119 protein-coding genes and 1 riboswitch are annotated in these 110618 nt (G+C 53.7%); of the genes, 31 read left to right on the forward strand and 88 right to left on the reverse strand.

Annotated elements, in window-relative coordinates; genetic code table 11:
- Window positions 1–78: 78 nt before the first annotated feature.
- Entirely contained in the window at window positions 79–486 is a 408-nt protein-coding gene (locus DZC51_RS06835; RefSeq protein WP_157294638.1) for a thiol-disulfide oxidoreductase DCC family protein, read from the reverse strand.
- 143 nt (window positions 487–629) lie between these two features.
- Between DZC51_RS06835 and DZC51_RS16270 the strand changes: the two genes are divergently transcribed.
- Window positions 630–947: a hypothetical protein gene (locus tag DZC51_RS16270; protein ID WP_232524080.1), complete on the forward strand. Its 318-nt coding sequence runs from the start codon at window positions 630–632 to the stop codon at window positions 945–947.
- Between the two features lie 47 nt (window positions 948–994).
- Window positions 995–1186 carry a histidine kinase gene (locus DZC51_RS06845; protein ID WP_232524081.1) on the forward strand — a complete coding sequence of 64 codons (192 nt, stop codon included), beginning with the start codon at window positions 995–997 and terminating at the stop codon, window positions 1184–1186.
- Between the two features lie 24 nt (window positions 1187–1210).
- Here DZC51_RS06845 and DZC51_RS06850 read toward each other — a convergent pair whose 3' ends face one another.
- The 7 genes from DZC51_RS06850 to DZC51_RS06880 form a co-directional block, all read right to left on the reverse strand.
- On the reverse strand, window positions 1211–1735 hold the full coding sequence (locus tag DZC51_RS06850; RefSeq protein WP_157294639.1) for a GrpB family protein: 525 nt from the start codon (window positions 1733–1735) through the stop codon (window positions 1211–1213).
- Between the two features lie 234 nt (window positions 1736–1969).
- Entirely contained in the window at window positions 1970–2473 is a 504-nt protein-coding gene (gene thiW / locus DZC51_RS06855) for an energy coupling factor transporter S component ThiW (RefSeq protein WP_157294640.1), read from the reverse strand.
- Window positions 2470–3102: a thiamine phosphate synthase gene (gene thiE, locus DZC51_RS06860; RefSeq protein ID WP_232524089.1), complete on the reverse strand. Its 633-nt coding sequence runs from the start codon at window positions 3100–3102 to the stop codon at window positions 2470–2472. The genes thiW and thiE overlap by 4 nt, the downstream gene beginning before the upstream one ends.
- 22 nt (window positions 3103–3124) lie before the next feature.
- Window positions 3125–3958 carry a bifunctional hydroxymethylpyrimidine kinase/phosphomethylpyrimidine kinase gene (thiD, locus tag DZC51_RS06865; RefSeq protein ID WP_157294642.1) on the reverse strand — a complete coding sequence of 278 codons (834 nt, stop codon included), beginning with the start codon at window positions 3956–3958 and terminating at the stop codon, window positions 3125–3127.
- Complete coding sequence (gene thiM, locus DZC51_RS06870) at window positions 3955–4749, reverse strand: hydroxyethylthiazole kinase (protein WP_157294643.1); 795 nt, start codon at window positions 4747–4749, stop codon at window positions 3955–3957. Before thiM ends, thiD begins: the two co-directional genes overlap by 4 nt.
- Complete coding sequence (tenA, locus tag DZC51_RS06875) at window positions 4746–5429, reverse strand: thiaminase II (RefSeq protein WP_157294644.1); 684 nt, start codon at window positions 5427–5429, stop codon at window positions 4746–4748. The genes thiM and tenA overlap by 4 nt, the downstream gene beginning before the upstream one ends.
- 92 nt (window positions 5430–5521) lie before the next feature.
- Window positions 5522–5630, reverse strand: a riboswitch (TPP riboswitch).
- A 57-nt stretch (window positions 5631–5687) separates the two neighbouring features.
- The gene (locus DZC51_RS06880; RefSeq protein ID WP_157294645.1) at window positions 5688–6272 is read right to left on the reverse strand and encodes a TetR/AcrR family transcriptional regulator; all 585 of its coding nucleotides are present in this window, start codon (window positions 6270–6272) and stop codon (window positions 5688–5690) included.
- A gap of 101 nt (window positions 6273–6373) precedes the next feature.
- Between DZC51_RS06880 and DZC51_RS06885 the strand changes: the two genes are divergently transcribed.
- Window positions 6374–6928 carry a hypothetical protein gene (locus DZC51_RS06885; RefSeq protein WP_157294646.1) on the forward strand — a complete coding sequence of 185 codons (555 nt, stop codon included), beginning with the start codon at window positions 6374–6376 and terminating at the stop codon, window positions 6926–6928.
- A gap of 105 nt (window positions 6929–7033) precedes the next feature.
- Window positions 7034–7717, forward strand: coding sequence for a phospholipid phosphatase (locus DZC51_RS06890; protein ID WP_157294647.1), 684 nt, complete (start codon window positions 7034–7036; stop codon window positions 7715–7717).
- Window positions 7718–7791: 74 nt separating this feature from the next.
- Here DZC51_RS06890 and DZC51_RS06895 read toward each other — a convergent pair whose 3' ends face one another.
- The 11 genes from DZC51_RS06895 to ku form a co-directional block, all read right to left on the reverse strand.
- Complete coding sequence (locus DZC51_RS06895; RefSeq protein ID WP_157294648.1) at window positions 7792–8235, reverse strand: redoxin domain-containing protein; 444 nt, start codon at window positions 8233–8235, stop codon at window positions 7792–7794.
- 36 nt (window positions 8236–8271) lie between these two features.
- Window positions 8272–8790 (reverse strand): peroxiredoxin, encoded by a 519-nt coding sequence (locus DZC51_RS06900; RefSeq protein WP_157294649.1) that lies wholly within the window; start codon window positions 8788–8790, stop codon window positions 8272–8274.
- A 91-nt stretch (window positions 8791–8881) separates the two neighbouring features.
- Window positions 8882–10555: a ribosomal protection-like ABC-F family protein gene (gene abc-f, locus DZC51_RS06905; RefSeq protein WP_157294650.1), complete on the reverse strand. Its 1674-nt coding sequence runs from the start codon at window positions 10553–10555 to the stop codon at window positions 8882–8884.
- 320 nt (window positions 10556–10875) lie between these two features.
- A complete protein-coding gene (locus tag DZC51_RS06910) occupies window positions 10876–11316 on the reverse strand; it encodes a TlpA family protein disulfide reductase (protein ID WP_157294651.1) in 441 nt (146 codons plus the stop codon).
- 265 nt (window positions 11317–11581) lie between these two features.
- Window positions 11582–12130, reverse strand: coding sequence for an NADPH-dependent FMN reductase (locus DZC51_RS06915; RefSeq protein ID WP_157294652.1), 549 nt, complete (start codon window positions 12128–12130; stop codon window positions 11582–11584).
- A 92-nt stretch (window positions 12131–12222) separates the two neighbouring features.
- Window positions 12223–13872, reverse strand: a complete 1650-nt coding sequence (locus DZC51_RS06920; protein WP_157294653.1) for an FAD-binding dehydrogenase — start codon at window positions 13870–13872, stop codon at window positions 12223–12225.
- 115 nt (window positions 13873–13987) lie between these two features.
- The gene (locus tag DZC51_RS06925; protein ID WP_157294654.1) at window positions 13988–16279 is read right to left on the reverse strand and encodes an ATP-binding cassette domain-containing protein; all 2292 of its coding nucleotides are present in this window, start codon (window positions 16277–16279) and stop codon (window positions 13988–13990) included.
- A 51-nt stretch (window positions 16280–16330) separates the two neighbouring features.
- Window positions 16331–17182, reverse strand: coding sequence for a malate synthase (locus DZC51_RS06930; protein ID WP_157294655.1), 852 nt, complete (start codon window positions 17180–17182; stop codon window positions 16331–16333).
- A gap of 308 nt (window positions 17183–17490) precedes the next feature.
- Window positions 17491–18873 carry an alkaline phosphatase gene (locus DZC51_RS06935; protein ID WP_157294656.1) on the reverse strand — a complete coding sequence of 461 codons (1383 nt, stop codon included), beginning with the start codon at window positions 18871–18873 and terminating at the stop codon, window positions 17491–17493.
- 198 nt (window positions 18874–19071) lie between these two features.
- Window positions 19072–20607: an AbgT family transporter gene (locus DZC51_RS06940; protein ID WP_157294657.1), complete on the reverse strand. Its 1536-nt coding sequence runs from the start codon at window positions 20605–20607 to the stop codon at window positions 19072–19074.
- A 182-nt stretch (window positions 20608–20789) separates the two neighbouring features.
- Window positions 20790–21620 (reverse strand): non-homologous end joining protein Ku, encoded by an 831-nt coding sequence (ku, locus tag DZC51_RS06945; RefSeq protein WP_157294658.1) that lies wholly within the window; start codon window positions 21618–21620, stop codon window positions 20790–20792.
- A gap of 160 nt (window positions 21621–21780) precedes the next feature.
- Between ku and DZC51_RS06950 the strand changes: the two genes are divergently transcribed.
- From DZC51_RS06950 to DZC51_RS06960, 3 genes are all read left to right on the forward strand, one after another.
- Window positions 21781–23631, forward strand: coding sequence for a DNA ligase D (locus DZC51_RS06950; protein ID WP_157294659.1), 1851 nt, complete (start codon window positions 21781–21783; stop codon window positions 23629–23631).
- Window positions 23632–24254: 623 nt separating this feature from the next.
- Entirely contained in the window at window positions 24255–25424 is a 1170-nt protein-coding gene (locus DZC51_RS06955) for a ParM/StbA family protein (RefSeq protein ID WP_157294660.1), read from the forward strand.
- A complete protein-coding gene (locus DZC51_RS06960; RefSeq protein WP_157294661.1) occupies window positions 25405–25773 on the forward strand; it encodes a hypothetical protein in 369 nt (122 codons plus the stop codon). Before DZC51_RS06955 ends, DZC51_RS06960 begins: the two co-directional genes overlap by 20 nt.
- Window positions 25774–25812: 39 nt before the next feature.
- On the opposite strand, the gene DZC51_RS06965 is transcribed toward DZC51_RS06960, so the two are convergent.
- Window positions 25813–26007 (reverse strand): PspC domain-containing protein, encoded by a 195-nt coding sequence (locus DZC51_RS06965; protein ID WP_157294662.1) that lies wholly within the window; start codon window positions 26005–26007, stop codon window positions 25813–25815.
- 130 nt (window positions 26008–26137) lie between these two features.
- Between DZC51_RS06965 and DZC51_RS06970 the strand changes: the two genes are divergently transcribed.
- A complete protein-coding gene (locus DZC51_RS06970) occupies window positions 26138–26689 on the forward strand; it encodes a GNAT family N-acetyltransferase (RefSeq protein WP_157294663.1) in 552 nt (183 codons plus the stop codon).
- Window positions 26690–26895: 206 nt separating this feature from the next.
- Here the strand turns inward: DZC51_RS06970 and DZC51_RS06975 are convergent, their stop codons facing one another.
- The 12 genes from DZC51_RS06975 to DZC51_RS07030 form a co-directional block, all read right to left on the reverse strand.
- Window positions 26896–28422: a tripartite tricarboxylate transporter permease gene (locus DZC51_RS06975; protein WP_157294664.1), complete on the reverse strand. Its 1527-nt coding sequence runs from the start codon at window positions 28420–28422 to the stop codon at window positions 26896–26898.
- Between the two features lie 15 nt (window positions 28423–28437).
- Complete coding sequence (locus tag DZC51_RS06980; RefSeq protein WP_157294665.1) at window positions 28438–28887, reverse strand: tripartite tricarboxylate transporter TctB family protein; 450 nt, start codon at window positions 28885–28887, stop codon at window positions 28438–28440.
- Between the two features lie 59 nt (window positions 28888–28946).
- A complete protein-coding gene (locus DZC51_RS06985; RefSeq protein WP_157294666.1) occupies window positions 28947–29960 on the reverse strand; it encodes a tripartite tricarboxylate transporter substrate binding protein in 1014 nt (337 codons plus the stop codon).
- Between the two features lie 140 nt (window positions 29961–30100).
- On the reverse strand, window positions 30101–30790 hold the full coding sequence (locus DZC51_RS06990) for a response regulator (RefSeq protein ID WP_157294667.1): 690 nt from the start codon (window positions 30788–30790) through the stop codon (window positions 30101–30103).
- A 4-nt stretch (window positions 30791–30794) separates the two neighbouring features.
- A complete protein-coding gene (locus DZC51_RS06995; protein ID WP_157294668.1) occupies window positions 30795–32405 on the reverse strand; it encodes an ATP-binding protein in 1611 nt (536 codons plus the stop codon).
- Between the two features lie 306 nt (window positions 32406–32711).
- Entirely contained in the window at window positions 32712–33902 is a 1191-nt protein-coding gene (locus tag DZC51_RS07000) for a DHH family phosphoesterase (protein WP_157294669.1), read from the reverse strand.
- A 98-nt stretch (window positions 33903–34000) separates the two neighbouring features.
- Window positions 34001–34540 (reverse strand): histidine phosphatase family protein, encoded by a 540-nt coding sequence (locus DZC51_RS07005; protein ID WP_157294670.1) that lies wholly within the window; start codon window positions 34538–34540, stop codon window positions 34001–34003.
- Window positions 34540–34989: an aminoglycoside 6'-N-acetyltransferase gene (aac(6'), locus tag DZC51_RS07010; protein WP_157294671.1), complete on the reverse strand. Its 450-nt coding sequence runs from the start codon at window positions 34987–34989 to the stop codon at window positions 34540–34542. The genes DZC51_RS07005 and aac(6') overlap by 1 nt, the downstream gene beginning before the upstream one ends.
- Before the next feature lie 23 nt (window positions 34990–35012).
- Window positions 35013–35795 (reverse strand): phosphotransferase, encoded by a 783-nt coding sequence (locus DZC51_RS07015; RefSeq protein ID WP_255448116.1) that lies wholly within the window; start codon window positions 35793–35795, stop codon window positions 35013–35015.
- A 1-nt stretch (window position 35796) separates the two neighbouring features.
- The gene (locus tag DZC51_RS07020; RefSeq protein WP_157294673.1) at window positions 35797–36249 is read right to left on the reverse strand and encodes a hypothetical protein; all 453 of its coding nucleotides are present in this window, start codon (window positions 36247–36249) and stop codon (window positions 35797–35799) included.
- Window positions 36250–36273: 24 nt separating this feature from the next.
- Window positions 36274–39405 carry a DEAD/DEAH box helicase gene (locus tag DZC51_RS07025; protein WP_157294674.1) on the reverse strand — a complete coding sequence of 1044 codons (3132 nt, stop codon included), beginning with the start codon at window positions 39403–39405 and terminating at the stop codon, window positions 36274–36276.
- Window positions 39406–39420: 15 nt separating this feature from the next.
- Window positions 39421–39822 carry a (deoxy)nucleoside triphosphate pyrophosphohydrolase gene (locus DZC51_RS07030; protein ID WP_157294675.1) on the reverse strand — a complete coding sequence of 134 codons (402 nt, stop codon included), beginning with the start codon at window positions 39820–39822 and terminating at the stop codon, window positions 39421–39423.
- A 173-nt stretch (window positions 39823–39995) separates the two neighbouring features.
- On the opposite strand from DZC51_RS07030, the gene DZC51_RS07035 reads away from it, so the two are divergent.
- Window positions 39996–40379 carry a VOC family protein gene (locus DZC51_RS07035; protein ID WP_157294676.1) on the forward strand — a complete coding sequence of 128 codons (384 nt, stop codon included), beginning with the start codon at window positions 39996–39998 and terminating at the stop codon, window positions 40377–40379.
- Window positions 40380–40441: 62 nt separating this feature from the next.
- On the opposite strand, the gene DZC51_RS07040 is transcribed toward DZC51_RS07035, so the two are convergent.
- Window positions 40442–40618, reverse strand: a complete 177-nt coding sequence (locus DZC51_RS07040; RefSeq protein ID WP_157294677.1) for a hypothetical protein — start codon at window positions 40616–40618, stop codon at window positions 40442–40444.
- A 489-nt stretch (window positions 40619–41107) separates the two neighbouring features.
- Between DZC51_RS07040 and DZC51_RS07045 the strand changes: the two genes are divergently transcribed.
- Both DZC51_RS07045 and DZC51_RS07050 read left to right on the forward strand, forming a co-directional pair.
- Entirely contained in the window at window positions 41108–41344 is a 237-nt protein-coding gene (locus DZC51_RS07045; RefSeq protein WP_157294678.1) for a hypothetical protein, read from the forward strand.
- The gene (locus tag DZC51_RS07050) at window positions 41334–43277 is read left to right on the forward strand and encodes an insertion element protein (RefSeq protein WP_157294679.1); all 1944 of its coding nucleotides are present in this window, start codon (window positions 41334–41336) and stop codon (window positions 43275–43277) included. Before DZC51_RS07045 ends, DZC51_RS07050 begins: the two co-directional genes overlap by 11 nt.
- A 76-nt stretch (window positions 43278–43353) precedes the next feature.
- Here DZC51_RS07050 and DZC51_RS07055 read toward each other — a convergent pair whose 3' ends face one another.
- The 3 genes from DZC51_RS07055 to DZC51_RS07065 all read right to left on the reverse strand — a co-directional run bounded on the left by DZC51_RS07055 (window position 43354) and on the right by DZC51_RS07065 (window position 44914).
- Complete coding sequence (locus tag DZC51_RS07055) at window positions 43354–43803, reverse strand: hypothetical protein (protein WP_157294680.1); 450 nt, start codon at window positions 43801–43803, stop codon at window positions 43354–43356.
- Window positions 43804–43976: 173 nt separating this feature from the next.
- Window positions 43977–44555 carry a histidine phosphatase family protein gene (locus DZC51_RS07060; protein ID WP_157294681.1) on the reverse strand — a complete coding sequence of 193 codons (579 nt, stop codon included), beginning with the start codon at window positions 44553–44555 and terminating at the stop codon, window positions 43977–43979.
- 65 nt (window positions 44556–44620) lie between these two features.
- Window positions 44621–44914, reverse strand: coding sequence for a hypothetical protein (locus DZC51_RS07065; protein ID WP_157294682.1), 294 nt, complete (start codon window positions 44912–44914; stop codon window positions 44621–44623).
- 312 nt (window positions 44915–45226) lie between these two features.
- Here DZC51_RS07065 and DZC51_RS07070 point away from each other — a divergent pair, with 312 nt between their 5' ends.
- Window positions 45227–45727 carry a hypothetical protein gene (locus DZC51_RS07070; protein WP_157294683.1) on the forward strand — a complete coding sequence of 167 codons (501 nt, stop codon included), beginning with the start codon at window positions 45227–45229 and terminating at the stop codon, window positions 45725–45727.
- A 372-nt stretch (window positions 45728–46099) separates the two neighbouring features.
- Here the strand turns inward: DZC51_RS07070 and DZC51_RS07075 are convergent, their stop codons facing one another.
- A complete protein-coding gene (locus DZC51_RS07075; protein WP_157294684.1) occupies window positions 46100–46384 on the reverse strand; it encodes a DUF6509 family protein in 285 nt (94 codons plus the stop codon).
- Window positions 46385–46532: 148 nt separating this feature from the next.
- Here DZC51_RS07075 and DZC51_RS07080 point away from each other — a divergent pair, with 148 nt between their 5' ends.
- From DZC51_RS07080 to DZC51_RS07090, 3 genes are all read left to right on the forward strand, one after another.
- Complete coding sequence (locus DZC51_RS07080; protein WP_232524083.1) at window positions 46533–47960, forward strand: S1C family serine protease; 1428 nt, start codon at window positions 46533–46535, stop codon at window positions 47958–47960.
- Window positions 47961–48122: 162 nt separating this feature from the next.
- Entirely contained in the window at window positions 48123–48833 is a 711-nt protein-coding gene (locus DZC51_RS07085; RefSeq protein WP_304504513.1) for a response regulator transcription factor, read from the forward strand.
- Window positions 48830–50239: a sensor histidine kinase gene (locus DZC51_RS07090; protein WP_157294685.1), complete on the forward strand. Its 1410-nt coding sequence runs from the start codon at window positions 48830–48832 to the stop codon at window positions 50237–50239. Before DZC51_RS07085 ends, DZC51_RS07090 begins: the two co-directional genes overlap by 4 nt.
- A gap of 31 nt (window positions 50240–50270) precedes the next feature.
- Here DZC51_RS07090 and DZC51_RS07095 read toward each other — a convergent pair whose 3' ends face one another.
- The 3 genes from DZC51_RS07095 to DZC51_RS07105 form a co-directional block, all read right to left on the reverse strand.
- Entirely contained in the window at window positions 50271–51260 is a 990-nt protein-coding gene (locus DZC51_RS07095) for a M23 family metallopeptidase (RefSeq protein ID WP_157294686.1), read from the reverse strand.
- Window positions 51261–51378: 118 nt separating this feature from the next.
- Complete coding sequence (locus DZC51_RS07100) at window positions 51379–51765, reverse strand: DUF302 domain-containing protein (RefSeq protein WP_157294687.1); 387 nt, start codon at window positions 51763–51765, stop codon at window positions 51379–51381.
- Window positions 51766–51837: 72 nt separating this feature from the next.
- Window positions 51838–52692 (reverse strand): dimethylarginine dimethylaminohydrolase family protein, encoded by an 855-nt coding sequence (locus DZC51_RS07105; RefSeq protein WP_157294688.1) that lies wholly within the window; start codon window positions 52690–52692, stop codon window positions 51838–51840.
- Between the two features lie 129 nt (window positions 52693–52821).
- Between DZC51_RS07105 and DZC51_RS07110 the strand changes: the two genes are divergently transcribed.
- Window positions 52822–52986 (forward strand): hypothetical protein, encoded by a 165-nt coding sequence (locus DZC51_RS07110; protein ID WP_157294689.1) that lies wholly within the window; start codon window positions 52822–52824, stop codon window positions 52984–52986.
- A 68-nt stretch (window positions 52987–53054) separates the two neighbouring features.
- Here the strand turns inward: DZC51_RS07110 and DZC51_RS07115 are convergent, their stop codons facing one another.
- The 6 genes from DZC51_RS07115 to DZC51_RS07140 all read right to left on the reverse strand — a co-directional run bounded on the left by DZC51_RS07115 (window position 53055) and on the right by DZC51_RS07140 (window position 58378).
- Entirely contained in the window at window positions 53055–54182 is a 1128-nt protein-coding gene (locus DZC51_RS07115; RefSeq protein ID WP_157294690.1) for an ABC transporter ATP-binding protein, read from the reverse strand.
- Window positions 54142–54381 carry a hypothetical protein gene (locus DZC51_RS07120; RefSeq protein WP_157294691.1) on the reverse strand — a complete coding sequence of 80 codons (240 nt, stop codon included), beginning with the start codon at window positions 54379–54381 and terminating at the stop codon, window positions 54142–54144. Before DZC51_RS07120 ends, DZC51_RS07115 begins: the two co-directional genes overlap by 41 nt.
- A gap of 71 nt (window positions 54382–54452) precedes the next feature.
- Entirely contained in the window at window positions 54453–55331 is an 879-nt protein-coding gene (locus DZC51_RS07125; RefSeq protein WP_157294692.1) for a carbohydrate ABC transporter permease, read from the reverse strand.
- Window positions 55331–56242, reverse strand: coding sequence for a carbohydrate ABC transporter permease (locus DZC51_RS07130; protein WP_157294693.1), 912 nt, complete (start codon window positions 56240–56242; stop codon window positions 55331–55333). The genes DZC51_RS07125 and DZC51_RS07130 overlap by 1 nt, the downstream gene beginning before the upstream one ends.
- A gap of 86 nt (window positions 56243–56328) precedes the next feature.
- The gene (locus DZC51_RS07135) at window positions 56329–57648 is read right to left on the reverse strand and encodes an ABC transporter substrate-binding protein (RefSeq protein WP_157294694.1); all 1320 of its coding nucleotides are present in this window, start codon (window positions 57646–57648) and stop codon (window positions 56329–56331) included.
- A 160-nt stretch (window positions 57649–57808) separates the two neighbouring features.
- Entirely contained in the window at window positions 57809–58378 is a 570-nt protein-coding gene (locus DZC51_RS07140; RefSeq protein WP_370513679.1) for a GNAT family N-acetyltransferase, read from the reverse strand.
- Window positions 58379–58485: 107 nt separating this feature from the next.
- Between DZC51_RS07140 and DZC51_RS07145 the strand changes: the two genes are divergently transcribed.
- Window positions 58486–59121 carry a spore coat protein gene (locus DZC51_RS07145; protein ID WP_157294695.1) on the forward strand — a complete coding sequence of 212 codons (636 nt, stop codon included), beginning with the start codon at window positions 58486–58488 and terminating at the stop codon, window positions 59119–59121.
- 219 nt (window positions 59122–59340) lie between these two features.
- Here the strand turns inward: DZC51_RS07145 and DZC51_RS07150 are convergent, their stop codons facing one another.
- Together DZC51_RS07150 and DZC51_RS07155 are read right to left on the reverse strand one after the other, a co-directional pair.
- A complete protein-coding gene (locus DZC51_RS07150; RefSeq protein ID WP_157294696.1) occupies window positions 59341–59610 on the reverse strand; it encodes a hypothetical protein in 270 nt (89 codons plus the stop codon).
- Window positions 59603–61276 (reverse strand): DUF2207 domain-containing protein, encoded by a 1674-nt coding sequence (locus DZC51_RS07155; protein ID WP_157294697.1) that lies wholly within the window; start codon window positions 61274–61276, stop codon window positions 59603–59605. The genes DZC51_RS07150 and DZC51_RS07155 overlap by 8 nt, the downstream gene beginning before the upstream one ends.
- A 125-nt stretch (window positions 61277–61401) precedes the next feature.
- Here DZC51_RS07155 and DZC51_RS07160 point away from each other — a divergent pair, with 125 nt between their 5' ends.
- The 5 genes from DZC51_RS07160 to DZC51_RS07180 all read left to right on the forward strand — a co-directional run bounded on the left by DZC51_RS07160 (window position 61402) and on the right by DZC51_RS07180 (window position 65464).
- A complete protein-coding gene (locus DZC51_RS07160) occupies window positions 61402–61899 on the forward strand; it encodes a PH domain-containing protein (RefSeq protein WP_157294698.1) in 498 nt (165 codons plus the stop codon).
- A complete protein-coding gene (locus tag DZC51_RS07165) occupies window positions 61899–63449 on the forward strand; it encodes a PH domain-containing protein (RefSeq protein ID WP_198304076.1) in 1551 nt (516 codons plus the stop codon). Before DZC51_RS07160 ends, DZC51_RS07165 begins: the two co-directional genes overlap by 1 nt.
- Window positions 63422–63748, forward strand: coding sequence for an MGMT family protein (locus DZC51_RS07170; RefSeq protein ID WP_157294700.1), 327 nt, complete (start codon window positions 63422–63424; stop codon window positions 63746–63748). The genes DZC51_RS07165 and DZC51_RS07170 overlap by 28 nt, the downstream gene beginning before the upstream one ends.
- Before the next feature lie 192 nt (window positions 63749–63940).
- Window positions 63941–64846 carry an acetamidase/formamidase family protein gene (locus tag DZC51_RS07175; RefSeq protein ID WP_157294701.1) on the forward strand — a complete coding sequence of 302 codons (906 nt, stop codon included), beginning with the start codon at window positions 63941–63943 and terminating at the stop codon, window positions 64844–64846.
- Between the two features lie 63 nt (window positions 64847–64909).
- Window positions 64910–65464, forward strand: coding sequence for an RDD family protein (locus tag DZC51_RS07180; RefSeq protein WP_157294702.1), 555 nt, complete (start codon window positions 64910–64912; stop codon window positions 65462–65464).
- Between the two features lie 21 nt (window positions 65465–65485).
- Here the strand turns inward: DZC51_RS07180 and DZC51_RS07185 are convergent, their stop codons facing one another.
- From DZC51_RS07185 to DZC51_RS07200, 4 genes are all read right to left on the reverse strand, one after another.
- On the reverse strand, window positions 65486–66244 hold the full coding sequence (locus DZC51_RS07185; protein ID WP_157294703.1) for a DUF1129 family protein: 759 nt from the start codon (window positions 66242–66244) through the stop codon (window positions 65486–65488).
- Window positions 66241–66570, reverse strand: a complete 330-nt coding sequence (locus tag DZC51_RS07190; protein ID WP_157294704.1) for a PadR family transcriptional regulator — start codon at window positions 66568–66570, stop codon at window positions 66241–66243. Before DZC51_RS07190 ends, DZC51_RS07185 begins: the two co-directional genes overlap by 4 nt.
- Before the next feature lie 151 nt (window positions 66571–66721).
- Window positions 66722–68068: a M28 family peptidase gene (locus tag DZC51_RS07195; RefSeq protein ID WP_157294705.1), complete on the reverse strand. Its 1347-nt coding sequence runs from the start codon at window positions 68066–68068 to the stop codon at window positions 66722–66724.
- 163 nt (window positions 68069–68231) lie between these two features.
- On the reverse strand, window positions 68232–68453 hold the full coding sequence (locus tag DZC51_RS07200; RefSeq protein WP_157294706.1) for a WYL domain-containing protein: 222 nt from the start codon (window positions 68451–68453) through the stop codon (window positions 68232–68234).
- 213 nt (window positions 68454–68666) lie between these two features.
- On the opposite strand from DZC51_RS07200, the gene mscL reads away from it, so the two are divergent.
- A complete protein-coding gene (gene mscL, locus DZC51_RS07205; RefSeq protein WP_157294707.1) occupies window positions 68667–69056 on the forward strand; it encodes a large conductance mechanosensitive channel protein MscL in 390 nt (129 codons plus the stop codon).
- Between the two features lie 248 nt (window positions 69057–69304).
- Here mscL and DZC51_RS07210 read toward each other — a convergent pair whose 3' ends face one another.
- Together DZC51_RS07210 and DZC51_RS07215 are read right to left on the reverse strand one after the other, a co-directional pair.
- A complete protein-coding gene (locus DZC51_RS07210) occupies window positions 69305–70180 on the reverse strand; it encodes a lantibiotic dehydratase C-terminal domain-containing protein (RefSeq protein WP_157294708.1) in 876 nt (291 codons plus the stop codon).
- Window positions 70181–70193: 13 nt separating this feature from the next.
- Window positions 70194–72485 (reverse strand): hypothetical protein, encoded by a 2292-nt coding sequence (locus DZC51_RS07215; RefSeq protein WP_157294709.1) that lies wholly within the window; start codon window positions 72483–72485, stop codon window positions 70194–70196.
- A gap of 150 nt (window positions 72486–72635) precedes the next feature.
- On the opposite strand from DZC51_RS07215, the gene DZC51_RS07220 reads away from it, so the two are divergent.
- Window positions 72636–73517, forward strand: coding sequence for a helix-turn-helix domain-containing protein (locus DZC51_RS07220; RefSeq protein ID WP_157294710.1), 882 nt, complete (start codon window positions 72636–72638; stop codon window positions 73515–73517).
- Between the two features lie 151 nt (window positions 73518–73668).
- Here the strand turns inward: DZC51_RS07220 and glsA are convergent, their stop codons facing one another.
- From glsA to murI, 3 genes are all read right to left on the reverse strand, one after another.
- Window positions 73669–74598 (reverse strand): glutaminase A, encoded by a 930-nt coding sequence (glsA, locus tag DZC51_RS07225; protein ID WP_157294711.1) that lies wholly within the window; start codon window positions 74596–74598, stop codon window positions 73669–73671.
- Window positions 74599–74895: 297 nt separating this feature from the next.
- Window positions 74896–75450, reverse strand: coding sequence for a M15 family metallopeptidase (locus DZC51_RS07230; protein ID WP_157294712.1), 555 nt, complete (start codon window positions 75448–75450; stop codon window positions 74896–74898).
- 85 nt (window positions 75451–75535) lie between these two features.
- Entirely contained in the window at window positions 75536–76330 is a 795-nt protein-coding gene (gene murI, locus DZC51_RS07235; RefSeq protein WP_157294713.1) for a glutamate racemase, read from the reverse strand.
- 214 nt (window positions 76331–76544) lie between these two features.
- Here murI and DZC51_RS07240 point away from each other — a divergent pair, with 214 nt between their 5' ends.
- The gene (locus tag DZC51_RS07240) at window positions 76545–77003 is read left to right on the forward strand and encodes a hypothetical protein (RefSeq protein WP_157294714.1); all 459 of its coding nucleotides are present in this window, start codon (window positions 76545–76547) and stop codon (window positions 77001–77003) included.
- 58 nt (window positions 77004–77061) lie between these two features.
- Here DZC51_RS07240 and DZC51_RS07245 read toward each other — a convergent pair whose 3' ends face one another.
- The 19 genes from DZC51_RS07245 to DZC51_RS07335 all read right to left on the reverse strand — a co-directional run bounded on the left by DZC51_RS07245 (window position 77062) and on the right by DZC51_RS07335 (window position 93909).
- Window positions 77062–78039: an ABC transporter permease gene (locus tag DZC51_RS07245; RefSeq protein WP_157294715.1), complete on the reverse strand. Its 978-nt coding sequence runs from the start codon at window positions 78037–78039 to the stop codon at window positions 77062–77064.
- Window positions 78017–78946 (reverse strand): ABC transporter ATP-binding protein, encoded by a 930-nt coding sequence (locus DZC51_RS07250; RefSeq protein WP_157294716.1) that lies wholly within the window; start codon window positions 78944–78946, stop codon window positions 78017–78019. Before DZC51_RS07250 ends, DZC51_RS07245 begins: the two co-directional genes overlap by 23 nt.
- The gene (locus DZC51_RS07255; protein WP_157294717.1) at window positions 78930–79652 is read right to left on the reverse strand and encodes an ABC transporter ATP-binding protein; all 723 of its coding nucleotides are present in this window, start codon (window positions 79650–79652) and stop codon (window positions 78930–78932) included. The genes DZC51_RS07250 and DZC51_RS07255 overlap by 17 nt, the downstream gene beginning before the upstream one ends.
- Window positions 79649–80011 (reverse strand): GntR family transcriptional regulator, encoded by a 363-nt coding sequence (locus tag DZC51_RS07260; protein ID WP_157294718.1) that lies wholly within the window; start codon window positions 80009–80011, stop codon window positions 79649–79651. The genes DZC51_RS07255 and DZC51_RS07260 overlap by 4 nt, the downstream gene beginning before the upstream one ends.
- The gene (locus tag DZC51_RS07265) at window positions 80012–80812 is read right to left on the reverse strand and encodes a hypothetical protein (protein WP_157294719.1); all 801 of its coding nucleotides are present in this window, start codon (window positions 80810–80812) and stop codon (window positions 80012–80014) included. It lies immediately after the preceding gene.
- Window positions 80813–80960: 148 nt separating this feature from the next.
- A complete protein-coding gene (locus tag DZC51_RS07270; protein WP_157294720.1) occupies window positions 80961–81827 on the reverse strand; it encodes a hypothetical protein in 867 nt (288 codons plus the stop codon).
- Window positions 81828–81837: 10 nt separating this feature from the next.
- Window positions 81838–82566, reverse strand: coding sequence for a SagB/ThcOx family dehydrogenase (locus tag DZC51_RS07275; RefSeq protein WP_157294721.1), 729 nt, complete (start codon window positions 82564–82566; stop codon window positions 81838–81840).
- Window positions 82563–83414, reverse strand: coding sequence for a thiopeptide-type bacteriocin biosynthesis protein (locus DZC51_RS07280; protein WP_157294722.1), 852 nt, complete (start codon window positions 83412–83414; stop codon window positions 82563–82565). The genes DZC51_RS07275 and DZC51_RS07280 overlap by 4 nt, the downstream gene beginning before the upstream one ends.
- A 21-nt stretch (window positions 83415–83435) precedes the next feature.
- Window positions 83436–84614: a hypothetical protein gene (locus DZC51_RS07285; protein WP_157294723.1), complete on the reverse strand. Its 1179-nt coding sequence runs from the start codon at window positions 84612–84614 to the stop codon at window positions 83436–83438.
- A gap of 10 nt (window positions 84615–84624) precedes the next feature.
- Window positions 84625–86340 (reverse strand): YcaO-like family protein, encoded by a 1716-nt coding sequence (locus DZC51_RS07290; protein ID WP_157294724.1) that lies wholly within the window; start codon window positions 86338–86340, stop codon window positions 84625–84627.
- Window positions 86340–87647: a hypothetical protein gene (locus tag DZC51_RS07295; protein WP_157294725.1), complete on the reverse strand. Its 1308-nt coding sequence runs from the start codon at window positions 87645–87647 to the stop codon at window positions 86340–86342. The genes DZC51_RS07290 and DZC51_RS07295 overlap by 1 nt, the downstream gene beginning before the upstream one ends.
- Before the next feature lie 13 nt (window positions 87648–87660).
- Complete coding sequence (locus DZC51_RS07300) at window positions 87661–88404, reverse strand: ABC transporter permease (RefSeq protein ID WP_232524084.1); 744 nt, start codon at window positions 88402–88404, stop codon at window positions 87661–87663.
- Window positions 88401–89138, reverse strand: a complete 738-nt coding sequence (locus DZC51_RS07305) for an ABC transporter ATP-binding protein (RefSeq protein ID WP_157294726.1) — start codon at window positions 89136–89138, stop codon at window positions 88401–88403. Before DZC51_RS07305 ends, DZC51_RS07300 begins: the two co-directional genes overlap by 4 nt.
- On the reverse strand, window positions 89111–91612 hold the full coding sequence (locus DZC51_RS07310; protein WP_157294727.1) for a lanthionine biosynthesis protein: 2502 nt from the start codon (window positions 91610–91612) through the stop codon (window positions 89111–89113). The genes DZC51_RS07305 and DZC51_RS07310 overlap by 28 nt, the downstream gene beginning before the upstream one ends.
- The gene (locus DZC51_RS07315; RefSeq protein WP_157294728.1) at window positions 91609–92625 is read right to left on the reverse strand and encodes a hypothetical protein; all 1017 of its coding nucleotides are present in this window, start codon (window positions 92623–92625) and stop codon (window positions 91609–91611) included. The genes DZC51_RS07310 and DZC51_RS07315 overlap by 4 nt, the downstream gene beginning before the upstream one ends.
- 81 nt (window positions 92626–92706) lie before the next feature.
- Complete coding sequence (locus DZC51_RS07320) at window positions 92707–92874, reverse strand: thiazolylpeptide-type bacteriocin (RefSeq protein ID WP_082818747.1); 168 nt, start codon at window positions 92872–92874, stop codon at window positions 92707–92709.
- Window positions 92875–92917: 43 nt separating this feature from the next.
- Window positions 92918–93097, reverse strand: coding sequence for a thiazolylpeptide-type bacteriocin (locus tag DZC51_RS07325; protein ID WP_157294729.1), 180 nt, complete (start codon window positions 93095–93097; stop codon window positions 92918–92920).
- 49 nt (window positions 93098–93146) lie between these two features.
- Window positions 93147–93308: a thiazolylpeptide-type bacteriocin gene (locus DZC51_RS07330; RefSeq protein ID WP_157294730.1), complete on the reverse strand. Its 162-nt coding sequence runs from the start codon at window positions 93306–93308 to the stop codon at window positions 93147–93149.
- A 37-nt stretch (window positions 93309–93345) separates the two neighbouring features.
- On the reverse strand, window positions 93346–93909 hold the full coding sequence (locus tag DZC51_RS07335; RefSeq protein WP_157294731.1) for a hypothetical protein: 564 nt from the start codon (window positions 93907–93909) through the stop codon (window positions 93346–93348).
- A 238-nt stretch (window positions 93910–94147) separates the two neighbouring features.
- Between DZC51_RS07335 and DZC51_RS07340 the strand changes: the two genes are divergently transcribed.
- Both DZC51_RS07340 and DZC51_RS07345 read left to right on the forward strand, forming a co-directional pair.
- The gene (locus DZC51_RS07340; RefSeq protein ID WP_157294732.1) at window positions 94148–94288 is read left to right on the forward strand and encodes a hypothetical protein; all 141 of its coding nucleotides are present in this window, start codon (window positions 94148–94150) and stop codon (window positions 94286–94288) included.
- A gap of 217 nt (window positions 94289–94505) precedes the next feature.
- Window positions 94506–95813, forward strand: a complete 1308-nt coding sequence (locus DZC51_RS07345) for a helix-turn-helix domain-containing protein (RefSeq protein WP_198304077.1) — start codon at window positions 94506–94508, stop codon at window positions 95811–95813.
- Window positions 95814–96114: 301 nt separating this feature from the next.
- Here the strand turns inward: DZC51_RS07345 and DZC51_RS07350 are convergent, their stop codons facing one another.
- Window positions 96115–96849, reverse strand: a complete 735-nt coding sequence (locus DZC51_RS07350; protein ID WP_157294734.1) for a sulfite exporter TauE/SafE family protein — start codon at window positions 96847–96849, stop codon at window positions 96115–96117.
- A 168-nt stretch (window positions 96850–97017) separates the two neighbouring features.
- Between DZC51_RS07350 and DZC51_RS07355 the strand changes: the two genes are divergently transcribed.
- Both DZC51_RS07355 and DZC51_RS07360 read left to right on the forward strand, forming a co-directional pair.
- On the forward strand, window positions 97018–97560 hold the full coding sequence (locus DZC51_RS07355; protein ID WP_232524090.1) for a sigma-70 family RNA polymerase sigma factor: 543 nt from the start codon (window positions 97018–97020) through the stop codon (window positions 97558–97560).
- Window positions 97547–98212 (forward strand): hypothetical protein, encoded by a 666-nt coding sequence (locus DZC51_RS07360; protein WP_157294736.1) that lies wholly within the window; start codon window positions 97547–97549, stop codon window positions 98210–98212. The genes DZC51_RS07355 and DZC51_RS07360 overlap by 14 nt, the downstream gene beginning before the upstream one ends.
- Window positions 98213–98265: 53 nt before the next feature.
- Here DZC51_RS07360 and DZC51_RS07365 read toward each other — a convergent pair whose 3' ends face one another.
- The gene (locus DZC51_RS07365; protein ID WP_157294737.1) at window positions 98266–99216 is read right to left on the reverse strand and encodes a hypothetical protein; all 951 of its coding nucleotides are present in this window, start codon (window positions 99214–99216) and stop codon (window positions 98266–98268) included.
- Window positions 99217–99340: 124 nt separating this feature from the next.
- On the opposite strand from DZC51_RS07365, the gene DZC51_RS07370 reads away from it, so the two are divergent.
- Window positions 99341–99811, forward strand: a complete 471-nt coding sequence (locus tag DZC51_RS07370; protein ID WP_157294738.1) for an immunoglobulin-like domain-containing protein — start codon at window positions 99341–99343, stop codon at window positions 99809–99811.
- 39 nt (window positions 99812–99850) lie between these two features.
- Here the strand turns inward: DZC51_RS07370 and DZC51_RS07375 are convergent, their stop codons facing one another.
- The 6 genes from DZC51_RS07375 to DZC51_RS07400 form a co-directional block, all read right to left on the reverse strand.
- Window positions 99851–100330 carry an acyl-CoA thioesterase gene (locus DZC51_RS07375; protein ID WP_157294739.1) on the reverse strand — a complete coding sequence of 160 codons (480 nt, stop codon included), beginning with the start codon at window positions 100328–100330 and terminating at the stop codon, window positions 99851–99853.
- 284 nt (window positions 100331–100614) lie between these two features.
- Window positions 100615–101658 carry an ABC transporter ATP-binding protein gene (locus DZC51_RS07380; RefSeq protein WP_157294740.1) on the reverse strand — a complete coding sequence of 348 codons (1044 nt, stop codon included), beginning with the start codon at window positions 101656–101658 and terminating at the stop codon, window positions 100615–100617.
- Window positions 101655–102734, reverse strand: a complete 1080-nt coding sequence (locus DZC51_RS07385; protein ID WP_157294741.1) for an ABC transporter ATP-binding protein — start codon at window positions 102732–102734, stop codon at window positions 101655–101657. Before DZC51_RS07385 ends, DZC51_RS07380 begins: the two co-directional genes overlap by 4 nt.
- Window positions 102735–102745: 11 nt before the next feature.
- Window positions 102746–103798: an oligopeptide ABC transporter permease gene (opp3C, locus tag DZC51_RS07390; RefSeq protein WP_157294742.1), complete on the reverse strand. Its 1053-nt coding sequence runs from the start codon at window positions 103796–103798 to the stop codon at window positions 102746–102748.
- On the reverse strand, window positions 103795–104727 hold the full coding sequence (opp3b, locus tag DZC51_RS07395; RefSeq protein WP_157294743.1) for an oligopeptide ABC transporter permease: 933 nt from the start codon (window positions 104725–104727) through the stop codon (window positions 103795–103797). Before opp3b ends, opp3C begins: the two co-directional genes overlap by 4 nt.
- A 94-nt stretch (window positions 104728–104821) precedes the next feature.
- Window positions 104822–106474, reverse strand: a complete 1653-nt coding sequence (locus tag DZC51_RS07400; RefSeq protein ID WP_157294744.1) for a peptide ABC transporter substrate-binding protein — start codon at window positions 106472–106474, stop codon at window positions 104822–104824.
- 131 nt (window positions 106475–106605) lie between these two features.
- Between DZC51_RS07400 and DZC51_RS07405 the strand changes: the two genes are divergently transcribed.
- Window positions 106606–106968: a DUF3899 domain-containing protein gene (locus DZC51_RS07405; protein WP_157294745.1), complete on the forward strand. Its 363-nt coding sequence runs from the start codon at window positions 106606–106608 to the stop codon at window positions 106966–106968.
- A gap of 96 nt (window positions 106969–107064) precedes the next feature.
- Here DZC51_RS07405 and DZC51_RS07410 read toward each other — a convergent pair whose 3' ends face one another.
- The 4 genes from DZC51_RS07410 to DZC51_RS07425 form a co-directional block, all read right to left on the reverse strand.
- On the reverse strand, window positions 107065–107988 hold the full coding sequence (locus DZC51_RS07410; protein ID WP_157294746.1) for a dipeptidase: 924 nt from the start codon (window positions 107986–107988) through the stop codon (window positions 107065–107067).
- The gene (locus DZC51_RS07415) at window positions 107975–108703 is read right to left on the reverse strand and encodes a gamma-glutamyl-gamma-aminobutyrate hydrolase family protein (RefSeq protein ID WP_157294747.1); all 729 of its coding nucleotides are present in this window, start codon (window positions 108701–108703) and stop codon (window positions 107975–107977) included. The genes DZC51_RS07410 and DZC51_RS07415 overlap by 14 nt, the downstream gene beginning before the upstream one ends.
- A gap of 62 nt (window positions 108704–108765) precedes the next feature.
- Entirely contained in the window at window positions 108766–109689 is a 924-nt protein-coding gene (locus DZC51_RS07420; RefSeq protein WP_157294748.1) for a S66 peptidase family protein, read from the reverse strand.
- Window positions 109686–110510 carry a M55 family metallopeptidase gene (locus DZC51_RS07425; RefSeq protein WP_157294749.1) on the reverse strand — a complete coding sequence of 275 codons (825 nt, stop codon included), beginning with the start codon at window positions 110508–110510 and terminating at the stop codon, window positions 109686–109688. Before DZC51_RS07425 ends, DZC51_RS07420 begins: the two co-directional genes overlap by 4 nt.
- Window positions 110511–110618: the final 108 nt, after the last annotated feature.

Raw genomic sequence — 110618 nt, forward strand, 5'->3', positions numbered from 1 at the left:
CAGGAATAGAAAAAACTGCAGACCAAGGAGTAGTTCACTCACTTTGTCTACAGTCTGAACCGCGGAAATCCGCGGTTGTTATGCAAGGAAGCGTTCCCGGATGTTCCGGGGCGGCAGTCTGCAGGCCTCTTCTTCGGTTTTCTGGCCGAACCACTTGTAGCGGTTTTCCGCTATATAGTCATAAGCGCGGTCACGGAGCGGTTTCGGCACGAGGATAAACAGGAAGGCCAGGTGCCATAGGCCGTCGAGTTTCTTCGCGATGTGCAGTGCTGCGGAGGACTTGGTGTATACCTTGTCCCCTTCAATCAGCACCATTGAGTCGACATCGTCCGGAATCCCGGTTTTCTTTCTCAGCTCCTGGCCGACATCACTTTGCAGCGATGCGTATTTAAAATGCCCGACAGGGTCCCGCTTGATGATAAACTGGACGCTTTTGTCACAGAAATTGCAGGTCCCGTCAAACAGCACGATGCGTTCTTTCTTCATTACGATTGCCTCCTCCCGGCTGTTTCTCTCCTTCTACATGTATTCCCACTCCTCCAATGTGCAAAACAGGACCGGGACGTGACGAGCGTCCACCCGGCTCCCGTTCTCATGCATGTAATAAGAAAAGAGAGGAGGTGCTTACCATGAGGCGACATATGCATCACCATCACCATGGACATGGTCACGGCTGCAGATGCCACAAGTGCGTCAGGCAACCGATCGTCTGCCCGCCGACATACCGGTTCCATGACACCTTCACAGAGTGCGAAGTTCCGTTCGTCCATCCGATTGTAAACGTCAACCGGCAGAACGTCGTGAACGTGCCGCGCCACTACTTCACCGAGAGCGAAACAACCGTTCCGGGCCGCAATATCTACGCTAATGGTCCAGGATTCGGAGGTCCTGGCTTTGGCGGACCAGGTTTTGGCGGACCAGGATCCTTCCGGGGACGTCGCTACTGATCTGTTGTGGTAAAATCGGGTCAACAACACACAAAGGATGACTCCGATTGAAACGAGCACTTAAATTTGCCATTCCCCTCATGCTCATCGTCGCCGGTCTGGCCTGGTGGTATCTGAACAAGGAATTCCAGGACCTACCCGGAACACACCGCATGTATATCACAATTGGCGCCGGCCTCCTGAGCGGTGTCATTTCCTGGTTCCTTTTTCCGGAAGAACCGGAGGACCCGGAAAATTGATCCCCCCGCTTCGAGCGGGGGTTTTTAATTTCCAGCGAGAACCCTTTCTACAAATTCCAGCTTTGCATCTGCATAGGCCCGTTCGTCGCCGGAATGCCGCTCCGCCAGTTTAAGCTTCAGGCGCTCATAATCCTCTGCTATTCCTCGATCCTTCCGAAGCCGGTCGCGGAACAGCAGATGCTTTTGCCACCAGTCACCTCCATGTTCGACGATGTGCACGACATGGGTCTTGACCGGCGGGTCGAGCTGCCGGAATTTCGCAATGACCCGTTTTCCGTCAATTGGATCGTTGCGAAGCCGGTAATAGCCACGGGCAGCAAGCGCCTTAAAATCAAAATGCCCGTAATCGGCCAGATCATTCAGCCCGATAAGCAGGTCGATCAGCGGCTTCGCTTTCAACTGCGGCACCGCCGTGCTGCCGATGTGTTCAACCGCAACCACATGAGGATCGAGCAATTGCCGCAGCAATACCGCTTCTTCCCGGAATGATTCCTTCCATCTGTCATCATGATCAACGAGAAATACCTTTCCTGCCGGCAGTCCTTCCATCCGTATCGCCCCCTGCACCAAGCGTAGCGGACCCCGGGCTGCAATGAAAGACTGAACATTCGCGCTGTTGAATGGTATAATGGAATTACCAAAAGCGGAGGCCGCGCGCCTCCGCTTTTACTTATGCCAATGTTTCCCGGGAAATGGAGCTTTCCGGGCTTCTATTAGCGCTCACAGAAGCTGTGTGAGGCCTCATGGTAAGTAATACTGGCTTAGCCGGGCACCCACATGATTCTATAAGCGGTTACCAATTACGGGCAGTCTGTCCGCCGACTCCAGCCGCAACGCAATGGCCAGGCCGATCAGCGCGCCGCTGGCGCTCGAGACGAGGAAAGCGGGCAGGAAAAAGAAAGCGCCAACCGATGCGCCCATCAGGAGATTGGCGTAGGGTGCAGCAAGGAGCGATGCAACGACTCCGGTTCCGATCATCTCGCCGGCGGATGCCGTCCACGCCCTGCCCGTCTTCCGGTACAACAGGCCCGCGAACAGCGCGCCGATCATGCCGCCCGGGAAAGCGAGCAGTGAACCGGTCCCGGTGAGGATGCGGATCAGTGCCGTTAGAAAAGCGATCCCGACGGCCGGACCCGGACCGAGTGAAATGGCCGAGATGACGTTCACCGCGTGCTGCACCGGATAGGCCCGTGCCACGCCGGCCGGGAAGGAAACGAATACCGAGCCCGCGACGGCAATGGCCGTGAACATCGTCATGAGGACCAGTGTCCTGGTATTCCATTTCATCTGACCGCACGTCCCTTCCGCTCAAATGCTTCTTCAACCGCCTGCCGGATCTCCCTTGCGGCCTTATCCGGATCGGCAGCAAGGGAGATTGCCGTGATGACGGAGACGCCGGAAGCGCCAGCCGCAATGACGGAACCCGCGTTGTCCTTGGTGATGCCGCCGATGCCGACCGACGGCAGGTCGGGGAATGCCTCTGCCGCCTCCCGGAGCGGTTGTGTGCCGCAGACGGGGCGGGCGTCCGGCTTGGAAGTTGTTGCACAGACCGGGCCGATGCCGATGTAGTCTGCCCCCGCGTCAGCGGCTTTCCGCACTTCTTCCAGGTTGTGCGCCGAGACGCCGAGAATCCGGCTGCCGATCTGTTGGCGCACTTCCCCGGCGTCGCCGTCCTCCTGACCGATATGGACACCGTCCGCCCCGAGCTCCAGCGCCAGGCTGACATCATCATTCACAATAAATGGCACGCCGTACGTCCGGCAAAGATCCCGGCAAGCCTTCCCAAACGTCCGCAACTCACTTCCCGCAAGCGCACCGGGACCCTTTTCCCTCAGCTGGAAGCAGGTGATGCCGCCCCTCAGCGCCGCCTCCAGCACCTCCAGGGGATCGATCGCGCCGGCATTCCGGCTGCCCATGATAAAGTAAACGCCAAGCTTTTCACGAATCAACGAGCACCTCTCCCTTCAGAGCACTGCCTGCCCGGTGGTACGCCCAATGATTGGTCGGACCATGTCCCGCCCCGAGCCCGAGTCCGTAGGAAATCGCTGCGTGGATGAACCGCTTGGCTCCCACAACTGCTTTTTCAAGCGGTTCCCCGGCCGCAAGAAATGCCGTGAGCGCTGCAGAGAAGGTGCAGCCCGTGCCGTGTGTGTCCGTTGTCCGGATCCGATCCGCCGACAGCCAGATCCGCTCCCCGCGTCCGTCCATGAACAGGTCGCAAGCCCGCTCTTCTTTCTCAAGATGGCCTCCCTTGACGACAACGGACCTGGTTCCCATCGCGATCAGCCTGCGGCCGGCCTCTTCCATGTCTTCCGGGGTCCGGACCGTCATCCCGGCAAGCACTTCCGCCTCCGGAAGATTCGGCGTGATGACCGTGGCGAGCGGCAGGATCTTCTGCCGCATGGCTTCCACTGCCTCTTCCCGAAGCAGATGCGCGCCGCCTTTCGCAATCATGACGGGGTCCACGACTAGCATCGGATTGCCTGCCGCAGCAAGGCCCGCCGCGACTTCACGGATGATCTCCCCTGAAAACAGCATGCCGGTTTTTGCGGCGGCCACGTCAAAGTCTGCAAATACCGCATCCATCTGTGCGCGCACCGCCTCCGGGCCAAGCGGCCAGACGCCGTGCACGCCAAGCGTGTTCTGGGCGGTGACGGCGGTAAGCGCGGACGTGCCGAACACGCCCAGCTCCTGAAAGGTCTTCAGATCCGCCTGGATGCCCGCGCCGCCGCCCGAGTCCGACCCGGCAATTGTCAACGCCACACCCGTCATGCCCGCACCTCCTTTGCAGATTCCGGAACTGTGAAATCTCTGTCTCCGATAAGTGCCAGCTGGTCCATAAATGCAGGAAGGAAGCTTCCCGGAAGCGACGACACTTCCGCCGCCCGCTTTCCCGCAGCCTTGTAGAAGGCGAGCGCCGCTGCAACCGAATGGAACGGGTCTCCCTTGCCCGCCGCGAGAAACGCTCCGCACACCGCGCTCAGCAAACAGCCGGAACCGGTGATCCTGCTCATGACCGGATGTCCTCCGCTGATGCGCATGGTCCGTTTCCCATCCGTCAGTACATCCGTTGCTCCGGTCACCGCGACAAGACAGTCATAATTCCGCGCCACCTGTGCGGCAACGGTCTCCACATCCATTTCACCATCTCCCGCGTCCACCCCCGACGCCTTCCAGTCCACGCCCGCAAGCGCGGCAAGTTCTCCTGTGTTGCCTCGGATCAGGGTGATATTCACCGACCCGAGCAGCCGGCTGACGGCATCCCGGCGGAACCGCGTCGCGCCGGCGCCGACCGGATCCAGCACGACGGGATTCCCTGCACCATTCGCCGCCTTGCCCGCCATTTCCATCGCCTCCAGCGACTCCCTGTGGAGCGTGCCGATATTCAGCACCGTGCAGGACGCGGCCGCCGCCATTTCTTCAACTTCTTCCCGTGCGTCCGCCATGACGGGGGAGGCCCCGAGGGCCAGCAGTCCGTTTGCCTGGAAGTTCGCGACGACAATATTCGTCATGCAGTGGACAAGCGGCCGCCTTTCACGGAGTTCCGACAACAGATTGCTCATCGGACGCCCTCCATTTCCGGCGTTTCCCACTGTTCCTTTGTCCAGGCCATTCCCCAGAAGTTCAGCTCATAGATGCTGCTTTTGCGGAACCGCTCCGCAAGCTCCAGAATCCGTTCTTCCGGCAGCCCTTCCGCCAGCCGGTTCATCCTCTCGATCTGCTCGTTCACCAGCCCGCCGAACCACTCGGAGCCATAGGTCGCAATCCACTTGTCATAGATCGGGTGACCCGGCTCGGCGCCCTTCAGCCGTTCACCGATCTCCCAATACAGCCAGTAGCACGGCAGCAGTGCCGCAAGCACATCGGCAAGGTCGCCCTCGACGGCCGCCCGGTACATATGCGACGTGTAGGCGTACGTGGTCGGCGCCGGCCGGAACTCCGCATGCTCTTCCGGGGTCACGCCGAGCATCGTGAAGAATTCCTCGTGAAGCGCCAGTTCCGCGGAGCAGGTCGCTTCCGCATGCCCGGCAAAGCTTTGTGTCGTCAGCAGGTCCTTTGCCTTCACCGCGCCAAGTGCCTGGACCTTGGCGAAATGCGACAGGTAGTACGCATCCTGCAGCACATAAAACCGGAAGATGTCCTCATCGAGCGTCCCGCCCGCAAGCGCCTCCACGAAAGGATGCCGGAAACTTGCCTCCCAGATCCCGTCGCACTCCCGCCGTACCCGTTCACAAAACCCCATCTTCTCCATCCCCTTTCCTGATTGGGAAACACGAAAAAGCCGCCTTCCGGATCAACGCGGAAGGCGGCCTGAATGTATATTCGGATACAGCAAAGCTGCAGGCCCCACTTCCCTACGCCGGTATGATCCGGATCAGGTTCCAAGGGTCCGCGCAGCCCATGCGCGTCTCAGCCTTTCTGAAAGGCTCCCCCAGTGGCAGTTCATGTTCAGTTTTCACACCCACTATATCATGATCGGAATATTTTGCAAGCAGGTTCCTCACCTGCAGATCCTGCCGACCGAATCGCGGATGAGCGCTTCAACTGTGTCCGCCCGGAGCCGATCCGGTTCAAGAAAGGCATGGAGCGCAAGCCCGTCGGCGATCGAATAAAGCCGTTCGGCCTCGAGTTCGATATCCAAATCCTCCTTCAGCGCCCCTTCATGGGCCAGAAAGTCGAACAGCTTGCTGATGGCAGCACCCAGTTCATGGCCGGGTGCACCCTCCAGATCTTTCCGGTGGCGGATATGTGCCTGGAAAGTGAACCATACGTCCATCTCCGCACGCCGCTCCTCGTCGACCGGCACGATCTCCAGGAGTACCCGGATCACTTTCTCTTTGGGAGGAAGCTCCTCCTGCAAAATGACCATCGCCCGTTTTTCAACCCGCTCATTGACAAGACGCATCGCGTACACCAGCAGTTCATCCTGGTCTCTAAAATAATGCCGCAGGGCACCTGTTGACAGCCCTGCTTCCCCGGCAATGTTACGAACCGTCGCCCCTTCCATGCCCTTTTCCAGGATGACCCGCCACATGGCTTCCGCAATCTGCTCGCGCCGCTCTTCATGATTCACGATTTTTGGCATACCCCTATTATATCATCGTTTTTTAAATAAAACATTTGTGCTAAATAAATATTCTATGCTAAAATCTAAATAATACAGATGTATTAAAAAGGAGCGAAAACATGAGCTTCATCGCCTACCTGATCATCACCGTGGAAATTGGATTCTGGGTGTTTATCGCTGCCGGCCTGGTCACACGCTATCTGCTCGGAAGAAAACGTCTCGGACTGCTGCTGCTCGCCATGACGCCGGTGCTGGACCTGACGCTGCTGATCGCGACAACCTATGATATCCTCGCCAATAATGCGACTGCCACGGCAGCCCATGGCATCGCCGCCATTTATCTTGGCGTCTCGCTCACGTTTGGAAAGCGGATGATCCGGTGGGCGGATGAGCGCTTCCGTTACCACATCATGAAAATTGGGCCGAAGCCAGTGAAGCGGTATGGTTACGACCATGCCCGGTATGAACTGTCAGGCAGCCTTCTTCACGTGCTCGCCTGGATACTGGGCGGTGGTTATCTGTTTTTCCTGATTTACCTTGCCGGCAACCCTGAGCAAACCGAAACCCTCCTTCAAATCCTGAAAGTATGGACACTTGTCGCCGCCATCGACGTCGCCCTCTCACTTTCATATTTTATTTGGCCGAGAAAAGCCAAGACGGACAGCGCCCACTGAGGTGCTGTCCGTTTCTGTTATATAACAATCGAGAAGTTTTCATGCGTCCTACTTTAGGGAAGAGTGGAAGAAACTGTCCAGGAAACCGGACACAGGAGTGATGAAATGGATCCGTATATTTTCGGGGCGTTTGCCCTGGCTTATCTGGGGCTGCTGGTCTGGGTGCTGAAGAAACAGCGTTTCTGGACCCTGATGAGTGTCCTGGCGGCAGTCGCGCTGGCGCTCGTCTATGACAATGGCATTCTGGCAATCGGAAGCCTGATCGGCGAAGGCACGCTTTTGGAAGGTCTCAGCCTTGCCCGCTTTTGGCTGCACGCCCTTGTGACACCCACGCTCATCCTGTTCTCACTCGGCGCGATGCGGCAGGCGGGGATCGGATGGGCACAGAAGGGATGGGCGGCCCTGTTGTTCTGGGCAGCCACCATCGCAGCAGTCGTAGTTGAATACGCCACTGTGCTCAGCGACCTTAAGCTTGAGAAAAGCGAAAGCTACGGTGTGCTTAGCTACTCGTCAGCGGAGGAAGCATCCGGGCCGCCGGCCATGATCCTGATTGTTCTTGCCGCGCTTCTGATCGCCGGCATTTTCCTCGCATGGAAAGCCGGTTCCTGGTGGATGCTGGCCGGTACGATTGCCATGACCATCGGCAGCATGTTTAATCCGGACATCCCGAGCGAAGCCGCGACCAACCTGTTTGAACTGATTCTGATCGGCTCGCTGGCGGTGACGAAGGTAAAGCTGGAGGAGAGGCCAGCCGGCGGAACGGACTCCGGTGTCACCGTTCTGGAATGACCTTTTCCGGCTCCCGGTTAAAGATTTCAACTTAAAAGCCGGCAGCACCCATCATCTGGGTGCTGCCGGCTCATTTATTCATCTTCAAGGAGTCGGCTAATGCGCTTTTCCAGTACATACATACCGCCTTCACCCGCATGATAATGCCGGAGGCGTCCATTTTTATCGAAGACGTAATAGGCAGGCACATACCGGTTGCCGAATTCGGCGGTCAGCTTGCTCCTGCTGTCGACAAAAACCGGCTCCGTAATGCCGTGTGCTGCGGCCGCTTTCCTGACTTTTACCGAGTCTGTGTCTTCCCTTGAGCGCGGCATATGGACCGCGATGACATTCAGCCGGTCCCGGTACTTGTCTTGGATCGCCCTTACATGAGGCATCATGTCCTTGCAGAGGCGGCAGCTGACGGACCAGAAATGAATCAGAGTCGGCCGTTCGCCGACAAGGTCCGCCCTTGTCCTCACACCGTTCAACCATTCGGTTGCGCCATCCAGTTCGGGCATCGGTGTGCGAATTTTCATCAGATCTCCTCCTGTTTATAAGGTCACCATTCCAAGTCAATTCGCAGCGCGGCGGCCGCCCATCTGCAGGCCCTGGAGCACGCGAAGCGTCTCATCGACATCGCGTCCGATGTCTTCACGGAAGGCTGTCTGATAGCGCAGTTCGCCTTCCGGGCTGATGATGAAAAGGCCTCGTAGCGTGATTCCCTCTTCCTCGATGAGCATGCCGTATTCGCGTGAGACGGCGAGCTTCCGGTCCGAGGCGAGCGGGAAGTTCAGTTCGCCGGGACCGTTGTTTTTGCGGGCGAGACCGATCCAGGCGAGGTGGGCGTGGACCGTATCTGTCGAGATCCCGATGACTTCGGCATTCAGCTCCGCAAACTCAACGTGACGATCGGAAAAAGCCGTGAGTTCAGCCGGGCTTGCCAGCGAGAAGTTCATCGGATAAAAAATCAGGACCGTCCATCTGCCTTTTCTCATATTTTCCTCAAGGCTGACCGTGCCGAATTCCCGGCTCGGCAGGACAGCCTTCATTTCAAAGCGGGGTGCCGGATTGCCGATCAATCTCCTAACCATTGCGCCTACCCCCTCAATTTATTGAAGATTCAAACTATATTAAAGAAAGGATAGCAGAATAGCAACCGGTTTTCAATCGGTGAATCGGCGTTTAGCGCCCTTCCAGCTGCCGGATTTCTCGGGTCAGTTCCAGGAATCTGCGGTCAAGCACGACATACTCAGGGTCACCCGGCACGAGAAAGCTGAGTTTGCCGAGGACGGCCTGGCGCTCCGTCTCGAGCCGCAGGCGCTCTTCTTCCCTAGCCTTTCCTTCCCTGACCCCTTCGGTTCCACCCTGCTTTTCTTCCCATTCGGCGGGTGTCATCAGCAGCTTTCGGACTGTCCCTCCTCCGAATACCAGGATGCCTTCCGCAAGCTTTTCCGCAAAATACCGGTCGTGCGAAGCGAAAAGCAGAGTGCCCTGAAATGTGCCGAGTGTCCGCTCGAGTTCCTCCCGTGATGGCAGATCCAGGTGGTTGGTCGGTTCATCCAGCAACAGGACGTCAGTCCCTTCCAGGATAAACCGCATAAGCTTCACCTTAAGCCGCTCGCCCATGCTCAGATCGGAAAGCGGAAGCGTCCAGTGTTCCGCCGTGAAGCCGAGGTTCGCAAGGTCTGTCCGGAGCTTTCCCTGCTGTTCGAAAGTGGCGGCGGAAAAGTACGCTTCCATCGTCTTTTCAAGCGGCAGGTCCAGCACGGACTGGCTGAGGACGCCAATCGTCATCCCTTCTGTCCGCCAGATCTCCCCTTCATATGGCTCTTCGCCGAGCAGCATGCGGAAAAGCGTCGTCTTGCCTGAGCCGTTCGGTCCGAGAAGGGCGAGGCGTTCCCCGGACAGGACGGTAAATCGCGCATTATTGAATAGTTCACGCTTTCCATACGTCTTTGAGACGTCCCTGAGTTCGAACACCCTCATGCCCTTGCGGCGTCCGCCTTTTACGTCGAAGGCCACGGACACATCCTCTTCCGGCTTGTCGACGCCATCCTTCTCCAGCTCGGCTTCAAGACGTTTGCGCTTGGAGCGTACCTGGATGTCCTTTTTCTTGGCTTTCATCCGGTAATATTCCTTCATGCCGCCTTTTTTCGTGGATTCCCGGTGTGCCTTGTCTGACCAGTCCGACAGCTGCGCGAGCTGCTCTTCGACCCGAGCGACTTTTTTCTGCTGCTGCTCGTAATGCTTTTGCTGTGCGGCGCGGGCGGCTTCCTTTTTGTTCCTGTAATCGGTGTAGTTGCCCTCGTATTCGGTGAGGGTGCCGTGATCCAGCTCCCAGATACGGTCCGCAACGCGGTCGACGAAATACCGGTCGTGAGACACCACGATGAAGGTCGACCGGCTGCCCCTGATCTGCCCGATCAGCCGCTCCAGCGCCTCACTGTCGAGGTGGTTGGTCGGCTCATCAAGCAGGACGAGCCCGCTTTGCTCCGCCAGGGCGGCAGAGAGCCGGAGCTTCATCCGCTCACCCCCGCTCGCGGTATTGTATGCAACCTCTTCGGATAAGCGCCATTTTTTCCGTTCGGCCAGCACGTCGCCGGCATCGTCCGGAAGGTCAGGTGATGCCTCTTCCTGCCGGAAATAAGTGATTGTCGGCCGCTTCCCGTTCCAGCGCACCCGTCCCGAAGACGGCTCCCGACTGCCCGCGATCCGCTCCATCAGCGTCGACTTGCCCGCACCGTTCGGCCCGACAAGCGCAATGACCGTACCTTCCGGGATATCGGCCGATATCCTCTCAAAAATTGTGACGTCCCCGTAAATAACGGAGAGTTCCTCCAGTCTTCCAAGCAACATACAGATTCCTCCCTGTTTCCCGGAGGGCACGAAAAAGCCCCCCGGCCATAGTGGCCGGAGGGATCCGAAAAAGCCTCATTCACGCGTCGCCAAACAAGCCGCGAGCATGCGGCTGCAGTTCTGGATGACGATGGAAAAATGGGCAGACGGATCCCGCCGACGTTCGAAAAAAGCATCCGATTCGTCTAAAGCGCTCCGTCACTTGTCCATCTTCCCATTCGTCATCCCTTTCCGGTATAAGTTGAGACCAGATTAACATATGCCCCGCCGCCCGGCAACCATGCAAGGGAAAGCCCGGCACACGGGGTACCGGGCTTTACTTATTGTTCGATGACCCGTTCGATCCGGTCCTCCACCATATCGAGGCCCGTCCTGCCTGCCTGATAATGACGGAGCTGGCCTTCCCTGTCGAAGACATAGTACGCCGGTGCCAGCTCATTTTCGAAAGCGTCGGTGAGTTTGTACTCACTGTCTACGAAAACCGGCTGGGTGAGACCATATTTATCGGCAGTCTCACGGATCTTTTCCATGTCGTTGTCCGCGCCGGTGAGCGGCATATGGACCGCCACGACATTCAGCTCATCCTTGTACTTGTCCCGCAGTTCGTTAACCTCGGGCATCGTTTCCTTGCAGATGTTGCAGCTGACGGCCCAGAAGTGGATCAGCGTCGGCTTCTCGCCGACCAGATCGGCTTTCGTCGTCTCGCCGTTCAGCCATTCGGTTGCGCCGGACAGTTCCGGCATCGGTTCGTGCAGTTTCATCAGGAATCCCCTCCTGCAGAATAAGTTTCCCGGGAAATGATTCGTTGAAACAGCAATTTATCAGTGACCACTTAATATTAGGCGGAGATAAGGTGCCGGTTTGCGCTTCCGAAAGAGCTAATGTTAACCCTCCGCCTCCGTCATTCTTCAAACTCACGTGCCTAATCTTCAAACTCGGAGGCTTATTCTTCAAACTCGCGCCCGCAATCTTCAAACTCGCCGGTCCTCTCACAAAAAACAGCCGGAGTCCGCCTCCGGCTGCACGTCAGCCCTCTTTCACAAACCCGATAAACGCATCCACTTTTTGATCCAGGAATCCCAGCGTGGACTCGTCGATCAGTCCGCCTGACTCGCCTTCGAATTTCTCCTGGGCGAAGCTGACGAGCACTTCGTTGCCGCCCGGAGGCAGTACTTTGGCGGAGACGCCGGGCGCGACCAGGATCTGACGCAAGTGAATCTGTGCGCGGAGCGTGCCCGCCATGCCCATCGAGGCGCCCAGCGGGAAGACCGGCTTGCCGACCATGACCCGCTCGCCTCTCGAAGTCCAGTCCAGCGCGTTTTTCAGGACGCCCGGGACCGACCAGTTGTACTCGGGTGTCACGATGATGATCGCGTCCGCATCCAGCACTTTCTGCTTAAACTCCTTAACGGCAGCCGGCGGATCCAGCTCCTCGTCCTGGTCGAAATGGGGCAGCGCGCCGATATCGGCAATCTCCATCTCGAGTTTATCTTTGTAGCGTTCCTGCATCGTCTCGGCCAGACGGAGGTTGAACGATTCCTTCCGCAGGCTGCCGACCAGTGTAAGTACCTTCACATGAATCTCCTCCCTTATGTAGACCTCTTCTATCTTCAGTCAAAAGGTCGGAAGATTTCAAGTATTTATTCCAACAATGTGACTCAACAGATCTACCCCTGACTGAGCGCCCTGCCCGCCTGCCGTCCGGAGAACAGGCAGCCGCCGAGGAAGGTGCCTTCCAGAGACCGGTAGCCGTGGACGCCGCCTCCGCCGAATCCGGACGCCTCGCCTGCGGCGTAAAGGCCCGGCACCGGTTCTCCGTCCGCGCCCAGCACTTGTCCAGACAGGTTGGTCTGAAGGCCGCCCAGCGTCTTCCGGCTGACAATGTTCAGCCGTACCGCGATCAGCGGACCGGCTGCGGGGTCGAGGATGCGGTGAGGCGGCGCGACGCGGACGAGTTTGTCGCCCATGGATGCCCGCGCGCTCCGGATCGCCATTACCTGGAGGTCCTTCGCGAATTTGTTGTCGATCTCGCGGTCGCGGGCCCGGATCTGCCGCTCCATCTCTTCAAGGAAGATGCGCTCCTCTCCGACCAGGTCATTCATGCCGTCGACCAGTTCCGGAAGCGTCCTGGCGACGACAAAATCCTCTCCCCGCTTCATGAACTTCTCGACGGGCTCAGGCGCGCCCGGAAGCACTCGCGACAGGATCATCCGGATGCTTTTTCCGGTCAGGTCCGGATTCTGTTCCGAACCGGACAGGGCGAACTCTTTCTCGATCATCTTTTTCGTCAGGACGAACCAGGAATAACCGTAGCCACTTTTCCCGATCGCTTCGAGTGTCGAGAGCGTGTCAAAGCCCGGGAAGTTCGGCGCGCCGAAGCGCTGCCCCTCCGCATTGAACCAGAGCGGCGAGGGTCCCGGCAGGATGCGGATGCCGTGATTGGGCCAGACCGGATCGTAGTTTTGGATGCCTTCGGTATAGTGCCACATGCGGTCGCGGTTGACGAGCCGCCCCCCGGCCTTTTCCGCCGCTCCGAGCAAGTGTCCGTCGACATAGGCCGGGACGCCTGTCAGCATGCGTGCAGGAGGACTGCCGAGGCGCTCCGGCCAGTTTGCCCGGACCAGCTCATGGTTGCCTCCGATGCCGCCGCTCGTCATGAGCACGGCCCCGGCGCGAACTTCAAAGAGCCGCTCCACTTCGCGGGACGTCTTCTCGCCGCGTGTCCGGTCGTCCTCCGCCAATTTCTCCCCGCGCACGCCTGTCACCATGCCGTTTTCCGTGACGAGTTCCGTCACCCGGTGGCGCGGCAGGTAATGGATCAGACCGTCACGGATCCCCTGCCGCACGCGGTCTGCGAAGGGTTTGACGATTCCGGGACCCGTTCCCCAGACGATATGGAAGCGGGGGACGGAGTTTCCGTGACCGTCCGCGAGGCTCCCGCCGCGCTCCGCCCAGCCGACGACCGGGAAAAACCGGACGCCGAGCGACCGGAGCCACTCGCGCTTCTCGCCCGCGGCAAAGTCGACATACGCCTTTGCCCACTGGTAGCCCCATTCGTCTTCGTCGTTCATCCGGTCAAAGCCCGCCGTGCCCAGCCAGTCCTGCCAGGCCAGTTCATGCGAGTCTTTGATGCCCATCCGGCGCTGCTCCGGTGAATCCACGAGAAACAGCCCGCCGAATGACCACCACGCCTGGCCCCCGAGATTCGAAGCCGGCTCCTGGTCGAGGAGAAGCACCTTTTTGCCTGCGCCTGCCAGCTCCGACGCCGCTACCAGCCCGGCAAGCCCGTGTCCCACCGTGATCACATCGTATTCCATCCCCATCCCGCCTTCCGAGTCCGATTTCCTTTCATTGTATAGGAATTTTCTGTTTATTCACAGGGGTGTCTATTCATGAAAAAGCCGCACTCCATATGGAATGCGGCTACAGAAATTATCTGGTTTTTGATTGCCCACGTGAGCCAACCCCGTCTTTCAGCCATTTCGCAGTCACCGTTTCGGCGTTCAGCATGTCTTCGGGCGTCCCCTCGAACAGGATTTGTCCGCCCTGCTTTCCGCCTCCCGGCCCCATTTCGATGACCCAGTCGCTTGCCGCGATAAAGTCCAGGTTGTGTTCGATGATGATGACCGAGTTGCCCCTGTCCACCAGCTTCTGAAAGACATCCATCAGCTTTTCATCGTCTGCCGCGTGCAGGCCGAGGGATGGTTCGTCGAGCAGGTAGATCTGGCCCTCTTTCTGCAATTGGCTTGCAAGTTTCAGGCGCTGGATTTCCCCTCCGCTCAACGAGCTTGTCGTCTGCCCCAAAGTCAGGTATCCCAATCCGACGTCCTTCAGCGTATTGACCCGGTTCAGGATCTTTTGCTGTGTAAAGTAATCCGCAGCCTCGTCGATGGTCAGCTCCAGAATTTCAATAATGTTTTTTCCCTCATACCGGTACGACAGGGCCTCGTCCGAGTATCTCGTTCCGCCGCACGCTTCGCATGGAATCGTCACCGGATCGGCAAAAGCCACTTCCGGTGTCAGGACACCCTTTCCTTTACAGACCGGACAGGCCCCAAGGGAGTTGAAGCTGAACAATCCGGCCGGCTGTCCCGTCGCTTTTGCAAAGGCGGCCCGGATGTCATCCATGATCCCCATGTAAGTCGCCATGGTCGAGCGGCTGGAGATCCCGATGCCGCCCTGCCCCACTGTGATGGACTCCGGATACCATTCCTTGAACGCCTCCAGGATCAGGGAACTTTTTCCTGATCCGGATACGCCGCATACAGAGACCAGCACCCCTTTTGGAACATCCGCATCCACGTTTTTCAGGTTGTTGTTCCTTGCTCCCCTTATCGGAAAATAGCCTTTGTGATCCCTTGGGTTTTCGTTGATGTCCAGTTTCTGCTCCAGGGCTTTCGCGGTCGGGGAATTTGTTAATTTCGCCAATTGCCCCTGGAAGATGACGTTGCCCCCGTTCACGCCTGCTCCCGGGCCCATCTCTATGATTTGGTCGGCTTCTCTTACTACCGACAGATCATGTTCGATGATAATCACCGTATTATGCTGCTCTTTGATCCTTTTCAGCATCCCAATGAGCAGGTGCACTTCTTCGGGATGGAGCCCCGCGCTCGGTTCGTCGAAAATATAGGTCAGGTTATTCAGGCTGTTCCCCAGATGACGGGCAATTTTCACCCTTTGGGCTTCGCCGCCCGAAAGGGTCCCCATTTTTCTGGACAGGCTCAAATAGCCCAGCCCCATGTCGACTAACTGCCTTACATTGGGAATGGCCTGTTTGGCAATTGATTCTCCCGTCGGGTCCTGAATGTTCTCCAGCTCTTCCAGCAACTCCGGAAGCTCCAGCTGGTCATATTCCGCGATATTCAGGCCGTTGATCCTGCATTCCAGCACCTTCGGGTTCAGGCCCGAACCCTGGCAGGTCGGGCACAAGGAATGTGTCGATACCGCCAGAACATCCTCTTGGGAGATTTGTTTGAGCTTTGAGATGTCGCGATTGATGTAGACGCGTGTAAATCTGGGCAGCAATCCGTCCCACTCCGCATTGTGGGGTCCGTTTTTCGTGTGGAACGGCGCATATGCACGCTCACCTTCCCGCGGACCATACAGCAGCAGGCGCCGGTCTTCTTCTGAGTAATCCCTGATGGGTTTGTCCGGATCAAACAACCCGCACGTCATCATCCAATTGCCCTGCCAGCCGGAAGGAGACAGCGGTTTGAACCTGACGGCATGCTCCCTGAGTGACTTGTCGAAATCGACCAGCTTATTGACGTCCGGCGCAATCACTTCTCCGAACCCTCCGCATTCCGGACATCTGCCGAATGAACTCTGGCTGGAAAAATCATTGGCGGAACCGATCGCCGGCTGTCCGATCCTTGAGAACAGAAGTCTGATCAGCGGGTCGATATCCATATAGGTGCCGACAGTGGAACGGGAATTGCCCCCCGCAGGCTTCTGCTCCACGACAACCACCGGACTCAGGTTCTGCATCAGATCGGCATGGGGCCTTTCGTATCTCGGCATCTGATACCTGACATAGGCAGGATAATTCAATGTCATCTGCCTTCTGCTCTCTGTTGCCAGCGTATCAAAGACAACCGAGCTCTTGCCCGAGCCTGAAAGACCGGTAAATACAATGATTTTTTCTTTCGGCAGATTCAGATCGATGTTTTTTAAGTTGTTTTCTTTGAGGCCTCTTAAGACAATCTCATCTTTTTCCTGCGGCATTTCATTATCCTCTCTGTCCTTGCCCGGCCGCCGAATGGCGAGATATTACGATTATTGCAGTAACGCACCATCGGGTTCCGGCAGCTCTTGCTCCATGATTTGATTCATTTTGCAAAAGTGCTCAAAAAATTGCTGTGCCAATTCTTTTTCTTCCGGGTCACTTTTCAGCGACACAATATCGCGCAAAATTTGGGCCATCGATGCATTATCGAAATAACGGTATTTACCCGTGTTCCACGTCATTTTATCCGGGTTTTTTTCGTTAGCATAGTATTTCCAGAAGTTCATCTTAGCCGATTCCTGCTCTGTAAGCTGGATCCGATAGAGGGAATGGGCCGGAACAATGCCGTCTTCACTCTGCTTGCCGATGAATTCTTCATCCACCATGAAGACCCCTAGGACCTTCCTGTCTTTTTCGGGAGTGTCGGAGTCTCTTTCCGTCAGGAGAACCGCGCTGTTTTGGTGCAGACGGCTTGGTTTATTCGGCTTCCCTTTATTTTTCCCACTTTTGATTTCACCCGAGAAAACTTTCCACTTTGAGAATGCCAGCTTTTTTTCTTCCGGATCACACCAGAAAACCAACTGCGATTGCGGATGGAGCTTATGATTTTTCATCAGTTTTTCATGCTCTGCGCGCAGTTCCTGCTGTTTCCGCAGATGTTCTTTTTCCTCTTCCTTCTGCAGCTCTTCTTCGATTCGTTCGCTTTCTTTTTCTTTGATCAGTTCTTCGAGTGAATGAGCGGCACTTTCATCGTGCAGCACCAGGTGCTTTTCGAAAGCGTCGGGGAAAAAAAATGTTTTATTTTCCTCGCCGAAATCTATTTCAATTCTGGACTCGTCGTGATGAACGATACTGCCCGTTCCAAAACGCTTGTGCGTCACTTTCTTATCGACTAAATTCATGATCCTTTTTCCTCCCTCGTCACACTTAACAACATAAAGCCCGAACAACTGTTTTTTTATTATGGGATAAAGAAAATATAAAAAAACGCATTCTCCATTCTCTCTGCGTCAAACACAGCAGAATTTCCGAATACGGGTCCAAAAACAATTGTACGAGTATTGTAACATTTTTATGACAAAAGCACAAATTTATTATTGACATTTTATTTTCATGTGTGTATCATGTAAAGCTTTATTCAAATAAATACACCAAACAAAAAAGGAGATTGGTTGCCCAATCCCCTTCTTTTACAACAAAAAGCCTCTGTTCAGTTGCCGAGTTTCATCGCTTCTGCAATCAGTTTCGGAAGATCCGTGTTGTCATGGAAGCCCACGAAGCTGTCCGCATCCGGTCCGAACACATAAAGCGAGATATCCGCGCCTGTGTGGTTTGTGCTTGTCCAGCCAATATTTGCACGGTCGCTGATCACCTGGTTGATCGCCAGGCTGGCGTTGCCTGCTGCCTCGATTGTTGCGATCTCTTCTTCGGAAAGGTCAAAGCCGGTGTAAGTCTTGACCACTTCCGCCACGTTCGAACGGTCTTCGTTCAGCTGGGCAGCCATGTGATCGCCTGTCGCCGTCACGTCTTTCAGGATGTCGGCGTTCAGTGCCATGGATCCCTTCGAACCAGTTGTCATGCCACCGGTGTCGTGGTCACCCGCAACAACGACAAGCGTGTTTCCATCTTCTTCTGCGAATTCAATGGCTTCTTCGACAGCTTCTTCAAATGCCGCGACGTCCGACATTGCCCATGCCGCGTCATTGTCATGGCCTGCCCAGTCAATCTGGCTGCCCTCAACGACCAGGAAGAATCCGTCCTCGTCCTCTTCAAGTGCATCGATGGCGGCTTCCGTCATCTCCGCGATGCTAGGCTGTTCCGTTTCACCTCGGTGGAGTTCCGGTGCAAGTGCATCATCTGCGAACAAGCCGATCAGGCGGTCGCCATTTTCCACATCCAAGTCTCCGGCATCCAACAACTCATCACGGGTCTCTACATATGCAGCGCCTTGCTCCTGTACTTCCCGGATCAGATCGTGCTCCTCCTGGTTACCGCCAACGGATGCCGGCAGGAAGTTGTTTTTTCCTCCGCCGAGGAGAACATCAACTTCGCTGTCCGCCATCTGGCGGGCGATTTCCGTTTCATTGTTCCGGCTCTCAACATTGGCGACGAATGAAGCCGGCGTTGCGTGTGTGATTGTCGAAGTGGCGACCAGGCCCGTGGACTTGCCGGCTTTTTCCGATGCCTCAAGAATCGACTCCAGCTCATTTCCTTCTGCATCCAGGCCGACTACGCCGTTGTCCGTCTTGACACCAGTTGCCATCGCCGTTCCCGCCGCTGCGGAGTCCGTGACATCCGAGTTGGCCGAATATGTAGTGAACATCCCTTTCAGATGGGCATCCCAAACCGCTTCTTCGCCTTTGTAGATGCGGTAGTTCGATGCGTAATCCGCGCTTAACCCGTCCGGAATCATGTAAATGACGTTTTCAATTTTGCTTTTGTCCTTTCCATTTCCCTTACCGGGTTTTCCGGCCCACTCCGGCTTTCCCTGGCCTGCCCATTCCGGCTTGGCCGCATCTGCCGCTGTAAGGCCTCCCATCCCCGACAGGATAAGACCAGCCCCCAGTGCGGCAATTCCGAATTTCTTCAGCATGCTATCCACTCCTCAACTATGTTTCTGGAACACTTGCAACTATATTGGAGTAATGTTCACGCAGAGTTAAAATGGAGTAAAGAAATTGTTATAAATAACCAGTCAGAAAGGCTCATTACAAAGGTCCCGACAATTCAAGAAACGAAAATAAACACCGTCCGTTTGCACCACATACACTGCAAACGGACGGTATTTGTATTATTGGCCGAGATGGATCCCCCCGCCCGGTCCGAGCGGAATATCCAGGAGGAACCAGGCGCTGAAGAGGAGGAGCCACATGATGGTAAACGCAATCGAATACGGCAGAAGTGCCGTCATGAACGTGCCCATCCCCATTTTCGGGTTGTACTTCCTGGCAAACGTCAGAACGATTGCAAAATACGGGAACATCGGAGTGATCGGGTTGGTGAGCGAGTCACCGATCCGGTAGGCAACTTGCGTGACAGCCGGGTCGTAGCCCATCATCAGGAACATCGGAACAAATACCGGCGCGAGGATGGCCCACTTCGCTGAAGCGCTGGCGATCAGGAAGTTGATAAGCGCGGCGATCAGGATGAAGCCCAGGAAAAGCGGCAATCCGGTAAAACCGATTTCTTCAAGTGCCGCTGCGCCCTTGATGGCGATGACCGGTCCCAGGTTGCTCCAGTTAAAGTAGGCGATCATCTGTCCCGCGACAAATGCGATGACGATATACGGCCCCATGCTGGCCATCGCTTTTCCGAGATGGTCACCAAAGTCTCTTGAGTTCTTAATGGCACCAGACGCTTTCCCGTAGGCGATAGCCGGGACGATGAAGAGGATCATCATGATCGGGATGATTGAATCCATGAACGGTGAAATGATCAGTCCGCCGTCTTCAGGATTCCGGAGTATCGCATTTTCCGGAAGCGTCAGGAAAGCGAGGATGGCTCCGGTGATCAGAATCGAGAGGCCCGCCCACTTCAGGCCCTTCTTTTCTTCAGCCGTGATTGCTTCAGCTGATTCTGCCTCCACGATGCCTTCGAACTTGCCGAGGCGCGGCTCGACAATCCGGTTCGTTACGAATGTGGCGACCGGTATCAGGATAAGCGCGGAGATGCAAAGGAAATAATAGTTGATCATCGGGTTTCCTTGATAATCCGGGTCGACCATATGTGCCGCCGGTTCCGTGAACCCGTAAACGAGCGGGTCGGTCAGTGACAGCAGCAGGTTGGCCCCGAAAGCACCGGCGCACGCCGCATAGGCCACGGCGATTCCGGCAAGCGGATGACGTCCGAGCGCGGCAAAGATCATCGCGACGATCGGCGGAAGAACGACGAATGCCGCGTCTGCCGCCGCGTTTCCGGAAATCGCCACAAGAACGATAATCGGCAGGATGATTTTCTTCGGCGCCTTCAGGACGGTCGCCTTCATCATTGCGGTGATCAGCCCGGTCGATTCGGCCAGTCCGACCCCGAGCATGACGACCAGAACCAGGCCGAGCGGCGGGAAGCTGGTGAAGTTCGTAACCATCTCCGTCAGGATCCGGATGAGCCCCTCCCCATTCAGGAGATTGACGACAGTGATTTTCTCTCCCGTTCCGGGGTTCACCGCGGACGTTCCCATCATCCCGAATATTGCGGATGCCACAAGGATCGCCCCGGCCAGATAGACGAACAGCATGACCGGATCCGGCAGCTTGTTTCCTATTCTCTCAACAGTATCGAGAAAGCGGTCAAACACCCCGCGTTGTTTCGGTTGGGCGGATTTCGCCATCTTTGTTTCCCCCTTTAGCACGGTAAAGCGTTACAGCAATGTTTACTATCTTAACAAAACCTGCAGAGAATTCAACAATATTCGCAAAATCTTTAATAGACAATTTAAACCTGTGTAATTTCCCGAAACATATGTGGTACGCAAAAAGAGATTCCGTCCAATTCCCGGAATCTCTTTTCTGATTATGCCTGTTTTTTCTTTGCCGCCGCACGCTTTTTCGGGGCCGGCTTTTTCTTTGTGGTTTTTTCCAGAGATGCCTGAAGCGCGGCCATCAGGTCGGTCGCATTCGTTGCGGCCGGTGCTTCCCGCTCGGCCGCTGTGACGGTCTCCTTGCCCGCCTTTTTCGCCTCGATCAGCTCCATGAGCGCTTCCCGGTACTCGTCCTTATACTTTTCCGGCTCGAACGGTGTCGTCAGCTGCTCGATCAGCATAAGGGCGACGTCCAGCTCTTTTTTCTGTACGTTCTCCGCGTCGGGCACGTTCGGCACATCCTCGACTTTTCTTACCTCGTCCGGATAATGGATCGTCTCCAGCATCAGGGCATTTTTGTAGACACGGACCGCCGCGAGCTGCTCTTTTTGCCGGATGATGATTTTCGCAATCCCGATCTTGTCCGAATCCCCCAGCGCGGCGCGGAGAAGCGCATACGCCTTAGCCCCGCCCTTGTCCGGCGCGAGAAAATACGTCCGTTCAAAGTAGATCGGATCGATTTCCTCCAGCTTCACGAAGTCGACGATCTCCACTGCCTTGTCCTCATTTTCCTTTTTGAGCGCCTTCAGGTCGTCCTCATCAAGCACGACGAACTTGCCCTTCGTGTACTCGTACGCCTTCACGATATCCTCCTGCTTCACTTCCGCGTTGCAAGCCGTGCACACCTTCTTATAGGAGATCGGCGCGTTGCACTCTTTATGCAGCTGCCGGAGCTTGACGTCCCGGTCCTCGGTCGCCGCGTGCAGCTTCACCGGAATATTGACGAGTCCGAAGCTGATGCTGCCTTTCCATACCGTATGCATCCCATCACCTGCTTTTTCCCCTAGCATGTCCTGTTCCCGCCCCGCTATGTATGAAGTTTTCCGGGGAGTGCACACTGGAATGGAGTAGAGCGGGCGTCTGGGAATGGACATGTAATCTTAACTCTCCCGGAAAATCCTGCCGCTATAAAGGAGGCAAACCATGAAACCGATGAAGCTCACACCTGCAGAAACGCTGCCGGAGGGCTCCGGCTGGCTGTATGAAGTTAAATACGACGGTTTCCGTTGCCTTCTGGACTGGCGGAAGGACGGGATCCGCCTGCTTAGCCGGAACGGGAATGACCTGGCGGACCGGTTTCCTGAAATCATCGCAGCAATCTCGGAAGCAAGCGATGCAGCGCGCCCTTACTTGCCCCTCCTTTTAGACGGAGAGCTCGTTTTTCTGTTAAACGACGTTAGAAGTGATTTTTCCGTCGTAGCACGCCGTTCCAGACTCCGCACACAGTCAGCGATCGAGGAACAGAGCCGCATGTTTCCATGCCGATTTGCCGCGTTCGACCTGCTGGAGAAGAGCGGTGCAGACCTTCGGGCAATGACTGTCGAAAAGCGGAAACAAGCGCTTGGCGAGCTGCTTCAGGCACTCGCCTTTCCCTTGGACACAGACTACCTCGACCCGTCTTCGGTGCAGGGAGTGGCTGCCCGAACCGGACCCGAACCGCTCAAAAGCCGTCTGATCGCCGGAAATGGCGAGGGATTGGTTGCAAAGCGGAGCGGTAGCCGCTGGCAGGAAGGCATCCGGTCCACCGACTGGGTAAAGGTGAAAAACTGGCGGGCCGTTCCGGTCGTTCTGACAGGATTCGAAACGGAAAACAGCAACTTTTCAGGACGCATTCTGGACCAAGGAGAATGGCGGGAGGTCGTCACTTTGCGCCATGGTTTTTCCGAAGAAGAATCTAAAACACTCACAGCGCTCTTCAAAGCAAACGGGACAGAAGGACCATCAGGCGTCTTTACGCTGGCACCGGCAGTCGTCGCAGAAGTATTGACGATCGGTGAGTCCGGCGGAAAACTGCGGGAACCCCGCTTTTCCCGTTTTCTTTTGGATGAAGACCCGGAGACCGTCACCGTGCAACGGTACCGGCGTTCGCTTGAGCCGATTCCACCAGGGGTCACTGTGACAAATCCGGATAAGCCGCTATTTCCCGAAGCCGGAATCGACAAGGATGGCTACCTTCTTTACCTGCAGCACGCTTCGCCCCATCTGCTGCCCTGGCTTGAGGACCGCCCGCTCACGGTCATCCGGTATCCGCACGGCACAGAGGACACGGAACGGTTTTATCAAAAGCATGCCCCGGATCCCGTTCCTTCATTTGTCCAAACAGTACCCGGAGAGGAAGGTGAGCTTCTGTTATGCAACAGTTTGGAAACCCTTCTCTGGCTGGGCAACCAGGCTGCACTGGAGCTGCACGTCCCTTTTGGACGGTTGCGGAAGGGAGAAGAATCGACCTATCCGGATGAGATTGTTTTTGATCTGGATCCGCCGGATGCCTCAAAGTTTCAGCTTGCAGTAGACGCTGCTCTCCGCCTTAAAAAAGTGTTTGACGGTTTTGGACTGAAAACATTCGTGAAGACATCCGGCGGTAAAGGGATGCAGCTGTATATCCCGATTCTTCCTGGTACGTATACCTACGAGGAGACAAGGCTCTTCACTTCGTTTGCCGCGGATTATCTGTGCGAGCAGGCACCCGAACGGTTCACGACCGAGAGGATGAAGAAAAATCGGGGTGGGCGGCTGTATGTGGATTATGTACAGCATGCCCGGGGAAAAACGATTATCGCTCCTTATTCTACCCGCGGAGCGGGACATGCACCGGTGGCAACTCCGCTTGAATGGCACGAGCTCACAGAAGATCTTCGGCCGGAAACCTTCACCATCCACACAGTGACAGAACGGCTGCGGACAATAGGCGACCCCTTTCGACTGATGGAAGAATCAAGATCCTCCCAGCCCTTTGGTGACGTGCTGACGAAACTTAAAGAAATGCTGGGATAGATCAATCATCCGCTGTGGACAATTAGAGATGCTTTTTGTTTATACACATATTATCCACACAACCGAAATAGTATTTATGTATATTGCGATTGTATGTATATTATCCACAGAATATCTACCTAACCTGTGGATTTGTTGATTACTATGATTTTTGAAATTCGGGTGAGAAGCAACGATTTAGGACCGTGAAGGAGAGAGATCCGAAGCAGGGTGTGAAGGTGAAGGAGAAGCAGAAAATGAAACCAAGATGAAAATAGCACCAAATGGCTTAATGATGAATGAGAAGTCCGACGGCATTTTCCTGCAGATATTTTCTTTCGCATTTTTTGTCGAAGAGAGGAGTGAAGGAGGCAAAACAATCAATTTTCCTCCTTCCATAATTCCATAATTTACTTTTATTAACTCTCACACATTGTGTTTCTATTATACACACAAAAGAAATACAATATACTCACATTTCCATACATACTATGTGCGCACAATAGAAATATATTATCCTCCTAAAACGCACTTTTCGGCGATTCCTGTAAGATTTTTGTGCGCATATCCTACATATTCTCTATTTCTATCATGAGGAGGGAGCGGTATAATCAATGATAGAAACCTAGAGGGAGTGAATGGGAATGGCAGTACTCAAAGCTGGCGCAGATGCCGGTAACAACGCACTAAAATTATGGGTGAAAGATAATGAACCAATTCTGATTCCTACCGTCTACTCGCTGTATATGGGAGAGACGACAGAACTGATGGATATGGAAGATATTCCGAAGGATGCCCTGCTTGAGAATATTGACGTTACGATCAACTCCAAAGCGCTATCCTTTAACGGCCAGCGCTACGTAATCGGAGAAAAGGTGCTGAATGATACGCTTCCGGGTATCGAGCTTGAAAAGCGGTCGGACAAGTCTTCGGATGAGATCCCGGTTCTTGTGACGCTCGCCGGCCTGGCAATCGATGCCATGCGCCGCGAATACAAGAAAAACAAGATCACGGTCACATACGACCTGTCCGTGGCACTGCCGGTCGGCATGATTACACAGGAAGCGGCAAAAAACAACGCAGCCCGCTATATGGGGACGCACGAAGTCATCTTCCACCATCCGTCCGGACGCAATGTGACTGTGACGATCAAGATCGAATACTGCAAGTGCCTGCCTGAAGGCGCTGCAGCCGCGTGGGGAGTCGTCTTCGATGAAGGCGGCAAGCTGTCCGAGCGCAAAGTGGAAGTCGGCGACAAGATCATGAAGGTCGACTTCAGCGACAAGACACTACTCCACTTCGACATCGGCTCCGGCACGACGGAGATTGTGGTGACGGAAGGCGTCAGATTCAATCCTAAGCTGTCGGAAGGCCTCAATTTCGGCGTTAAATCGGCCATCAGCGAGATCCTGAAGCGCTGGAACCGCAACCACCCGGTCAAGTCGATCGATTCGATGGCGGAGTTCAACGAGATTTACTTCGATCCTGAACACCCGCGCCACAATGAGCTGAAAGCGGAGTCCCAGACCGGTCTCATGCAGCTGGCACAGCGCATCAGCCGTCCGATCATCAACAAGATCGACGACCTGAAGGATGACCCGTACGTCTTCATCTATGGCGGCGGAGCAGCCATCCTGAAAGACTATCTCCAGCAGATCCTGAATGCAAAGGAACGCACGACCAACGTCACGTTCCTCCAAGACCCGATGTTCGTCAACGCGCGCGGCCTCCTCGTCTACACCTGCTCGCCTCGCTATGAGCAGCAGAAAGAAAAGGAATTAGGTGTGGTCGCAAGTGGCGCGGAATCGAAGTAAAACTTATCAGCATGGGGAACGGATCAATATTTACTTGAGCCGCGATCTCACGCCGGAGTTCATCGACTGGATCAATACCCAGTCCGACCTGTCGAACTTCTTCCTGTACGCCGCCCAGCAGCTGTACCGGAAGACGGGCTTCGTCGATGTCGCCGAAGTCATGCCGAGAAAAATCAACTTCGAACTTGCCGGCGCGGAAGACCGTGATCTTTTCATACCGGAGGCCGCCCCGCCGGCGCCCGTACGCGCAGAAATACCAAAAGTGGAACCAGAACCCGAACCGGATCCGCCGAAGGAACCCGCTCCCGCCTGGGGCGCCCTTGACGACTTCGACGACCCGTTCGCATGAGGGCAGAAGAAAACCCGCCGGAATGGCGGGTTTTTTCGTTTATCCAATTTTGTTTCTCAGCAAGAACGGCTCTTCCATTGTCCAATTCAAGAGCAGATAAACCCATATGGAAGCAGAGGCAGTCAGGAGAAAAATCAGTCTGACGACAAATGATGAGATACCCGTGAATTCCGCTATTCCCCCGCACACGCCACAAAGGGCACGGTCATTGGAGGATTTCATGAGCTTATTCATTCCATTCCTCCCCTACACCCCATGAGATGACAGGCCGGGCTCTTTTATGTCCTGTTTTTCATTCAAAGGAAATTTGTCCGGCATTGTCCAATAGTACTTAACAAACATCTCCAAGGAAGGAATTGATCCGATGAATCAGCCTGCCACGAGCCCGACGATCAAAACAGAACGCCTGCTGCTCCGCCGCTTCAACGCAGCCGATGCACCGGAAGTCAGCCGGCTTTGCGATAACTACAACCTGTATAAAAGCACACTGAACCTGCCGCATCCCTACCCGTTGGAGAGCGCGCTGGAGTGGATCGCAACGCACAATGAAAGCTTTACCTCTGGGCGGATGTATGAGTTCGCAATCACGAACAAGGAAAGCGGCAAGCTCTACGGAGCCATCGGACTTTCCCACCAGCAGGCACACCGCCACGGAGAAATCGGCTACTGGATCGGAGAGGAATATTGGGGGCAAGGATATGCCACCGAAGCTGCAAGAGCCGTATTGGACTTCGCTTTTCGTGATAAGGACTTGCATCGGGTCTATGCAAGGTTCTTTGCGTCCAACCCCGCTTCCGGCAAAGTCATGGAAAAGTGCGGGATGACGTACGAAGGCACGCAGAAAGACCATATCTTCAAAGAAGGCCGTTATGAGGATCTCCTGCTTTTCGGGATTCTTAATCCAAACCATCAATAGTTATGCACAAAACCCGCCACATCCGGCGGGTTTCTGTTTGATTCACCTTATCCACTTGTTGATAACTCTTCAATTTTGTTCCTATCCACAGAGTTATTCAGAATTCGACTCAACCTGTGGATGAGGGGTCCCGCCGTAACAGATGACGAAAAAGCAGGAAGGGAAAATTCCCCCTTCCTGCTTTCTATGTTTCATGAGTATCTGGATCACTCTTCTTCGTTTACAATGACCGACTTGCCTCTCATCTTGAGGATTAGTGGGATGAGAAGCCATGCCGCCGCCGCAACCAGGAAGACGAGGGATAACGGCTTCGTGACGAAGATCGAGAAATCGCCATTTGAAATAGTGAGGGCCCTCCTCATGTTGTTCTCGATCATCGGCCCAAGTACAAGGGCCAGAACAAGCGGTGCAACAGGGAAATCGTTTTTCGTCAGCAGATAGCCGAAGATACCGAAAGCAAGCAGCAGATATAAATCAAATGTAGTGTACTGGACCGCGTAGACACCGAAGAACGAGATGGCCACGATAATCGGGAGCAAGTACTTCTTGGGCGTCTGGATTACCTTGGCGAACACGCGGACGAGCGGCATGTTGAGCGCCAGAAGCATCAGGTTGCCGATGAACATACTTGCAATGAGGCCCCAGGCCACTTCCGGGTGCTCATCAAAGAGCAGCGGACCCGGCTGGATGTTGTACATAATCAGCGCACCCATCAGGATGGCAGTGGTCCCGGAACCCGGAATGCCGAGTGTCAGCAAGGGAATCATGGCACCGCCTGAAGCGGCGTTGTTTGCTGACTCCGGTCCTGCCACTCCTGCGATGGCGCCTTTTCCGAATTTCTCCGGAGTCTTGCTGAACTTTTTCTCCGTGATGTAGGAGAAGAACGAAGCGAGCGTAGCGCCCGCACCCGGCAGCACGCCGATGAAAAAGCCCAGAAGCGAGCTGCGCACAATCGGAACCGAACTGTCCTTCATATCCTGCTTGGTCGGCAGGATGCGATGGATTTTGGCGATGGCGCCGTCTGCCCCGTCGCGCTCCAGAATCGTCTTGAAGACCTCACCGAGCGCAAAAAGGCCAACCGCGATGGTCAAAAATTCAAATCCTGAATAAAGGATCGGCATGTCATATGTAAATCGCGCTATGCCGGATACAGCATCGATCCCGACTGTCCCGAGCATCAGGCCGAATACAGTCATCATCAAGGCCTTTGTCATCGACTTGCCTGCCAGCCCGCTGACCGCGGCAAGCCCCAGAAGCATTAGGGAGAAATACTCGGCGGGCCCGAATTTCAGGGCCACGTTGGACAGCGGCTCCGCCAGCAGGACCAGCCCGATCAGGGAAATGATGCCCGCCGCGAACGAACCGATCGCCGCAATCGACAGAGCCGCCCCGGCCCGGCCCTGTTTGGCCATCTGATACCCGTCCAACGTCGTCACAACCGAGGAGGATTCACCCGGCGTGTTCAGCAGGATGGAAGTGGTTGAACCGCCGTACATCGCTCCATAATACACCCCGGCCAGCAAAATGATGGAGCTTGCGGCGGCAGCATCCGTCGGGAGGCCTGAAGTCATGGTCGCCGTCACCGGTATGAGGAGGGCGACGCCGCTCATCGGACCGATTCCCGGCAGGACCCCTACTGCGGTCCCGATGAGGACACCGATAAACGCGAAGAGGAGATTATGCCATTGGAACGCGACGCTGAATCCGTCAGCCAGAAATTGCAATGTATCCATTCCGTTCCCTCCTCCTTAAAGTCCCGGGAATCCCGGCAGCGCGCCGCCGAGCAGTTCCGAGAAGAAATAGTAAACACCGAAAGAAAAAACAGCCGCGATGATCAGGGTCTTTAGCCAGCTTCCCCGTTCCATCGCCTGGAAGGCGACAATCAGGAACAGGAAAGTGGAGGCCACGTAGCCGATTTTTTCAAGTAGAAAGGCATAGGCCACTGCACTGAGGAAGATCACCAGGAACCGCTTGTATTGGACAGGCTCTTTTTTGCCTTCTTCCCCTTTGTATTTGAATGTTTCATAGATCAGCCGCGCACTGAGCAGGATCAGCAGGATGCCGAGCCCTGTCGGGAAAATATCCGGACCCACGCTGGATCCGTAGGCGCTATGAGAAATTTTCCTCGCTTCCATCACGAATACCAGACCAATTACCAAAAAGATAATGCCCGCATAGCGGTCGAATGTTTTGCTCATAATTTTGACACCTCTCTAACATAAAAGGACGGCCGGTTGAGCCGAGCCGCCCCCTACTTTTATTTTTCCATGCCGAGCGCCGTCAGCAATTCAACAATGACCTGCTCTTGCTCTTCCAGGTAGGTTGTGAACTCTTCGGCGTTATGGTATTCGCTTTCCCAGCCGTTCCGTTCGAGTTCAGCTTGCCACTCTTCCGTTTCAGCCATTTCTGCAAGCTTGATGGACCAGTAGTCGAATGCCTCATCGGACATTTCCTTCGGTGCGAAAATTCCGCGCCAGATCGTGAACTCAGCATCAATGCCCTCTTCCTTGAATGTAGGGACGTCCTTCAGCTCCCCGTCAAGTCTCTCTGTCGAGCTGACTGCAAGCACGCGCACATCTCCAGCCTTCACATATTCCGCGATGGTGGAAGCATCAGTCGCGATGACGTCTGCGTTATTGCCGAGCAGGGCGGCTACCGCTTCGCCTCCGCCGTCATAGGAAACGTATTTGACCGATTGCGGATCAATGCCATATTCGAATGCAGGAAGAACACCAACCAGATGGTCCATGGAGCCAGGTGCCGATCCGCCGGCCAGAGTCACTTTCTTAGGATCAGCCTTGATCGCTTCCAGAACGTCTTTCAGCGTCTTGAACTCCGAATCCTCACGGACAACGATCGCCCCGTAATCACGTGTCAGCTGTGCAAGCGGACGTGTGTCTTTATAGCCGTAAGGGCTGTTGCCTTCCGCTTTGTTGTTGTTGATGAGAATCGGTGGAGATTTGACCATCAGCGCGTAGTCGTTTTTCGCTTCTTTCGTTGCGAAATCTGCCATGTAGACTGCGCCGCCCCCTCCAGGCTTGTTCTCCACGGTAATCGCCTTTTCGACCAGGTCTGTGTCATTCATCGTTTTTGCGATTGCCCGGGCGGTCAGATCCCATCCGCCGCCGGCACCCGACGGCGCTACGATTGTAATGTTGCGCTCCGGATAATTGGAACTCTTGTCCGCCTCTGCGTTATCCCCCTCAGAACATGCTGCTAGGCTCAAAGCCAACGATCCTGCCAATAAGACAGCCGATAGTTTTTTCCACATATCGCTTTCATCCCCTTCGATCAATATAAAAAGACAGCGCATGAAAGCGCTGTCTAAAATTTATCAGAACCTTTGACCTATTCAATGTTTATGAGCTTAAAATGTACTTAAAAACCTTTTCGTCTTTTTGTTCGTTTTGTTCACGGCTTTTTCAGGAAGTATCTTCTTTCCGGACGCCCGATCATCCCGTAGATCAGTTCGGCACCCGCCTTTTTTTCCGTCACGAGATATTCCAGATAGCGTCTTGCCGTGGATCTGCTGACGCCGATTTCCCGGCCAATCTTCTCTGCCGTCATCCCCTCTTCGGCAGTGTCCAGAAATCCGGTGATCTTTTCCATCGTGATCGGATCGATGCCTTTTGGAGTTGCCGCTGGTTCTGCAGAGGCTGTATCGGTCTTATTCCACAACAAGCGGATAGATCCTTCCGGCAATTTGCCTTCCCCGGCGAACGCCTCCCGCTTCACTCTGTAGGAAAGCAGGCTTTCCCTGAAACGGTCCAGTGTCAGGGGTTTCAATATGTAATCCGCCACCCCTCCGCGGAACGCCTTTTTGACGATCTCTGCTTCCGCAGCCGCCGTGATGACGATAATATCCGAGTCGCCGCTGTGCTCATGAATATAAGAAATGAGTTCTGTGCCGAGCATATCCGGGAGATAAACATCCAGAAGGACGAGATCCGGCTGCAGAGCTTCAATCCAGTCCTTCGCCTCTGCCCCGGTATTTGCTGACCCCACGACCGTGAAGCCTCCAATCTTGTCGATGAACCGGCGATGGATGTCGGCAATCCGCTGATCATCTTCAATAATCAGAACTTCAATGGTCTCATGCATGAATTTAGCCTCCTTTCGGGATGGAAATGATGAACATGGCACCGCCAAGGTCGCCTGTCTCGTAATAGAGATTGCCTCCGAGTTCGCTGACGTAATTGGCAACTGTCACCAGTCCGTAACCCCGGTCCGCTCCTGATTTGGTGGATATCCGCTCCCTGAAAAGCGTAATTTCCACTTCTTCCGTAATTCCCGGTCCCGAGTCTTCCACTTCTATGAGTATTTCGCTGCCGTTGTCCAAAATGAAGATCCGGACCACCCTGGCGGACTCGGGATTCTTTTCCACGGCCTCGAAAGCATTCGTCACCAGATTTCCGAGGATCGATACGAAAAAGCTTTTCTCGAGATGTTCCGGCAGTTCCCCCATGGCACTGTCTTCGTCGAGAACCAACTGCACCTTCAGCTCCTTGGCCCTATTAAAGAGACCGATGACAATTCCCCCGAGGAAGGGGTCCTGCAGCCGCTCCATAACGAAACTGATCAGCGACTGATGCGCCTCGGTCTCTTCGTGGATAAGACTCAGCGCCTCGTCAAGCGAGTTCAGCTGGATCAGACCGGAGATCGTATAAAGAAAGTTGTGGTACTCATGCGTCTGGGCTCGCAATGCCTCCGTATACTGCTTGACCTGTGACAGTTCCTCCGTCAGACGGTCGATGTCTGACTGCAGGCGGAAGCTGGAGACTGCCCCGACAATCCGGCCGTCCACCCGGATCGGAATCCTGTTAACGACCGCCTTCTTGCCGTGGATTTCCATCGGACGGTCGAGCATCTTTTCTCCTGTTTCCATGACGCGGGGAAGGAGTGTATTGGGCAACACATCCTGTATGGGGCGCCCTGCCAGATCCTCATCCTCCGGCAGGGCCAGGACATCACGGGCGGCCGAGTTGGCCATCGTGATATCGCCCTCCGAATTGACCATGATGATCGCTTCCCGTACGGATTCAATCAGCACACTGCGCTCCGTGAAGTGGCGGGCAATCTCCGCGGGTTCAAGTCCGAACAGTTCTTTCTTGATGCTCCTCGACAATAAGCCCGAGCCGGCAACACCAAGAAGAATGGACGCCAGGACAATATAGGCAATGTTGTCGATGTAGTCGAAAAAGATGGATGACAGATCGGTTTTCAGGAAGCCGACCGAGACGACGCCAATAATGTTGCCCTCTCCGTCCGTGACCGGTGTCTTGCCCCGCAGGGCGGGACCGAGTGAACCGACAGCTTCGGATATGTAGGACTCCCCATTTAAGAGGGCCCGTTCATTGTCATCCCCCACCATCTTCTTGCCGATCCGGTCCGGAACCGGGTGGGCATAACGGATGCCTTCGGTGTTTCCGATGACGACATACTCTGCCCCCGTCTGTTTGCGGACGGTTTCGGCAATCGGCTGCAGCACTTCTGTCGGATCCTCTTCAAAGAACCCTTGCCGGACATCCGGCCTGTCAGCCGTCGTCACGGCGATATTCAGCGCCCGCCTCCCGACCTGCTGCTCAATCCCTTGCGTCATTGTGAAGTAAAAGAGGACGCCGATGAGAATGGCAAGCAATGAGACAAAAAGCGCGCCGTACAGGAACAGCCGCGTCTGGAGTGACTTCGGCCTGATGATTTCTTCTAAGCCCTTCATGTTCCGGGTTGCGGTTCGGCAGAACGGTCATCCCGCTCCGAACAGTCAAAACAGACCAGTCGCCCATTCTCAGAGACTCCATTCAAGAAGCCGTCCAGGCAAAAAATTTCCTTTCCGCACTCCCGGCATCTTCCGACTAATTCCTGCATCCCCATCCCTCCTTTCACCTATTATATCGAAAAACGAGAATGACTTTTTACTCTTCTGAAAACTCTTGTGAGCTACATAAAAAAACTCCCTCCACAGCCGGGATCCTGATGATCGCCAGTTTGCATGGAGGGAGCTTTTCTTCTTATCTTTTCCGCATCAGGAATCCGCTTCAGCTTTTTTGAGACGGTCAAGCAGGAACTTGACGAACTGGTCGTCATTCAGCAGCCAGACGTTTCGTTCGCGCTTCAGGAACTTCTCAGCGTCATGGAACGTTGCAAACGTCTCGTCCTGCGCGCGGCCGTTGCGCTCGATGCCCCAGCGATCGTTTTCAATCGGATGGACAAAGTACAGGTCGCCTTCCGGTGCGCGGTAGATTGTGCCGAACGGCGATTCCTTGAGATTGTAGCGTGTATGTCGCGCGTCTTCGCGCAGCGGCTCTTTCTGGAATGCTGCTTCAACATAGGATGCAAATGCCTCTTTTGACATCGAGGCACCGCTTGCCTTGGCATGTCCGCCGCCTCCGAATGTGCCCGCGACTTCGGATACATCGACATCGTTATGAATGGTACGGAACGATACCTTGCGGCCGCCCATGTTCAGGATCACGATGTAATCGAGATGTGGGTTTTCCTTGCCGAGTTCATTGCCGAGCTCGGAATGGTACGACTCTGCATGCACAACGCCGGCGTAAAGGCCTTCATGCTCGAGCTGCACCATTTCACGCCGCTTTTTCCGGATGTAGCGCGCCATCTTGTCGTCTTCCATATTGAGCAGCTGCTTCTCAAACGGATCAAACTGGAACGGTCCGTCAGATTGCAGCCGCTCCAGCATCTTCGACTCGAACTCGTCAAACGACCCCATGAAGAACAGCGCGTTCAGGCGCCGTGCCTTGTCGTTGCCGTTTTTCTCCCATTCCCACGTGTCGTACTGCCGCACAAGCTCCACAAACTCGTCAGCAGCGCGTGTGGGTTCCAGGAAGCCCTTGCCGATCAGCCAGGCATAGAGCAGTGACGTGGCTGACGTCAGCTTGCCGTCCTCCTGCTCGACCGTGACATTGCCCCACTCGTATTCGTTCAGGTGGAGCGCCGTCTTGTGATGATCGATCAGTGTCACTTTGCCGCCTTTTTTGATGAATTCCTCGATCCGGATCTCGTTTTCCTCATCCACCGACAGGTCGGTGATGATCAGCTCTGTGCCCGTGTTGCCTTGTTCCAGAAACCGCTCCACTTCGCGGTTCAGCATCTGGACAGAATTGTATCTCACGTTCACATCGTCCCCGAACGCCAGCTTCGCCACGATGCCGCAGCCGATGCCGTCCAGGTCGTTGTGGGACAATAATTTATACACCGAATCACCTCAGATAATTGCTTTGAACACTTAACCAAGTATACCCGTTTTTCGGACGGTTTTCTTGTGAAAGTAAAAAGGAGGAAGTCGAAAATTCGTCATTCCTCCTGCCAGGTCCGCTGAATCTTTACTCTGGTCCCGATTGAAACCCGATATACATCGGGATTTGTAAGCCGTCTCCATTGCCTATAGCCAAATTGTTGGTCATATTTGCCGATCAGCAAAGCCATCAGGTTACCGTGGGTGACCAGTGCAGTACAAGATTCCTCAGGAAGCTCATCGACCAGGGATAAGGCTCTCACGGTTGCTTCCTTCCCGGATTCTCCTCCGTCGTATGAAATGTCCGGATCCGTGAAAGAAACCTTCAGCTTCTCCATCCAATCATCCATTGGAGTGGCACTCAGCACCCTTTCCGCAAGCCGTTCATCCGTCGCCAGTGTAAGCCCGCTGCGTTCCAGAAAAGGCTCGATCGACTGCCGGGCGCGCAGGTAATGGCTTGAAATCACCTGATCGATTCCCCGATCCACCAGATGTTCTGCAAGCTGCTCCGCCTGTCCTCGGCCTGCCGGGGTCAGCGCAGCGTCTGGCTGCTGCCCTTCAGCGGCGCAATGCCGGATCACGTAAATCTGTTTTACCATCAGCGCGCTTTTCCAATACGCTTCGTAAAGCAGATAATCCGATTGGCTTCGCTAAACCCGAGGGCGAGATGGACCTGCAAGCTGATTTCATTATCCAGCTCACAATCACTCGCGAACTCGCTGCATCCCTGATCTTGCGCCCATTGTTCCGCACGCGCCACGAGCTCACGGGCAAGTCCATCCTGTCTGTAGACCTCTTTGACAAACAATCCTTCCAGGTAGCCGACCGGGCTGGTCGACGTGCCCTCAACATAGTCATGCCGGAGCTGGACCTGCGAAAAGCCGGCCGGTTCCTCTCCGTCAAACGCGAGAAAAACGGCCGCTTCAGGGTCTCCGATCAGCTCCGAAAACTCCCCTTCCAGCTCTTCCACCGTGTGGTCCGGCCAGAGAAGCAGTGCCAGATTACCAGCAATCCTTGCGTCCCTCTGTGTGGCCTGCCGAATGTTCATGTGCTTCCCCCTGTTCATCCCCATCAATAAAATTCGTATAACCCATCCGCATAATACCGGTACGTTTCCTGTGAAATGCTTTTTCCGTAAACTTCGAAAAAGAGGTCTCGGTCCCCGGGCCAGCTGAAGATTTCCGGCTTGGGCCGGACAGCCAGAGCGATATCATAGTCCGGGTCCCCCGATGTGCCTCCACTCCAGTCAATGATGCCCGTAAGCTTACCGTCTTTCACCATGACATTGTCGACAGTACAATCACCGTGGATCAGGCACTCCCCCTCGATCACAGGCCGTTCCCTCTTTAACTGCTCCAAAAGCTCCGGAGAGCCGTCTGTCTCGTAACGATGCAGGTTGTCCTCCGCCTCTTCAAGCATTCGGTCAATCCAGGGACGACCCCGTTTAAGTGCGTCTGGCACAGGCGTCTGATGAATCAACCTCAGTGCTTCTGCAAACGCATTGATGATCTTACCGCGTCTCCCGGGATCAGCCGTCCGCCTTAACGCACTGCGCACGGTCTCACCTTCGATGAACGACATCAGCGCCCAGTTGCAGGCCGGCTCTTCCAGAAAAGCAATCAGTTGGGGCACCGGCCAACCGGTTCCTGACAAATGCTTTAACACCTCGGCTTCGTTTTTGAGCCACTCATCAAATGGTGACCGCTTCGAACGCTTCAGCACGAACTTCCCTGTATCAGTTGTCAACAGGGCCACTTCAGACGTCCCGCCCTCCGGCAAACTGTCCACATTGTGGATCGTGCCGGATATAGAGTCACTTATCCACTTGGGGATATCTTCACGATGGATTGGCATGTTATGCACCTGTGGATGATGTGGCAACAGCCGGCATGTTCAGTTCCACCGTAACCGCTCCAGAACCGTCACTTGTCACTTGCCAGTTTGCGGACAGCATGTCGTTTAACTGTTCCCGTTCGTGCGAAGTGAGCTGAAGACCCTGAATCCCCGTTTCTGTTAACGTGTAGTCCCGCTCCTCCTCTTTCCCGAACCGCATCCGGAGCAGGTTCTTTAGCCCGTTAAACGTCACGAACCTCACTTCATAGCTGTCTAAGAGAGCCGATCGGAACGCCTCCAGGTCCATTTGCGCAGCCTCCACCAGCTCCCCGTAGTCAAAACGTGGTTCAATCTCTTTTAGCCCTTCAGCGTCTCCCTGTTCAACTAAGGCAAATAGTTCTTCGTTCGAAATCCCCTTGCTGCGGAGCGATTCAACCATATAGGCCTCCATCAGGGATAGTTTTGGTTTGGTCAAATGTGTGTTCCCCCTCAATCTCAATCACAAGATACTTTTGTTAGCCTTCGGAACAAGATAAGCCGGCATTGGCGTATCGAGTTCCCAAACAAAACTTACCGGCTGGCTTCCTTCATGACTCACATAATTTGCAGTTCCTAAGAATGTAAATGGTGCAGTAAATCCTTCTTCCATCTTGTATTCCCGCACAAATAACGCAATCTGCTGTCCTCTTTCCTGCTGATGGATATAGCGCTGTGCAGTAGTACTCATCTCAGAAGTACGGCTTTGTGTTTGCCAATGAAATAGCCGATCGCTAATTGCGTAGTCTTCATACATGGTAGATTCCGAGAATTCCTTGTCGGATTTGTTCAGCGTAATAAAGAAAATGTCTGTCTTTTTTTGTTCAAAGTGTTTGACTCCTTCACGGAAAGCGGGGGCTTGCTGGTCATTGTAATAGTCAAACGCCGCCATGATCTGGTCGGTCGTGTAGCGACCGTGCACACGCAACGGAGAAGGGAAAACAAACGGTGACTGCAGATCTACGTGATGAATGTTTTCATAACACACTTCTAAAACAGCCAGAATCTCATTTTTATTTTCTTCGTAATCTAGTAGATCGCGAAGCACTTCATCCATCGATTCAACACTTATTTCTTTGGGTGGCTTCCGGTAAAAAGAATAATAAAACATGCCAACCATCAATTGATCTTGCTCCGTCTGAGGCTCCGCACCATTTACATAACGAATGAAAAATTTAATGAGGTCTTGTGAATCAATGTGAAACAGCTTATGGATCTGCTTTCTTATCGTTGGCAAATACGGATTGCTAAATTCCTTCCGGAGATCTGCTTCCGCTTTTAATTCCTCGAATGTTCGATTGCGCTGCGTGCCATAAAACTCCTGAAGTGAAAGTTGTTCGTATTTCAAAAATCTAAGAAGTGTTAATGACTCGCCAGTGTCTTGCTCAAAGTAGCGAAGCTTTTCCACAAGTTGTTTCTTTGAGGCCTTGGTAGCTTTTACATTTCGCAAGACGTATTCCTTTGCTTGTTTCTCCATCTGAATTACGGAGCCCTTTGGCAAGTAAGAAAAGCCATTTTCCACGTAATGGCGAATGGGATGTTTGGTCGGCCCAACGAGTGCCCTGAACTTTTCTTCAAACGGGTAATCCTTATGCGCTTGTCCGATAAAGTCTAATACTGTCAAACATTCTTTATCCTCATGTAACCGTAATCCCCGGCCAAGCTGTTGAAGAAAGACTGTCAGACTTTCAGTTGGACGCAAAAACAGGATTGTATTTACTACAGGGATATCTACGCCTTCGTTATAGAGATCGACAACAAAGATCAATCGGATCTCACCTGATTCCAATTTTCGTTTCGCGGTTTCACGTTCTTCATCTGGAGATTTCCCATGAAGCGCAATGGACGATATTCCTTTTTTGTTAAAGTACTTTGCCATATAAACCGCATGCTCAACTGAAACGCAAAAACCGATTCCTTTTACGCTGTCAATCGAGGTCACATACCGCTGAATCGCTTGGATGATTAAATCGCTCCTCCGATCATTGGCCGTATACAAATTCGTCAGCTGCTCTGTATCGTACCCCCTTCTCGACCATTTCATTGCCGATAGGTCAACGATGTCAGTGACGCAAAAGTAATGGAATGGGGAAAGTAACTTTCGATTGATCGCCTCGGTCAGACGCATTTCTGATGCAATGTAGTCATCGAAGTAACTCAGAATACTTTGTTGGTCCATTCGCTCTGGGGTTGCAGTTAAGCCTAGCAATATTTCAGGATCATAATGCTCCAGCATTCTTCGGTAGGTGGGTGCAGCGGCATGGTGGAATTCATCGACAATAATCATGTCATAGAAATCCCGAGAGCTTCTTGTAGCCATATTCTTGCTATTCCAACTTTGGATGCTCATGAACAAATGATCCATCGAAGTTGGAACATGTTGACCCACCAACAACTCCCCAAAGTTGGCATCCTTTAAAATCGCTCGGAACGTCGCTAAACTTTGCGTTAAGATTTCCTCCCGGTGGGCAATAAATAGTAGCTTGGCATTTGGTTTGGATTTTAAAATTCGTTTAAAGTCGAAAGCAGAAATGACTGTTTTCCCTACGCCTGTCGCAGCCACGACCAGATTACGATACCGGCCATGTACTTCTCGTTCAGCCTGTAGTTCATCTAGTATTTCCTGCTGATAATAATACGGGCGGATATCCAAATGATATGCAGCCTGTTCTTCAGCCACACGATCTTTTGTGAGGCTGGAACGAAGAAGAAGCCACGACCGATCTTTACTTAACGATTGGAACTCTTCGTCGTTCCAATAGCTTTCAAATGTTGCCTTGAATTTACGGATGATATCGAAAGAATCCTGCTCTGTGACTTTCAGATTCCACTCTAGGCCCGACGTAAGAGCGGGGTTAGACAAATTGGAGGAGCCGATATATGCCGTACTGAAGCCCGTTTCTCGCTTAAAAAGATAGGCTTTAGCATGCAATCGGGTTCGTTCTTTATCGAGAGAAACACGCATTTCTGTGTTAGGAAGTTTACTGAGCTCCTCAAGAGCTTTGTAATCAGTGGCCTCCATATAGGAAGTGGTGATCACTCGGAGCTTTCCACCTCTTGAAGTAAACTGACGAAGTTCGTCGAGTACAATTCGAGTGCCTGACCACTTCACGAACGAGACAAGCCAGTCGATCTCATCAGCAGAGAGGATTTCCTTCCGAAGTTCTTCAAGCATGTTCGGTTCAGCTTGTGATCCGGTAAATAAGGAACTTTGGGAGATAGATGTAACCGGCCTGACGGGCTTTGCGTTTTTCAATGCATAGACAGAATTCAACTTTTCGTAGATGGAAGTCAGGATTTCTCCATGTTCATCGAGTTGTAATTGCAGAAATTCCTTTTCATGAAGCTGTTCACTTAATGTCTTGATGATTTGGTTACAAACTTTGATTTGTGTGAGCAACTTGGTATCAGTTTTATTCTCCCGAACCAGCGATAATGCTTTTTTTGTAACAGCACCGATATAGGCAGAGAGATACGTTTTCGCTTCTTCCTCATCAAGCTTTTCTGTATCAATGGCATAGAGCTCGAGCGAAAGCGCATCTAAATCTGTTCTAATTTTCTCGTTGATTAATAGCTCATATATGCCTTGCTTCATTTGGTTCACCCCTAGTCATTGGAGAGTATGTAAGGTCTGGAGCTTTTTAATAGCTGGTATATCTGCTGGCGCCCAGTCTAAGGTATGTAATTCTTTAGGATCAAGCCATTTTATATCGATATGTTCGGTTAACCTTAATTCGCCAGACACTAATTCACAATGAAATGTTGTGAGGTGAATGAATCCAAAATCATATTTATGAACAGTGTGTTCAACTTTTTCTCCAACGTTAATTACACAATTCATTTCTTCTTGAATTTCTCGGATCAAAGCTTTTTCCGGCGTTTCACCCTCTTCAATTTTCCCGCCAGGAAACTCCCATTTATAAGCAAGGGTTTTGGCTGCTCCGCGCTGAGCACAAAGAATTTTTCCTTCTCTGCAAATTACGGCTCCCACAACGTGGATCTCCTTCTTCACACTCCCACCTCATTTTTCCAAGTTATTTACAGTCTACCATATACAGTAGTTATGAATTGAAGACATTGAGGTTAATCCGCGCACTACCCAGTCCGTGTTTATTTGTAAAAATAAAGGAATTCCATCCGCCTTATTGAATGCTAAGATTAACCCTCATTGAAAGGTGGATGACGATGAATTCTACTGTTTCGCCGATTGCCGGCAAGGTCAACAATGTGTTTATTCATGTCAGTGACCTGAAAAAGTCTGCAGCCTGGTACAGCCGCTTGCTCGGGCTTCCGTTTGATGAACGGGATGTTGAGTCGCCTGTTTATAATGTCCCCGTCTCCTCTAAGGCCGGATTGACGCTGGACGACCACACGTTTGATCCTGGTTTCAGCCTTCAGTCATCTGATCATGTGTTGTTTAATTTTTATGCCGAGGATATCGACGAGGCTTACCGGTTCATCAAGGAGAATGACATTCCGATCGCAAGAGAGATTGAGCGGATCGGCGATTTTGCCTACTTTAACTTCCGGGACCCGGACGGCAATGTTCTAATGATCTGCAATAACTGAGTGTAATATTAAGCAATGAACAGCGCCCTCCCGCACGATGCAGGGGGGCGCTGTTCGCTCGTTTACTGATACGTGATGTTTCTGAGTTCCTCTTCGCCGAAGCCGTTTTCCAGCCGGAAGTCCCGTTCCTCGCGGATTGTATGGACCGGTCCGCCCTCATCAATCATGTTGAGGACTTCTTCGTAGTCACCGGGCTGTGAGCCGGTCAGGTTCGGCGTGCCGTTCGGATGCCTTACCATGTATATCTTATATCCCTCCTTACTTGTATTGAGCCAGAGAGACTTGGAGACAGACAACCTTTCTTGCTACCATTATACGAAAATTCCGTTCATTTAGAAAGAAGATTGCTCTAAAGTTTGCCGTTGTTTGCCTTTTCAGATGAAGGGAAGAATAAGTGCTGAATCCATAAAAAAACGGACCGGTGCATCCGGTCCGCGATGTAACCCGTTCAGTTGTGTGGTGCAAAACAAGAAATAACAGTGGAATTAGACCCCGAATCAGCAATGATTTCGGCGGTCTTTTTTTGTTGATATGCATGGGTTTATCCCGTTTTGGCAATGATTTTAACATGCTAATTAGCATGAGTTTTGACAAACGCACAATAATTATTGTACGATCAAAAAATCGTGCTAAAACGACTGCTAAAACGTTGCTGAAATCCTGCTGAAACTGCTGCTGATTTTGTTGCTAAAACCACTGCTAAAAAAACCGCTGAAAGGAATATAGAAATGAATTTCATTACACCGAAAAATGCCAACAAAGAAAAGGTCACCTGGACAATCAATCACAAAGTCGCACGTTTGGTCGAGCATTATGCAGAGTACACAGGTTACAGCACGGACGAGGTCGTATCCGAGTTCCTTGAAAACCTTCTCCATGACGAGGAGTTCAAATCCCACATCAAATCAAAGCGGAATAACAAGCGGATTCTAAAAGACTTGGAGCTGAAAGAAGATGATCTATAAAGAACTCGTTTCATCTGCTCATCGGTTTATTGAATTCGAATATCCAGTATCGGACGATGAACTGATATTAAGGGAATCCGAATATGAAGTTTTGAGCCCTAAGAAATTCAACACGAAACGGACAAAAGAGGCTTTCCGTCCATTCAGATTCTCTTTTCAGGGGAAAGTTTACGAGCTGAGCTTGAACAAATGTACCAATCCCTTGTGCAAAAACTATGGGATGCCCCAAGAGAAATTTGATATCAAGGGAATCCCTTCCAGATATCGATTGAACAGCAAGAGCAACGAGTCAGCAATTCGATGTAATGAAGAAAAAGTAGACCCTAAATCCCCTCCTACTGGTAACTGCACAACAAGGGCCTTGTCGAACTGGTCAATTGCAGAGGAAATTGACCGCCTTGTCCGCATCAACCAAGTGAAGCCTGTTGAGGTTGATTATGAATTCCATAAGGACGGTTGCTCTGTTTCTATGCATACACCTAAAACAGCCCCCAAGTCCTTTTATAAACGAGGAACCAATGTTGCAAAGTCGCAGAAATATCAGTGCAAGACATGCAAAAAAATCACGTCTGTCCGTCCTAATAAACGGCAGAACGTGACTTTTAATCAAAAGAAAAATGAAATTCTCCCCCGATTTGCTGAACTTATAGTGAATAAGGTTCCAATTAATCGCTCTTGTGAGATTTTGAAAATCGGGAAAGGGACGTATTATCACAAGCTGGAATGGCTTTATCGCTGTTGCTTGGAGTTTCTGGAGACTCATGAAACAAAAGCATTACAGAAGAAAGAGTTTCCTGAACTGTGGATTACGACCGATAAGCTCCATTATGCTTTGAACAATGTTCCAAAGAAAGGGCAAGGGAAGAGTTGGGGCGAGGTGTATGAGGATAGGCAGATGATGACTTTTTTGCTTGCATCCGCCGACAAGAATTCGAGGTATGTCTTCCGTTCGGACATTTGCTATGACTGGGATGTTTCTTTGGATGATGTCATCGACCACACGCACAGATTTAAAGATGACCACCTGGCGATTTACCATCAAAGGTTTGCCCGTTTCGGTGAATATGGCACGGCTCCTATGAAGCCAACTACTAATGACACTCAATCGATGGCTGAATACCGAGAGGAACTTCGCCACTTTGAATTAAGGCGTAACTATGTAGACGGCTTGCACGTAAGTCAAACCTACACTGCAATAGCTCACTTTTGGCTCATTCGGCAGATGCTCAACACAGACAGATGGCGATTCATATCTGACAGCGACGAATCATTGAAGAAGTCCATCTTCAGTGTCTTTAATGAGGAAATCAGAAGCAAAATGGCCCATTACTTCCTCTGCATGACCGTTAAGAATCTGACTCGTGGACAGGCAAAGAGTGCCTATCATTCCGCCATTGGTTCCTTGAAGGAATGGTCCGAAGCCAAAGGCTATGACTCAAAAAACTTAGAGATGATGGCCATTTGGTACTTGGAAGATCAATTAAAGCAACACAAATTCCAAGAGCAGCATGTCGCTCCTAATGGTGAAGTGTACTACACACAATTGAAAAACCGAATTGACCATCCCATTCCCTCGCTTGACCGAGGCTACCGCAAACTGGATGTTCTAACCGATTTGAATCATTTGAATGAGAACGCCCTCGCCAAAATCCTAATTAACGTGAACGACAACGCGGTGAATGCTTTCTTTCAAACGGTACGTAGGAGAATCTCTATGTTGGAAAGACCCCTTACCACGGCAAGGGGGGATGGGAAGAGCTATATTTATGCCAACTTCAATCCAAAGTACGCTCAGATGGCCATCACGATTTTGAGAACTTACTACAACTTCTGTCTAACCTATAAAACGGGCAAGAAAGAACAAACACCTGCCCAAGCATTGGGTATTACGGATAAAAAGTTCGAATGGTACGACATCATATACAAACGTTAGTTTTTGTTAGGAAAAAACACCCATTATTAGGTGCTTTTTCACTTTGTAGTTCAATTAAATTGATCATTTAAGGTTATTAAAAAGGTGTATACTTAATTAATTCCCATTCCAAGTCTTCGCTTTCCAATCTCATATCAATTGGATTTGTTAATCGTTCAGTCATTAAATACCTTTTTGACCCAATTACTACATTTTGTGAATCAAAACCTATTTCATAGGTCTCTTTATCAGTTTTAATTACTAAAGTTTTGGTAATGTGCGGTAGGTTTTTTAACGAGGCCCTCTTTAATCTAAGTTGATCAGACAAAATCGTATTGATCACTTTCTGATCCTTTATCTCTGCATAAACAGTTTCACCTAGGAATGGGACATCTCCATAGACTGATATTTGCTCAACCTCTTCGTCCTCGCTTATTAAATCTGTGATTAATTCTTCGAAGCTTGTTTTCTTAGAATAATCATAAAGAAAGTAACCAGTGATAATAATTGCTATTGTAATACCGACAACGGTTCTCTTTTTATTCATAAATCCTCCTCCTCGAAAAATGCACTCTGCTTATTATGTGTTCCTACTGCCAACCTGAGTGCTAAGCCTCCAGAATATTAGCATCCATTTCGGGTGCTTTTTTGCTTTTGTGGAGCCCGTTAATGAGTAGGTAACTCCACTATCGGATTACATAGAGAGTTTTCCTATTACTTTTAATATCTAAATTGGATCCATTCAGTTTCTTTCGGAAAATCTTCTCGTGAAAGGATCCCGCCAGTTATTAATTGATGATAGGAAGTGATAGTCCCATCATGGGAAACGATGAATACTCTACCATTATCCACCGTTTTACATTTTGAAAGAAAACCCCTTGCTAAAATTTCAAAGGTTCGTTCATCCATAGTATTTATTCCAATTTCCCATAATTCCATGGAGTTTCCTTTATCGTCATACTCAAGGTCTGGATATTCATTTTTGATTCTGTCTAATTCAAGAATCCTATCACATGGTAGTGTTTTTTTATGAGGATGAATAGGGAACATTCGCGGAGATACTAATGGGCTAACAACCATACGACAATTACTATTCCCGCAAAAAATAAGAGCTGTTTCCAAGGTTCTTCGAGTTGGGCTAATTATAATGATATCTTTCTCATTTAAGAGAAACTGATCTTTTAATAGTCTTGCTTGATCACGTCCTAATGAAGTCAACGCTGGATCGCAATGTTGTAAACTTTTGGGCATGTCCATTGTATGTTCCCCTTGGCCATGTCGAATAAATATTAATTCCATCACATCACCAACTCACTTGAAATTCATTTTTCTTGAACATGGGTAAGTGAAAACTGCACACAAGATTAATGATTAATTTCCTTCATTAAGATGCCCTTGACCAAGCTTATTATCCCCAATAAAAATAGTATAGGAAACAAGAACATTGGATAAATCACGACTGCCCACCCTGTATTCTCCACCGTTCCAAATGCATAAAGACCACTAATCAACCAAGAAAAAGCAGGAGCGATAATTAACATCAAAGTTAATCCCCAAACAATACTTTTCCTTTTCTCCGTTTTTTGTTTATTTAAAACGTAAGCAGATGTTATGCCTATAATCAAGATTAATAAAGGTATTACTATTTTAACAATCATCTTCCCCAGCCTCTCATCGGTCATTTATTACCACGCTAATAAGCCGACTCAAAATTTCCGACTCCACCTTATTTCATATCGGCATTTATTGTCTCGCAAGAGCAGTTTAAATAATTTTTTTATCAGCAGCATATAATGTATCCATTACTTGAAAAGTGCCCGACAAGTGTTCAGAGGATAGTCGTTTCTTTAAAGTATTCAATTTTAATTTTTAAAATTCCTTTCTTCTCCATCGATTTGAGTTTTAATAGCGAATTGGATTAACCTTATTTGCAGGTAAAAATCCACTTAAAGAAGTGAAGGGAGTATACATTGTCCAAAAAGAAAATTCTCACTTTATTTCTAATTCTCTGCTTCATTGGATGGCAAACCGTCAAAGCATTTCAACAAACGGGTATAGAAAATCACTATCACGAGTTAGGTTACAAGTCTGTTTCGCAGGCAATTCAGGAAGCTGAATTTTTTTATGGAACAAATATAAAGTTACCAGAATTACCGCCTTTAGAATTTACCCATTCATTCGGAAGATTCAGTGAAGAGCACGAAAACCTTGAAATTGAATTCTTGAATGAGAAAAAACGTTTTAATTACATTATAAACATTATGCCTAGTGAAATTAGAATGAACACGCTTGGGTATACTAAAATATCCTTAGAGGATGGGACACAAGCATATTATTCATCTTCAGGAACGGATCATAAAGTAATGGTCTTTATTTTTGAAAAGAACAACTGGATATATATGTTAAGTATTGAGGAAGCTCTGTTAGATAATCCATTGCAAACACTGGCGGATGTTGCAAATTCACTTTAACGTCTTTAAACGCAAGTGAAAATAAAGTGGTTAGGACAAGATGATTCGGCAGGCAACCGAATCTATTACAAATTCGAGTAATACACAACCAGCCACCAAACCCCATGACACGGTTTGATGGCTGTTTCATTTATTCAATCCTACAGTTCCAGTTGAAGCACCCATTATGGGTGCTTTTCGCTTTGCAAAAAAAAGTAATTGAGTGATCTCCTAAAGAACCGCTGGTTACTGTGCTAATGAGCGTTTCTAATCATCAAAAAAAGCACCCATCTGGGTGCTTAAAACGATGTTAATGTCTAGCTAAAACGTCTGCTAATTGCTATGCCGATTCGCCTGTTTGCACCACTCAACTGAACGGGTTAGTCCGCGATGTCATGCGTCTTTATTGTTGCGGCAGTATTCGAGGACCTCTTGTTCCTCGTCTTCTTCAAGCTCAAAGCCCATCGCCTTGCCGGTGGCGGCTTCGATGAAGTCGTAGGTCGCGATCCATTCGCGGCCGTCGTGCTCGGCGAAGATGGCGCGGAGTTTCACGCCGCCTTCCGTGTACAGCTCGTCCTCTTCTTCGATGTCGAGTTCCAGGAAGAACTCATAGCGGTCCCCTTCAATGATTCCCGTAGGGTCGTTCAGCAGTTCGACCGTGTGGCCCGTGATTTCCATGTGCAACATCCTTCCGTTCCTTGTTGGTGGTTATATTATACCCGAGAGGAGCGCCAGGGACGCGGGGAAATCGAATTTATGCGTTGTTAATAGTTTGTTCATATCTGTCCCTTAAAGTGGAGTCAACAGAAGCAAGGAGGAAATGCAGATGACCAATCATCAAAACGGCCCGGAACCCGGCGATCAGCATCATTCCATCAATGAAGCCAATCACAATCCGTCAGAACCGGATATCCGCGAACAGGAGTGGCAGCACGGCGAGGATGGGGTGCCCGAGCATCTTCCGGAAGAACTCAGTACCGGGGAAACACGTGAGGAAGCCTACCGTTCCGACATGCCCGGAGCCGCAGAAGAGCCTGTGGCCCCAGTGCAGGCGCGTGGTGGCCGCGAGAAGAAAAAGCGTGGCGGCGCCGGCTGGCTTCAGGCGCTCGGCGGCGGGGTCGCTGGCTCTGTCCTGACACTCGCCATTGCCGTGCCGCTTCTTGGCGGAGATCCCGGCGAAACGAACCCGCCGGCAGAGAGCGGACTGCAGTCTGAATCGCAGCAGCAGTCTTCGGGTGCGGTGACAAAAGTGTCGACGGACGGGTCGCTTGCCGACATGGTCGAGCAGGTGTCCGGCTCCATCGTCGGCGTAGTGAACTACCAGCAGCAACAGCAGCGTAACCCATTCGGCGGCTCCGGCGGCGGCCAGACGGCTCCTGCCGGCACCGGCTCCGGTGTCGTCATCAAGAAAGACGATCAGTCGGCTTACATCGTGACGAACAACCACGTAGTGGAGGGGGCATCCAAGCTTGAAGTCTCCCTGTCCGACGGTGAGCATGCCGAGGCGGAACTGGTCGGGGCGGATGCGCTGAGCGACCTCGCCGTCGTCAAGGTTGACGCCAAACTGGTGGATGCTGAACCGCTGGCATTCGGCGATTCGGATGCGCTCCGTGCGGGCGACTCGGTCGTCGCAATCGGCAACCCGCTCGGCCTTGAACTGTCCCGCTCCGTGACGGAAGGGATCGTAAGTGCGACCGACCGTTCAATCAGTGTCGACACCTCTGCCGGCGAATGGGAGATGAACGTCATCCAGACTGATGCCGCCATCAACCAGGGCAACTCCGGCGGCGCGCTCGTCAACATGAACGGTGAAGTGATCGGCATCAACAGCCTGAAGATCGGCGGCTCCGGCGTGGAAGGCCTCGGATTTGCCATCCCGTCCAATGATGTCGTGCCGCTCGTCGAGGAAATGATGGAATCCGGTCAAGTCGAGCGTCCTTACGCCGGCATCTCGATGTATGACATCGCCCAGATTCCGCGTGGTGAACTCGACGGGCTGCCGAACGACATTTCCAAGGGCGTCTATATTGCCGGCGTGGACCCTCAGGGTGCTGCGGCAAAAGGCGGCATCAAGGAAGGTGACGTCATTACTGCCATCGACGGTGAGGAGATTGAGGACGGCCAGGCACTGCGGCGCTACCTCTACTCCAAGCTGGAGGTTGGCGACCAGGCCGTGTTCACCGTCTACCATGACGGCAAGAAAACAGAAATCCCGGTCACGCTCGGATCGAATAAAGCCTCTTCCCCTTCCTGATGGGGATGTGCCCGCCGGCTGATGTCCGGCGGGTTTTATTATGGATGCCTTAAAGTATTGAGACATTCGCATGTAGTATCGGGATATTCGACAGTCTAAATTGAGAAACCCCATTTTGCAGGCCAACAGAAGCTTTGATTATACTGAAAGGAGAAATAACCGATGGGAAAGGAGGCGGATGCGGTGAAGATTCTCGTCATTGAAGACAGTGAGAGTGTGGCGTCGATGATCGGGATGTTTTTCTCGAAGGAAGGGATTGACGGGACGTTCATCATGGACGGTGACGCAGGCTACCGGGAGGCGATGACCGGCGAGTACGACTGCCTGATCATCGACTGGATGCTTCCGGGAATGGACGGCGTGACAATCTGCCGGAAAGTGCGGGAAGCCGGACAGGATTTGCCGATCATCATGCTGACGGCGAAGACGGCCGAGGAAGACCAGGTGACGGGGCTCGAGACTGGAGCCGATGATTATGTGACGAAGCCGTTCAGCCCGGCAGCGCTCCTGGCCCGGATCCGCGCCGTGACCCGCCGCTACGGGAAGCAGACGCAGCCGGAAGAGGACGGCCTGATCCGGACCCGGCATTTCCTGATCAATGAGAAAACGCGGGAAGTGCGCCTTGACGGAGAGCCGCTTGCCGGCCTCACCCCGAAGGAGTTCGATTTGCTCGCCCACTTCGCCCGTCACCCGAAGCAGGTCTTTTCCCGAGAGCAGCTCATTGAAAGTGTATGGGGATACGGGTTCTACGGCGATGACCGGACTGTTGATGTCCATGTGAAACGGCTCCGCTCCAAGACGGAATCGAGCCGAAGACAGTTTTTCCATACAGTATGGGGCGTCGGCTACCGGTTCGAGGAGACGGACGGATGAAGTTTCGTTATCTCTACCAACTGATCGCCAGCCACATCGGAGTGCTCATCATTGCATTCTTGATCCTTACTTTGCTGTTTGCCCACTTTGCCGAGCAGCTGATCTATGAGGAAAAGACAGATGAGCTCGTATCTTACGGGCGGAATCTGATGGTCGACCTGTCGGAAGATCCGGCACAGACAAGGCGGATCCTCGGCGAATATGGGCGCGTCCTGGAAGGCCAGGACATCCAGTTCAGTTTGTTCGACCAGGACTCGGCAGTGATTTATTCGTCAGGCCGGCCCGCGTCGCTGATCAAGCTGCGCCAGGAGGAGTGGGACAAAATCCGGAACGGACAGGCCATTATCGTCAACCAGGAGTTTGAGCGGTCGGACGTTGGAGTCACGTTTACCCTGCTGCCTTATGTCCAGGACGGCCGGTTCATTGGCGGCGTGCTGCTCACCTCCCCGATCTCAGGTTCCCGAGAGATCATTTCAGAGCTGAACCGTTACCTGCTCTGGGCGATGCTGGCTTCGCTTGCCGCCTCCCTGCTTCTCGGATGGGCACTATCCGCCTTCCATGTGAAGAGGCTCAAGCGGCTCCGCAACGCCGCGTCACACGTTGCATCCGGCGACTATTCGGTCCGCGTGCCGTCCTCGAAGGTGGATGAGATCGGTGAGCTGTCGGCGGACTTTAACGGCATGGCCGAACGCCTGGAGGAATCGATGAGTGAGATCGACCGGCTCGAGAACCGGCGGCGGCAGTTTATCGCGGACGTTTCCCATGAGATGCGCACCCCGCTCACGACAATCCGCGGGACGCTCGACGGCCTCCGGGACGGCATGATCCGGGAAGAAGAACGGGAGCGGGCGCTCGCTCTGGCGGGCAAGGAAACGCGCCGGCTTATCCGCCTCGTGAATGAAAACCTGGATTATGAGAAGATCCGCTCCGGCCAGATCACGCTTGAGAAATCGGAGATTCTGCTCGGCGACCTGCTGCCGCTGATCGCCGAACAGTTGGAGCCGCTCGCCGAGGAACGAGGCAACACCATCTTGGCGGAAACGGACAGAAGTGCCACCGTCTTCGCAGACTACGACCGGCTCACCCAGATCCTGATCAACATCACGAAAAACAGCATCCAATTTACACGGGATGGCACAATTACGCTCAGGGGATATACAGACGGAGGGGATGCGGTCATCGAGGTTGCCGACACCGGTGAAGGCATCGATCCTGAAGACGTCAAGCGCATCTGGGACCGCTTCTACCGGGCCGGTGTCTCCAGGACGTCCAATCCGTTCGGGGAATTTGGTCTCGGGCTGTCGATCGTCCGGCAGCTTGTCAGGCTGCACGGCGGGACCATACGAGTCGAAAGTGAAAAAGGTATCGGAACGCGTTTTGTCTTGCGCTTTCCACCTCAAGAGTAAAAGGGCCTCCCGAAGCGGGATGGCCCTTTCGCTATTTCCTCTCTTCCTGTTCCCATCGGCTCAGCGACGGGTATGGATCAAACGCCCACTCGGATCGGCCGTCGAATTTGTACATGCCGTAATGGAGATGGGGCGGGAACTTGCCGGATGTTCCTTCCTTGCCGTAGCCGGAACTGCCGACATAGCCGACGACGGTACCCGGCTCGACGACCTGCCCTTCTTCGATTCCTTTTTCAAAGCCCGAGAGATGAGCGTAATAATGATATACGTTGTGAGCATCGCGTATCCCGACCCGCCAGCCGCCGAACTCGTTCCAGCCCTTCATCTCGATCACGCCATAGGTGACGGAACGCACCGGTACACCATAGGAGGCGAACAGATCGGTCCCCTCATGCATCCGCCGGCCTCCCCAGCCGCGTCGGGCGCCCCATGTGCTCCTGTAAGTGTAATGATGGGTCTTGGGGAGCGGAAACACATGGGTGTCAAGCTCAATGGTGCCGTAGCTGCGGAACAGTTCGTCGATCGTCATGATTTGCCGCACGGCCTCTTCGCTTCCGAAGAATTCATAGAGCGCGAGACGCAGCGCCTGCTCGTCTGCCCCATTTTTCCCGAGCGTGTATGCGAGTGTGTACAGAATGTCCTGGGGGTCTTCCGGGTCGGCCTTTCCGTCACCGTTGCCGTCCAGGCCTCCGCCTTCGAAAAACTCGATAGCGGCCGGATCATTTTCCCCGCGTTCCGGGTTGGGTGCTCCCGCCCAGAACTCATCTTCAAACCGGAAGGCGACTGGGCCTTCATTCTCCTCCAAATCATTCCGCACGCGCTGGATATTGCGCTCATACCGGTCGACGGCGGCCAACGTGTGCCAAGGCACGGAAGGCGTCTCATACGTCAGATACAGATTCATTCGCTCTTCGGCAACGGACTGCTCCGTATCCTCTCCAGAATCCTCCGCCCGGACGATTGTGACAAAAAGTACGGAAAGCAACAGCAAATAGGCCGGCAGCCAGATGGCGTGGCGCACGGGTCATAACCTCCCTTCACCATCTTAGGCTTGCCGGCCATCCCATTCTCATGAGTGGCAAAATGCGGTTATATTAAGGTTGAATCAGCCTAACATTAGGTTCTTTTTTCAAGTGCGATCATTGCGCTGCCCGGTCAATGACCCCTTTCAGTGTCTCCTCGATCTCACCGGCAAACGGATCGATATCTTCCCTGCCGGTCAGGCCGAGCAGTTCGGTCGGCTTCGGCATGCCGATCCGGGTCACACCGCCATCCTCATAGACAGCCATCTTGCATGGAAGGAGATAGCCGATTTTCAAATCCTTTTTCAGCACTTCCGCAGCGGCGGCCGGGCTGCACACTTCCAAGATTGTTATTGGCTTGTCGAAATCCTGCCCTTTCTGCTGAAGCGTATCGGTCATGTCCAGCTCCCAGAGAACGCCGAATTTCACCTCGGCCAGCTCCTCTTTGATTGACCGGATCGCGTCTTTCATGGATTTTGCCGTTTCCTTCGTGTAATCGAACATCGGGGTCTCTCCTTTCGTTTGTCGATTTCCCGGGAAATAACGGTATTTCCCGGGAATTGAGTCGGGAAATGTTCAGCCCCGCTCCACCGGCATTGAACAGCAGCGGAACGAGCCGCCGGATTTGATGATCTCCGTGAAGTCGATTTCAATGACCTCGTAACCGTGTTCGCGCATCGCACCGTTCACTTCAGGATTGACGGGAAGGCTGAACAGCTTGCGCCCGCCAATTGACAGGACGTTCGTGCCCATCGTGAACTGTTCGTCCGCATTGACGTTGATCAGATCATATTTGCTGCCAAGCTTCTCCACGGTCGCAGGATTCAATGCTTCCGGGAAGATCAGCGCCGTCTCCGGTGACAGGATATTGAATACGCAGTCGAGGTGCAGGTACTTCCCGTCAAATTCAACAGGGATGATTTCGTGCTCCGGAAGTTCCTTCGACAGCATTTCGATGGCATCCCGTGAAGTGCGTTCACTGACTCCGACATAGACGGTGTCCCGGTCGACGATGACGTCGCCGCCCTCAATCCTCCCGCCGTTGAGCTTACGGTAACGGATTCCCTTTTCGCGGAGAAGCTTTTCCAGCGCTTCCTCCTCGCCCTGGCGAATCTCACTTGCCATCCGGGAAATAAACAGCTCGTCACCAACCGTGAACCCGATGTCGCGGGTAAACACCTGCTCCGGGAATTCCTCTGACGGCTCTAGCTCGATCACTTCGGCGCCGTGAGCCTGGAGAGTGTCACGGAACGTGCGGTACTGTTCCATTGCCCGCTCACGGTTGATATTTTCGTCTTCGTACTGCTTTTGTACTTCATTGATCGCTTCTTCGATGGCCATATAGCGCGGCGGGCAGAGAATCACCCGCCGTAGCGTGCCGTACTCTGTGCTGACTTCAATCTGTGATGTCTCGTCCTTCGGCAATGTCAACTTTTCTTCTCCTCCACTTTAAAGCCGTAATCAGTTTACTTTTCCCCATTCCGATCTGATAAAAACAGGCTGTTTCGTTCCCGGACACCCGGGAATAATAAGGACAAGAACAGAAAGGGAGCGATTCTGATGAAGAGCTACGCGGAAAACGATAAAAATCAGAAAAACGGAAAATGGTCAGAGAATGCCAATGATGCCGCGAAAAAGGCTGAGGAAAAGCTGGATGACATCAAGAAAGAGGCCCGCGACGCAGCGGAAACCAATAAGGATGACAAGAGCGAAAAATCTCTTTAGATTTAGCATGTTCCATTAACACACGAAAAAACGCCGTCCCGGCAACAATCGGAACGGCGTTTTCCTATTCAGACTGTGATCCCTGCTTCTTCCCCGAGCTTTAGGCGGTCACCGCTCCCGGCATCGAAAAAGTGGGCGAGTTCCATATCATACGCCAGCCGGACGTTATCTCCGGCACGGAGGTCCAGCCCTGAATCAATTCGGGCGATCAGCTCCTGGCTGCCGAGCTTTGAGTAAAGGAGAGTTTCCGCTCCGGTCAGCTCCGAGACGATGACTTCCGAGTCCATCGCCGCCAGGGATTGTCCTGCAGCGGCCGGCGGTTCCAGTGTGACATGTTCCGGACGGATGCCCATCGTGATCGGTCCATCCCCGTAGCCTGCTGCCTGCATCGCCCGTGCTTTTGTCTCGGGAAGCGGAAGACGGATGCCGTCAGCTGTCACGAATTCGCCGTTCTGCACTTCCCCGCTGAAAAAGTTCATAGCGGGTGACCCGATGAATCCTCCGACGAATGTGTTTTCCGGATAATCGTAGACATCCTTCGGCGCGCCGACCTGCTGGATGACGCCGTCTTTCATGATGACGATGCGGGTCGCCATCGTCATCGCCTCGGTCTGGTCGTGTGTGACGTAGACAGTCGTCGTCTTCAGCCGGTTGTGGAGCTTGGAGATCTCCGCCCGCATCTGGAAGCGGAGCTTTGCGTCCAGGTTCGAGAGCGGCTCGTCCATCAGGAACAGCTTGGCATCCCGCACAATCGCCCTGCCGAGTGCGACCCGCTGGCGCTGCCCGCCGGAAAGTGCACGCGGCTTCCGCTTCAGATAGTCCTCGAGGCCGAGAATCTTCGCGGCTTCGGTGACACGTTTTTTGATCTCTTCTTTCTTGAATTTCCGCATCTTCAATGCGAACGCCATATTGTCGTAGACGGTCATATGCGGGTAAAGCGCGTAGTTCTGGAACACCATCGCGATATCCCGGTTTTTCGGCGGCACGTCGTTCATGAGGCGGCCGTCCATCACAAACTCGCCGTCGGTGATTTCTTCGAGGCCGGCGATCATGCGGAGCATCGTCGACTTCCCGCAGCCGGACGGCCCGACGAGGACGATAAAGTCCCCGTCTTCGATCTCGAGGTTAAAGTCCTTTACCGCCGTGACGTCTTTGTCATACGTTTTCGAGATGTTCTTGAGTTCGATCTTGACCATTTGGATTCTCCTTTACACCGCTTGCTGAGCTGGAATTAACATTGATGTTCTGAATGAGCGGCTTCGGAATGAGAAGCAGGATGGCGATCGGCAGGAAGATAAGCAGCAGGACAAGCGTGCTTGCCTGGAAACTGAATTCCCCGACCGGCTCAGCCGTCTCCGTGTTCCCGGCCGTGCGTTTCACTTCGATTTTCAGCATGTTCATTACCCCTTTCGTCCGCATGCCTCCCACTTTATGCAGCGTCCGGCATATTCATCAGCCGCACGGCGTCACTTCCCGCCGGACTGGAGGTTGATGCCCTGGATAAAGTACTTCTGGAAAAAGAAGAACAGGATGATTACCGGCAGCAGGACGAGAAGCGAGCCGGCCATCAGATAGTTCCACTGCGTGCTCATCTGGCCCTTGAACACCTGGAGACCGAGCTGAAGCGTGTACAGACTTTCGTCGTTCACGTAGAGAAGCGGTCCGAGGAAATCGTTCCACGCCCCGTTGAAAGAGAAGATGGCAACGGTGGCAAGCGCTGGCTTCGTGAGCGGGAGGCCGATTTTCCACCAGATCCAGAAGTGGCTGGCTCCCTCCATCTTGGCCGCTTCGATCAGCTCATCCGGAATGGTCATGTAAAACTGCCGGAGCAGGAAGATGTTGAACGCGCTCCCGAAAAACGCCGGGATGACGAGCGGGTAATACGTGTTCAGCCATTGCAGCTTCGCGAACAGCACATACTGAGGAATCAGTGTGACGAACCCCGGGATCATCATCGTCGAAAGCACGATCGCAAACAGGACGTTCCGGCCCTTGAACGGGACTTTCGCGAACCCGTACGCGATGAACGAGTTCACAAACACATTGCCGATCACGACAAGAATGGTGATCGTCAGCGTGTTGACCGTGTACAGGTCGAACGGCGCCGCTTCCCACGTTTTCATGTAGTTGCTCCAGTTCCAGCTTTCCGGCCAGAACGTCGGCGGATAGGTCATCACTTCCTGCATCGTCTTGACGGAAGTGACGAGCATCCACCAGAGCGGTGACAGCATCAGGATGCTGCCCGCGGCAAGCAGAACCCAGTTGATGATGTTCAGCGCCTGCCTGCGGCCCTGGATCGTTTCAAAATGCGAGACTTTCTGTCGTCCCGCTGCCTGCTTCACCATCACTTCCCGCCCCCTTCATAGTGCACCCATTTCGGTGCAAGCTTCAGGTTGACGATTGTCAGGGCGAAAACAATGACGAACAGGATCCACGACATTGCCATGGCATATCCCATGTCGAATGCTTCAAACGCCTTCTGCCACATATACAGGTTGTAGAAAAGCATCGAATTGACCGGCCCGCCTTCTCCGTTCGACATGACATAGGCCTCCTGGAAAATCTGGAAGCCGCCAATCAGGCTCGTCACGATGTCGAAGAAGATGACCGGCGTGATCATCGGGATCGTGATGCGGGTAAATTGCTGCCAGGCGTTGGCGCCGTCAATTTCCGCCGCTTCATACAGGCTCTTCGAGATGCCCTGCATGCTTGCCAGGTAAAGCAGCATTCCGCCTCCGACACTCCACAGTTTCATGAAGATCAATGCCGGCTTCGTCCAATCGGGGTCGAACAGCCAGTTCGGCCCGGCGATGCCGAACCACGCGAGGACGGTGTTCACCATGCCGGTCCCCGGCTCAAGCAGCTGCATCCAGAGAAGGTACACGCCGACGCCCGAAAGGACCGCCGGCAAGTAATAAATCGTCCGGAACAGCCGCATTCCCGGGATGTCCCGGTTGAGGAGCGCGGAAAGCAAAATCGCCCCGACCGTCGTAAGCGGAACTGAAAACAGGACATAATAAAGGGTGTTGTAAAGCGATGTCCAAAACAGCTGGTCGCCGGAGAACAGCTTCTCATAGTTGCTCAGCCCGACAAAGTCCATCTGCGAGGTTACGTTATAGTTGGTGAAGCTTGCCGCAAAGGAAAACAGCAGCGGGCCTGCCGTGAACACGATGAATCCGATGATCCACGGGAGGATAAAGAGATACCCCTGAAGTCCTTCTTTCGTCTTGTAGTTGAATCTGCGCTTTCCGGCCATCCCGCCTAGCCTCCTTGTCCCTGTTTTATGTAATGAAAAGAAGGAGGGCGGCTCCGCCCCCCTTCTCCATGTTTGGTCTGAATCCGTTACTTTTTGGAAATTTCCTTCTCGACGGCAGCCTGCGCATCCTTCAGTGCCTGCTCCGGCGTTTTCTTGCCGAGGTAGACATTATCGAACTCCGGATTGACGAGCGTCATATAGTCAGGAGCCACAAGTGAAGTCGGTGTCAGCATCGTCAGCGGCATCGCCTCGACAGCCAGTTCGTAAACCATCTTGCCGTTGTCGTTGAACTCGTCGCTGGAAGCCGCGCTCTCTGACGCCTCGATGTTCGCTACGTTATCGAAGTTCTTGACTGCCCAGTATTCCTGCGCTTCCTTGCTGGTCAGATATTTGATGAACTCCCAAGAGGCATCCGGATTTTCCGCACCTGCAGGGATTTCAGCGACGAAGCCTCCGCCCCAGCTTGTATGGCCGTTGCCCGGCTCCTTCTCTGGAAGGAGTGCCACGCCGAAGTTGAGATCAGGTGCGTAGTCACGGATCTGTGTGTAAAAAGTCGGTGTCTGAACGAGCATTGCCAGGTCTCCCGAGAAGAACGGGTTCGCCTGCTGGCTCTCCATCTGCGCTTTCCATGAGTTGATATTGTCGGCACCATATTTTTGGTGCCACTTGTTCAGCCACTCGAGCGTGTCAAGCTTCGCCGGTGTATTGATCTTCACTTCACTGTTTTCATCGACGAAGTTGACGTTGTCCGCGTTCATCATCCAGACGTCGGTCTGGACGCCGAACATCGGATAGAACCCGAGGCGGTCATACTTCTCGCCGTCCTTTACGTCCAGCTTTTCAGCATACTCCCACAGCTCGTCCCATGTTTTCGGGGGCTGCTCGGGATCAAGGCCCGCTTCTTCGAAGGCGTCCTTGTTGTAGAAGAGGACACGGGTATCCGTGTTGAACGGAATGCCGTACGAGTCCCCCTCATAGAGGGTGGCGTTCCACAGTTCCTCATAGAAATCCCCGGAGATGTCGTCTTCCTCCAAGTATTTCGAAAGGTTCTCCGCCTGCTGGTTCTTTCCGCGGAGCGCTGTTGCGTTGATGTCATTGATGACCACATCAGGCGGGTCGCCCGCTGCAATCGCCGCGAGTTCCTTTGTCCAGATGTCTCCCCACGGGATGAACGTGTGCTTCACTTCAATTTCATCCTGGGAATTGTTGAAGTCTTCGATGATCTTTTCAATGATCGGACGGCGGATTTCTGATCCCCAGAACGTCCAGAAATCAAGCGTGATCTTGCCTTCTTCAGCTTCCGCATCCGCTTTCTCCGCTCCGGATCCGCCTTTCGTGAATCCGTTGCACCCGGACAAAACAAGCATCAGAATCAGCAGAGCCGGCACCCACTTAAATCGTCTCATGTCGCTTCCCCCTACTCTTCTTAAGTTATGTATTAGGCAAACCTTTCTTTTCATTCCACTTCGACACGCGAAGTAAACCTTCTTCACTATCTTACAAGATTAGACACGCAATTCAAATAGTTCTAAAGTCTTTCTGTCGAAAAAAGGCAGGACTTGTCGATTAATGACAGCCTGCCTTTTCCTTCTTAATCATAGTGAAAATGTCATAGTCCCGCCAAAGCCCGCCTTCCTTCGCGAATTGCTCCCTCGTGCCTTCATACCGGAACCCGGCGCTTTCCGCCAGGCGCCTTGACGGAATATTATCCGGACGGATATGAAGCTCCAGCCGGTGAAATCCAAGCTCTCGCATGAAAAACACGGCTGCGGCCTCTACGGCTTCCTTTCCGTACCCTTGGCGGAAGTACTGGTTATTGATGTGATAGCCCATCATGCCCCAGTCATAGTCGAACCGGAGAATCGTGATCAGTTCAACCTTGCCGATATTGGCCCCGTCGGACTTCCGGAAGATACCGAGGATGACCATGTCATCCGCCTCCGCCGCCTCCCGGAAACCGCGGATCCATTCCCGGAACCATTCTTCCGTGGCTCCGGAAAGGTCGCGGGGCCTGCCCTCATCAAATGGACCGCTGGACATTCCCCTGCCCTGAAGTCCCGCAAGCCATGGGGCATAATCCGTATCCCGATAAGGGCGGAGAACAAGCCGCTCCGTTTCAAATTCCATTTTTTTCATCAAAATGTCCCTCCAATTACCGTCCATTATAGCGGATGCATAACGCAGGAAGGAAAGTGGATACTATCCGTGTTCGGCCATCATGAAAAAATGGAGGGAATATGCAGATGACGCAAAACTTCGGCCAGGACCAGCAGAACATGACGCACCCGAACATGCATACCGGACAGGTGAGCCAGCAGATGAACCACGGCGGACACGAGCTGTTCGATGTACACGAGGTGCTGTCGACGATGATCGGCGCGATGGACATGTCGACACTGATGCGGCCGCACGCACAGGATCCTGAGCTCATCGATATCATGGACCGCCAGTACCGGTTCATGCAGCAGTCGTACAACACGCTGGTCGACTGCTTCAAGTCGGGAACCGACCCGCAGATGGCGACGCAAAGCTATAAAATGGCCGGCGACAACGACTGGGTGTACGGCATGAAGCAGTCTCAGCCGAAAAAGCCGATGCAGTCCCCGCAGGAGCTGAACGACGCAGCAATCTCCGGATTCCTTCTGTCGGGCCACAAGGCCGGCGCGACGGCCTGCACGGCAGCAGCGCTCGAGACGACCAACCCGGTCGTCCGCCGTGTGCTTGCCGACTCGGTGCCGAACTGCATCGAGATGGCCTATGAGCTGTCAATCTACCAGAACAAACACCATTACTACCAGGTGCCGCAGCTGGCGGAACAGGACATGCAGGGCATCCTGAACGCTTATGCCCCGGCCGGCAGTCAGGGAAGCATGCAGTAATCGCTGCATGCACGGAGAAAAAGCATGCGGACCCATTGTCGGTCCGCATGCTTTTTTATTGTGATGGGAGGCTATCGTGCGTTTTCGCAGTATGACAGGCCATATCGCAGTATCCGGCAAGATTTCGTACTATCCGGAAATGAATCGTACTTGATTTCCAGGTTTCGTACTACGGCACGGAATATCGGAGTATTGGCTCCGATCTCGTACTACGGCCTGCTATAGGCCCATCTCTTTTACATACTTGTCAAGCTCCCGCATAAACAAGTCCGTCCTTGCGGGGTCCGCCAGGATAACCTCCACATCCTGATTCCGGATCCATTCCCGGAATTCCGTGCTGCCGAGCACGACGGGTCCGTAACGGACGTTCAGATCGTTCCAGACTCCGCTTTTCTTCAACAGCCTCAACCGCCGGCTGATGAGCCGGTTTTTCTTTGTCGGCCAGCGGGTTTCTAAAAAACCGATCAGCAGCATGATCAGATCACCCATCCGTCTTCCCCCCAATCCCCGTCCAGTCCCTGTACATCCGCGCGAGCCCCCTGAATTTCGGTGCCAGCACGTGGATACGGTGTTCGCGAAGCCGGCGTTCTTCCGGTGTCGCTTCCGGCACACTGAAACGGTCTTCTGTATAGATCAGCCGGTTGATGGCATATTTGAGCCGGTAGGCGAACCTGGAGACGAAAAGCGCACGCGGGAAAAAGAGCCACACGAGAAGATAGGCGATGACGAACAGCAGGATGACCGCTCCGGTGCCCGGCACGTCAAATGCCGCCACGCCAAAGGTCAGGTAAAGACCGTAGACAAAACCGAGCCAGCGCCAGTGCATGTTCTTCACGTGCAGATACAGGAATACGAGAATGCCGGCCAAATATGCGGCCAGCCAGCCCGCGGGCATCGCGGAGACAACCGCCCCGGTGATGGCGGCTGCTGTCGGGACAAGCGCCGAGACGAGCAGCACACGCTTCGGGATGACCAGGTTCAATGTGCCCGCTTCCTCCAGCATCTTGAGGACCGACCCATGCCATTCCCTAAGTGCTTTTTTTGCCCTGTCCGATTCGATTTCCCGCGGCCCGAGGATGCGCCCGCCAGCCGTTTCCCGGAACATGTTTCGGACGAACAGTTGCTCATGCGGCTCAAGCCGTGCCGTGCCGCCTTTTAATTCCCAAACCTGGTTGCCCGGCCCTCCGGTGACGGACACCGCCCTCTTCTCGAGCAATCCGTACAGCATCGCATCCGCCGCACGCGGCGTGAAGCGTCCCGCCCAACGCACGAAATGCAGGTAGACCAGATCCAGGGAAAGGATCAGCGACTCATCCCTTCTCATGATCGGCAGCCGCTGTGGCACGGCGAGACTCGCCAGCCCGGCCAGAATAAACGCCAGGGCGAGGGGAAATCCGGCTTTCTCAAACGTTTCCCGGTACGGGCGAACCGCGGCCGCATAGGTAAAACGCTCCTCTTCCGCCTTGGCAGCTTCCTCCAAAGTCATCGGAGCAGAGCCTTTCACGGCCTCCGTCAAGACACCGGAAGGGAAAAATACCCGGTAGGATGCGTCCAGCGGCTCCTCGATGACCGGATCCCGGAAAATGACACCGTTGTCCTTCAGATCCACTTCGGAACCGTTCATATTCCTCGTGTACGGCCGGATCGAAGCGGCGCCTGCACCGCCCGGCAGGACCACGGAGACTTCGAGATTCCGCAGTCCTTCGAACTCATAGCTCGTGCTGGAGAACAATGTGACTTCCAGATCGCTGTATCCTTCGTACACCTGGAGCGCATCTTCCAGCAAATAAGACAGCAGGAACGTCCGTTTTCCGCTTTTGCCGTCCAAAAGCAGTTCCCAGCCGGTGCCGTTTTCCCGGACCGCGACGGGCCGGACCTCATCATCAGCGACTTCACCGACCTGCGCCGCTCCGTCCACTTCTCCTGCACTGAAGCCGATGATGTTTTCGTGGATGCCATAGGTAAAGTCCCTCAACACCGCCCCGGTCCCGTCCGGAATTTCATATGTATGGATTTCATTGACCCTCACCGCGCCCTCCGGACCGATCCAGAGACGCACCTGGGATTTGCTCACCGTCACATCCTCGGCAGCAGCCGGAACGGCGCCTGCCAGCACCACCAGCATCGCAAGCACAGCCGTCACCCATCGCTTCATCCGGTCACCCCCAGTCTTTTTATTACCATGATACCGTATACGGAAGAATCCCGGCCCCGGTTCCGTGAAACCTTCACACACGCCTTTCCGTAAAAGAATGAAGATGACTCGGAGGTGCAGGGCAAATGGAAGTTGACATCAGGGAGCCGGAAGGCAGAATTTCAAAAAAGGCGGTGACCGTGTGGCGCCTGTCGAACTCGATCAGGCACGGAATCATGCTGCTCGTGTTTGCAGGTCTGATCATTGCAGGCAACCGGTTCGGCTGGTGGGACTGGGCGATGACGGTTCTGTGGATATTAGGCGGGCTGACGATCCTGTCGGCAGTGTATTCGATCTTCATCGAACCGGTGATCCTTCAGCGGACATGGCGCTACGGAGCGGATGAGGAATTCGTGAAGCTGCGCCACGGCGTGATCACCGTCCAGCATCAGACGGTCCCGATGACGAAGGTCCAGTACGTCGGACTCGAACAGGGCCCGCTGCTGCGGAAATTCGGCCTTTACACGCTTACAGTCGGCACTATGGGCTCGAACCATTCCATCCCGGCGCTGCCCGAGCAGGAGGCGAAGGAATTCCGCAATCGCATCTCCCGCCTCGCGAGGATCCGTGAGGAGGACGAATGATGGAAAACCGGCGCATGCATCCGGGGCGGATCGTCCTGTCCCTGTATGAACTCATCAAAAACAGTGCCATTGTTTTCATCTTCCTGTTCGTCCTCAGGGGAGGTTCCGATGCGGTATGGGTGGTGGCGGGCCGCTGGATCTTCATCGCGGCGATATCGATTTCCATCCTGAATATCGTCCTGTCGTGGTGGCGTACGACTTACCGGCTGGAGTCGGATTCGGTTCAGATCGACAGCGGCGTCTTTTCCAGGAAGCATCGCAATGTGCCGTTCCGCCGAGTGCAGAACGTCAATCGGCAGGTGCCCGCTGTCCTGCGGCTGTTCGGCCTCACCTCACTCACGCTTGAGACCGGGGCGGACGGTGAGGATGCAAGCGTGAAGTTCCCCGCGGTCACAAAAGCGGAAGCCGCCCGGATCGAAGAGGCGCTCGACGGCTACCGCAGGGAGCGGATGATGGCCGCCCAGACAGTGACCGGGGCGGAAAGCATGGAGGGTGAGGCTTCGGAGATTCAGGAACCGCTCCCGGAAAAGGTCCGTACCATTCACTTCACGCCTGAGCTGAAGGACGTGCTGAAGGCCTCCTTCCTGTCGTTCAGTTTCATTGCGCTCATTCCCGTGCTCGCGACGGTTTACTCGAACATCGATGACTTTATTGACATTGAAAGCCGCGCTGAAGGGTTCCTGTCGTTCCTGACGGGCTCCGGGGTCGTGCTCGGCATCACAATCGCCCTGTTTGCCGTGGCGGCGATAGCATTCGGCATCATCCGGACCTACCTGAAGTATGGCCGATATGAGATCTCGTCGGATGACGAGCGGATTTACATACGGCGGGGTGTGCTGACTGAGCAGTCGCTCTCCGTCAGGAAAAAGAACGTCCAGGCAGTCCAGATTACGGAAACGCCGTTGAAACGGCTGCTCGGGCTCGCGGAAGCAAAGCTGGTTACGGTCGGCAGCTTTGAGGACAATCTGGAAGACATCAGCTCCCTTTATCCGTTTCTGCAGAAACAGCGTGCGGTGGAGCTGGTCGGCGAGCTGCTGCCGGATATCGAGGTGCTGGACGGAATGGAACGTCTTCCGAAAGCCGGGCTGACTGTCCGGATGCTCCGTTTCCCGTTCATCGCCGTGATTGCCACGGTTGCGCTATTCTTCTGGCGTCCGGATTTTCCGTTTGTCCCGGACTGGCCGCTTTTGGCAGCGGCCCTTTTCGCCTTCACTTATCTCCTGAGGTACTTTGACTACCGCAACACCCGCTACGCCATCCGCGGGCCGTTTGTTCAGTTCAGGAAAGGCGGCTTGTGGCGGGAGACGTTCCTCAGCAGGCGGGAAAAGGTGATCGAGGCAGCGGTTTCCCAATCTTGGCTGCAGAAGCGGTTTGGTGTGGCCACAATCGGCACGACCAATCGCGCGAAGCCGGTCCATGTCGAAGAGCTGAAGGACTTGCCGGGAGCGGCCGCGGAACAATTTGACCGATGGTACACAGAACGGAAACCGGAACTGATCCGGGCTGACGGGGAGGCGGAACCATGGAAGACTTTACAGAGCGAGTCGTGAAATTATTAAAGGAAGTGCCTGCCGGAACGGTCGCCTCCTATGGCCAGATCGCACGTCTTGCCGGCAACGCGAGGGCCGCACGCCAGGTTACCCGGATTTTGCACTCGATGAGCCGGAAGCATGGCATTCCCTGGCACCGCATCGTGAATGCAAAGGGAGAGATTGTCATCAGTGACGGGGAGACCGCCTTTGAACAGGAGGAGCGCCTTCGCGACGAAGGCGTGCCTGTGATCGGCGGAAAGCGTGTGGACATGGAACGATACAGATGGGATCCCGGGTTTGACGGGGAGGAATGGTGAATCACAACCAACAGGTACACGAGTCACCACCTGACACCATCCGAGTTTTCACCTCGCACCCGTTGAGTCACCACCCCTTCCCCCCTGAATGACCACCCCTGCTGCCGGCAGAGGCGCATGCGCTTCTGCTGGTTTTTAAACGCCTTAATTGATAGACTATTGCCAACACGAGTATATAAGGGGGCATCGGTAATGGCAGAAACATTGGCATGCAATGATGTGATCTATGCGTTCGACAAAGCACACGAACCGGTCAAACGCGTGGCATCGGGAACGACGATTGAAATCGAAACCTATGACTGCTTTGAAAACCAGGTCCAGTCGGCCGAGACGAAGATCGGCGGCATCGACTGGGACCGGATCAATCCGGCGACGGGCCCGATCTACGTGGAAGGGGCACAGCCGGGTGACGTGCTGAAGGTGCGGATCGAGAAGCTCGAGATCGGCAACCAGGGCGTGATGGCGACAGGTCCTGACCTCGGCGTGCTCGGTCACCGCCAGGAAGAGATGGCGTCCAAGATTATCCCGGTCGAAGGCGATTATGCCATCTTTGACGACAAGCTGAAAATCCCCCTCAACAAGATGATCGGCGTCATCGGAGTCGCTCCAGAAGGCGAGCCCGTGCCGTGCGGGACGCCCGGTGCACACGGCGGCAACATGGACACGACACTGATCACCGAAGGCGCGACGCTCTACTTCCCAGTGTTCGCGGAAGGCGCGTTGTTTGCGCTCGGGGATTTCCACGCCGCAATGGGCGACGGGGAAATCGGCGTCTCCGGCATCGAAGTGCCCGGCAAAGCGACGGTCACGCTTGAAGTCGTGAAAGAAGGCGCCTTGCGCCACCCGCTCCTCGAGAACGAAGACGGCATCGCGTTTCTCGTCTCGAAGCCGACACTCGATGAGGCGGCAAAAGCGGCCGTTGAAGAGATGGCTGACTTCCTCCTGCCAAGAACTCACCTTAATGTCGCAGATCTTGCCATGATGATGAGCGCCGCAGGACACTCGCAGATCAGCCAGATTGTCGATCCACTCATGACAGCGCGCTTTTTCGTGCCGAAATATGTGCTGGAGGCATATGGCGTCACCCTGTTTGAATAAGATGAGGACAAGCCGGTTTCCGATGGGGAGCCGGCTTTATCTCATTAAAAAGGAGCGGACCGGATGAATGCAGGCTTTTTCCTGCGGCTAAAAGCGTTCCTGTTTGATTACCTGCTGATTCTCGCTTATATGCTGGTCCTGGCTGTCTTCAGCATGTTTCTCATTCCATCCATCCAGCAGTTGTTCACGGGATCACCGGCATCGGCTCAGCTTGCTGGATTCCTCATGATCACGCTGCCCGTTTCACTTTACTTCACCCTGGCCGATTCCCGAATCGGCGGCGGCTCGTTCGGTAAGCGAATCATCGGCATCCGGGTCATGGATCTGGACGGTCGTCCCCTTTCAGTTCTGCATTCCGCCGTGAGGACCGCGCTGAAGTTTGTGCCGTGGGAACTGTCCCATTTCCTCGTCTACCGGCTCATGTGGCTCGGGGATGACCCTGTACCGGTAGGATATATGATTTTAGGAGGACTGATCTACGCCCTGATCGGTGCCTATATCGCCGCTCCGTTTTTCACAAAAAGAAAGCAGTCCGTGTATGACCTGGCCATACGTACGGAGGTTGTCAGGCTGGAAAATGCGGCAGATGAACAAAAACCCGGCAGCCTGACCGCATAAGCGGACGGACTGCCGGGTTTTTTATACATGATCAATCTTGCGCCTTTCATAAAACACGTGTGCTGCGATGACCAGGGCGACGGCGATAAACGAGATGAAGGCCGATGCGACCATCTTGGCCTCCTCCTGGAGCGGCATGGAAAGAATCAGCCACTCAGGCAGAAAGAGCGCAACCGGAATCGTGATGAGGAGCCACGAGCCCATCATCGCCGCAGCCGCTGCAAACGCCGCGGCCGACAGCACGATGACCACAAGGTTTCCGGCCTGGCCGGCCGAGTAGAACGGGTCCATGATAAAGGAACTTGCCAGAAGAACTCCGACAAACAGGAGAACGGACAGCATCGATAAGCCGCCGCCCGCGAAGAACAGCTTCTTATTGCTCCACTGGCCGGCCGCCATGTTCCGGAACATGATACGGTAAAGCACAATGACGATCACCGCGACAACCGGATAACCGATCAGCTGCAGCAGATTAAGGGAAAACATTCCGCGGATGGCGGGACCCATGGCGGCAAAAGCTGCAAACGACAGCAGAAACGCAGGCACGTACTTGAGCCAGCCGGCATAATCGTTGTCCATCTCCTGTTCAAGCGACGCTAGATATTCCTTCGGCGAACCGCCGGTGATCCGGTCCACGTTTTCCCCCCGGCGCTCAAGCTCCGCCAGATGGTCCTCCAGCTCTCCCGCGACTTCGTCAATCTCCCGTTCATTCTTGCCTGATGCCATCAGATACATCCGGACGTTCGCAATGAACTCCTCACTTCTCTTTGACAGCTTCATTTTTTCCCGCTCCCCTTCAGCAGATTTCCGACAGCCCCCGCCATCACGTTCCAGCGTTGTTTGAATGCCTCAAGTTCTTCTTCCCCGGCCTGTGTCAGCCGGTAATACTTGCGCTTCGGCCCGTTCGGCGACGGCCGCATGACCGTCATGACGAGCCCTTCCTTCTGCATTCGGAGAAGCACCGGATAAATGCTTCCCTCGCTCACCATCGTCAGCCCGTATTCCCCCAATTTCTCCACCATTTCATATCCATACGTTTCTCCCCTGCCGATGATGGCAAGAAGGCACCCTTCCAGCACCCCCTTCAGCATCTGGCTTGTCGTCATGCCCATCTCCTCCAGTAACTTGTTAAACCAACTACCTCTATCTTGTTTACCATGATAGTGGTCGGGGGCCTCCACGTCAACTATCTTGTAAAACAAAATACCGGCACAAGAAAAACCGCCCGGCAGGTGGCCGGACGGCTGGTTCGACTGTTCAGTTTTTACGAATGACCGAGTAAAGCGCTGAGCCAACGAGGTCGCCCGCTTCCTTCAGACGCTCTTTGCTGACATACTCGATTGTGTCCTGCGGGGTGTGGTAATACGGCTCAAGTGCCGCAGTACCCGGCTCGCGCCGGATAAAGTTCACCGCCGGAATGCCTGCCTCGTGGAAGTTGACATGGTCCGAAGCGCCGCGCTGGTAAAGGATCAATTCAGATGGTGTGCCGATTCTGTCCTGTGTGGCAAGTGCAGCCTCGGTGACGATGTTCGGCTGGCCGTCCAGCGTGTTCATGAAGATGGCGGTTGCGTTCTCCCAGGAAGTGCCGACCATGTCCATGTTGAAGTTCGCGATGCTGCGGGACAGTTCATCTTCGGTCAAAGTCGAAACATAGTGGGCGGAACCGACGAGGCCGATCTCTTCAGCGCCGACAAATGCAAATCGCACTTCCTTGTCAATCGGGTAACTCTTCAGCACGCGGGCAATTTCAAGCGCGGTCGACGTCCCGGTCGCATTGTCACTGGCACCCGGCGCCAGCGGCACGCTGTCGAAGTGCGCGGATACATGGACAATGTCCGGGTTGCTCACGTGCTTCGGCGCACGTGTTGCAATGATGTTCCGGGACGTCTGCCCGGTAATTGCGTCAACCTTCAGGGTGACCGTGCCCCCTGTCGCTACGACATCTTCAAGAAGCGCTTCGCCGGACACTTTCTTGATCCCCGCGACCGGAAGCGGCGCGTCCTCCCCGATGCTCATGTTCGGCGGCCCGGACGCTTCGCTGTTGTCGTAGATGATGACACCGGCTGCACCAGCCGCAGTGGCATTGTCAATCTTATCTCGGAACGCGAATCCGCCTCGGCTGATCAGCGCGATCTTCCCTTCCGCTTCTTCCGTGAAGTCGGCAGGAGAGCCGAGACCCGCGTCATAGAGCTGTGCGGTCAAGCCTTCCGCAGGCGTTTCCGCGGCTCCCGAAGGGAAGGATGCTTCCACTTCGTCCCCGTTTGATGTAGATAAGTGTCCTGTCATCGTATCGGGGATGCTGAATTCCTGTACCTCTATTTCGTATCCGTACGATTCCAGCCGATCTTGGATCAGAGAAGCCGCTTCCCGCTCCTCTGCGGTGCCTGCAACACGGGGCCCGATCGTCTCGCTCAGGTACCGGACGTCAGCGTAGATGCGCTCCGCATCAATCCTCGAAATCACCTTTTGATCAAACGCTGCAGGATTGCCAGGCTTCGCAGCCTCAGCGGTGACCTGTCCGCCGAAGTCGGCCGGCATCATCACCACACCCGAGAGCAACAGTGACGCCGACAGCGTCAGTGCTGCAAATCTGCTTTTCTTCATTCCATCCATTCCCCCTTTTCGGTTCTTGTTCCATCAGGGGGATTCGTCCCGGCCTTCAAGCTTTCCTTCACCCTAAATGAAAACGGTTACAACCTCACAAGTTTCACTTGCCGTCGAAGGTCTGAAGTCCCGGCATTTGTCGGCACCAAAGGGACTATTGTTATTATCCCAGCTGTTTCTCATGGCCATACACCGGGCGAACAGACAAAATCCGGTCAATCTTGAACGTGCGACGCTCCTGCCTCAAAAAGCAATATGCCGTGACACTGTCCTCACGGAGCCGCAGCAGGCGTACACGCCGTTTTGTTATGCTCCCATCCGACCCTATATAAATCATGTCGGCCAGCTGGTGGCGCTTCATACATTTCATCAACAGTCCGTGCATCCTGTTCCCTCCAATAAGAACGTTTGTTCTCATTATATGCGAACAGTCCCCGCTGCACAACCATATTGTTTGTAGGAATCACAGGTATTTTCCCCCATGTCGAAAATTGACGGTTTCCATGCTTCTAGCCACTTCCATTCCTTATTCTTTTAGGCTAAACTGAGGCGCGAGCCGCCCACACGGCGGTATTCTAACCCGTAAGGAATGAAAAGCATGTGGAATGACTTTAAAGAATTCGCGTTCAAGGGGAATGTTCTCGACCTGGCTGTCGCAGTCGTCATCGGCGCCGCCTTCGGCAAGATCGTTTCCTCACTTGTTGAGAATATCATCACCCCGCTCATCGGCATCCTGGTCGGAGGCATCGACTTCACAGGACTGAAACTGACCGTGGGAAAAGCGGAGGTAACCTACGGGATTTTCCTGCAGCACATCTTCGACTTCCTGCTCATCGCCTTCGCCATCTTCATGGCCCTCCGCCTCCTCACGAAGCTGAAACGTGAGAAGGAAGAAGAAGTGGTGGAAGAACCGGAAGAAGAAATGACCGTGCAAGAAGAACTGCTCCGCGAAATCCGCGACCTGCTGAAGGAACAGAAGACGAACTGAAGAAAAAAAAGAAACCCGCTCCCTTCATGGATTATTTCATGGGGGCGGGTTTTCATATAAATTTAAGTTTATTATCGTGTAACAAGCTCATAAGGCAGTTCAGTAAGTGGGTTTACGCCGCTTACGAATAGGCCAAACGCACATGTACCCATCACAAATGTCATGAAGAGTTTTTTCTTCATTTTTCCATCCATCCTTCCGTGTGATTTAATCCAGTATAGCATGAAAGATTCATTGTAAATATGCAATTATGCATATTTTGAACTTTTCTCAAGTGACTTATGTAGCAGTTTAGCGATATATGCCTCTTCCTCATGGCTTATGCCCAGCCGGTTGTTCGTATCATGGAGATAATGGAACAGAAACTCTGCAAAAGGCGGTGACGGGATGAGCTGGTCCTCCACCTGATGACGGACGGATGCCAGTTCTTCGATGAACGGACGGATTGTCCGGAGTAGGTGAACGTTATTAAGCGACCGCGTCCACTGGCTGCGGAATTCCCGCTCATTCATTGTAGCCGCACGATCCAAACTTTCCGCAAGATCTGGATCCGCACAAGTCTGGATGCAATGTGCCGCATACTTCTCTAGGAACTGGCTTGCTGCATTAGTGCTGCAAAGACCAGAACGTATCGCCTGGTGCATCATTAGGGTAACCGCCGCTGCGCGGTCCGTGCCTCCCAAAAGTTCATTTTCAATGACGAGAAACGCAAGATCCGTAGACCGTTTTAGAAGCAGATCGGGCCAGACAATGCCGGCCGCCGGGTTTTCTCCAAAGACCGGCTCGCGCTTATACGGTCGAACGGCAGGCTGCTGCTCGGCCATATTGTCGGACGGTAGCTGCCTTCTCCGGAGTCTCGGTTTTTCATCTTCCATCGAATGGAGCAGCAGGTTGCAGTCATGTCGGATTCGGAATCGCAGCCGCTCGGCCTCCTCATCGGATAGACGAAAACCTGCCATAATGTGATGCCCATGATGATCTTTACGGCGAAGGTAATAGTAGTAGTGGACCTCGCCTGACAGGTCCGCTGCTAAAGGCATAACAATCTGATGGACGACTTCGTCCAACTGATATTCATATTTAGGATAGAACCTGTATGTGTGCCATTCTTTTTCTCGCTGCATGTTCATCCTCCATTCAAACCCACTTCACAGCTACCCTGAATTCTGTGACGCAAGGCTGTCCCGAGCGCCCGATGGCATGAGCACCGCGTTCCGGAAAGACCTCGGTCAAAACCAGCAGATCCCCCTCTGCAAAGGAGCCGGCGAACCGCCCGATCAGACGAGGGCTGCCAAAGTGAATATACCGTTCTCCATTGCCGTTGCAGGCGGCCGTCGGGAATTTAGAATCGACAACCGCAAACATGGCCTCTTGCGGGATCCCTTTTCGCACCCGCCAGTCATGCAGGCGGAGGTAATAGTCTGATTCAGACTCCCCGATTTGCTTCAGCGGAACATCATTGGCAGGAATGCGCCATTCCGCGGGTGATATGACAACCCGGCCCTCTGTCTGCCGCGGAGAGTATCCCGGACTCATTCTGCCGCTCCTGCCATTTTTGAGGTACATCCAAGGATCGACCAGCTTCAAGAAAAGCCGTACACCAACCGGCAACTGGTGAACCGGAATTTTACCGGTATAAACAGGAGCAACTGCGATTCCCTCAGGACCTAGGATAACCAAAGTATCCGATTCCGGATCATGGGCAATTTTGAGGTCAGACAGCGTCATAAAATTGCAGCCTCTACCCGCGTACTGACGGTCAGTCGGCCAGAGCAATCTCCGTCCGTTATAGCGCTTCTCCCCGCCCGTCCAGCCTGATCCGTAAGAAAACCAGAGTGGCTCGGCAGCCGGCAGCAACTCCCGTATCCACTGTTCTTCCGCAGACTTCAATCCTTCCTGCAGGCACTCTGCGAGGATCTGGTATTCCCCCCGCTTCAATGCCTGTTCGGAACGGGCAGCCACCCGGAAGGAAAGCAGGCCGTGCGGGAGCATTTCAGTAGGGCCTAGCGGTTTCTGCACACCCTCTCCGGTAACAGCCTGGGCGGCATCTTTTTCGGCAATTACCGCTTCCTCGGTTGCCCCCAATCGGGACGTGCAATGGGTGAGGAACCCAAGGACGTCGCCACAATTGCCACCACGACCATACAGTTCTGTAAACCATTCAGTCATTTTTTTCACAGCACTTGAACGGACCACGGTAATATCCGACTCTTCAGCATAATCCTTCAGGTCTTCCCGGACAGTTTCGGGAAGACCTATCGGTTTTTCATTGCAGGACTGATGCTCCGAGAACCAATCACCTTCCGAGAGCCGTCCTGTCAGGCGGACCGGCAGAACCCGGTGAATTCGCTTAACAGAGCGGACAGCCCTTCCGCGAAGTGCAGGCAGAGCAGCCGGGTTGCAACTTTCCATCTGATCAAGAAGAACTTCGAGAAAAAGAAAACTTCTGCGGAGCCTCCTTGCCTTAGGTGAATCGATTCTTGCAACCATTGACGCAAGCCCTTTGAGCGGGCACATTTCGGCCTGTTTTTCCGGCAAGACCGGCACCAGAATCTCTTTTAAGAGTAATTCTTCAAACTGCGCCTTCCCGCCCGCCCCCTTCAACGATCTAATCCAGTCTCTCTTTTTTCTGATGGCTCCTTTTTTCAAATGGCCTGTGGCCTGACCGTCAATGGGATAAATGTACTCATGAACAGTTGGGATACCGTTGACTTCGATACCATCAGCGACCAACAATCCGGCCTTCCCGTTCTGAAAGATCAGACCGTCGTTCACTTTGAATGAAAAACCTTCGTTTAGCCTGTCGTCGCATGCCATTGCATTTGTCCAGAGAGCAATAAGCTGTTGCCGGATGTGCACTTGGGGAAGAACCTCTGCTATTTCATCCGCAGCTGACTGTTCACCCAAACGGAAGCGGACCTCTGTTGTGCCCGACTCTCCGTTTTCCACGGTTGAATTGAGAAGATACCCAAGAAGAGTTTCAGAAGTTTCTTCTCGCATTCCCATATCAGTGTTAAGTAATTGTGGATGCTTTAGTGCAACTTTTCGTTGGAAAGCGGGAATTTTTGTCGCACCAAACAACTTCGCATCCGACTGTACCTTGCCCACCCGGTAGATCAACTTAAACCGTTCCAGAGCATCATCCATTTCCGTCTTTCTCTTCACCCATAGTTGTATAATCTCCCAGTCACTGTCATTAAGCTCCGGGATTTTCCGCTCCAGTTCTTCAACATTCTGCATTCCAGCCCGGTGCAGGACCCCCTCAACCGAATTCCAGGCTTCCGAAACAGCGGTTTGATGACGGGAAAGTCGCTGAACCAAGTTCATCGAAGCGGAAAGGACGAGGGAATCGATGACTGAAGCCGGCAGATCATGTACCTGCGCAATGGCAACTTCTGATAAGTGGACGGAAGTTTTGGTTCGGTTCATTTTCAGGTTCATCTTCCTCAATCCTTTCTTCTTGTCTTGGACAGCAAACGTATTTTCGTATAATGTTGACAAACTGCGGAAATTTTCCGTTACTATAGAGACAGGACAGCCGGTATCCGACTGGACCATTTGCCAAAAGGGTGATGGACAATGAATCAGGTTCGCCTCGGAATGGAAATCCGGAAATGGCGTAAAATCCGCAAGATGACCCAAAAACAACTGGCAGACGGCATCTGCAACCAATCCGAGATCAGCCGCCTGGAAAAAGGTGACTCGTACCCGAGTATTGATACACTGCAAGCCATTTCTATGAAATTAAAGCTTCCGCTTTCATATTTCTTTGAAGTCCTAATTCATGATGATTTCGAAGAAAAAGAAAAAATGCTGGATGATGTAAAAAATTATTCAGCGAAAAAAGATTATGAAGGACTATACCAATACACTCAGTCATTGTTAAATAGCGGTAAGTTCCTCCACCCGGAGCTAAAGACATATCTTGAGTCTTATTATTTCGTCAGCCTCTACTATTTAAAAAAACAAGATTATCGTTATTGTGTAACAGAACTGTATAGACTGACAGGTGTAAAAATAACCGGCATGGATATTCTTTTAAAAACTCGTATTAAGAATGCTATTGCAATCATTCTTGCAGAAAACAACAAGTTTGATGAGAGCATGAAAATCTTTGACGAAATCCTTCAAGAGCAGGTAGCTGCCGATGAATATGAAGTAATGAAAATAACAATTCTGTACAATGTCGGTAAATTGCTGTATTCACAAGAGAAATACGAGAAAGCCTTTGAGATTACAGAACAGGGAATTCGTCTGTCAATAGCTCAGCGTGAGATGTCCGTGTTAGGCCAGCTCTACTACCAAAAAGGTTCAATCCTTGAGAAACTCGGCCATTCCGCTTCCGAAATCTCGGAGAACTACCAAAAGGCGCTGTTCTTCTTTGACCTCCTGGGTCTCGATTACTACAAGAAGATCTTGCAGGAATATAAGATGCAGTACCTGGCGGCAGGGAGTGTCTGAATCTTTCCTACCTACTACTCTACACAGTTTTTAGCAACAGAAATATGCACTTACGCATATCGACGGTTTTTTTGGTTTTTCTTTCGGAAACGAGGAAAAACGGCTGCTTTCCGCCTATGGTATTGGGCGGAAGCAGCCGTTTTTCGGTTTGTCAGAACATGCTGAGGTCGTATTTTTTGGACATTTTCTCCATCAGGTCCCAGCCGGCGACACTGTTGCCCCTGTCGTCGAGCGCCGGACCGAAGATGCCGATGCCGCAGCGTTGCGGGACGGAGGCCATGATGCCGCCGGATACGCCGGATTTGGCCGGGACGCCGACGCGGATGGCGAATTCTCCGGAGGCGTTGTACATACCGCAGGTGACCATAAAGGTTTTGCAGATGCTGGCGACCCTCGGGGGCAAAATCATCTCACCGGTGGCCGGGTGCTTGCCGTCCATCGCAAGAAGCAGGCCGACTTTGGCGAGGTCGACGCAATTCATCTCGATTGCGCATTGTTTCGTGTAGAGTTCGATGACTTCATCGACTTCATCCTCGATGACGCTGTGCTGTTTCAGGTAGTAGGCCATCGAGCGGTTCAGGTCGGCCGTTTCGAGCTCGGACTGGGCCACTTCCTCGTTGTAGCCGATGCCTTCCTCACCGATGATGAGTTCAGTAAGGTGGATCAGCCGCCCGAGCCGTTCTTCGACACTTTCTCCCTTGATCATCGACGAGACGGCAAGGGCACCGGCGTTGATCATCGGGTTGAGCGGTTTGTGCGGGGCGATCGTCTCGAGCTTGATGATCGAGTTGAACGGGTCTCCTGTCGGTTCCATGCCGACGCGCTGAAACACGTATTCTTCCCCGTTGTCCAGGAGGGCAAGCGCGAGGGCGATCACTTTCGAGATACTTTGGAGCGTTGATTTGGTCTCAACGTCCCCGGCTGAGTAGCAGCTACCGTCCGGGAACGCCATCGCAACGGAGAGCGAGCTGAGATCCGCCTTTGCCAATGCGGGGATATAGTCGGCGACCATCCCCTCAATCGTATGTACTCTCGACTCCTGCACGAGCTGGTACAGTTCCTCGTCCGAACGGCAATCCATATGATTCACTCCTTTAAAATTGACATCCTGCCGACAGTTTACCCTTTCCGGTCCCCATCAAGCCAGCCGTTCATTGCCGGCTGCGCAACCCGATGATATAATGAAGCTGAATTGCCTGCAAAGGAGTGGAGACTGACATGTGGTTCGTTATCATTCTGGCTATTTTATTCGGATTCATCGCGATCGGTACGATTGCAGGCCTCGTCCTGACTTTCACGGGCAGCAACGACTAATACCGGCTTAAAAAGGGACTGTTCCGCGCATCGGCTTACGCCGGTTTGCGGAACAGTCCCTTTTCTATTCGATTTCTTCAGCCAGGACCTCATAACTGTCGGTGTCCTCCGGCCGCCAGCCGGCATCCAGTTCGGAAGTCGACAGGCCAAACGTCATCTGCAGATGGGGATAGTCCTTGAAGCCGTTCCAGTCGCCGCCCCATTCAAAACCGAGTTCCTTGGCGATATCCGCGACTTCGAACCAGTCGCTGCTGCCGTTGCCGTTGCCGTCGTACCCGGTGTCCCAGACCAGACGGCCTTCCTTCGTCCGGATTGCGTAGTCGATCGCGAGCCCGAAGTTATGGTATGACTGGCCGCCCCTTGCATGGGTGACGACGGGGCCGTAAGCGGTTCGCCCCTGTTCATAGAGCTGTTCCTGCTCCTCATGGGAACGGAAGCCATCGGTGATTTCGATGCGGATTCCCCGCTCCGCAGCCAGGCCGGCAAGCTGCTCCGCCTTCTGCCCGACAATCGGATGGAGGCCTTCCGGAAGCGGGCGCGTCTCCAGTTCTTCGCGAAAATCAAGTTCGCGCTGGACAAAGGTCCACACCCCGGCCGCCACAAGCCCGGCAATCACCATGCCGGCGACTTTGCCGGCCAGTACGGCAGGATGTGTTTTCTTCCTTTTTCTCTGTCCGATTCCGAAAGCCTCCCTTCGTTATGACTTATGCCCCGGTGTCCGCGTGCCGGACAACCGGCCGGCTGACAGGGGTCCATTTCTTCACTTTCTCTTCAAAATCATGGACGTCACCCGTTGTGCAAAAAACGTGCTCACCTTCCGGCACATCCGCCAGTTGACCGCTGTCCCTCAGGACTTCCGCAGCCTGGGCTACCGTGGCCCTGGCCGGGTCGACCAAGTTCACATCGCCCTTCCATACTTCGCGGATCTGCTGTTCGGCAAGCGGGTAGTGTGTACAGCCCATTACAAGCGTGTCCACCCGTTTTTTCCGAAGCGGCCCCAGGTACTCTTCCAAGGCATCTTTGATCGCTTCCTCCGAAGTATGCTCGTTCTCGAGATAAGAGACCAGTTTCGGGCAGGCCTGTTCATGAACTTCCAGGCCTTCCCTGTTTGCTTGGATGTTTTTCCGGTACATATGGGATTCGACCGTCCTTTGGGTGGCAATGACGCCAACACGGCGGTTCAGCGTGGTATGGGCCGCCACCTCTGCACCCGGCTCGATGACACCGATGACGGGAACGTCCATCCTCGCTTTGAGCTCATCCAGCATCAGCGCCGAAGCTGTATTGCATGCGACAATGAGCATCTTGAGCTCGAACTGCTCCAGAAAACGGATGACGCCGAAAACGAGTTTTTTGATCTCTTCCGGGCTTTTGTTTCCGTACGGGCAGTTCCCGTGGTCGCCAACATAGACGATCCGCTCATCGGGCAGCCTGCCGAACAGCACATTGGCGACGGTCAGCCCGCCGCTGCCGGAGTCGATAATCGCTATTCTTTTCATATTATTAACCCTCTAACCTGTCGCTTCACTGATCACAGGAAGCAAAATAGAATGATCCTTCCATTGTAACTTATCTGGCGCCATTTTGGTTCCCTGAAAAAATTGGACATAACATAATTGAACATTTTTAATCGATAGTGATAAAAAAAGTATATATACATATAAATGGGATAACACCTTTATTTTAACTTAAAATCAAAAAAGGAGTTAAACCATGGCTTTTTTAGATAAACTCTCAAAATTCTTTGCAAGAGAAATTGCGAAAGAGGTTTTAAAATCACCAGAGCAAAAAGAGCATGAAAGAAGGCAAAAAGAAGCTAATATTTCAGGAAAAGAATTAGGTGTTAACTTAGAATTTATCGGTAAAATGACGCAAGAAGAATACGAAAGAACAGTGATTAATGAAGAGAAGGATTATGAAAATATATTTAATAGAGTTGATATGGAATGTAAACGTATTTGTGATCGTATATATGACCTATATACAGACTATCTAAATGGAGAATTACCAAAGATTGAACTACTTGAGAATATCCATGTAGCTAAAACCGAAGTGATAGAGTTGAAAGATTTAGCAATGGATAAGAACGGACACAATATCAGTATTATTGCATCGACAATTATACCTGCGAAAAAATGGCTAGAAGAAGTGGAAGAGAAAATCAGAAGATAAAACTTCGCTTTATGGTAATTGTGCAAAGCCCTCTCCAACTATCGGAGAGGGCGATTTGTTATGCAGTGACATCCCGCTTGGAGAACACAAGATAGCTGACAACCAGGAACACGACGGCATATGCGCCCAGCACCGCAGCCGCAAACGGCAAGGTCACATCCTCGATGAGCGTCATGCCCTGTGCCAGTGCTACGAGATCGTGGGAGAAGAACAGGTACTTCGCGATTTCATAGCGGCTCAAGAGCGCCGAAACCGTGCTGCCGGTAAAGAAGATGAACAGCGACAGTCCGATGGCGAGCGCTCCTGAACGGAACACGCTGCCGATCATGAAGGCGAACGTCGTGTAGACGATGATGTTCACGAACGCAAGAAGCAGGTGGGAGATCGCCGGGGTCCAGACCGAGATTTCGGCGACTTCACCGCCTCTCACCACAAGCTCCGTCCCTCCGTCAGGTGAAAACAGAATGTAAGACATAACGATCGAAACCACGAAGCCTGCCAGCGTGAGCAGCGCGCCGAACAATGCAGTTGCCGCGAATTTCGAGGTCAGCACTTTCCACCGCCTGACCGGTCGTGCGAGGAGCATCTTGATTGTCCCGTCCGAGAATTCCGTGGCGACAATACCGGCCGCGACGATGATGGCGAACAGCATGGCGAGCGTGGCGATGCCCGATGAATCTTTGATCATCTGCTGCCGGCTGTAGTTGCCGTGCGGCTCTACATCTTCCGCAAGGCGGTACTCCACGATCTGGAGATCTTCTTTCAGCTCAGCCTCACGGGAGGAAGAGAGGTCCGGGTCGGCCAACTGCGCGGAGATGCCATTCCGCTCAGCCTCCGCCTGCATGCGCCAGTCCGGCGCGTCCGCCTGGCCCTCGACCTGGACGTTTCCGCTTTCAGCCCGGTTTCCTTCCACCGTGGAGATCCATTTCGTCAGTCCGAGCATGCCGGCCACGCCAACGACGAGAAGGATGGCCATGACCCATGTCGCTTTTTTGTTCCACAGCTTCATCCATTCATTTTGCAACAGCTTCAGCAATCTGTCCGCCTCCCGTCAATTCGATGAATTCGTCTTCAAGCGTCTTCCGGTGCGGGCGGACTGCATACAGGTCGAGGCCTCCGGCAATCACGCTTTTCACGAGTTCCGGTATCCGCTCCACTCCCTCTTCGATAATGAACCCGGCTCCGGACTCAGCGGGCTCGTAGCCTTTTGATTCCAGGATCGCCCTGAGCTGTTTTGCCGGAAGGGCCTCGATGTAGTGGTGCGGACGGCCTTCGTCCTTCATCTCCCGGATATCAATCAGCTTGCCGTTCTGGATGACGGCAATCCGGTCGCACATGAGTTCGATCTCGGACAGCAGGTGGCTCGAGACAAAGATCGAGACTCCCGCTTTTTCCGCAAGGCTCCGGAGATAGGTCCGGAACTCCCGGATGCCGGCCGGGTCGAGGCCGTTCGTCGGTTCATCGAGAATCAGGAATTTCGGATTGTGCAGAAGCGCCTGTGCGAGTCCGAGGCGCTGGCGCATGCCGAGCGAATATGTGCCGACTTTCTCATGAATCCGGTTCTCGAGGCCCACCTGGCGGACCACTTCCATAATCCGGTCCTTTGTGATGCCTTTGTGCATGCGGGCAAAGTGGACGAGGTTTTTGTATCCGGTCATGAACTTGTACATTTCGGGGTTCTCGACAATCACGCCCACGTTGGACATGGCCGCCTCGAACTCGTTCTGCACGGACTTGCCCGCGACGAACACCTCGCCGGAAGTCGGCTTCATCAGCCCGGCCATCATGCGGATGGTCGTCGTCTTTCCCGCACCGTTCGGTCCGAGGAAACCGGTCACCTGACCCGGAAAGAGCTGCAGGTTCAAATCGTCAATAATTTTCTTTCCACGAATCGTCTTCGAAAGGTGCCTGAGTTCCACTATCGGTTCAGTTTGGTTTGCCAACCGGTTCACTTCCCTTTTCGTAGAGTGTGCGCATGTATGCGGGCAGGCCGCCCGGCTGCGCCATCCGGATGTCTTCCACAGCATCATGGGCGGCGATCCGCCCATTTTTCAATACGGCGATTTCATCGAGGAGCGGAGCGACGTCGTGCAGCTCATGCGTCGACATGATGACGGTCTGCCGATCCGGATCGGTAAACCGGATCAGCCCCTTCACGATGGACTCCCGGACCATCGGGTCAAGTCCGGAGAATGGTTCGTCGAGAAGGTAGACATTTGCTTCCCTTCCTAATGTTGCTACGATCTTGGCCCGTCCGCGGTTTCCTTTTGAGAGGTTTTTCAGCCGGGTTTTTCTGTCCACGTTCAGAAAATCCGCTACTTCAAGCGCCTTTTCCATTGAAAAGTCCGGGTACTGCGACTCCTGGAAGCGGAGCAGCTCATCGGTCGTGAAGTACGGATAATACAGGTCGGCATCTGCCATGTAGGCGATCTGCCGGCCGGCAGATGTCCGGGTGACCGGTTGCCCGTTCAGGAGGACTTCCCCCGAGTCCGCTCCCAAGACGCCCGCCATGATCTTCAGGAGTGTCGATTTCCCGCTTCCGTTTTCTCCCGCCAGGCCGATGATTTTCCCCTGGCCGAAAGTCGCGGTTACGCCGGCCAGTGCCTGTCGACGCCCGAATGACCGGGTCACCCGTCTGATTTCGATCATTGCCGTCTCCTCCTCGTCATGGACTCTGCAATCTCTTCTTCCGTGAAGCCGAGCGCCTCGATGTTCCGGATAAAGTCATCGATCAGCTGCGCCTTCTTCTCCTCTCTCAGCTGCCCGAGTCGTTCCACGTTCTCCGTGACAAACGTCCCCTGGCCCCGCTTCGTTTCGGTAATCCCCATCCCCTCCAGCTCCTTGTACACACGTTGCATCGTATTGGCATTGACACCGGCCTCGACCGCGTATTCTCTTACCGAGGGCAGCTTTTCGCCCGGCTGCAGGGCTCCCCGGATCAGGTCGCCCGTGATCCGGTCGATCAGTTGCTGATAGATCGGCTTATCCGGCAGGAAATCAAAACTCATTCATCGCGCCACCTTCCGGTTGAAGATATAGATGGCGAGCATTGCGAGGAGAATCGTCTCGATCACGGCAAGCCCTGCTCCGCCCGCCGCGACGGTTCCCGTAATGTCCAGGGCCCAGTCATTGATCTGGTTCAGCTGTTCCGAATACCTGAAAGGAACCTCTCCGTAACCAGCCAATTTCTGGTACGGTCCCCATGACGTGATTTTGTCCCAAATATAAAAGGTTCCGATGAACAGCGCACCCGTAACGATGACGGCAATGACCCTATTGGTTTTTTTCAGCCACTGATAGATCGTCCAGAACAGGAATCCGATTGCCATCTGAATCACACCAAGGAAAAGAGCAACGGATCCGATCTCTGCCAGGAACCCCAAAAACCAACCGGCCGGCATACCTTCGGGCAACCCCGCACTGCCGCTGAGGAAGTAGTTGAAGAGGCTTGCCAATGCCAGCACACAGAAGACAACCAGCATGGATACGACCGTCATCCCTACAGCAAAAATCGCCTTTGCCCCGATCAGCACACCGGATGGCGACGGAGAATGGAGCCAGATATCTGAGCGTTTCATATCAGTCGTCAAACTGATCAGCAGGCTGACCGCCGGCATATAGCTGAGTACCACCATCCATAAGCCCATGATGATTGCCGCAATATTCATCACCGGGACATCCGGCACAACATAGTGCTGAAGCAAAAACGGTGCCACTCCGATGCTGAGCACGGCCGACAGCACCAGAAACACCATCCCGGGACGCGCCAGAACCCACTCTTTCCACAAGAGCCCTTTCCATCGGCTCATATACTCCACTCCTTTAAATCACATTGCGTAACAGTGTATTAGCCACATAGTACACTGGTATTCGTTTGGAGTGCAAGTCATTCGCGGATTTTTCCATATAAAAAAACGCCCTCCAATGAAGGCGTCAGATCTGACTGATGAGCAGGATTCAGAATCCTGCTGTGAGGTGCAACACCTTTGTATGGGTTTCAAGTGGGTGGGCCACCACTGCTTCTGCCCGGCCCTCCAGAGAAACCCGGTCTATGACCAACCTGCTCCGGAGCGGGAGTCCGACATCTTCCGCAAGGTCTTCCTCCAGCCCAAACAGCACAGCGAACAAAATCCGGCGGATAAAGAAGTAGAGAAGGGCCGCTTCTCCGGGACTTTCCTGTGGTTGATCAGGAGCAGCCTCCTGTGACTCAGGCAACCGGAAGCGATCCGTCACGATCAGCGGTCCGATCTCCACACGGCTCCGGGTCAGATCCATGAACAGCACCCGTTCCGCCGCGGCCCGCGCCTCTTCCCTCTCTATGGGATTGGTGCTTTCCATAATCGCCGCATCATATCTTCCGTTCCTTCTCTTCGTATCGACCTGTAAGTAAGGGATTTTTCCGAGCATTGTTCTCAGTTGCGGAAACCGCTCCGGATCCGCCGCAAACCAGATTCTGAACCCGCTGCCTTGACCCGCGAAGCCCTTCACCGTCTGTTCAATTCTTCCGAACGGCTGCCCGGTCAGGAACAGATTCCGGAATATCTCCAGATCGGATCTGACGGCTGCAAGCATCGCCCGTTCCTTTTCTGACCGGCACTCGGCGAACAGACCGGGGAATTTGCTGAGAAAAGCTTTTGCATAGGCGTATTCCCTTGATTGTTCGGCGGCCTGCTCGGAAAAGCCCTGATTCAGCAGCATGCTGAACCTGTAAAAGTTCAGTTCCCCTTTTCTGACAGCCGCTTCCACTGTTTTCTGCTCGCTGTTTTCTATGGTCACCAGCCCGCCCCTGTCATAGAGGGCAACGGCAGGTCTCAAGATGAACATTCCGGATCACCTACCCTAATAAGAATGAATACAGCACGTCGTCCCCTGTTCCGATGATCTGTGCGAGAGGCACATCATAAAATCCTCCGAGCGGCAGTGAACGGATTCCGAGATATTTCGCCACGAGCTGGATGTTCTGGCCGATATGACCGGCTTCCTGCTGCACCAGCTTGTAGGAGATATCCGGATACTTGGCGGAAATGGACTCCAGATCGGCCGTCAGGACAATGGCAAACTGTGCGGTCCCGGCGCTTTCCTTTTGGATATAAGCCTGTTCGATCGTGCTCCACGGGACCCTTTTCCGTCCTGCCAGAAGTCCCCGGTCAGCGTCCACCTGACAGACATTCCACCTTCCGAGTGATTCTGCCACCCTCGTTTCGTTGAACAGCAGATGGATTTTGACGTAATACCGGGCACCGCCGGACGGATAGGCCCTTCCCTGACGGTCATAGCCTACAAATGCAAGCTGGGCAAATCGGGAGATCAGCGGCAAGTCGATGGTCTGTTCGTTGGGGAACGGATACGGCCATGTATGCCGTTGCATCAGGGCAGCCTCGAAGTCTTGGGCGAGGTCCGGGACATAGTCGATCGCGTGGAGGACAGCCCCTTCCACCGGCTCCGGAATCCGGTCAGTGTGCTTGTATACCTGCATGCTCGTATAAACCGGATCATTGATGGACAGGCGATGATAGTCCTGGAAAAGCCGGTCGTAGCCGACTTTGAAGTCCCACAGTTTCATACCGCCGCTGCGCCTTTTCCAAGAAAGACACCCGACAGAAAATGTTCGTTTTCCGGAGAGATGCCGAGCCGGTTGTTCAGCATATGGATATGGGAAACCATGAGATAATGAATATTTTCTGCCCGGTAGGTGGTTTGGGTTTCCAGGATCCGGGACATGGCAGTTTCAAGTGCCGCCAGATAGTCCTGGTATACTTCCGGCACCTCCTGGCGACCCCGGTTCTTGTCCATCCGCTTTTCCAGTGCTTTCCGGACAGCCTCCTGTTGCGGCCCGGCACCGAACGACTCCCAGACTTTGTGATATGACGAGAAAAACTCTTCTTCCGAGCGGATCATCCCCATCTTCTCAGCCACCCCGAAACTGTACTGCATCAGGTCGAACGCCACCACGTACCGCTTCGGCCATTCAAGCGAGTCGATGATCGTTTTGGCCATCTCGGATGATCTGTGGAAAAGTTGTTCCGAAAAGGCCATGGCTCCCTCTCCTCCGTAGCGCTCCCATTCCGGCTGGTACGGGATGTCCCGGATGCTGAAGTTCGGATAAACGTCCAGGTCGCTCACGCCTTCCAGTTCGACGATCCGCCCGTCATAGCTGACTTCCCTGAAGGGATGACCCTCATGTTCCTTTTCGAACACTGCCAGCCGCTCCGAAAGCAGGGCATCAAAACTCTTTTTTCTGGCAGGACCATCAAAACGGTAGCGCAGCCGAATATGCGGCCCGCCCTGCCAATAGCGGATAAAGAACCACTGATCCGGCGTTATCGCGTCAATCACACTGAACAGATGACTGCTGAGAAAACGGTCTATCAGCCCGAAATCATGAATAAACAGGTGCTTGGAATGCCACATTGCTCTCCCTCCTTTATTTACTTAACAGCCTTCCGGTATCCGGACCGACATCGCCTGGTTCCGGTCCGGGAACACGATGGCCGAGTATCCGATCGCCATATCGTCCGGCAGGCCGGTTTTGCTTCTGACATATGCATCATCATAGTTTTTCAGGCAGCGGACGGCACAGTTTTCTCCTGCCATGAAAACGGAAATGAACTGCATCAGCCGCCCCATCTCCATGAACAGCGGCTCTGAATCCTCCCCGGCCCTTTTCTTGCTGAACGCCATGAAGACCCAAAAGTTAAACCCGTGGAAATTCGAGAACTCATGATACTCCGTGAGCAGCCGCTGGTCTTCCCGCTCCCCCTGGAACGGTCCGGCCCAGACGAGGCGGCTGCCTTCCAGCCGGTAATAGCCTTGCTCAAGGCCTGCTACATCATTTACCGCGACCAGCAACCGGATTCCGGCCTTCTCCAGTACCGGTCCCGCAAGCTCCACCCATCTGCTTAAAGGATCCTGTGCCAGCGTCCGGTGGAAGAACACGTCCCCTTCCCCTCTCTGGTCCGCTGTCCGTTTTGCAAAATGCCACCCACTTACGGAGGACAGCCATGCATCAGGAACCGCGGTGAGTCGCCCCCTGTCCATATCCTCTACAGGATCAATGCGGAGAACCGCACGCGGGCGGATATGGACACCGGACAAATGATGCGTTTCCGCGGAGCTCCAAGCCGGTGCATACCGGTATCCGCATCCCGCCTGCCTCAATGCAAATTCAAGGTTGAATAACGCATGTCCGGCATTCAGGGCAGACAGCATCCGGGAAAACTTGCCGTAATACAGCTGCAGCCTGCGGTCATCTGTCATGAGAACGATCCGGCCTTCCTCATTCACCGCCGGACCGATGTCCATCACCCGGTCCCTGAACGGGTCATAGGCATGGGTCCGCCCTCCCGTCATCACCAGGATTTTGGCTGTCTTCATATTCCGTGCGCCCGGCACGAGCGGATGAAGCGGATACCGGCTCGCCAGGTCGACCCGGCGGATTTTCTCCGTGTATTCGTAGACCGACCGCATCAGCCGTTCCGCGTGTGGTTCGGCACGCGACGGAATCCCGGAACGGACAGCATTACCGATCAGGTCCGGATCAGGCGAAGGGCCGCCCCGGGAAAAGTGTTCAAACCGCCGGTCCGTGAAAGCTTCCAAATAAGCAGCATCCATGGCACTCACCTCACGGGAAGGGATGCGGGACCCGCTTCAGCCACTCTTCGTCGAGGTGCCCGCGCCCTTTCAGCAGGATCGCCTTCTCCACCCGGCTGCGGATGATCCTCCGGTTCTGGTGGCCGAATGTCATCGTCAGCATCTCCGGCACGATGTACTTCACATTGACAAAGCCGATCCTGTCGAGATTCGGATTTTGGGTGACCGCCCTGAACACCTTCCCGGAAATGCCCTTAAGGATTTCATGGAACTGACCAATGACTTCTTCATACATTCCGCTGAACCGGGTATAAGACTGATCCAGCTCTTCCATCGTCTTTTCATGCGGCGTGTCGAGCGCAAAGCGGAGATACGTTTCCGCTTCCCGATTGGAGTAAAGGAGGAGGTGATCCTCGAGCCGGCTCACCGCTTCCGGATTCTCCAGAAGCATGGCCTTCCGCTCCAGGAATTCCTGCTTTCTGAACACATTCTGGAAAACTGAAATGGCCGTCGTGGCTTCGATCAGCGCTTTCTCGATCGCGTCTTCCAGATCAAACGAGGAAGCCGCCGCGGTATAAAACGCCATGTCTTCTTCCCCTGCATCCTCTTTCTCCAGAAGTACCCAGATGGTCGGGATTTTCAGCTCCATCGAAATATCGAACAGATGGGCGCGGATTCCTTTTTTCCGGAGTGCGACCAGATAGCTCTTCAGTGTTTTTGAGGCGATCGAGGACTCCCTGATGCGGACGGGCGGAATCTGTCCGTACCAGGTGCTGAGGAAAGCATTGCGTTCAAACAGTTCCAGCATGGCAAACAAACTGGCTTCATTTACGGTTGATCCGAGCGCGCTGCCGTTGGAACTGTCGAACAGATAGCGGGGTTCTCCGGATACATGATGGGAATCAAAGTAAATCACCTGTTCCGGAATCAGCTGTATTTCTCTGCTGTTCAGCTCTTCGGCTTCCCGGTAGCGGATTTTCTTTTCCGGCGTATAGGCCCCGGTATCCATTTCGGCCGATTCCATCACCTCGGACAGCGTCAGTCCGATTCTTTGATCTTCTCCTTCCCTCAGCTCGGCAGCCGCCGGGCCATATGGAAAGGCCGTCCCATACCGCTCAAGAGATTCGAGGACAGATGTATGGCGTGACTTTCCATATGTAGCGGTGCGTCCGTATGAAAGGAGGGAAATGCCGTTATGATGAACTTCCGTTTCCACCATCGGAATGCCGTACGAGTCGCCGGACCGGCTTTCGCGGTTGATGATCGACAGCCTGCTGCCCCGGATCAGTTTGTCATGCTCTCGCAGGCGGGCCAAGACGTCCTCCCACCGGTGTTCTCGCGGATCATCCGGGTTGAAGGCCACCGATTGTTTCCGCTCCTGCACCTTGGCAGCGGGATCCCCTGAGCAGACCGCGCAATCTCCACGTTTGTATGTCGAGAGCAGGGCCACTTCTTTCGTATTCCGGTTCAAAGCGAACAGCCCGTCCGTTACCTCCCTGTTTTGCAGCTTCCATGCATAGGAACTGATCAGCCGCTGCTCGATCATGTCCGGTTCTTTGGTTCCTTCTCCGTTCAGATAATGATCTTCCAGTTCCATCTCCCTGATCCGGCTCTTCAGGCAGGACAGGCAGAAGCTGCCGGATTGCCGGATGGGACCGATAAAGATGAACGGATGGGTCGCCATAACAGGAAGTTCCCCCATCTGCAGATCTGCCGCGTCTTCCCATTGATCCAATATCTTGACCATTAACCATTCACCTCCGTAAACTGCTGTGCATGTTCCAGGACTTCAAATCCTGCGGACTCTGCACCGATGCCGTTTTCCCTCGCACTTACATAGGTGTAGAGAGCTACAGGAATCTGGCCGAACTCCAATGACATCATGAAGGCTGCCGTCATGTCCGCGTCATGGTCGTGTATCCGCACTTTGTATTTGCCGGACAGGAGCCTGGTGACCGTCCACCCCAAATCCATCTCTTTCTCTTTGATCAGTTGCCGGATCGTGTCCGCTTCCGGAATGTCCGCGGCAACGTTTTCTCCTTCTTCTCTCAGGGAGTGCGGCTTATTGCCGTACGCCTGCTCCAGAATCTCCGGAAATGCCGTCCGGGACACAAAGGAAGCCAGGCGCCCATAGTCCATATCCGCGAAATAAAGGCTTCGGACGGCATCATCACTGTCCACGAACTGAATGGTCATGATCTGAAGCGGAAGCTGACGGTAGTCGTCGTACTCCGGATTCCGGTTGACCGACAGGATCCGTGAACTGTATCTGCCGATAAATCGCTCCAGTTGATTTAAAGCAGCAATCGGATCTTCACTGACCTTCCGGAATTCTTGTGGAAGTCCGGCGGCCGGCTCATACAACGTTTTCCGGCTGACTTCAAAGTCTTCATTGAGGGTGAATACTTCGGGGGCCTTTCCGATGATCGCCAGAATGACACTGTAGAACAGGAACGGAGCGATCAATTCCGCCGAAACCTTCCCGTTTCCGGCTTTTGCTATGCCAAGATGCCTGATCACCGCTCTCGGGGAACCTGCAACCGCCACACCACCTTCCGGACTCACTGCCACATTGATTGCACGCGACTGGCCGCCGGACAGGACGGTGACATCATTCTCCGGAATTTTCCCGGTCATGCCGATCGCAAGACCGTTTTCAAACAGCTGATCGGACAGTGCCGCACCTGCAAAAAAGTCGGAGGAGACAGTGATTTTGGCCCCTGAAATCTCCTGGAGTGCCTTCTCCACATTGCCCGCCTCGGTCTCCACCATCCGGAAATAGGCCTTGTCCCTGTGCTGCTTAAGAAGTTGTCCATCGATTTCGTAGATCAGCTTCTGTTCTTCCAATAGGCTGATCAGTTTCGTGAAGTGCGGATAGCGTCCGTTGATCTCCCGCTGATCCGCTCCGTCGGCGAGCTCCCCCAGCATCCGGTGAATTTCCAGATACATGTCTTCCGACGCCCTGATGCTGAACCTTCTGGATTCGCTTGTGAAAATAACGGTTCCATTGGTGTAATGGAACCGGCAATTGGACCGATACTTTAAAATCGCCATTCAGTTTCCCTCCCTAGGCTTTTGCCCGGCGGCTGACGAGCAGCACCGAGACGAAGACCAGCAATGTCAGGTATGCGAGCGAGATTGTGGTGTCCGTATTCAGAACGAACAGGCCGTTCCACACGTCGATGAAGATGTGATTGATGTGGTAGATCGGGTTGAGATTCGCGATCCACTGGACAAACTGCGGCATTTGTGCGACCGGAACCGTGAAGTCCGCCGTGAACAGGACCACCTGGAAAATGACGATGGAGAAGACAAGCGCGCTCTTCATCTCTTTAAAGAACGAGTAGATCGCAGACGAGATCGTGAGCAGCGCCGCGGTGATCAGGATGAACACGGCGTAGGCGGAGAAGAAATCAATCAGGCTGATCTTCAGGCTGTATACCGCGATGCCGATGGACGTGATGAGCATGAACCCGAGCGACGTGATGATGACCGACTTGATAATGTTCGACAACAGGATGGTGCGCATGTTGACCGGCGAGACGCTGATCCGCTTTTCAATCCCGAGCGAACGGTTCATCACCTGGTCAAAGCCGAAAGCGAAGAACACCACGGAGAACGTGATCAGGATGATGAAGGACGGCGTATAGAACTGGACGTAGCTCAAGTCTCCGCCATACGTTTCCCCTCCGAACAGCTGCCCCATGAAGAGGTAGGTGGCCGGCGGGACAATCACCGTGAACACCAGGTAGAAAATCTCCCTGAAAAACATGATGAGGTCGTATTTCAGCTGTGTCGCAAGCATCGTCATCGTACTGCCTCCTTTTCACCAATCCGGTCGAGATAGAAGTCATTGATGGACGTGTGCCCCGTTTTCTTCAGCAGATTGGCCGGCGTGTCAAACACATTGGACTGCCCTTCGTGGATCAGCATCACCTTGTCGCAATACCGCTCGACCTCGTCCATATAGTGTGTTGAAAGCAGCACTGTCCCGTTGTGTTCCCGGTTGTGGCGGATGATGTTCTTCCAGAGCACATCCCTCATGTATGGGTCCAGCCCGGTTGTCGGCTCATCCAGGATGACGAGTTTAGGCGAGCTCATGAACGCGATGGCGAGTGCCACGCGCTGTTTCCATCCGCCCGAAAGCTTGTCAAACGGCGTCTTCAGATGCTCCTGGAGCTCGAAGTCCCGGATTGTCGCCTGGACATCGGCGGATTTTCCATAGTAAGACCGGAACAGTTCCAGCAATTCCTTCACTTTCAGGTTCTTATAGAAGTTCGTCGGCTGGAGGACGATGGACAGGTCCTTTTTGAGTTCACGGACGCCTTTTGCACCCAGAGAGCCGACGTCCTTTCCGAACAGGTTGACCGTCCCTTCATCAAAGTCCCGGATCATCATGAGGGTCTCGAGGAAGGTTGATTTTCCCGCTCCGTTCTTGCCGATGACCGCGATCACTTCACCCTGCTCGGCTGTGAAATCCAGTCCCTTCAGCACCTGCTTGTTCCCATATGCCTTCTTCAGGCCTTTGACGATGATGTTCGGCATGTGTTTCGCTCCTTTTCAAGTGAGTATTCGACGAGGAATTCGTTCAGCGGAATGTCCGGATCCGGCAGCAATTCCTCGATGTACGCGTTGTCTTTGAGTTCGTTGGCGAAGAACTTCAGCAAAAGCGGGACAGAGACATCAAAGAACATCGGCTTCTCTACGACAAAGTCCCCTTCATTGCGGAAGTACTTGAGGAAGAACCGCTTCGGCAGTCCGTTCTTTTCGAAATACCGGTTCATCCGGGCATACAATTCTTCCGGATCGGCCGCTCCGCTCATCAGCTCCTGCAGCTCATCCGTTTCCAGCTGCCATTTTTTGCGGGACAGGACGACATTGCCCATCGTCACACGCGGGGCCTCCCTATACGGCTTCAGGACGCTCGTTATATCAAAGTTCATCCTGCCCGACTGGAACAGATGCAGCATGACGGACAGGATCCCCGGCAGGAAGATCGGAACAAGCGAGGACTTGTAGACAATCCGGCAAATTTTTCCGTCACTGTCCAAAAACTCGATTTTTCTCGAGTCAGGGTTATACCGGACCGTGATGTCGCTGACCGGATGGCCGCCGTCTTCTGCGAACTGCCGGTATCCGACTTCGAGCTTGGCCGTCTTCAAATCTTTTCGGACATGGATGCCCCCGTTGAATCCGAAGAGCTCGTCGATCTCATAGTAGTTCCGGTCGCGGAAAACGCGATTAACATAATCCGCATACTCCCGGTTCTCTGCGGCCTCCCCGAAAAAGTCCTTGAAGCGTGAGATGAATTTCTCATGGCCGTCATACACATCGTTCAGCACAACGGTGTCCGGGCTTGCGTACTGAAGAAATAGCGAACAGGAGATATCGATGTCGCGTCTGATGGATGGCGGAACCCGTTCGCTGTATGTCCGGATCAGTGTCCCGGCATCCACTTCACCGCTTTCGTTTCCTTCGATGAGCCGGCTGAACTCGTCCAGGAACTCATCCCGCAGGTCATCGAGAATCCGGATTTCCTCCGCAGCAGCCTCCCTGTAGCGATACCGCTGGTTCTGGTAATACGGATAGAAATGATGGATGTTCTTGAAGAACACCTGGTTCAGCAGCCGGCTGTCGGTCAGCTTCTGTGGCGCGTCTCCGTACTCTTTGTGGAACAGGTGCCCGATTTCATATTGCACACGGACATTGACATCGAACAGCAGGAGAAAGTCTCCGATCACTTTCATGAAGTCTTCCCCGACGATGGAGGAGACAAGATCCTGGCGGGTCTTTCCGAAAATGACATCTTCGTAGATCAGTTCCTTGCCGGACTGCGGGTGCGCCTGCCGGATCAGTTCGCCGATCCGCTTCCAGTGGGCGATCCGGTCAAATGCGCCTTTTTGTTCGAATGCCTTCAATTCGGCGTCCAGTTCATCCAGCTTTCCGATCACGCCTTCCCCGATGCCATAGGTATCGAACAGGCGGCGGACGGACTGGAGGATGCCACGGTTATTCGGGATGTCGACCTGTTGCCTGAGCAGCTTCAGCTGGATCAGCTTTGCAAACAATGCTTCCTCTTCCCCGCGGTATTCGGAAATCTTACCGGCCTGTTCCGCGAAATCCCCGAAGGTGAGGGTCTGCTTTTTCTGTTCCAACAGGTAACCGACCAGGCCGGGATGGAGCGGATACTCCACGAATTTATCACTCGTTTCAAATACCTTCTGTGACTGGTTGACGCTGTGCTGGCTGACATAGTAAACCTTGCCGTCCCGGACCCCGAAGTTCTCCACCTTCACCGGAATCTTCCTCAGCGCTTCCTCGTCCGTGCGGAGAAACTCATGAACAATCTTGAGGATGATGGAATGGTTCATCTCGCAGAAGCTGGTGGTTTCGAATGTCTCCTCCCCTTCCCCTGCCAGTCCGGTCTTGGTCAGGTAGGAAAACGGACTCGTCTTCATGGAGCCCCTGACAAGCAGCTTCAGCAGGAAGAAATCAAGCTTTCTCAGCTTCTTGTTATGGGCGTCATGATCTGTTTGCAGGTACTTCGCGAGCTTTTCGTAGATTGTGTCATTAAAGAAGGCGATGGATTTCGCCAAATCTTCGTGAGCGGCATGTTCCTGAAGCGCTCCACGGTTCGCTTCGGCGGCGGAGTGATATGCATTTTTAAACGCATCAATCGCTGTCTGATGGTGATCTTCACTCTCCAGATAGTCATGGATAGCCTTCAGGGTCGCTTCCGGATGGTTTTTCCCGAGGGCATTGGACAGTCGCTCGAGCCTTCGGTTGAACAAATCCCGCTTGAGGTTGAGCAGATCCGGATTTTTGGTTTCCGCGAACAGCTCTTCCAGCCTGGTGACCGCCCGGTCCGAGGCCTGTTCTGCGTCCTCCCGGGTCTCTTCCACTGCATCCATCAGGGCGGGCAGCGGGGCGGATTGCTCCTGCATCTGTTCATACCAGGTTTTCGGGATGTCACTGCCCCTGAATAGCACAATCGGATTTTTCAATACCTCGACGTTCAAATCCCAATCTCCTCTCTCCACGTGCGGGCGTTTTTCGTTTCGGTGTACCGGTAAGACATGTAGATGAACTGCTGTTTCTTCAGCGCGCTCACCTTCAGGAAGGGCAGGGAAAGATACAGAACGTTGATGATGAACCGGTAGGCGGTGGCATCCCTGTCTGCCAGGAACCCGGTCCGTCTGAAGTAATGGACAAACTGCTGATGAAAGTCGTTCCGGAAGCCGGCATCCAGATCATCTACCGATTTTCTGATGGTATCCAGATAACCTTCATCGACATTCCGATGAATTTCGGTTTTGTACGAGTCTGATATCTTTCCCCACACTTCCTTCCAATGTTCAATGTGGGGATCGCCTTGCGCGTCAAGTGCGTCGATATCATGTTCGTGTGTCCGGAACCGCTTTTCGAAATCAGCCTCGGTATAGGGCAGGTTTTGCTTTTCCGACAGTTCCAGGAACCCCTGGACGTGAGAGATAAATGAAAAGTATCCCTTGTTTCTCCCCTCATCCCGATAAGTTTCAGAAACGTGATGGAACAGCAGCGGCATGAGCACCGGCATCGGTTCTCCGTCTTCATGCAGCCGGAAGTACACCTCCTCCAGAACGGGCTGAAGTTCAAATCGCATCTGATGGATAATTCGGGTCAAAGCCGGATTATGATAATGGAAGCCGTTCGTCTCCACCTCCACCGTCCCGTGATCGGCCATCATTTCCGGAACATCCTTTCCTTCCAGCACAGCAATCCGGTTCACCATCTTCCGGTACTGCTCCCGGACCTGCAATTCGTCATCCGGATCCAGCGGAAGCGCCTCTGCTTCCTGCCTGATCCGAGCAGCAAATTGTTCAATGGTGAAATCGTCTGCCGATCCGTCGAACGTCACCGCAAGATGGGGTCCGGATTCCCAGGAACGCGAGATGTAATAGGGAACTCTGACTTCCCGCGCCCTGAAAATGACAGTCCGGACAAATGCGGTATCCGTCGCCTTGCTGAAGTTGAAGATTTTCACGTCTTTCATGATATCCGCATCCTTCTTCATGATTTTGCCGGGGCCTGTTGCAGGCAGGGCCTCAGCTGTAAATTGTTTTGAGTGCCGGGCTCAGCAAGAGCCGCAGCAGGAAGTGGAACCGCATGTCGAGGTGGCGCTGCAGGACGTCGAGCCTGAACTTGCGGTTGTTTCCGGGATGGCGCTCACTTCGTCGAGGTCGAGGAAGTCGACATCCACTTCAAATTCCTTTTTTGTTTGCTCTTCCGGTTTGTTGTTCATCTTAATCTCTCCTTTTTGGTTGGGTTTAATGGTTGGTTCGGTTTCAGCAGGAGCCGCAGCAGGATGTCGAGCCGCAAGTCGAGGTGGCGGAGCAGGATGTCGAACCTGAGCTTGCCGTCGTTTCCGGGATGGCGCTGACTTCGTCCAGATCGAGGAAGTCCACGTCCACTTCGAATTCTTTTTTCGCCTGCTCGTTTGTTTGGTTGTTCACTGGTTTGTTCATTGGTATCTCCCCTTTTGTTTGATAGTTGGTTTTCGGCTGGTCCTTGCAGTCAGCACGAGCTGCAGCAAGAGGTTGAACCGCATGTGGAAGTTGCCGAACAGCCCGATACCCCGGAACTTGCCGTTGTTTCAGGGATGGCGCTCACTTCATCAAGATCAAGAAATTCCACTTCGATCTCGAAACCCTCCGACTTCTGTTGTTTATCAGGCATCCTGTTTCCCCCTTTCAACGAATGCAGGAAGGGCCGATCAATCTTCCGCTTCTGCAATCCATTGAATGCTGAGCAGCGGCAGATCCGGATGGTCCGGCCCGGCGATCTCCGGATAGTCGGTCAGATTCCCGTGAAGGGAAAGAACGGAGCTAAGACCATGAGCAAGATCCATGCTCATCTTTCGGAGTCTGCCGGTCTCTTCCTCCGGATACGTCCCTTTAAGGAAATAACCGACGGCCAGTGGCGTTTTCAGCCCGGATGGTCCCAGATGATGCCTGATGCGACGCACATCGATCCGATCCGTCAGACGGAAAGCATCTTGCCGAAAATCGGGAACATACACACCCGGTCCGGGCAGGCCCTCCACCACGCCTTCACGGAATAGGATGACACCGGTCAGCAGCCCGCGGCTCTCCTCTTCTTTTCGGCTGAATGCTTCGTATAGCATCTGTGCCAGCGTGTTCATATGAAGCATCGGTTGAAATGATTCATGCGGATCCGGCGTGTGGTCACTTCGGAATATCCGGAAAGGGATCAGTCCCGACTCCCGTTCTTCCATGTATTTTCCGGCTGTTGCCATCTGTCCGGCTGCCTTGTTCATGTTTTCACCTCCTTTCGGTGTAGCCCAATCGTACGGCCGTTTAAAAGTAAAGCTCAATAAGTAAAACAGGCACAAAAAAACAGCCGGTTAACCGGCTGAAAACAGGTCGACTTTACTAAAATTCAGAGGTTGAATTGCGTCATGAATGTGTCGATAATTAACTGAATTTTACTTCTTCTCTTTAACATTTCCTCTCCGTTACGATGAGGTTACAAAACGAACAGGGAGGAATACAGCAATGAAAAAAGCAAAAGCATTTGTACTAAATGTCCTGGTGATCACGGTCATGATTCTTCCGGGCATGGCATCCATCGGACTTGCAGACCACGATGTCATCAGCCCGCTTGATAAAGGGGAACGCGGCGAACAATTCCTCTAAGTACGTCTTTGGGACGGATGTCGATCATTTTCATCACTCTTTTCTACTAAAGATGAAAAACGATGGGGAATTTGTCACTCCTCCCGATAAGCCTTTACGCTCAATTCCTTCCGATGCGGAGGAGTTTTTTTTTGTTCATCGAAACTGATAAGGTAGATTCTGGTTCCATTTAAGGATATTTGAAGGGGATTATTTAGTAATGGAAGGGGTCCAAAAAATGGAAGTGGGGGAACGACTGAGACAAATCCGTATACATAAAGGATTCACCCAGTCAGAATTGGTCGAAGGAATCTGTTCGGTCACCTACATCAGCCGGATTGAAGGCGGCAAAGCAAAACCGTCAGGACGGTTTATCAAAGAAGTCGCTAATAAGCTGGGGGTGCTTCCGTCTCTGATTCTCGAGCCCGATAATGACCGTGATGAACAGGAAGTCGGCAAACTATATGAATCGTATAAATCCGGACAACCGCTCGATCATTCCGAGGTATCATTTCTTGGAATGACCGCGCTTGAAAATCATTCACCCAAGACGTTTTTCCAGATTTACACCATGCTGATCGAGTACGCATCTGCACAGGAAAATCCCGTCACCGATGTGGAAGAATACGTCCGGCGTTCCGAAAACCTTCTGCCTGACGAACCCGAGCCTCAACATGCCGAAATTGCCCTTGATTATTATCGGGCCCTGTCCCGTTTCTACTATTCCAGACAGCAGTTTGAAAAAGCGTACCGTTATGAGAAAATCATCGAAAAACACTTGGATGACAACTCTCCAGGCATCGATCACGCGAGGAATTTTTTCAACCTGGCTCTCTCACGCACACAGCTTGATGACGATACCGACCTGGAACTTGCCCTTCACTACGGCAAGCAGGCATTGGAGCTTTTCCTTCAGTCGGACCATCAGAGAGGCGTTGCGGATTGCCTGACTACACTATCCATCATCACCCACAGAATGGGTGATTACGAAGATGCACTTCATTACCTGGATCAGTTGGATGATCAGACGCTCGGCTATCTGACAGAACTCGACCAATCCACGGATGGACATGCGACCCTGTCCAAGCGGGCTGTGATTGATTATAACTATGGCCGGATCTATCAGAAGATGGGCGATTCCGCGCAGGCCCGCACCTATTTTAAGAAGAGCCTTGAACTGGATACACTGGCTGAAAACGAAAAGTTCACCACCCCCGTTCTGACGAGGCTGGCGGAGCTTTATGCCGAACAGAAAAACTGGGAACGGACGGAGTACTACCTGAATCGTGCTTTCGACGTAGCCGAGCGGTACGACCTTCCGGGCTCAAAAGTCCTGCTTCTGCACAAGCAGGCCCATCTGCACAAAGTGAAGGGCGATGAGCCCGCTTATGAGAAAGAAATGCAGAAAGCCATCCAATTGGCATCGGACTGGAACTTTATCGTCGATGTCAAAGAGATCAGCACGGAGCTGGCCGATCATTATTATGAAGTCCGGGCATATAAAATGGCCGCAAAGTATTACCGGTTTGCACTTGAAAGAGACTGATCCGTTCCGATTCCGGTCACGGATCTTTTTATATGCAGGCGAAAATGGGCCAGAAAGTCAGTTTAAAAGTAAAAACAGCAAACGGCACGGACTCTGGTCGCTTACCGCAGGCCGGCGCCGAGCCCCGCGTAAAGCGGGTCTCGACAGCCCGGCTTTTCCTGCAGGACAGAAAAGCCTCCTCGAATAAGCCTCGCACGAAGGAAATGAGAAGCATTTTCGAGGAGTCTCCCGGCATCCGTGCCGTTTGCTATATGAAGTGTAGAATTCGGGTTTTGGGACCCTTGTTTTTGGGCGCGCATGATTACAGAAAGTTCTCCGCTGCAATCTCGACGATGAGCAGGAGCGTGACCAGCCGCAAAATCGGCTTGATGAACCGAGGATTGATCTTTTCGGCGATATGGACGCCGACCCGTGCGCCGGTCAGCGAGCCGAGCATAAGCGCTATGGCAACCGGCCAAATGATGTTGCCCGATGTGACGTAGCCGACTGCCGCTCCGAACGCGCTCGAAAACGTGGCAACACGGACAAATCCGATCGCCCGGATATAGGAAATATTCAGGTGGCCGAACAGTTGCAAAAGGATCGTCGCCTGGCCCGGACCGAACAAGCCATCATAAATGCCGACACCGAACAGGCTTGGGACAGCGGTCTTGCTTGGCTTCAGTTTCGCATCCCCGCTGAAGTCCCCTTTCGAGAGGAAAGAGAAAATAAACGCCACAACCAGCAGCACCGATGCGACCGTCAGCATCGTCGCTTCGCTCAGCCCGTTTGCGATAAAACCGCCGGCTAGCCCGCCCGAAAGCGATACCGGCATGATCCAATACAGTTCCCTAAAAGATATTTTCTTCTTCAGGAGGACCGTCAAAAACGTCGAAAGCGAACTGACCGTGTTGGAGATCTTACTCGCCCCGACCGCGGCGTGGACCGGTATGCCGAGAAGGAGCATCGCCGGCAGCGTGATCAGCCCGCCGCCCCCGGCAAGCGTCCCGATCGTCACCGCCACGAGCCCGATAAAAAACAGCCCGATGTATTCCATCACCGCACCTCCCTCTTTAGTTGGTAATATTAGTATACAACCATTTCATCGATAAGGAAATTAGAAGGTTTTTATTATTATACATAAGTTTTTCTTATCATTTAAATTGAGTCCGGTACGGAGCGGCATCCGTCTAATTATTGAAAAGGAGGTGAGCGCTTGGACATCATGGCACACAGTCCTACTGAAACAAGCGCGGGACAACGTGAACTGTTCGACAGCCTCGTCCGCCTCCATGCGGACGAACTGAAACGGATTGCTTACATTTATGTCCACGACCACGCAGAGTGCGAGGACATTGTCCAGGAAGTGTTTATCAGCTGCTACAAGAACCTGGGAAACTTTCGGCAAGAGTCCGAATATAAAACATGGCTGATCCGGATCACCATCAACAAATGCAAAGACCATCATCGTAAATGGAATTTCCGTAACCTTGTCTACAAGCCGGTCATCGGCCTGTTCAAAACCGGCCCTTCCGCTGAAGACAAGCTGATGGGCCGGCACCACTCACAGGAAATGATCGTCCAGATTTCCGCGCTCCCCGCGAAATACAAGGAAGTGCTGATTCTCTACTATTATCAGGACATGGGCGTCGCAGAGATCTCCAAGGTTCTCGACCAGAACGTCAACACTATCAAAACGCGATTGCAGCGGGGCCGGGAGTCCCTGAAACTTTCACTGGAAAGGAGCAAGGCGAATGGATCCGTTTGATCGAAAAGTCTCAGCGGAGTTGAAACAGTCGTTGGAAAGCGACATCCACTTCACGGCACGTGAGGAAGAAAGGCTGTACTCCGCCATTCATGCAGGGAAGAAGCAAAAGGCCCGCCCTCTCTATTGGGTGGTCGCAACAGCAGCAACCGCCCTGTTCCTCCTTCTCGGGGCCTCATTCCTGATGTCAGATCTGACCGAAGAGCCATCAGCATCCCCCGAGACGGCCGCTCCGTCCACGGATGTCAGTCCGGGAAAATCCACTGCAGTTCTTGCAGATGACGGGCTTTGGGAAGAACTTAAAAATGTTGAGCTGACTTCCCGTGAGATCAGCCGTAGTGAACGGGCGACCAGCTATGAATTCACCGTCGCGAATGGCTCTTCAATCCGCCTGGTGGATCTTCGTCTGTATGCAAGCTACGACCGGAACGATAACAATCAGATTCAGGGCAATCCATTCCGTGCTTCCGTGTTCTCCGGCCGGGAACTGGCACCGGGCGAAACGTACTCCTTCACAACAAGCCTGCCATCTGCCGTTTTCCACGAGGACAAGGTGAATCTGGACAGCCTCACCCTCGATCTGGAAGGATACGCCGGGGAAATGAAACCGGAGCGCTATTTCTCCGTCGGCCGATCGGAAAGTATTGCGGAATAAGTCCGCTCATGCAAAAAGCACCCGTGACCTGAGTGTCCCGGGTGCTTTGCTGATTATGAAAGAATAATCTCCCGTTCCCGCGCGGCCAGCCGTGCAATCTCTTCATCCGTACGCGTGAGCCGGTCACGGAGTTCACGGAGCACCCGCTCGACATCTGCGAGGACACGGTCCAGCTCGCTTTTTGCTTCCGTGATGCGCGAGTGCACCATCCAGTCCGTGAACATATTGTCGAAGAAGAAGTCCGCGAAATTCAGGAAGTCGTTCTTGTTGACCGTCAGGCGCTGTCGGTCGAATTCCTCAACATCTGCGAGCTCCGACTGGAACCGGCGCAGTGCGCGCTGGGCGCGGTGAATCTTGTCATCGGAGCTGTTGATGCTGGAATATTTCATCGCAGTGACGATCATGCCGCCGCCGAGGAACGTGTCCCACATCGACATTCCTTCCGCGTTGCCGAGCTGGCTCATCGCCGCCTGCAGCACCCGTCCGGCATCCTGTCCGGCATGGATCGCTTCCTCGATCTCCCTGCGGAGCGACTGGAGCATCGCACGCTCATCGGCCACCTGCTGGAGCTTCTTGACTGCCGTTTCGTCGTTGTTGCGCATCCAAAGTTCTTTTTCCTGCAGGAATGCTTCCCAGTCATCATCGAGGAACTCGTACTCCGGGCGGTCAAGCTCGATCTTCAGCGCAGACGTCTCTTCTTCCAGGTCCATGAGCACCTTCTCGGCCTCATTGAACTTCAGCTCGGCTTCAGCCGCCTCGTTCAGTTCCTTTTCCATGATCTCGTCCATCTTGCCGGTCAGCTGGCGAAACTTGTTCGCAAACGAAAACTGCCCGAGCTTCAGGACGTCCTGCTGCTCTTTTGTGAGATGGGCCTTTAGACGATCATAGTCGCGCCTGGCCCCGGCCCGCTCCGCCTCTTTTGCTTCATACCGCTTTTTCATCCGGTCCCGCTCCGTCATGCGCATCCGGAGCTCGGTCTGCCGGTCGTAGATCGCTTCCCTCATCAATCCAAGCACCCCCTGATTTATCTACGATTTTATCACTCTGAGGTTTCGTTTCCCATTTCTTGATGGGCGTCAACGTGTTTTCCGCAGAAACAGGCTATGCTTTTGCCAAGAGGTGACGGAGATGGCACGGAAAACACTGGAGCTGATGCTCGTGCTGCTGATTGCGGGATGTAGCCGGGAAGCCGGACCGCGCCTCCTTCCCCATCCCGTTCCGGATCAGCAGGTGGCTTCTGCTCTTTCAGGAGTCTGCTTGGAGATTCTGGAGGTTCATCAGACTGAAGGCCGGTATGAAATCGTTTATGAGCTGACAAACCTCGGCGGTGAGGCCCCCGGTTACGGCGAGTACGCGGCGCTCGAGAAAATGATGAAGGATGGCTGGTATGGAATCATCTACTCAGACGCCGTATTTTACCGGAATCCGGAATTCATAGATTATGGTGAGATGCTGCGGCCGGGCGCAACGGAACGGATGACCTTGGATACCGGAGACCTCGGAACCGTACTAACCCCCGGTACCTACCGGCTTGTGAAGACCATCACCGGAACGGACGGCTTCGAATATTCAGTTGCGGCAGAGTTTGAGATCAAATAAAAGCCGTGCGGCGGTGTTTCCCGCTGCACGGCTTTTCTGTCATGAATGCTTGATCAACTGGCGTTCCCGGCGGTTTGCCCGGCGCGCAGGGCCCTTGTCGAACAGCGCTTTTTCCGCCTTTGTCTCCGGGTATACCGGGGCAACCGGCGTCGGCTTGTTTTCTTCATCCATCGCGACCATCGTGACGAATGATTCGGTCGTCAGCTTTCGGGCACCGGTGACGATGTCGACCGAGTGCACCTGGACGAACACTTCCATCGACGTCCGACCGGTGGAGCACACGACTGCTTCGATCTCGAGCACATCCCCTACCCTTGCAGGCGAGACAAAGTCCACTGAGTCGATTGACGCCGTGACAACTGCCGCTCCGGCATGCTTCATAGACGCGATTGCGCTCATTTCATCCAGATAGGCCAGTACCTGGCCCCCGAAAATGGTTCCATGGTGATTCGTGTCCGGCGGCATGACGAGTTTTGTCGTCTTCGTCCGGGACCGGCTCATTGGAATCGCTTCTGCCATATGGCAACACCTCTTCTGTCCGGGCACTTGCCCGGGTTGGTACGCAACAGTATACCCGAATTGGGCGCGGGATGCATTGTACAAAGACCGTCTCCAATATTATTGCGACCCGGAACTGCCTGCTGCAATCCCAGGTCCTTGTTGGAATTTCAGGTTCCTTATTTCAAGTCCGGACGACTTGTTGCAACTTCCGGTTCTTTATTTAAAGTCCGGACGCCTTATTGCAACTTCTCCCACCAATTCCCCAAAAAGAAAACTCCCCGGCCTGCCGGGGAGTTCCACCATCATACAGTCTTAAGTTCTTTGCCTTCCTTCGCCATGATTTCTGCATCATACAGGTGGCAGGCGACGGAGTGGCCGGGTTCGACTTCACGGAATTCCGGGTCGATTACGGCACAGCTGTCCATTGCAAATGGGCAGCGGGTTCGGAACCGGCAGCCGGATGGGATGTCGGTCGGGCTTGGGACATCCCCGGTCAGAACGATCTGCTCACGGGTGCGTTCTTTTTCAGGATCCGGCAGCGGAATCGCCGACAGCAGCGCCTGAGTATACGGGTGAAGCGGCTTTTCGTACAGCGCCTCACTCCCGGCGAGCTCGACGATCTTGCCGAGGTACATGACGGCGATGCGGTCACTGATGTACTTGACCATCGACAGGTCGTGGGCAATGAACAGATAGGTCAGACCGCGCTCCTCCTGCAGTTCCTTGAGCAGGTTGACGATCTGTGCCTGGATCGAGACATCGAGTGCCGCAATCGGCTCATCGGCGACGATGAACTTCGGCTCGACAGCAAGCGCACGCGCGATGCCGATCCGCTGGCGCTGGCCGCCGGAGAATTCGTGCGGGTAGCGGCCTGCATGGTTCTTGTTCAGGCCGACCAGCAGAAGCAGTTCATGGACACGCTTTTCACGGTCCTTCTGGGACATGTCCGGATTGTGGATGACGAGGCCTTCCGAAATGATTTCGGAGACGGTCATCCGCGGGTTCAGCGACGAGTACGGATCCTGGAAGATCATCTGCACATCGCGGTTGATGCGCTTTTTCGTCTTCCCGTCCAGCCGGCCTTTCAACTTGAGCCCGTCAAAATGGACTTCGCCGTCGGTCGGCTCATAGATCCGGGTGAGCGTCCGTCCGACCGTCGATTTGCCGCAGCCGGACTCGCCGACAAGACCGAGCGTCTCGCCCTTTTTGATTGAAAAGCTGATGCCGTCGACCGCCTTCAGCACGGTTTTCCGGTTGAGCCGGAAATGTTTCTTCAGGTCACTGACGACGAGCAGATCGTCCTGACCGGCATTCGTGGTGTGTTGTTCTTTCAATTCATGTGTCATACCGGCACTCCTCCCGCTGCATCGATGGCGGCCTGGTCGGCGGCGATCTCCGACGTCTGGCGGCCTTTCCGGATCACTTCCGGCACATGTTCTTCCGGCGTGCGTTCATCCTGCAGCCAGCAGCGCACCGCCTGTGTGCCGCTCACTGCGGTGTAATCCGGATTGTGGTCGTGGCACACCTTCATCGTATACGGGCAGCGCGCGGCAAACGGGCAGCCTGTTCCGAGCGACGCCGGATCCGGCGGAGAGCCCGGGATCGGGATGAGCGGCTCGGTGCGGGGGGCGTCCAGGTTCGGCATCGACCGGAGCAGACCGAGCGTGTACGGGTGCTGCGGACTGTAGAAAATCTCATCCAGCGTCCCCTGTTCTACGACTTCCCCGGCATACATGACGGCGACGCGGTCGGCCATATTGGCGACGACGCCCAGGTCGTGAGTGATCAGGACGATCGCGGTATCCATCTTTTCCTGGAGGCCGCGCATGAGGCGGAGGATCTGGGCTTGGATCGTCACATCCAGCGCTGTAGTCGGCTCGTCGGCAATCAGAACCTTCGGATTGCAGGCCAGCGCAATCGCGATGACGACGCGCTGCCGCATCCCCCCGGAAAACTGATGAGGGTACGCATCAAGCCTGGCTTCGGTATTCGGGATGCCGACCAGCTCAAGCATTTCCTTCGCCCGCTCGCGGGCCTGCTTTTTCGTCAGGCTCATATGGCGGGAAAGCCCCTCCATGATTTGCTTGCCGATTTTCATCGTCGGGTTCAGGGATGTCATCGGATCCTGGAAGACCATCGAAATGTCGGAACCGCGGACGTTCTGGATCTCTTTCTTGGAAAACTTCAGTAGGTCTTTTCCCTCGTAGAGGATTTCACCCTCGGGAATGATCGTGTTCTGCTTTGGCAGCAGCTGCATGATCGACTTTGCCGTCACCGATTTGCCGAAGCCGGACTCGCCGACGATCGCAAGCGTCTCCCCCTTTTTCAGAGAAAAGTTGACGCCCCTTACCGCCGGGACCTCGCCGTTGCGGGTCTTGAATGAAACATGCAGGTTGTTGACTTCAAGGATGTGGTTGTCCATTGTCTGACCCCTCACTTTCTCATTTTCGGATCGAGCGCGTCGCGCAGCCCGTCTGCCAGCAGGTTAAAGCAGATCATGACAAGGCTGATGACGACTGCAGGAATAAGCAGCTTGTACGGGAACGAGCGGATGGCGTCATAGCCGTCCTCGATCAGCACCCCGAGCGAGGCAAGCGGCGCCTGCAGCCCGAGGCCGATAAAGCTCAGGAACGCTTCGAAGAAGATCGCCGTCGGAATCGTGAACATGACGGTGACGATGATCGGCCCCATGACGTTCGGAAGCAGGTGCTTTCTCATCAGCCTGGAATCCGAGGCACCGAGCGTCCTTGAAGCAAGGACGAATTCCTGCCCCTTCAGCTGGAGCATCTGTCCCCTGACGACCCGGGCCATCCCGACCCATCCGGTGATGATCATCGCGAGAATGATCGAACGGATGCCCGGTTCCAGGATAAGGATAAACAGGATGATCACGATCAGGTTCGGGATCCCGGTCAGGATCTCGATGATCCGCTGCATGAAGTTGTCGATCCGTCCCCCGTAATAGGCGGAGATGCCGCCGTAGATGACCCCGATGACGAGGTCGAGGAACGCTGCGACAAGCGCGATGAACAGCGAGATCTGCGTTCCCTTCCAGACGCGGGTCCACAGGTCCCGCCCGAACTCATCGGTTCCGAACCAGTAGTTGGTCTCGACGCCGCGCTGGGTATACTGGTCGACGCCATTCACGTCTTTCCCGTCAAAACCGAGCCATTCGAGACCCGCGACCTTCGGCGGGAGGTTCGAGTGGGGGATATGCTGCTCGCGGTAAGTGAACTCGTTCATCGACGGGCCGATCAGAGACATGGCACTGAGAATGATCAGGAGAACGAGGGACACGACCGCACCCTTGTTTTTGAACAGGCGCTCCCATGCCTCTTTCCAGAAAGTCGGTGCAGGCGCCGCCAGCTCCTCACGTACCGTTGAATCAAGGGGTTGCGGGACGAACAGGTCCGCGGACGGTTCCGCCGGACGGTCTTGGCTGCGGAGATTCTTGAAGTCTCCGTCATTCGGCTGGATGGTCGTCATGCCTTGCTTCCCCCTTTCAGGTCGATCCGCGGATCAAGCAGGCCGTACAGCACATCGACGACGAAGACGACGAAGATGAAGAGCGCGCTGTAAAGCAGCGTGATGCCCATGATGACACTGTAGTCGAGTACGAGGATCGACAGTGTGAACTGTTCCCCGAGTCCCGGAACACCGAAGATCTTCTCAATGACGAGCGTCCCCGTCATGATCGATACGGCAAGCGGTCCGAGCATCGTGACGACCGGGATGAGGGCGTTTCGGATAACGTGCTTCCATATGACACCGGACTCATTCAGCCCCTTGGCCCGTGCGGTCGTGACATAGTCCTGCCCGAGCACCTCGAGCATCTCGCTCCGGATAAACCGGGCGACGGTCGCAATGACCGTCACAGACAGGGCAAGCGACGGCAGGATGGTGCTCTGATAGTTTTCCCACAGCGCAACCGGCAGCCAGCCGAGCTTGACGCCGATAAAGTACTGAAGAAGCGCCGCGAAAACGAACGACGGAATGGACATGCCGAGGACGGCGATGGTCACCGAAACGTAGTCGACCGCGGTATTGTGGCGAAGTGCTGAAATGATGCCAAGCACAAGGCCGATGATCGTGCCGAAGACAAGCCCCTGCAGGCCGATCAGCGCGGAGGGTCCGATGCGGTCGCCAATCATGCTCATGACGGTACGGCCCTGGTATTGGAATGAATAACCGAGATCACCCTGGATCAGGTTACCGATATAGGTGATATACTGGATCGCCACCGGTTTGTCGAGCCCGTATTTCGCATCAAGGATCGCCCGCTGTGACTCGGTCAGCTTTTCCGCGTTCGAGTAAGGCGTCCCCGGAAGCAGCTGCATGAGCAGGAACGTGGCGGTCACGATGATGAACAGTGTAATGACAGCATAGGCAAAGCGTTGTATCAGATAGCGTTTCATGATGTCGGTCACCTCGCTTTAGTTCGGTGCGAATGAATATAAGAAAAGCGGGGCCGCACCAGTGGCTCCCCGCTTGTCTGCTGCTATAAAAGGATTACTTGACCGATGCCCACTTGAGCGAGAGGTCCGCGCCAGCCGGGTGGATGACGAGGTTCTCGATGCTCGGACGGGTCAGGTACGTATTGCCCCGCTGGTAAAGCGGTGCGACCCCGGCATCTTCTTCAAGAAGGACCTTCTCGATTTCGAGGAGGGTCTTGTAGCGGTTGCTGAGGTCCGTGTCCGTGCGTGCTTCGGCTACAAGCTCATCCAGCTTCGGATTGCTGTAGTCCATCCGGTTCGCCGAGCTGCCGTCCACCCACATGTCGAGGTAAGTCATCGGATCGGCATAGTCAGGTCCCCAAGTCGAGAGCGAGAGATCGTACTCGATCGCCTTTTCAATTTCAAGGCGCTGTGCAAATGGAACCGCCTTCAGTTCAAGCTTGAATCCAGGCAGGTTGTCTTCCAGCTGGGCCTGCAGGTACTCGCCGACTTTCTTCATTTCATCTGTATCCGCGATGTTCAGGGAAACGGTCAGGCTGTCGATACCCGCTTCTTCGAGACCTTTATCCCAGAATTCCTTCGCTTCTTCGGCAGTGCCTTTGTTGATGTCGCCGTTCAGCTCGCGGTAGTCAACACCTTCAGGAGATGTGTAGAATCCTTCAGGAACAACACCGTAAAGCGGTGTGGAACCGTCTTTAAGGATGACGTCGGTCAGGCCGTCACGATCGATTGCCATGTTGACGGCACGGCGGATGTTCGCGTTGCTCAGCACTTCGTGATTATGGTTAAAGCGCAGGAACACGATCCCGGACGCTTTCTCGTTTGTGAATCCATCGTTGTCCTTGTACTGGTCGACGAGGGAAGACGTCAGCTTCACGCGGTCGACTTTCTCGGTTTCGTACAGGTTGGCTCCGGACTGAGGGTCCTTGACAACCACAAAATCGGCTTTGTCGAGCTTGACGTTTTCGGCATCCCAGTAGTCTTCGTTCTTTTCAAGTGTCCAGCCCTGCTCCTGTTGCCATTCGGTGAATTTGAACGGACCGTTGGAGAGAACGTTTTCGGCTTCAAGCGCGTACTGGTCGCCCTGCTCTTCGACGAACGCCTGGTTCTGAGGCAGGAATGTCGCGAATGCCAAGAGTGTTTCGAACAGCGGGTTCGGCGCTTCAAGTGTCACTTCAAGCGTTTTTTCATCGATTGCCTTGACGCCGAGTTCATCTGCGTCCTTTTCCTCATTCATGATCGCTTCGGCATTTTTGATGCCGGCCGTCACGAGCATGTAGTTGTACGGGCCGGCTTCGCGCATGACACGCTTCCACGCATACTCGAAATCTTGAGCCGTCACAGGCTCGCCGTTGCTCCAGTTCTGTTCGCGGAGCGTGAACGTGTGAACGGTTTCATCTTCGTTTTTATCATGCTTTTCGGCCATCGCCAGCTCCACATCGTTGGAGGCATTTTGACGGTAGAGACCTTCGTTGATGTTGTTCAGGACGTTGAAGGCGATCGAGTCATGTGCCTTCGTGGAGTCCATCGTCGGGATGTCCGACTGTTCGCTCAGCGTGATCACCTGTGCGGAGCTGCCGTCCCCTTCGGCACTTCCGCCTTCCGCATCGCCGGATGCCTCATCACCGGAACCGCTGAAGTTGCAGCCCGCGAGGATCAGTGCCGCCGCGGCTGGAGCCATGAAGCGAGATACCCACTTTTTGTTCATGCCATTTTCCCCCTTGTCTCTATCGAAATGTAATCCTATTTTACGTATACTACGGATATAAAGCAATATCTTTTTTCACAATTTAGATAGTTTGAACCGTTGTTAATTTTAAGTATGAAAGAAGGGCGGACATGAATCGACGTTATGTGCCGGTTATTTTTGTCATTCCTCTGATGTTTGTCGGATGGTCATGGATGACACGCACACCGGACCCTGTCCGGGCCGCGGATATACTATTTTGGACAAGCATTATGGTCCTCCTTGCTGGCGGCATACTTTATATCGCCCGGCATGATGTAACAGAGACTTTTACAAGAAACTGGAGAAAGTTCTTCCGTACGGCGAACCGGAAAGAGAGCTACATCAGGGAAGCGGAAGGCAGGAACAAAGACCCTGAATTCAGGAAGGCTCCTCTTCCTCACCGCCCGGTGCTTCTATTCGGCCTTTACCTGTTTACCGTGAGCATGATCGCTTCCATTCTTGCGATGGCGTAGCTTGTCGTTTCTTGCAGCTATTTCCCGGGAAATATGTCGGATGACGTCAGCAGAAAAAAAGACAAGGTTCCGCATCGGCGGTTCCTTGTCTTTTTGTCATTTTGGCAGGTTTTCGAGGAAATTCCGGTAGGCGAATCCTTTGACCTGGTCTTCCGAATACTTTTTCAGCAGTTCGTTAATGAGATTCTGTTGCATCGAGGCATCGGCCAGGTTTTCGACTTTGTCAGCGATGCCGTCAAAGTCAGAGCCGAGACCGATGAACTTCTCGCCGCCGAGGCCGCAGAAGTGATCGATGTGACGGATCAGGTCGTCGATGGTGACCGTCCCTTCCTTGATGAAAGCCGGGCAGTAGACGACATGGATCATGCCGCCTTTATCGAACAGCGCCTTTGCCTGCTCGTCATAAAGATTCCGGACATGGTCGCGGACCGACCGGGCGTTCGAATGGCTCGCAATCGGGTAATCCGCCGTTTCGATCACGTCCCAGAACGCTTTCTCGCACAGGTGCGATACGTCGGTCAGGATCTGGTGCTCGTTGTTGAACTGGACGATTTCCCGGCCGAATGTCGTGAGGCCGGCTCCGCGGGGCTCGCCCGCGCCGTCCGCTGCGAGGTTCGCGTTGTTCCAGGTAAGTCCGACCGAGCGGACACCGAGTTGGTGGAGGATCGACAGCTTCTTCAGGTCGTTGCCGATTGCGTCCACGCCTTCAAGCGTAAGAAGTGCCCCCGTCTCTCCTTCTTTTAATGAGTCGATATCCGACCAATCCCGGATCAGTTTCATGTCCGGGTTGTTGCCGAGGACATCCGTGTAAAACCAGTGCACCTGGTCGAGGGCGGCCTGGAACTTTTCTTCCGCCTTCATGCCCGGCCAGATAAAGATGGCGAAGGCCTGGAGCTTCACATCCCCTTTCCGGAGACGCTCCCGGTTCGTATCCAGTTCCGGCGCGTCGGCAAAACGGATCTTGCCGTCCGCTTCATACAGTTTCAATAATGCGTCGCAGTGCAGGTCAATGATTTGCAATGGTTCCCGCCCCTTCCTTTGCTGTTTCGATGAACCGCTCGAACAGGCGGAGTGATGTGCTGTCCCCTGCTGCGGCAAGTGCTTCCGGATGCCACTGGACGCCAACCGCGAACCGGTGCTCCGTGCTTTCGACTGCCTCGATCACACCGTCTGATGCGACACCGGAGATTGCGAACGGCGCCTTCACATCGCGCACAGCCTGATGGTGATAGGAATTCACCCGGAACTTCTCTGCCTGTGCAGCCTCCCGAAGGATGCTGCCTTCCGCCGCTTCGACGAAATGGGAAAGATGAACCCGGTTGGCGCGCTGGCTATGCTGGAGCAGTTCCCTGTCAATCTGCGAGTAGATATCCTGATACATGTCGCCGCCCTCGGCAATGACCATGACCTGAAGACCCCTGCAGATGGTGAGAAGCGGCATATCGCGCTCCAAGGCTCCCTTGATGAGCGCAAGCTCCGATGCATCCCGGCCCGGAGAAATCTCCCCAAGCTTCGGATGCGGCTCTTCGCCGAATAGCGTCGGGTCGATGTCTCCCCCTCCGGAGACGACGAGCCCGTCGAGCGCGTCCAGGATCCGGTCCGCGTCGTTTTCCGTGTCGATCGGGATGAGCATCGGAATGCCGCCGGCCCTCTGGACAGCGGTAATGTAGTCGTGGTTCAGGACGTGCTTATAGTCGAGTTCAACATGGGTCGTGATGCCGATGAGCGGTTTCATGGTGAATTTCCCCCTTATATTAACCTTCATTGATTCTAATATTAGTCTGATATACCGTGCGCTTACTCAACACCCGGCAGGATGGTGAGCGTCTTTGCATCGGCGTCCAGATACGCCTCGACGCCGAGCGGGACCGCGAAGTGCGGCTGGCAGTGGCCGATCCGGAAACCGGACAAGACCGGCTTTCCGAACCCTTCGAAGAAGTCACGGAACACTTCTTCATAAAAGAAGTCGCCCTTATGGTTCTTAGGATATTTAAAGTCGCCGATGGCGATGCCGGCCACCCGCTCCAGCACACCCGACTGCCTAAGCTGCGTCAGCATGCTGTCTACCCGGTACGGCTCCTCATCGGTGTCCTCGATGAGGAGCAGTTTCCCGTCAAACGACGGCGCGAACTTTGTGCCGATGCTGGAAGCGATCAGCGACAGGTTTCCGCCGATCAACTGACCACGCGCACTTCCTCCGGAATACGCGGTGAGCGGAGAGACGGATTCGTCGTAATGGAGTTCGAGGGGCTGGAACAGCTGTTCAAAGAGTTTGGCAGACAGCGGATCGAAGTCATCCTTGGCGACGTCCGACTCGAGCATCGGCCCGTGGAACGTCACCATGTCCGAATACATATGGATGGCCTGGTGGAGCGCGGTGATGTCGCTGTACCCCCAGAATATCTTCGGGTTTTCCTTGATCATCTGGTAATCAATCTTCTCAAGATATCGCGCGGAGCCGTAGCCGCCTCTTGCACAAATGATGCCTTTGACTTCCGGGTCCCTGAACATCGCGTGCAGGTCGTCCAGGCGCTCCTGGTCGGTTCCCCCGAGATACCGCTCTTTTTTCCCGACGGCCTTGCCGATCTTCCAGTTCAGGCCGAGCGATTCCAAGAAGGCCAGCGAACGGGTCAGCTGTTCGGTTTTTGGCGGGCTGGACGGGGCGATGATTCCGACGGTGTCGCCCCGCTTCAGACGCTCCGGACGGATCAGTTCCGTCATCGGTAGGTCGTCTGCAGCGCGAGCTCGATCATGACGAGCATCGCACTGTACGCTTCCAAAATGTCTTTCGCCTCGAACCGGACGACCGTCGACCCCGGTTCGATTTCGCAGCCCGGCATGAACGCCGCCCATTCGGCCTGGCCGTAGTTCGTGAACTCGATGCGGAGCACCGGGTTGTCCGGAGGTGTCAGCGGTTTGACATTGCCGCGGTTCGCGATCGCTTCGGCCGCCTTTTCCTTCAGCAGTTCATGTGCCTTCTGCGGGGAGAGGGACCGGACAGCGGAGCGCGTCAGCGACTTTTTAACCGTCGCCGTCAAGACGCCCGGAATGAGTTCCTCCGCTTCGCGGCACGCCCCGTCGTCGCCTGCCACCATGATGACCGGAACGCCGTGATAACCCGCGATGTATGCGTTAAAGCCGATTTCTCCAATTTCTTGCTCATTAATCCACATATTGCGGACCGCATGGATCATCGAGTGGCTCATGACCCCCGGCTGGCCCGCGCGGGAATGGTAGCCCGTGAAGATGGCGCCGTCATACATGCTGTCCAGGCCTTCGACCATCGAATACAGCTTCACACCGCCATTGATCAGTTCCGCTTCCGGATGCAGCTTCTCAGGCAATAGGTTGTTCATCTTCGAGTGACTGTCATTGACGAGCACATGCTCCGCCCCCCCGGCCAGCGCCCCTTCGATTACCGCGTTGGCGTCCCCCGTCATGAGGCTCCGCCCGATTTCATAGTTATGCTGGGATGAATCGACGAACGTGTAATCGGGAATGCCCGTGATTCCTTCCATGTCGACCGAAAGATAAATATTCATCGGTTCGCCTTCTTTCTTTTCAGAACTATTTTCGTTTTCGAAATACAAGTCCACTTTAGCAGAACGAGGGGTGCCGGACAATGCGATTTCCCGCTGAAGATGAAAAAA

It is taken from the genome of Bhargavaea sp. CC-171006, assembly GCF_009761675.1.
In the GTDB taxonomy this organism is placed as follows: Bacteria; Bacillota; Bacilli; order Bacillales_A; family Planococcaceae; genus Bhargavaea; species Bhargavaea changchunensis.

What these genes read in the sequence shown, in the direction of transcription:
- DZC51_RS06835 (WP_157294638.1), bottom strand. Translation starts at nt 486, where the DNA reads ATGAAGAAAGAACGCATCGTGCTGTTTGACGGGACCTGCAATTTCTGT.
- DZC51_RS16270 (WP_232524080.1), top strand. Translation starts at nt 630, where the DNA reads ATGAGGCGACATATGCATCACCATCACCATGGACATGGTCACGGCTGC.
- DZC51_RS06850 (WP_157294639.1), bottom strand. Translation starts at nt 1,735, where the DNA reads ATGGAAGGACTGCCGGCAGGAAAGGTATTTCTCGTTGATCATGATGAC.
- thiW (WP_157294640.1), bottom strand. Translation starts at nt 2,473, where the DNA reads ATGAAATGGAATACCAGGACACTGGTCCTCATGACGATGTTCACGGCC.
- thiE (WP_232524089.1), bottom strand. Translation starts at nt 3,102, where the DNA reads ATGGGCAGCCGGAATGCCGGCGCGATCGATCCCCTGGAGGTGCTGGAG.
- thiD (WP_157294642.1), bottom strand. Translation starts at nt 3,958, where the DNA reads ATGACGGGTGTGGCGTTGACAATTGCCGGGTCGGACTCGGGCGGCGGC.
- thiM (WP_157294643.1), bottom strand. Translation starts at nt 4,749, where the DNA reads ATGAGCAATCTGTTGTCGGAACTCCGTGAAAGGCGGCCGCTTGTCCAC.
- tenA (WP_157294644.1), bottom strand. Translation starts at nt 5,429, where the DNA reads ATGGGGTTTTGTGAACGGGTACGGCGGGAGTGCGACGGGATCTGGGAG.
- DZC51_RS06880 (WP_157294645.1), bottom strand. Translation starts at nt 6,272, where the DNA reads ATGCCAAAAATCGTGAATCATGAAGAGCGGCGCGAGCAGATTGCGGAA.
- DZC51_RS06885 (WP_157294646.1), top strand. Translation starts at nt 6,374, where the DNA reads ATGAGCTTCATCGCCTACCTGATCATCACCGTGGAAATTGGATTCTGG.
- DZC51_RS06890 (WP_157294647.1), top strand. Translation starts at nt 7,034, where the DNA reads ATGGATCCGTATATTTTCGGGGCGTTTGCCCTGGCTTATCTGGGGCTG.
- DZC51_RS06895 (WP_157294648.1), bottom strand. Translation starts at nt 8,235, where the DNA reads ATGAAAATTCGCACACCGATGCCCGAACTGGATGGCGCAACCGAATGG.
- DZC51_RS06900 (WP_157294649.1), bottom strand. Translation starts at nt 8,790, where the DNA reads ATGGTTAGGAGATTGATCGGCAATCCGGCACCCCGCTTTGAAATGAAG.
- abc-f (WP_157294650.1), bottom strand. Translation starts at nt 10,555, where the DNA reads ATGTTGCTTGGAAGACTGGAGGAACTCTCCGTTATTTACGGGGACGTC.
- DZC51_RS06910 (WP_157294651.1), bottom strand. Translation starts at nt 11,316, where the DNA reads ATGAAACTGCACGAACCGATGCCGGAACTGTCCGGCGCAACCGAATGG.
- DZC51_RS06920 (WP_157294653.1), bottom strand. Translation starts at nt 13,872, where the DNA reads ATGGAATACGATGTGATCACGGTGGGACACGGGCTTGCCGGGCTGGTA.
- DZC51_RS06925 (WP_157294654.1), bottom strand. Translation starts at nt 16,279, where the DNA reads ATGCCGCAGGAAAAAGATGAGATTGTCTTAAGAGGCCTCAAAGAAAAC.
- DZC51_RS06930 (WP_157294655.1), bottom strand. Translation starts at nt 17,182, where the DNA reads ATGAATTTAGTCGATAAGAAAGTGACGCACAAGCGTTTTGGAACGGGC.
- DZC51_RS06935 (WP_157294656.1), bottom strand. Translation starts at nt 18,873, where the DNA reads ATGCTGAAGAAATTCGGAATTGCCGCACTGGGGGCTGGTCTTATCCTG.
- DZC51_RS06940 (WP_157294657.1), bottom strand. Translation starts at nt 20,607, where the DNA reads ATGGCGAAATCCGCCCAACCGAAACAACGCGGGGTGTTTGACCGCTTT.
- ku (WP_157294658.1), bottom strand. Translation starts at nt 21,620, where the DNA reads ATGCATACGGTATGGAAAGGCAGCATCAGCTTCGGACTCGTCAATATT.
- DZC51_RS06950 (WP_157294659.1), top strand. Translation starts at nt 21,781, where the DNA reads ATGAAACCGATGAAGCTCACACCTGCAGAAACGCTGCCGGAGGGCTCC.
- DZC51_RS06955 (WP_157294660.1), top strand. Translation starts at nt 24,255, where the DNA reads ATGGCAGTACTCAAAGCTGGCGCAGATGCCGGTAACAACGCACTAAAA.
- DZC51_RS06965 (WP_157294662.1), bottom strand. Translation starts at nt 26,007, where the DNA reads ATGAATAAGCTCATGAAATCCTCCAATGACCGTGCCCTTTGTGGCGTG.
- DZC51_RS06970 (WP_157294663.1), top strand. Translation starts at nt 26,138, where the DNA reads ATGAATCAGCCTGCCACGAGCCCGACGATCAAAACAGAACGCCTGCTG.
- DZC51_RS06975 (WP_157294664.1), bottom strand. Translation starts at nt 28,422, where the DNA reads ATGGATACATTGCAATTTCTGGCTGACGGATTCAGCGTCGCGTTCCAA.
- DZC51_RS06980 (WP_157294665.1), bottom strand. Translation starts at nt 28,887, where the DNA reads ATGAGCAAAACATTCGACCGCTATGCGGGCATTATCTTTTTGGTAATT.
- DZC51_RS06985 (WP_157294666.1), bottom strand. Translation starts at nt 29,960, where the DNA reads ATGTGGAAAAAACTATCGGCTGTCTTATTGGCAGGATCGTTGGCTTTG.
- DZC51_RS06990 (WP_157294667.1), bottom strand. Translation starts at nt 30,790, where the DNA reads ATGCATGAGACCATTGAAGTTCTGATTATTGAAGATGATCAGCGGATT.
- DZC51_RS06995 (WP_157294668.1), bottom strand. Translation starts at nt 32,405, where the DNA reads ATGAAGGGCTTAGAAGAAATCATCAGGCCGAAGTCACTCCAGACGCGG.
- DZC51_RS07005 (WP_157294670.1), bottom strand. Translation starts at nt 34,540, where the DNA reads ATGGTAAAACAGATTTACGTGATCCGGCATTGCGCCGCTGAAGGGCAG.
- DZC51_RS07015 (WP_255448116.1), bottom strand. Translation starts at nt 35,795, where the DNA reads ATGCCAATCCATCGTGAAGATATCCCCAAGTGGATAAGTGACTCTATA.
- DZC51_RS07025 (WP_157294674.1), bottom strand. Translation starts at nt 39,405, where the DNA reads ATGAAGCAAGGCATATATGAGCTATTAATCAACGAGAAAATTAGAACA.
- DZC51_RS07035 (WP_157294676.1), top strand. Translation starts at nt 39,996, where the DNA reads ATGAATTCTACTGTTTCGCCGATTGCCGGCAAGGTCAACAATGTGTTT.
- DZC51_RS07040 (WP_157294677.1), bottom strand. Translation starts at nt 40,618, where the DNA reads ATGGTAAGGCATCCGAACGGCACGCCGAACCTGACCGGCTCACAGCCC.
- DZC51_RS07045 (WP_157294678.1), top strand. Translation starts at nt 41,108, where the DNA reads ATGAATTTCATTACACCGAAAAATGCCAACAAAGAAAAGGTCACCTGG.
- DZC51_RS07050 (WP_157294679.1), top strand. Translation starts at nt 41,334, where the DNA reads ATGATCTATAAAGAACTCGTTTCATCTGCTCATCGGTTTATTGAATTC.
- DZC51_RS07055 (WP_157294680.1), bottom strand. Translation starts at nt 43,803, where the DNA reads ATGAATAAAAAGAGAACCGTTGTCGGTATTACAATAGCAATTATTATC.
- DZC51_RS07060 (WP_157294681.1), bottom strand. Translation starts at nt 44,555, where the DNA reads ATGGAATTAATATTTATTCGACATGGCCAAGGGGAACATACAATGGAC.
- DZC51_RS07065 (WP_157294682.1), bottom strand. Translation starts at nt 44,914, where the DNA reads ATGATTGTTAAAATAGTAATACCTTTATTAATCTTGATTATAGGCATA.
- DZC51_RS07075 (WP_157294684.1), bottom strand. Translation starts at nt 46,384, where the DNA reads ATGGAAATCACGGGCCACACGGTCGAACTGCTGAACGACCCTACGGGA.
- DZC51_RS07080 (WP_232524083.1), top strand. Translation starts at nt 46,533, where the DNA reads ATGACCAATCATCAAAACGGCCCGGAACCCGGCGATCAGCATCATTCC.
- DZC51_RS07085 (WP_304504513.1), top strand. Translation starts at nt 48,123, where the DNA reads ATGGGAAAGGAGGCGGATGCGGTGAAGATTCTCGTCATTGAAGACAGT.
- DZC51_RS07090 (WP_157294685.1), top strand. Translation starts at nt 48,830, where the DNA reads ATGAAGTTTCGTTATCTCTACCAACTGATCGCCAGCCACATCGGAGTG.
- DZC51_RS07100 (WP_157294687.1), bottom strand. Translation starts at nt 51,765, where the DNA reads ATGTTCGATTACACGAAGGAAACGGCAAAATCCATGAAAGACGCGATC.
- DZC51_RS07110 (WP_157294689.1), top strand. Translation starts at nt 52,822, where the DNA reads ATGAAGAGCTACGCGGAAAACGATAAAAATCAGAAAAACGGAAAATGG.
- DZC51_RS07115 (WP_157294690.1), bottom strand. Translation starts at nt 54,182, where the DNA reads ATGGTCAAGATCGAACTCAAGAACATCTCGAAAACGTATGACAAAGAC.
- DZC51_RS07120 (WP_157294691.1), bottom strand. Translation starts at nt 54,381, where the DNA reads ATGCTGAAAATCGAAGTGAAACGCACGGCCGGGAACACGGAGACGGCT.
- DZC51_RS07125 (WP_157294692.1), bottom strand. Translation starts at nt 55,331, where the DNA reads ATGGTGAAGCAGGCAGCGGGACGACAGAAAGTCTCGCATTTTGAAACG.
- DZC51_RS07130 (WP_157294693.1), bottom strand. Translation starts at nt 56,242, where the DNA reads ATGGCCGGAAAGCGCAGATTCAACTACAAGACGAAAGAAGGACTTCAG.
- DZC51_RS07135 (WP_157294694.1), bottom strand. Translation starts at nt 57,648, where the DNA reads ATGAGACGATTTAAGTGGGTGCCGGCTCTGCTGATTCTGATGCTTGTT.
- DZC51_RS07140 (WP_370513679.1), bottom strand. Translation starts at nt 58,378, where the DNA reads ATGAAAAAAATGGAATTTGAAACGGAGCGGCTTGTTCTCCGCCCTTAT.
- DZC51_RS07145 (WP_157294695.1), top strand. Translation starts at nt 58,486, where the DNA reads ATGACGCAAAACTTCGGCCAGGACCAGCAGAACATGACGCACCCGAAC.
- DZC51_RS07150 (WP_157294696.1), bottom strand. Translation starts at nt 59,610, where the DNA reads ATGGGTGATCTGATCATGCTGCTGATCGGTTTTTTAGAAACCCGCTGG.
- DZC51_RS07155 (WP_157294697.1), bottom strand. Translation starts at nt 61,276, where the DNA reads ATGAAGCGATGGGTGACGGCTGTGCTTGCGATGCTGGTGGTGCTGGCA.
- DZC51_RS07160 (WP_157294698.1), top strand. Translation starts at nt 61,402, where the DNA reads ATGGAAGTTGACATCAGGGAGCCGGAAGGCAGAATTTCAAAAAAGGCG.
- DZC51_RS07165 (WP_198304076.1), top strand. Translation starts at nt 61,899, where the DNA reads ATGGAAAACCGGCGCATGCATCCGGGGCGGATCGTCCTGTCCCTGTAT.
- DZC51_RS07170 (WP_157294700.1), top strand. Translation starts at nt 63,422, where the DNA reads ATGGAAGACTTTACAGAGCGAGTCGTGAAATTATTAAAGGAAGTGCCT.
- DZC51_RS07175 (WP_157294701.1), top strand. Translation starts at nt 63,941, where the DNA reads ATGGCAGAAACATTGGCATGCAATGATGTGATCTATGCGTTCGACAAA.
- DZC51_RS07180 (WP_157294702.1), top strand. Translation starts at nt 64,910, where the DNA reads ATGAATGCAGGCTTTTTCCTGCGGCTAAAAGCGTTCCTGTTTGATTAC.
- DZC51_RS07185 (WP_157294703.1), bottom strand. Translation starts at nt 66,244, where the DNA reads ATGAAGCTGTCAAAGAGAAGTGAGGAGTTCATTGCGAACGTCCGGATG.
- DZC51_RS07190 (WP_157294704.1), bottom strand. Translation starts at nt 66,570, where the DNA reads ATGACGACAAGCCAGATGCTGAAGGGGGTGCTGGAAGGGTGCCTTCTT.
- DZC51_RS07195 (WP_157294705.1), bottom strand. Translation starts at nt 68,068, where the DNA reads ATGAAGAAAAGCAGATTTGCAGCACTGACGCTGTCGGCGTCACTGTTG.
- DZC51_RS07200 (WP_157294706.1), bottom strand. Translation starts at nt 68,453, where the DNA reads ATGCACGGACTGTTGATGAAATGTATGAAGCGCCACCAGCTGGCCGAC.
- mscL (WP_157294707.1), top strand. Translation starts at nt 68,667, where the DNA reads ATGTGGAATGACTTTAAAGAATTCGCGTTCAAGGGGAATGTTCTCGAC.
- DZC51_RS07210 (WP_157294708.1), bottom strand. Translation starts at nt 70,180, where the DNA reads ATGCAGCGAGAAAAAGAATGGCACACATACAGGTTCTATCCTAAATAT.
- DZC51_RS07215 (WP_157294709.1), bottom strand. Translation starts at nt 72,485, where the DNA reads ATGAACCGAACCAAAACTTCCGTCCACTTATCAGAAGTTGCCATTGCG.
- DZC51_RS07220 (WP_157294710.1), top strand. Translation starts at nt 72,636, where the DNA reads ATGAATCAGGTTCGCCTCGGAATGGAAATCCGGAAATGGCGTAAAATC.
- glsA (WP_157294711.1), bottom strand. Translation starts at nt 74,598, where the DNA reads ATGGATTGCCGTTCGGACGAGGAACTGTACCAGCTCGTGCAGGAGTCG.
- DZC51_RS07230 (WP_157294712.1), bottom strand. Translation starts at nt 75,450, where the DNA reads ATGGTGATTGCCGGGCTTGTGGCGGCCGGGGTGTGGACCTTTGTCCAG.
- murI (WP_157294713.1), bottom strand. Translation starts at nt 76,330, where the DNA reads ATGAAAAGAATAGCGATTATCGACTCCGGCAGCGGCGGGCTGACCGTC.
- DZC51_RS07240 (WP_157294714.1), top strand. Translation starts at nt 76,545, where the DNA reads ATGGCTTTTTTAGATAAACTCTCAAAATTCTTTGCAAGAGAAATTGCG.
- DZC51_RS07255 (WP_157294717.1), bottom strand. Translation starts at nt 79,652, where the DNA reads ATGATCGAAATCAGACGGGTGACCCGGTCATTCGGGCGTCGACAGGCA.
- DZC51_RS07260 (WP_157294718.1), bottom strand. Translation starts at nt 80,011, where the DNA reads ATGAGTTTTGATTTCCTGCCGGATAAGCCGATCTATCAGCAACTGATC.
- DZC51_RS07265 (WP_157294719.1), bottom strand. Translation starts at nt 80,812, where the DNA reads ATGAGCCGATGGAAAGGGCTCTTGTGGAAAGAGTGGGTTCTGGCGCGT.
- DZC51_RS07270 (WP_157294720.1), bottom strand. Translation starts at nt 81,827, where the DNA reads ATGTTCATCTTGAGACCTGCCGTTGCCCTCTATGACAGGGGCGGGCTG.
- DZC51_RS07275 (WP_157294721.1), bottom strand. Translation starts at nt 82,566, where the DNA reads ATGAAACTGTGGGACTTCAAAGTCGGCTACGACCGGCTTTTCCAGGAC.
- DZC51_RS07280 (WP_157294722.1), bottom strand. Translation starts at nt 83,414, where the DNA reads ATGTGGCATTCCAAGCACCTGTTTATTCATGATTTCGGGCTGATAGAC.
- DZC51_RS07285 (WP_157294723.1), bottom strand. Translation starts at nt 84,614, where the DNA reads ATGGATGCTGCTTATTTGGAAGCTTTCACGGACCGGCGGTTTGAACAC.
- DZC51_RS07290 (WP_157294724.1), bottom strand. Translation starts at nt 86,340, where the DNA reads ATGGTCAAGATATTGGATCAATGGGAAGACGCGGCAGATCTGCAGATG.
- DZC51_RS07295 (WP_157294725.1), bottom strand. Translation starts at nt 87,647, where the DNA reads ATGGCGATTTTAAAGTATCGGTCCAATTGCCGGTTCCATTACACCAAT.
- DZC51_RS07300 (WP_232524084.1), bottom strand. Translation starts at nt 88,404, where the DNA reads ATGACGATGCTTGCGACACAGCTGAAATACGACCTCATCATGTTTTTC.
- DZC51_RS07305 (WP_157294726.1), bottom strand. Translation starts at nt 89,138, where the DNA reads ATGCCGAACATCATCGTCAAAGGCCTGAAGAAGGCATATGGGAACAAG.
- DZC51_RS07315 (WP_157294728.1), bottom strand. Translation starts at nt 92,625, where the DNA reads ATGAAAGACGTGAAAATCTTCAACTTCAGCAAGGCGACGGATACCGCA.
- DZC51_RS07320 (WP_082818747.1), bottom strand. Translation starts at nt 92,874, where the DNA reads ATGAACAACAAACCGGAAGAGCAAACAAAAAAGGAATTTGAAGTGGAT.
- DZC51_RS07325 (WP_157294729.1), bottom strand. Translation starts at nt 93,097, where the DNA reads ATGAACAAACCAGTGAACAACCAAACAAACGAGCAGGCGAAAAAAGAA.
- DZC51_RS07330 (WP_157294730.1), bottom strand. Translation starts at nt 93,308, where the DNA reads ATGCCTGATAAACAACAGAAGTCGGAGGGTTTCGAGATCGAAGTGGAA.
- DZC51_RS07335 (WP_157294731.1), bottom strand. Translation starts at nt 93,909, where the DNA reads ATGAACAAGGCAGCCGGACAGATGGCAACAGCCGGAAAATACATGGAA.
- DZC51_RS07340 (WP_157294732.1), top strand. Translation starts at nt 94,148, where the DNA reads ATGAAAAAAGCAAAAGCATTTGTACTAAATGTCCTGGTGATCACGGTC.
- DZC51_RS07345 (WP_198304077.1), top strand. Translation starts at nt 94,506, where the DNA reads ATGGAAGTGGGGGAACGACTGAGACAAATCCGTATACATAAAGGATTC.
- DZC51_RS07350 (WP_157294734.1), bottom strand. Translation starts at nt 96,849, where the DNA reads ATGGAATACATCGGGCTGTTTTTTATCGGGCTCGTGGCGGTGACGATC.
- DZC51_RS07355 (WP_232524090.1), top strand. Translation starts at nt 97,018, where the DNA reads ATGGCACACAGTCCTACTGAAACAAGCGCGGGACAACGTGAACTGTTC.
- DZC51_RS07360 (WP_157294736.1), top strand. Translation starts at nt 97,547, where the DNA reads ATGGATCCGTTTGATCGAAAAGTCTCAGCGGAGTTGAAACAGTCGTTG.
- DZC51_RS07365 (WP_157294737.1), bottom strand. Translation starts at nt 99,216, where the DNA reads ATGAGGGAAGCGATCTACGACCGGCAGACCGAGCTCCGGATGCGCATG.
- DZC51_RS07370 (WP_157294738.1), top strand. Translation starts at nt 99,341, where the DNA reads ATGGCACGGAAAACACTGGAGCTGATGCTCGTGCTGCTGATTGCGGGA.
- DZC51_RS07375 (WP_157294739.1), bottom strand. Translation starts at nt 100,330, where the DNA reads ATGGCAGAAGCGATTCCAATGAGCCGGTCCCGGACGAAGACGACAAAA.
- DZC51_RS07380 (WP_157294740.1), bottom strand. Translation starts at nt 101,658, where the DNA reads ATGACACATGAATTGAAAGAACAACACACCACGAATGCCGGTCAGGAC.
- DZC51_RS07385 (WP_157294741.1), bottom strand. Translation starts at nt 102,734, where the DNA reads ATGGACAACCACATCCTTGAAGTCAACAACCTGCATGTTTCATTCAAG.
- opp3C (WP_157294742.1), bottom strand. Translation starts at nt 103,798, where the DNA reads ATGACGACCATCCAGCCGAATGACGGAGACTTCAAGAATCTCCGCAGC.
- opp3b (WP_157294743.1), bottom strand. Translation starts at nt 104,727, where the DNA reads ATGAAACGCTATCTGATACAACGCTTTGCCTATGCTGTCATTACACTG.
- DZC51_RS07400 (WP_157294744.1), bottom strand. Translation starts at nt 106,474, where the DNA reads ATGAACAAAAAGTGGGTATCTCGCTTCATGGCTCCAGCCGCGGCGGCA.
- DZC51_RS07405 (WP_157294745.1), top strand. Translation starts at nt 106,606, where the DNA reads ATGAATCGACGTTATGTGCCGGTTATTTTTGTCATTCCTCTGATGTTT.
- DZC51_RS07415 (WP_157294747.1), bottom strand. Translation starts at nt 108,703, where the DNA reads ATGAAACCGCTCATCGGCATCACGACCCATGTTGAACTCGACTATAAG.
- DZC51_RS07420 (WP_157294748.1), bottom strand. Translation starts at nt 109,689, where the DNA reads ATGACGGAACTGATCCGTCCGGAGCGTCTGAAGCGGGGCGACACCGTC.
- DZC51_RS07425 (WP_157294749.1), bottom strand. Translation starts at nt 110,510, where the DNA reads ATGAATATTTATCTTTCGGTCGACATGGAAGGAATCACGGGCATTCCC.